Source organism: Photobacterium aquimaris (assembly GCF_002954455.1).
Lineage (GTDB): Bacteria > Pseudomonadota > Gammaproteobacteria > Enterobacterales > Vibrionaceae > Photobacterium > Photobacterium aquimaris.
The window spans coordinates 211,571-314,018 of record NZ_MSCC01000003.1 but is presented as its reverse complement, the minus strand read 5'-3'; the positions used below and the strand labels follow the sequence as shown (position 1 = coordinate 314,018).

The 102,448-nt window shown below is 41.9% G+C and carries 103 protein-coding genes and 1 pseudogene (1 of these 104 only partly in view); 46 read left to right on the top strand and 58 right to left on the bottom strand.

The window, feature by feature from the left end; genetic code table 11:
• Positions 1–119 precede the first annotated feature (119 nt).
• From fusA to fkpA, 8 genes are all read right to left on the bottom strand, one after another.
• Positions 120–2,225 (bottom strand): elongation factor G, encoded by a 2,106-nt coding sequence (gene fusA, locus BTN98_RS17640; protein ID WP_060997848.1) that lies wholly within the window; start codon positions 2,223–2,225, stop codon positions 120–122.
• Positions 2,226–2,314: 89 nt separating this feature from the next.
• Positions 2,315–2,785, bottom strand: coding sequence for a 30S ribosomal protein S7 (gene rpsG, locus BTN98_RS17635; protein WP_005371760.1), 471 nt, complete (start codon positions 2,783–2,785; stop codon positions 2,315–2,317).
• A 95-nt stretch (positions 2,786–2,880) separates the two neighbouring features.
• Complete coding sequence (rpsL, locus tag BTN98_RS17630) at positions 2,881–3,255, bottom strand: 30S ribosomal protein S12 (protein ID WP_004399892.1); 375 nt, start codon at positions 3,253–3,255, stop codon at positions 2,881–2,883.
• A 176-nt stretch (positions 3,256–3,431) separates the two neighbouring features.
• Positions 3,432–3,725, bottom strand: coding sequence for a sulfurtransferase complex subunit TusB (gene tusB, locus BTN98_RS17625; protein ID WP_060997847.1), 294 nt, complete (start codon positions 3,723–3,725; stop codon positions 3,432–3,434).
• Positions 3,726–3,732: 7 nt separating this feature from the next.
• The gene (gene tusC / locus BTN98_RS17620) at positions 3,733–4,089 is read right to left on the bottom strand and encodes a sulfurtransferase complex subunit TusC (RefSeq protein WP_060997846.1); all 357 of its coding nucleotides are present in this window, start codon (positions 4,087–4,089) and stop codon (positions 3,733–3,735) included.
• 10 nt (positions 4,090–4,099) lie between these two features.
• Positions 4,100–4,492, bottom strand: a complete 393-nt coding sequence (gene tusD / locus BTN98_RS17615) for a sulfurtransferase complex subunit TusD (RefSeq protein ID WP_060997845.1) — start codon at positions 4,490–4,492, stop codon at positions 4,100–4,102.
• The gene (locus BTN98_RS17610; protein ID WP_060997856.1) at positions 4,489–5,211 is read right to left on the bottom strand and encodes a helix-turn-helix transcriptional regulator; all 723 of its coding nucleotides are present in this window, start codon (positions 5,209–5,211) and stop codon (positions 4,489–4,491) included. The genes tusD and BTN98_RS17610 overlap by 4 nt, the downstream gene beginning before the upstream one ends.
• A 187-nt stretch (positions 5,212–5,398) precedes the next feature.
• Entirely contained in the window at positions 5,399–6,262 is an 864-nt protein-coding gene (gene fkpA, locus BTN98_RS17605; protein ID WP_060997844.1) for an FKBP-type peptidyl-prolyl cis-trans isomerase, read from the bottom strand.
• Between the two features lie 191 nt (positions 6,263–6,453).
• Here fkpA and BTN98_RS17600 point away from each other — a divergent pair, with 191 nt between their 5' ends.
• Positions 6,454–7,431 carry a WD40 repeat domain-containing protein gene (locus BTN98_RS17600; protein ID WP_060997843.1) on the top strand — a complete coding sequence of 326 codons (978 nt, stop codon included), beginning with the start codon at positions 6,454–6,456 and terminating at the stop codon, positions 7,429–7,431.
• A gap of 10 nt (positions 7,432–7,441) precedes the next feature.
• Positions 7,442–7,663 (top strand): SlyX family protein, encoded by a 222-nt coding sequence (locus BTN98_RS17595; protein WP_045035979.1) that lies wholly within the window; start codon positions 7,442–7,444, stop codon positions 7,661–7,663.
• A gap of 71 nt (positions 7,664–7,734) precedes the next feature.
• Here the strand turns inward: BTN98_RS17595 and slyD are convergent, their stop codons facing one another.
• From slyD to kefG, 4 genes are all read right to left on the bottom strand, one after another.
• Entirely contained in the window at positions 7,735–8,295 is a 561-nt protein-coding gene (gene slyD, locus BTN98_RS17590) for a peptidylprolyl isomerase (RefSeq protein ID WP_060997842.1), read from the bottom strand.
• 83 nt (positions 8,296–8,378) lie between these two features.
• On the bottom strand, positions 8,379–8,588 hold the full coding sequence (locus BTN98_RS17585; protein WP_060997841.1) for a YheV family putative zinc ribbon protein: 210 nt from the start codon (positions 8,586–8,588) through the stop codon (positions 8,379–8,381).
• A 16-nt stretch (positions 8,589–8,604) separates the two neighbouring features.
• A complete protein-coding gene (kefB, locus tag BTN98_RS17580; protein ID WP_060997840.1) occupies positions 8,605–10,410 on the bottom strand; it encodes a glutathione-regulated potassium-efflux system protein KefB in 1,806 nt (601 codons plus the stop codon).
• Positions 10,403–10,978, bottom strand: a complete 576-nt coding sequence (gene kefG, locus BTN98_RS17575; RefSeq protein ID WP_060997839.1) for a glutathione-regulated potassium-efflux system ancillary protein KefG — start codon at positions 10,976–10,978, stop codon at positions 10,403–10,405. Before kefG ends, kefB begins: the two co-directional genes overlap by 8 nt.
• Positions 10,979–11,236: 258 nt before the next feature.
• On the opposite strand from kefG, the gene BTN98_RS17570 reads away from it, so the two are divergent.
• The 4 genes from BTN98_RS17570 to BTN98_RS17555 all read left to right on the top strand — a co-directional run bounded on the left by BTN98_RS17570 (position 11,237) and on the right by BTN98_RS17555 (position 15,506).
• Positions 11,237–13,159 (top strand): ABC transporter ATP-binding protein, encoded by a 1,923-nt coding sequence (locus BTN98_RS17570; RefSeq protein ID WP_060997838.1) that lies wholly within the window; start codon positions 11,237–11,239, stop codon positions 13,157–13,159.
• Positions 13,160–13,220: 61 nt separating this feature from the next.
• On the top strand, positions 13,221–14,186 hold the full coding sequence (locus BTN98_RS17565; RefSeq protein WP_060997837.1) for a hydrolase: 966 nt from the start codon (positions 13,221–13,223) through the stop codon (positions 14,184–14,186).
• Positions 14,187–14,280: 94 nt separating this feature from the next.
• Positions 14,281–14,493, top strand: a complete 213-nt coding sequence (locus BTN98_RS17560) for a YheU family protein (RefSeq protein ID WP_060997836.1) — start codon at positions 14,281–14,283, stop codon at positions 14,491–14,493.
• A gap of 143 nt (positions 14,494–14,636) precedes the next feature.
• A complete protein-coding gene (locus BTN98_RS17555) occupies positions 14,637–15,506 on the top strand; it encodes a phosphoribulokinase (RefSeq protein ID WP_060997835.1) in 870 nt (289 codons plus the stop codon).
• Between the two features lie 57 nt (positions 15,507–15,563).
• Here BTN98_RS17555 and BTN98_RS17550 read toward each other — a convergent pair whose 3' ends face one another.
• Positions 15,564–15,968, bottom strand: coding sequence for an OsmC family protein (locus BTN98_RS17550; RefSeq protein WP_060997834.1), 405 nt, complete (start codon positions 15,966–15,968; stop codon positions 15,564–15,566).
• A gap of 382 nt (positions 15,969–16,350) precedes the next feature.
• Here BTN98_RS17550 and crp point away from each other — a divergent pair, with 382 nt between their 5' ends.
• Together crp and BTN98_RS17540 are read left to right on the top strand one after the other, a co-directional pair.
• The gene (gene crp, locus BTN98_RS17545; RefSeq protein ID WP_036789513.1) at positions 16,351–16,983 is read left to right on the top strand and encodes a cAMP-activated global transcriptional regulator CRP; all 633 of its coding nucleotides are present in this window, start codon (positions 16,351–16,353) and stop codon (positions 16,981–16,983) included.
• A gap of 183 nt (positions 16,984–17,166) precedes the next feature.
• Positions 17,167–17,361 (top strand): hypothetical protein, encoded by a 195-nt coding sequence (locus BTN98_RS17540; protein ID WP_231730675.1) that lies wholly within the window; start codon positions 17,167–17,169, stop codon positions 17,359–17,361.
• Positions 17,362–17,419: 58 nt separating this feature from the next.
• Here the strand turns inward: BTN98_RS17540 and BTN98_RS17535 are convergent, their stop codons facing one another.
• The 8 genes from BTN98_RS17535 to rpe all read right to left on the bottom strand — a co-directional run bounded on the left by BTN98_RS17535 (position 17,420) and on the right by rpe (position 25,517).
• Positions 17,420–18,214, bottom strand: coding sequence for a DUF1338 domain-containing protein (locus BTN98_RS17535; protein WP_060997833.1), 795 nt, complete (start codon positions 18,212–18,214; stop codon positions 17,420–17,422).
• Positions 18,215–18,254: 40 nt separating this feature from the next.
• On the bottom strand, positions 18,255–19,712 hold the full coding sequence (gene astD, locus BTN98_RS17530) for a succinylglutamate-semialdehyde dehydrogenase (RefSeq protein WP_060997832.1): 1,458 nt from the start codon (positions 19,710–19,712) through the stop codon (positions 18,255–18,257).
• A gap of 12 nt (positions 19,713–19,724) precedes the next feature.
• Entirely contained in the window at positions 19,725–20,741 is a 1,017-nt protein-coding gene (astA, locus tag BTN98_RS17525; RefSeq protein ID WP_060997831.1) for an arginine N-succinyltransferase, read from the bottom strand.
• 112 nt (positions 20,742–20,853) lie between these two features.
• The gene (locus tag BTN98_RS17520) at positions 20,854–22,077 is read right to left on the bottom strand and encodes an aspartate aminotransferase family protein (RefSeq protein ID WP_060997830.1); all 1,224 of its coding nucleotides are present in this window, start codon (positions 22,075–22,077) and stop codon (positions 20,854–20,856) included.
• Between the two features lie 264 nt (positions 22,078–22,341).
• A complete protein-coding gene (locus BTN98_RS17515) occupies positions 22,342–22,917 on the bottom strand; it encodes an aminodeoxychorismate/anthranilate synthase component II (RefSeq protein WP_060997829.1) in 576 nt (191 codons plus the stop codon).
• A gap of 104 nt (positions 22,918–23,021) precedes the next feature.
• Positions 23,022–24,041 (bottom strand): tryptophan--tRNA ligase, encoded by a 1,020-nt coding sequence (gene trpS, locus BTN98_RS17510; RefSeq protein WP_060997828.1) that lies wholly within the window; start codon positions 24,039–24,041, stop codon positions 23,022–23,024.
• A 103-nt stretch (positions 24,042–24,144) separates the two neighbouring features.
• The gene (locus tag BTN98_RS17505) at positions 24,145–24,843 is read right to left on the bottom strand and encodes a phosphoglycolate phosphatase (protein ID WP_060997827.1); all 699 of its coding nucleotides are present in this window, start codon (positions 24,841–24,843) and stop codon (positions 24,145–24,147) included.
• On the bottom strand, positions 24,843–25,517 hold the full coding sequence (rpe, locus tag BTN98_RS17500; RefSeq protein WP_060997826.1) for a ribulose-phosphate 3-epimerase: 675 nt from the start codon (positions 25,515–25,517) through the stop codon (positions 24,843–24,845). The genes BTN98_RS17505 and rpe overlap by 1 nt, the downstream gene beginning before the upstream one ends.
• A 201-nt stretch (positions 25,518–25,718) precedes the next feature.
• Here rpe and BTN98_RS17495 point away from each other — a divergent pair, with 201 nt between their 5' ends.
• Positions 25,719–25,916 (top strand): DUF2970 domain-containing protein, encoded by a 198-nt coding sequence (locus BTN98_RS17495; protein WP_060997825.1) that lies wholly within the window; start codon positions 25,719–25,721, stop codon positions 25,914–25,916.
• Positions 25,917–25,925: 9 nt separating this feature from the next.
• Here the strand turns inward: BTN98_RS17495 and dam are convergent, their stop codons facing one another.
• The 9 genes from dam to pilM form a co-directional block, all read right to left on the bottom strand.
• On the bottom strand, positions 25,926–26,762 hold the full coding sequence (gene dam / locus BTN98_RS17490) for an adenine-specific DNA-methyltransferase (protein ID WP_060997824.1): 837 nt from the start codon (positions 26,760–26,762) through the stop codon (positions 25,926–25,928).
• A gap of 108 nt (positions 26,763–26,870) precedes the next feature.
• Positions 26,871–28,340 carry an SPOR domain-containing protein gene (locus BTN98_RS17485; protein ID WP_162271153.1) on the bottom strand — a complete coding sequence of 490 codons (1,470 nt, stop codon included), beginning with the start codon at positions 28,338–28,340 and terminating at the stop codon, positions 26,871–26,873.
• A gap of 23 nt (positions 28,341–28,363) precedes the next feature.
• Complete coding sequence (aroB, locus tag BTN98_RS17480) at positions 28,364–29,443, bottom strand: 3-dehydroquinate synthase (RefSeq protein WP_060997822.1); 1,080 nt, start codon at positions 29,441–29,443, stop codon at positions 28,364–28,366.
• 24 nt (positions 29,444–29,467) lie between these two features.
• Positions 29,468–29,986: a shikimate kinase AroK gene (gene aroK, locus BTN98_RS17475; protein WP_036789489.1), complete on the bottom strand. Its 519-nt coding sequence runs from the start codon at positions 29,984–29,986 to the stop codon at positions 29,468–29,470.
• A 385-nt stretch (positions 29,987–30,371) separates the two neighbouring features.
• Entirely contained in the window at positions 30,372–32,093 is a 1,722-nt protein-coding gene (locus BTN98_RS17470) for a type IV pilus secretin PilQ (RefSeq protein WP_082970527.1), read from the bottom strand.
• A gap of 13 nt (positions 32,094–32,106) precedes the next feature.
• Positions 32,107–32,622 (bottom strand): pilus assembly protein PilP, encoded by a 516-nt coding sequence (locus BTN98_RS17465; RefSeq protein ID WP_060997821.1) that lies wholly within the window; start codon positions 32,620–32,622, stop codon positions 32,107–32,109.
• Between the two features lie 10 nt (positions 32,623–32,632).
• On the bottom strand, positions 32,633–33,217 hold the full coding sequence (locus BTN98_RS17460; RefSeq protein ID WP_060997820.1) for a type IV pilus inner membrane component PilO: 585 nt from the start codon (positions 33,215–33,217) through the stop codon (positions 32,633–32,635).
• Positions 33,210–33,821 (bottom strand): PilN domain-containing protein, encoded by a 612-nt coding sequence (locus BTN98_RS17455; RefSeq protein WP_060997819.1) that lies wholly within the window; start codon positions 33,819–33,821, stop codon positions 33,210–33,212. Before BTN98_RS17455 ends, BTN98_RS17460 begins: the two co-directional genes overlap by 8 nt.
• On the bottom strand, positions 33,818–34,798 hold the full coding sequence (pilM, locus tag BTN98_RS17450) for a type IV pilus biogenesis protein PilM (RefSeq protein WP_060997818.1): 981 nt from the start codon (positions 34,796–34,798) through the stop codon (positions 33,818–33,820). The genes BTN98_RS17455 and pilM overlap by 4 nt, the downstream gene beginning before the upstream one ends.
• Positions 34,799–34,946: 148 nt before the next feature.
• On the opposite strand from pilM, the gene BTN98_RS17445 reads away from it, so the two are divergent.
• Entirely contained in the window at positions 34,947–37,550 is a 2,604-nt protein-coding gene (locus BTN98_RS17445) for a penicillin-binding protein 1A (RefSeq protein WP_060997817.1), read from the top strand.
• A gap of 82 nt (positions 37,551–37,632) precedes the next feature.
• Here BTN98_RS17445 and oxyR read toward each other — a convergent pair whose 3' ends face one another.
• Entirely contained in the window at positions 37,633–38,544 is a 912-nt protein-coding gene (oxyR, locus tag BTN98_RS17440) for a DNA-binding transcriptional regulator OxyR (protein ID WP_060997816.1), read from the bottom strand.
• Positions 38,545–38,706: 162 nt separating this feature from the next.
• Here oxyR and BTN98_RS17435 point away from each other — a divergent pair, with 162 nt between their 5' ends.
• Positions 38,707–39,435, top strand: coding sequence for a glutathione peroxidase (locus BTN98_RS17435; protein WP_060997815.1), 729 nt, complete (start codon positions 38,707–38,709; stop codon positions 39,433–39,435).
• An 89-nt stretch (positions 39,436–39,524) separates the two neighbouring features.
• On the opposite strand, the gene argH is transcribed toward BTN98_RS17435, so the two are convergent.
• From argH to argC, 4 genes are all read right to left on the bottom strand, one after another.
• On the bottom strand, positions 39,525–41,402 hold the full coding sequence (gene argH, locus BTN98_RS17430; RefSeq protein WP_060997814.1) for an argininosuccinate lyase: 1,878 nt from the start codon (positions 41,400–41,402) through the stop codon (positions 39,525–39,527).
• A 98-nt stretch (positions 41,403–41,500) separates the two neighbouring features.
• Positions 41,501–42,706, bottom strand: coding sequence for an argininosuccinate synthase (locus tag BTN98_RS17425; protein ID WP_060997813.1), 1,206 nt, complete (start codon positions 42,704–42,706; stop codon positions 41,501–41,503).
• 84 nt (positions 42,707–42,790) lie between these two features.
• Complete coding sequence (argB, locus tag BTN98_RS17420) at positions 42,791–43,570, bottom strand: acetylglutamate kinase (RefSeq protein WP_060997812.1); 780 nt, start codon at positions 43,568–43,570, stop codon at positions 42,791–42,793.
• Between the two features lie 10 nt (positions 43,571–43,580).
• Positions 43,581–44,594, bottom strand: a complete 1,014-nt coding sequence (gene argC, locus BTN98_RS17415; RefSeq protein WP_060997811.1) for an N-acetyl-gamma-glutamyl-phosphate reductase — start codon at positions 44,592–44,594, stop codon at positions 43,581–43,583.
• A 626-nt stretch (positions 44,595–45,220) separates the two neighbouring features.
• On the opposite strand from argC, the gene ppc reads away from it, so the two are divergent.
• Positions 45,221–47,851: a phosphoenolpyruvate carboxylase gene (ppc, locus tag BTN98_RS17410; RefSeq protein ID WP_060997810.1), complete on the top strand. Its 2,631-nt coding sequence runs from the start codon at positions 45,221–45,223 to the stop codon at positions 47,849–47,851.
• A 409-nt stretch (positions 47,852–48,260) separates the two neighbouring features.
• Positions 48,261–48,827, top strand: a complete 567-nt coding sequence (locus tag BTN98_RS17405; protein ID WP_060997809.1) for a PadR family transcriptional regulator — start codon at positions 48,261–48,263, stop codon at positions 48,825–48,827.
• A 62-nt stretch (positions 48,828–48,889) separates the two neighbouring features.
• Here the strand turns inward: BTN98_RS17405 and BTN98_RS17400 are convergent, their stop codons facing one another.
• On the bottom strand, positions 48,890–51,304 hold the full coding sequence (locus tag BTN98_RS17400; RefSeq protein ID WP_060997808.1) for a bifunctional aspartate kinase/homoserine dehydrogenase II: 2,415 nt from the start codon (positions 51,302–51,304) through the stop codon (positions 48,890–48,892).
• A complete protein-coding gene (locus tag BTN98_RS17395; RefSeq protein ID WP_060997807.1) occupies positions 51,304–52,470 on the bottom strand; it encodes an O-succinylhomoserine (thiol)-lyase in 1,167 nt (388 codons plus the stop codon). The genes BTN98_RS17400 and BTN98_RS17395 overlap by 1 nt, the downstream gene beginning before the upstream one ends.
• Positions 52,471–52,776: 306 nt before the next feature.
• Here BTN98_RS17395 and metJ point away from each other — a divergent pair, with 306 nt between their 5' ends.
• Positions 52,777–53,094, top strand: coding sequence for a met regulon transcriptional regulator MetJ (metJ, locus tag BTN98_RS17390; RefSeq protein WP_036789456.1), 318 nt, complete (start codon positions 52,777–52,779; stop codon positions 53,092–53,094).
• Between the two features lie 120 nt (positions 53,095–53,214).
• Here metJ and rpmE read toward each other — a convergent pair whose 3' ends face one another.
• Positions 53,215–53,427 (bottom strand): 50S ribosomal protein L31, encoded by a 213-nt coding sequence (gene rpmE, locus BTN98_RS17385; protein ID WP_036789455.1) that lies wholly within the window; start codon positions 53,425–53,427, stop codon positions 53,215–53,217.
• Positions 53,428–53,695: 268 nt separating this feature from the next.
• On the opposite strand from rpmE, the gene priA reads away from it, so the two are divergent.
• The 7 genes from priA to rraA all read left to right on the top strand — a co-directional run bounded on the left by priA (position 53,696) and on the right by rraA (position 61,535).
• Positions 53,696–55,897, top strand: coding sequence for a primosomal protein N' (gene priA / locus BTN98_RS17380; RefSeq protein ID WP_060997806.1), 2,202 nt, complete (start codon positions 53,696–53,698; stop codon positions 55,895–55,897).
• A 181-nt stretch (positions 55,898–56,078) separates the two neighbouring features.
• On the top strand, positions 56,079–57,104 hold the full coding sequence (gene cytR, locus BTN98_RS17375) for a DNA-binding transcriptional regulator CytR (RefSeq protein WP_268808125.1): 1,026 nt from the start codon (positions 56,079–56,081) through the stop codon (positions 57,102–57,104).
• 168 nt (positions 57,105–57,272) lie between these two features.
• A complete protein-coding gene (locus tag BTN98_RS17370; RefSeq protein ID WP_060997805.1) occupies positions 57,273–57,869 on the top strand; it encodes an SPOR domain-containing protein in 597 nt (198 codons plus the stop codon).
• 180 nt (positions 57,870–58,049) lie between these two features.
• Entirely contained in the window at positions 58,050–58,583 is a 534-nt protein-coding gene (gene hslV / locus BTN98_RS17365; protein ID WP_045028916.1) for an ATP-dependent protease subunit HslV, read from the top strand.
• Between the two features lie 10 nt (positions 58,584–58,593).
• The gene (gene hslU / locus BTN98_RS17360; protein ID WP_060997804.1) at positions 58,594–59,925 is read left to right on the top strand and encodes an HslU--HslV peptidase ATPase subunit; all 1,332 of its coding nucleotides are present in this window, start codon (positions 58,594–58,596) and stop codon (positions 59,923–59,925) included.
• 149 nt (positions 59,926–60,074) lie between these two features.
• On the top strand, positions 60,075–60,983 hold the full coding sequence (locus BTN98_RS17355) for a 1,4-dihydroxy-2-naphthoate polyprenyltransferase (RefSeq protein ID WP_060997803.1): 909 nt from the start codon (positions 60,075–60,077) through the stop codon (positions 60,981–60,983).
• A gap of 66 nt (positions 60,984–61,049) precedes the next feature.
• Positions 61,050–61,535 carry a ribonuclease E activity regulator RraA gene (gene rraA / locus BTN98_RS17350; RefSeq protein ID WP_060997802.1) on the top strand — a complete coding sequence of 162 codons (486 nt, stop codon included), beginning with the start codon at positions 61,050–61,052 and terminating at the stop codon, positions 61,533–61,535.
• A gap of 103 nt (positions 61,536–61,638) precedes the next feature.
• Here rraA and zapB read toward each other — a convergent pair whose 3' ends face one another.
• Positions 61,639–61,881, bottom strand: a complete 243-nt coding sequence (zapB, locus tag BTN98_RS17345) for a cell division protein ZapB (RefSeq protein WP_060997801.1) — start codon at positions 61,879–61,881, stop codon at positions 61,639–61,641.
• A 581-nt stretch (positions 61,882–62,462) separates the two neighbouring features.
• Here zapB and BTN98_RS17340 point away from each other — a divergent pair.
• From BTN98_RS17340 to tpiA, 7 genes are all read left to right on the top strand, one after another.
• Positions 62,463–63,314 (top strand): MIP/aquaporin family protein, encoded by an 852-nt coding sequence (locus BTN98_RS17340; protein ID WP_060997800.1) that lies wholly within the window; start codon positions 62,463–62,465, stop codon positions 63,312–63,314.
• Between the two features lie 92 nt (positions 63,315–63,406).
• Positions 63,407–64,936 (top strand): glycerol kinase GlpK, encoded by a 1,530-nt coding sequence (glpK, locus tag BTN98_RS17335; RefSeq protein ID WP_060997799.1) that lies wholly within the window; start codon positions 63,407–63,409, stop codon positions 64,934–64,936.
• Between the two features lie 206 nt (positions 64,937–65,142).
• Entirely contained in the window at positions 65,143–66,150 is a 1,008-nt protein-coding gene (gene glpX, locus BTN98_RS17330) for a class II fructose-bisphosphatase (RefSeq protein ID WP_060997798.1), read from the top strand.
• A 205-nt stretch (positions 66,151–66,355) separates the two neighbouring features.
• Positions 66,356–66,973: a helix-turn-helix transcriptional regulator gene (locus tag BTN98_RS17325; protein ID WP_060997797.1), complete on the top strand. Its 618-nt coding sequence runs from the start codon at positions 66,356–66,358 to the stop codon at positions 66,971–66,973.
• Between the two features lie 13 nt (positions 66,974–66,986).
• Positions 66,987–67,730: a ferredoxin--NADP reductase gene (locus tag BTN98_RS17320; RefSeq protein ID WP_060997796.1), complete on the top strand. Its 744-nt coding sequence runs from the start codon at positions 66,987–66,989 to the stop codon at positions 67,728–67,730.
• A 126-nt stretch (positions 67,731–67,856) separates the two neighbouring features.
• Complete coding sequence (locus BTN98_RS17315; protein WP_060997795.1) at positions 67,857–68,153, top strand: DUF3135 domain-containing protein; 297 nt, start codon at positions 67,857–67,859, stop codon at positions 68,151–68,153.
• 222 nt (positions 68,154–68,375) lie between these two features.
• Entirely contained in the window at positions 68,376–69,146 is a 771-nt protein-coding gene (gene tpiA, locus BTN98_RS17310) for a triose-phosphate isomerase (protein ID WP_060997794.1), read from the top strand.
• Between the two features lie 145 nt (positions 69,147–69,291).
• Here tpiA and pfkA read toward each other — a convergent pair whose 3' ends face one another.
• Both pfkA and BTN98_RS17300 read right to left on the bottom strand, forming a co-directional pair.
• Complete coding sequence (pfkA, locus tag BTN98_RS17305) at positions 69,292–70,254, bottom strand: 6-phosphofructokinase (RefSeq protein ID WP_060997793.1); 963 nt, start codon at positions 70,252–70,254, stop codon at positions 69,292–69,294.
• A 496-nt stretch (positions 70,255–70,750) separates the two neighbouring features.
• Complete coding sequence (locus BTN98_RS17300) at positions 70,751–71,224, bottom strand: CpxP family protein (RefSeq protein ID WP_060997792.1); 474 nt, start codon at positions 71,222–71,224, stop codon at positions 70,751–70,753.
• Positions 71,225–71,425: 201 nt separating this feature from the next.
• Between BTN98_RS17300 and BTN98_RS17295 the strand changes: the two genes are divergently transcribed.
• From BTN98_RS17295 to BTN98_RS17285, 3 genes are all read left to right on the top strand, one after another.
• Positions 71,426–72,118: a response regulator gene (locus BTN98_RS17295; protein ID WP_060997791.1), complete on the top strand. Its 693-nt coding sequence runs from the start codon at positions 71,426–71,428 to the stop codon at positions 72,116–72,118.
• Positions 72,118–73,491, top strand: a complete 1,374-nt coding sequence (cpxA, locus tag BTN98_RS17290) for an envelope stress sensor histidine kinase CpxA (protein WP_060997790.1) — start codon at positions 72,118–72,120, stop codon at positions 73,489–73,491. Before BTN98_RS17295 ends, cpxA begins: the two co-directional genes overlap by 1 nt.
• A gap of 96 nt (positions 73,492–73,587) precedes the next feature.
• Positions 73,588–74,052, top strand: a complete 465-nt coding sequence (locus tag BTN98_RS17285; protein ID WP_060997789.1) for a tRNA (cytidine(34)-2'-O)-methyltransferase — start codon at positions 73,588–73,590, stop codon at positions 74,050–74,052.
• Between the two features lie 73 nt (positions 74,053–74,125).
• Here BTN98_RS17285 and cysE read toward each other — a convergent pair whose 3' ends face one another.
• From cysE to BTN98_RS17265, 4 genes are all read right to left on the bottom strand, one after another.
• The gene (gene cysE, locus BTN98_RS17280; RefSeq protein ID WP_060997788.1) at positions 74,126–74,941 is read right to left on the bottom strand and encodes a serine O-acetyltransferase; all 816 of its coding nucleotides are present in this window, start codon (positions 74,939–74,941) and stop codon (positions 74,126–74,128) included.
• A gap of 198 nt (positions 74,942–75,139) precedes the next feature.
• On the bottom strand, positions 75,140–76,153 hold the full coding sequence (gene gpsA / locus BTN98_RS17275) for an NAD(P)H-dependent glycerol-3-phosphate dehydrogenase (RefSeq protein ID WP_060997787.1): 1,014 nt from the start codon (positions 76,151–76,153) through the stop codon (positions 75,140–75,142).
• A 19-nt stretch (positions 76,154–76,172) separates the two neighbouring features.
• Positions 76,173–76,643: a protein-export chaperone SecB gene (secB, locus tag BTN98_RS17270; RefSeq protein WP_060997786.1), complete on the bottom strand. Its 471-nt coding sequence runs from the start codon at positions 76,641–76,643 to the stop codon at positions 76,173–76,175.
• Positions 76,644–76,773: 130 nt separating this feature from the next.
• Positions 76,774–77,211, bottom strand: coding sequence for a rhodanese-like domain-containing protein (locus tag BTN98_RS17265; protein ID WP_060997785.1), 438 nt, complete (start codon positions 77,209–77,211; stop codon positions 76,774–76,776).
• A 374-nt stretch (positions 77,212–77,585) separates the two neighbouring features.
• Here BTN98_RS17265 and gpmM point away from each other — a divergent pair, with 374 nt between their 5' ends.
• Together gpmM and envC are read left to right on the top strand one after the other, a co-directional pair.
• Entirely contained in the window at positions 77,586–79,127 is a 1,542-nt protein-coding gene (gene gpmM / locus BTN98_RS17260; RefSeq protein ID WP_060997784.1) for a 2,3-bisphosphoglycerate-independent phosphoglycerate mutase, read from the top strand.
• A gap of 7 nt (positions 79,128–79,134) precedes the next feature.
• Positions 79,135–80,427, top strand: coding sequence for a murein hydrolase activator EnvC (envC, locus tag BTN98_RS17255; protein WP_060997783.1), 1,293 nt, complete (start codon positions 79,135–79,137; stop codon positions 80,425–80,427).
• A 54-nt stretch (positions 80,428–80,481) separates the two neighbouring features.
• On the opposite strand, the gene BTN98_RS17250 is transcribed toward envC, so the two are convergent.
• Complete coding sequence (locus BTN98_RS17250) at positions 80,482–81,153, bottom strand: TetR/AcrR family transcriptional regulator (protein WP_060997782.1); 672 nt, start codon at positions 81,151–81,153, stop codon at positions 80,482–80,484.
• 290 nt (positions 81,154–81,443) lie between these two features.
• On the opposite strand from BTN98_RS17250, the gene lpxM reads away from it, so the two are divergent.
• Complete coding sequence (lpxM, locus tag BTN98_RS17245) at positions 81,444–82,403, top strand: lauroyl-Kdo(2)-lipid IV(A) myristoyltransferase (RefSeq protein WP_269451311.1); 960 nt, start codon at positions 81,444–81,446, stop codon at positions 82,401–82,403.
• Positions 82,390–83,580, top strand: a complete 1,191-nt coding sequence (locus BTN98_RS17240; protein ID WP_060997780.1) for an O-antigen ligase family protein — start codon at positions 82,390–82,392, stop codon at positions 83,578–83,580. Before lpxM ends, BTN98_RS17240 begins: the two co-directional genes overlap by 14 nt.
• On the opposite strand, the gene BTN98_RS17235 is transcribed toward BTN98_RS17240, so the two are convergent.
• The 3 genes from BTN98_RS17235 to BTN98_RS17225 form a co-directional block, all read right to left on the bottom strand.
• Positions 83,573–84,652, bottom strand: a complete 1,080-nt coding sequence (locus BTN98_RS17235) for a glycosyltransferase (RefSeq protein WP_060997779.1) — start codon at positions 84,650–84,652, stop codon at positions 83,573–83,575. The genes BTN98_RS17240 and BTN98_RS17235 overlap by 8 nt on opposite strands.
• The gene (locus BTN98_RS17230) at positions 84,649–85,755 is read right to left on the bottom strand and encodes a glycosyltransferase family 9 protein (RefSeq protein WP_162271154.1); all 1,107 of its coding nucleotides are present in this window, start codon (positions 85,753–85,755) and stop codon (positions 84,649–84,651) included. The genes BTN98_RS17235 and BTN98_RS17230 overlap by 4 nt, the downstream gene beginning before the upstream one ends.
• A gap of 87 nt (positions 85,756–85,842) precedes the next feature.
• Positions 85,843–86,562: a glycosyltransferase family 25 protein gene (locus BTN98_RS17225; protein ID WP_082732134.1), complete on the bottom strand. Its 720-nt coding sequence runs from the start codon at positions 86,560–86,562 to the stop codon at positions 85,843–85,845.
• A gap of 196 nt (positions 86,563–86,758) precedes the next feature.
• Here BTN98_RS17225 and BTN98_RS17220 point away from each other — a divergent pair.
• The 4 genes and pseudogenes from BTN98_RS17220 to waaA all read left to right on the top strand — a co-directional run bounded on the left by BTN98_RS17220 (position 86,759) and on the right by waaA (position 90,391).
• Positions 86,759–87,849: pseudogene (locus tag BTN98_RS17220) on the top strand (glycosyltransferase family 4 protein).
• Positions 87,850–87,869: 20 nt separating this feature from the next.
• Positions 87,870–88,031: a hypothetical protein gene (locus BTN98_RS20890; protein WP_156451831.1), complete on the top strand. Its 162-nt coding sequence runs from the start codon at positions 87,870–87,872 to the stop codon at positions 88,029–88,031.
• Between the two features lie 51 nt (positions 88,032–88,082).
• A complete protein-coding gene (waaF, locus tag BTN98_RS17215) occupies positions 88,083–89,117 on the top strand; it encodes a lipopolysaccharide heptosyltransferase II (RefSeq protein ID WP_060997775.1) in 1,035 nt (344 codons plus the stop codon).
• Positions 89,111–90,391 carry a lipid IV(A) 3-deoxy-D-manno-octulosonic acid transferase gene (waaA, locus tag BTN98_RS17210; RefSeq protein WP_060997774.1) on the top strand — a complete coding sequence of 427 codons (1,281 nt, stop codon included), beginning with the start codon at positions 89,111–89,113 and terminating at the stop codon, positions 90,389–90,391. Before waaF ends, waaA begins: the two co-directional genes overlap by 7 nt.
• Positions 90,392–90,394: 3 nt before the next feature.
• Here waaA and BTN98_RS17205 read toward each other — a convergent pair whose 3' ends face one another.
• Positions 90,395–91,123: a 3-deoxy-D-manno-octulosonic acid kinase gene (locus BTN98_RS17205; RefSeq protein WP_060997853.1), complete on the bottom strand. Its 729-nt coding sequence runs from the start codon at positions 91,121–91,123 to the stop codon at positions 90,395–90,397.
• A gap of 89 nt (positions 91,124–91,212) precedes the next feature.
• Here BTN98_RS17205 and BTN98_RS17200 point away from each other — a divergent pair, with 89 nt between their 5' ends.
• Genes BTN98_RS17200 through coaD form a run of 3 tightly spaced genes read left to right on the top strand, consistent with a single transcriptional unit; the run spans position 91,213 to position 93,551 of the window.
• Positions 91,213–92,265: a glycosyltransferase family 9 protein gene (locus BTN98_RS17200; RefSeq protein WP_060997773.1), complete on the top strand. Its 1,053-nt coding sequence runs from the start codon at positions 91,213–91,215 to the stop codon at positions 92,263–92,265.
• A 17-nt stretch (positions 92,266–92,282) separates the two neighbouring features.
• Positions 92,283–93,059 carry a glycosyltransferase family 2 protein gene (locus tag BTN98_RS17195; protein WP_060997772.1) on the top strand — a complete coding sequence of 259 codons (777 nt, stop codon included), beginning with the start codon at positions 92,283–92,285 and terminating at the stop codon, positions 93,057–93,059.
• A gap of 6 nt (positions 93,060–93,065) precedes the next feature.
• Positions 93,066–93,551, top strand: a complete 486-nt coding sequence (coaD, locus tag BTN98_RS17190) for a pantetheine-phosphate adenylyltransferase (protein WP_060997771.1) — start codon at positions 93,066–93,068, stop codon at positions 93,549–93,551.
• 50 nt (positions 93,552–93,601) lie between these two features.
• Here the strand turns inward: coaD and BTN98_RS17185 are convergent, their stop codons facing one another.
• The 6 genes from BTN98_RS17185 to radC form a co-directional block, all read right to left on the bottom strand.
• Positions 93,602–94,606: an NAD-dependent epimerase gene (locus BTN98_RS17185; RefSeq protein WP_060997770.1), complete on the bottom strand. Its 1,005-nt coding sequence runs from the start codon at positions 94,604–94,606 to the stop codon at positions 93,602–93,604.
• Between the two features lie 133 nt (positions 94,607–94,739).
• A complete protein-coding gene (gene mutM / locus BTN98_RS17180; RefSeq protein WP_060997769.1) occupies positions 94,740–95,549 on the bottom strand; it encodes a bifunctional DNA-formamidopyrimidine glycosylase/DNA-(apurinic or apyrimidinic site) lyase in 810 nt (269 codons plus the stop codon).
• A gap of 7 nt (positions 95,550–95,556) precedes the next feature.
• On the bottom strand, positions 95,557–96,066 hold the full coding sequence (locus BTN98_RS17175) for a hypothetical protein (RefSeq protein WP_060997768.1): 510 nt from the start codon (positions 96,064–96,066) through the stop codon (positions 95,557–95,559).
• Between the two features lie 218 nt (positions 96,067–96,284).
• Positions 96,285–96,452, bottom strand: a complete 168-nt coding sequence (gene rpmG, locus BTN98_RS17170) for a 50S ribosomal protein L33 (RefSeq protein WP_005371942.1) — start codon at positions 96,450–96,452, stop codon at positions 96,285–96,287.
• A 13-nt stretch (positions 96,453–96,465) separates the two neighbouring features.
• Positions 96,466–96,702 carry a 50S ribosomal protein L28 gene (rpmB, locus tag BTN98_RS17165; RefSeq protein WP_060997767.1) on the bottom strand — a complete coding sequence of 79 codons (237 nt, stop codon included), beginning with the start codon at positions 96,700–96,702 and terminating at the stop codon, positions 96,466–96,468.
• Positions 96,703–96,873: 171 nt separating this feature from the next.
• Complete coding sequence (radC, locus tag BTN98_RS17160; RefSeq protein WP_060997766.1) at positions 96,874–97,548, bottom strand: RadC family protein; 675 nt, start codon at positions 97,546–97,548, stop codon at positions 96,874–96,876.
• Positions 97,549–97,784: 236 nt separating this feature from the next.
• On the opposite strand from radC, the gene coaBC reads away from it, so the two are divergent.
• The 3 genes from coaBC to slmA all read left to right on the top strand — a co-directional run bounded on the left by coaBC (position 97,785) and on the right by slmA (position 100,291).
• The gene (gene coaBC / locus BTN98_RS17155; protein WP_060997765.1) at positions 97,785–98,999 is read left to right on the top strand and encodes a bifunctional phosphopantothenoylcysteine decarboxylase/phosphopantothenate--cysteine ligase CoaBC; all 1,215 of its coding nucleotides are present in this window, start codon (positions 97,785–97,787) and stop codon (positions 98,997–98,999) included.
• A 9-nt stretch (positions 99,000–99,008) separates the two neighbouring features.
• On the top strand, positions 99,009–99,467 hold the full coding sequence (dut, locus tag BTN98_RS17150) for a dUTP diphosphatase (RefSeq protein WP_060997764.1): 459 nt from the start codon (positions 99,009–99,011) through the stop codon (positions 99,465–99,467).
• 233 nt (positions 99,468–99,700) lie between these two features.
• A complete protein-coding gene (slmA, locus tag BTN98_RS17145) occupies positions 99,701–100,291 on the top strand; it encodes a nucleoid occlusion factor SlmA (protein ID WP_060997763.1) in 591 nt (196 codons plus the stop codon).
• 98 nt (positions 100,292–100,389) lie between these two features.
• On the opposite strand, the gene pyrE is transcribed toward slmA, so the two are convergent.
• Positions 100,390–101,031, bottom strand: a complete 642-nt coding sequence (gene pyrE, locus BTN98_RS17140) for an orotate phosphoribosyltransferase (protein ID WP_060997762.1) — start codon at positions 101,029–101,031, stop codon at positions 100,390–100,392.
• A gap of 159 nt (positions 101,032–101,190) precedes the next feature.
• A complete protein-coding gene (gene rph / locus BTN98_RS17135; RefSeq protein ID WP_036789329.1) occupies positions 101,191–101,907 on the bottom strand; it encodes a ribonuclease PH in 717 nt (238 codons plus the stop codon).
• Between the two features lie 257 nt (positions 101,908–102,164).
• Between rph and BTN98_RS17130 the strand changes: the two genes are divergently transcribed.
• Positions 102,165–102,448 carry the 5' end (the start) of a YicC/YloC family endoribonuclease gene (locus tag BTN98_RS17130; protein WP_060997761.1) on the top strand. 580 nt of this gene lie beyond the right edge of the window, so only the first 284 of its 864 coding nucleotides appear in the window; its start codon is at positions 102,165–102,167; its stop codon lies off the right edge, out of view.

Sequence of the window (102,448 nt, the reverse complement as noted above, 5' to 3'; positions counted from 1 at the left end):
AAATTTTTCTTTAGACACGATTGTGTTCCTTCCTAGTTAAGATACGCCCCCTACTAGGTCGGGGACGGCTCCGAAGTTGTGTATTTTATGCGTCAATAGCAATTGACGCAATAATGAAATTAAATACGTTCTGCAATAATTTTATCAGTAACGTTCTTTGGCATTTCAGCGTACTCGCTAAACTCCATCGAATAAGACGCGCGGCCTTGTGTTGCTGAACGTAAATCAGTTGCGTATCCGAACATTGCTGATAGTGGAACTTGCGCACGAATAATTTTAATACCCGCGTTGCCTTCTTCCATACCTTCGATCATACCGCGGCGACGGTTTAAGTCACCAACGACATCACCCATCCAATCTTCTGGCGTGGTAATTTCAACTTTCATCATCGGCTCAAGCAATACTGGAGTTGCATCAAGTGCACCCTGTCGTAATGCCATTGAACCTGCGATTTTAAATGCAATTTCGCTTGAATCGGTGTCGTGGTAAGAACCATCAACTAACGTCGCTTTAACGTCAATCATTGGGTAGCCTGCTAGCACGCCACTCTTCATTTGTTCTTCGATACCTGTAGCAACAGCACTAATGTATTCTTTAGGTACGCTGCCACCGACAATTTCATCTACGAATACGAAACCTTCACCTGGCTCTGACGGTTCAAGCTTCAGCCATACATGACCATATTGGCCACGGCCGCCGGTTTCACCTGCCTGACGAATGAATTTACCTTCAACTTTAGTGGTACCACGAATGGTTTCACGATAAGCAACCTGAGGTTTACCTACGTTACAGTTGACGTTAAATTCGCGCTTCATACGATCGACGATGATATCTAGGTGAAGTTCACCCATGCCAGAGATTAAAATCTGACCTGATTCATCATCAGTTTCGACGCGGAAAGACGGATCTTCTGCAGCTAGTTTATCTAGCGCGATGGTCATCTTATCTTGGTCTGCTACAGAGCGTGGTTCAACCACAATCTGAATTACTGGTTCAGGGAAATCCATGCGCTCTAGAATCACTTTATGATTTTGATCGCATAGGGTATCACCTGTTGTCGCAAATTTAAGACCAATGGCTGCAGCGATATCGCCAGCACGCACTTCTTTGATCTCTTCACGTTTATTAGCATGCATCTGAACGATACGGCCTAAACGCTCGCGTTTTTCTTTAATTACGTTGTAAACAGTATCACCTGAATTAACAACGCCAGAGTATACGCGCATGAAAGTCAATGTACCTACGAACGGGTCGGTTGCGATTTTGAACGCTAGTGCTGAGAATGGTTCGTCATCGCTAGAATGACGCTCAACAGGGTTACCGTGTTCGTCTTCACCTGTAATAGCTTTTACTTCAGTTGGTGAAGGTAGATAATCAACAACGGCATCTAGTACGGCTTGAACACCTTTGTTCTTAAATGCAGAACCACAAGTTGCCAATACGATTTCGTTGCTTAGGGTACGTTGACGCAGACCAGCTTTAATTTCAGCTTCAGTCAATTCACCTTCTTCAAGGTATTTATCCATTAGTTCATCATTAGCTTCTGCTGCTGATTCAACTAAGTTCATGCGCCACTCATCTGCTAACTCTTGCATGTCAGCAGGAATATCTTCATAGGTAAAACTAGTACCTTGATCGGCATCAGACCAGTTAATGGCCTTCATTTTGATCAGGTCAATTACACCTTTAAATTCATCTTCAGTACCAATATTTAATTGCAGAGGCACTGGTGTTGCACCAAGACGGTGTTTGATCTGCTCGATAACGCGGAAGAAATCTGCGCCCGTGCGATCCATCTTGTTAATAAAAACGATACGCGGAACTTCATATCGATCGGCTTGACGCCATACAGTCTCAGACTGAGGCTCTACACCTGAAGCACCACAGAACACAACTACAGCACCATCTAACACACGTAATGAACGCTCAACTTCAATGGTGAAGTCTACGTGTCCAGGAGTATCAATGATGTTGATTCGGTGCTCGTCGAACTGCTTGTCCATACCGCGCCAAAAGGTGGTCGTTGCAGCAGAGGTGATCGTGATACCACGTTCTTGCTCCTGCTCCATCCAATCCATAGTAGCAGCGCCGTCGTGTACTTCACCAATCTTATGAGATAGGCCTGTATAAAACAGGATGCGCTCAGTAGTGGTTGTTTTACCGGCGTCAACGTGAGCACAGATACCGATATTACGGTAGCGCTCGATGGGCGTTTTGCGAGCCACGATTGTATCCTCTTACTAAGGTGAACCTTAGAAAATGGTTTAGGCACAGCAGGAGAACCTGCTGTGCCCAAGCGGTATTACCAGCTATATTACCAGCGGTAATGTGCGAACGCTTTGTTCGCATCTGCCATACGGTGAACGTCTTCACGTTTCTTAACAGCAGAACCTTTGTTGTCAGCCGCATCAAGCATTTCGCCTGCTAGACGCTGAGCCATAGATTTTTCACCACGCTTACGCGCAGCTTCAACTAACCAACGCATAGCTAGTGCATTACGACGTACTGGACGTACTTCTACAGGCACCTGGTAAGTTGAACCACCCACACGGCGAGATTTAACTTCTACCGCTGGACGTACATTTTCAAGAGCTTTTTCAAATACAGCTAGGTGTTCTTCACCAGAACGCTCAGCCATAGTTTCTAGTGCAGAGTAAACAATTTTTTCTGCAGTAGATTTTTTACCGTCAACCATAAGGATGTTAACGAATTTTGCCAGCAATTCTGATTTGAATTTAGGATCTGGAAGGATCTTACGCTGACCGATTACGCGACGACGTGGCATGGATTATCTCCGTTGTCTTCTTCAGGTTATCCAAAACTTTTCAGTTTCTTCAAAATTAAATAATTTTAGTGTTTGGCCTTACTTAACGGAATCCATTAAGACTTAGGACGCTTCACACCGTACTTAGAACGACCTTGTTTACGGTCATTAACGCCTGCACAGTCAAGTGCACCACGAACAGTGTGGTAACGAACACCCGGTAAGTCTTTAACACGACCACCGCGGATAAGAACAACTGAGTGCTCCTGAAGGTTGTGACCTTCACCGCCGATGTATGATGTTACTTCGAAACCGTTTGTTAGACGAACACGACATACTTTACGTAATGCTGAGTTCGGTTTTTTAGGTGTAGTAGTGTAAACACGAGTACATACACCACGTTTCTGTGGGCACGCTTCTAGTGCTGGCACGTTGCTTTTTACAACTTGCTTAGCACGTGGCTTACGTACCAACTGGTTAATAGTTGCCATTAAATAGCTCCTGATTGTTACTTTCGTAAGGTGAAAAATCTGCCTCCCAACAACAGGAGGACGCGAAATTTTAGGCATCGCACCTAAAGGTGTCAAGATCTAACCAACGATCAATTAAGTGATCATTTCTTAAACAGTCACTTTTTTGTTCATATATCGTTACTAATAATGGCTTTTTATGCCCATCTCATATGTTGAGCATGCTGTTCAGTAAGAAAAACAAAACCTTTATAATCAATAACATCTAGACTTTTATCACATTTATCCTGCAAACCGCGCGCAATAATGTCAGCTTCCAGTAAATAAATTTTTACGCCAATATTTTTTATTAAATCAAAGTAAATATTTTCGCTTACGGCGACATTTACAGCGTCTTCAAGCAATAAGATCTCATCGCCAGCGCAAATAAACTGTAAACATTGTGCCAATGCGTGGCTTTGAAATGGCGAACGGGTCACAGTATGTAACATCGATACCTCAAAAAGTAAGGATCTGACGACAACAATGTAATGTTGTCACCAATTCGACACGAGGACGGATAATGGCGTCAATTAATAAGTCTTCACGGCATAATCCACGCTCAGCTAATGACTGCTGACAGACATAAATATTTTCAATGTCATACAAGGGCAACATTTTAAAGGTCGCACTATAATTACGGCTCAAAATCGCATTCGACTGCTGATGTTTAAGCAGCTGCAATACTCCATCACCAATAAAAAATACACTCAGTGCTTCGGTATAAGCAGAAGCAGCTAATAATGCATCAAGTCCCTCTCGACCACTCGTCGTACCGTGAGGAGGTTGGCGAAACACAAACCCTAAGTCATTCACTTATTTCACCTCAAAATTGCATAACACGATCAGTGCTAAGTAAAACCTCAGCTAGACCACCAAGTCCGGCCTGTTCAAACCCTGATGCTAAATTATGGCTTGGTAATTGATTTTGTTGTGCTTCTTGCTCACTAACAATACCACGGCGTAACGCAGCAGCGACACAAGTGTGTAATTCGACGTTATGGGTTTGCGCTAACTGTTGCCATGCTGCAACCAAATCAAATTCATCTGATGCGGGTGCTGTCAGTGCATTACCATTTAACACTCCGTCTTGATAAAAGAATACTCGAGTTAAAGTATGGCCGACCTCAATAAGTGTAGATGCAAATTGATAAGCAGATCGTGCGGCTTGAGTACCATAAGCGGGGCCATTAACAACAATGGCGTAAGTTAGACTCACTTGTCACCATCCTCTGTTTTACGCTGACGAATATAAAGATACACGGTGTGCTTAGAAATATTCAATCGATCAGCCACACGATTAATCGCATCTTTAATGTCAAAAATACCTTTATCAAACAACTCCATCACTATCTGACGATTCTTGGCATTATTGGATACATTTTTATCAGCATTAATTTCTTCAATAGTACGCTCAACGGTTTGATCGACCAATTCATCAACGTCACTGGCAAAGTTAACTTTTGATGCGGCCTGTTTGGCTTCATCAGTTGGCATAAACGATTGCAAAATTTGGGTAAATGGAACATCAAGATTGACGTTAATACATAACAAACCAATCACTTTATTATCACCATTACGAATGGCGATAGTGATTGATTTCATTAAATCACCGCCTTTAGCACGGGTGAAATACGCACGAGAAAAATTACGTTCTGAATTTTGAATATCACGTAACGAGCGTAAGGCAAGATCGGTGATCGGTGATCCAACTTTACGGCCGGTATTTTGACCATTGGCTATTTTAATTGCCGAGGTATTTAAATCAGCTAAGGAATGCAGAACAATTTCACAAAATGGCCCAATCAATGCGGCTAAGCCATCAACAACCGCTTCATATGCGCGCAGAATATTATTGTCGTGCTCAGAAAAAATTCGTCTGTCAACGATGTCACTATCAACAATTATCTCTGTTCCAAAATCATCTACTGAAATCACGATATCACCTTCCATTTTGCTGCTTATCTACAATGCGATCGCCCTGATCTATCACTACAAGCATTCAATATAATTGATAAAATTTAAAATCTTCTCAGTAAGTTTATCAGATTATTGAACAAAAAAGACCCGACATATGCCGGGCCTAGATCAACTGTTACGCTTTTTTGTCACTAAAACGCGACAATTATTGTGTTTTAGTTGCTGTCGCTGCTGCTTTTACTGCTTCAACAGCAGGTTGCTTCGCTTGCTTATCGCCTTTAATGCTCAGTAACTCTACTTGGAAAACCAAAGTAGAGTTAGCAGGAATACTTGGATTAGCTTGCGCGCCATAAGCCAGTTGTGGCGGAATAACAAATTCAAACTTAGAACCAACAGGCATTAATTGTACGCCTTCAGTCCAGCCTGGAATCACTTGGTTTAGTGGGAACGTTGCTGGTTGATTACGCTGGTATGAGCTATCAAATACAGTACCGTCTGTTAGCATGCCTTTGTACTGAACTTCAACAGTATCAGTTGCTGCAGGTTTTGGACCGGTACCTTCTTTTTCAATTTTGTACATTAAACCAGATTTAGTGGTTACAACACCGGCTTCTTTGGCAAATTTAGCGCGGTACTCTTCACCAACTTTAATGTTCTTTTCAGCTTCAGCTTTTGCTTTTTGCTCAACAATTTTAGCAACACGCTGATCTAGTGATTGTAGTGCTTGTTGTGTTTGTTCTTGTGTCATACGGCTCTTGCCTGCAAACACATCTTCAACACCTTGAAGTACATCTTGGCGATTAAGGTTTAGACCTAACTCTTTTTGTTGATCAAGGTTAGCTGATAAGTATTGCGCCAGTGATGCACCAATTGCATAAGCTGCTTTTTGATCTTCAGTTTTAAATTCAACTTTTGCAGCATCTGTTGTTGCAACTGCAGCAGAAGTAGTTGTTTGCTCAACTTTTGCTGGCTCAACAGGCTTGTTGGTATCTGCTTTATTATCGTCCTGACAACCCACAGCAAGGAAGATTGTTGCTGCTAATACAGACATCTTTAAAATCGGCTTCATGTATTTCTCCATCAGTCATTGAGGCCATGCCTCACTTTTACACTGTACTTATTAGTATGAGTATGAAAACAAAATTATATCAATATACTACTACCAGTCTGATTAAGTAACTGTAAAAACTAGCACTGCAGTTATTTAATCAGATTCTTTTCTTTCATCTAGTTACCCTAAGCAAGCGGAACCAGAGCTTAATGTACAAGAAATTTTTGTCGGTTGGTCTATTTTTATCTAGTTTTGCCTTAAGCGGTTGTTTGTTGTCTGATTCAGAAATCAAACGTTGGCACTTAGCTCAACAAGGTAGTACCAGTCTTAGCCTTAGCCGTGATGGCCGTTTTGCTCTTGTTAGCACCAAGCTACAAGGTATCGCGCTATGGGATTTACAGCAAAACAAAAAGTTAGCAGATTTTGGTTCTCAAGATCAATATCACAATAGTGTGATAACAAGTCAAATATCAGATAACAATCGTTATGCAATCACCGCAACAACTCAAAATTTTGCGGTATGGGATCTGGGGTGGTCACAGGCCCGTGGTTTATGGTCAATTGATGATGCCGCGATTCAAGATGTTGCGATTACCAATAATGGTACCGAGGTCCTATTGGCATTAACCAATGGTAAGGCACTGTTTATTAATTTGACTGATGGTCGCCAACTAGAATTTTTAGCTCATCGTGACAAAGTCAATAGTGTGGCACTTTCTGCCAATGGCCATTACGCACTCTCTGGTGGTAATGATAGCCACGCCTATTTATGGAATACTCGCAGTGGCCAAATAATCTATTCTTTCAAGCATAGCAGCCGTGTTAGCCAAGTCGCATTACAACGCGATGGAAAATTGGCTTTTTCCTCTGATAGCAACAATGACCACATTATTTGGGATTTAACCACTGGCAAAAAAATCTCTCAATTAGCGGTGAAATTACGTCAATCGCCACTCTCAAGCGTACGCTTTTCAAATAATGGACAATGGTTAGTAACAGGAAGTCCCACTCGTCGAGTTGAATTATGGCGTACTGATAATGGTAAAAATATCGGCTCTTGGCGTGCAGAAGTATTACCAGGGACTCGACCCGCCACAGCAGTGGTGTATGATGTCGCTATTAGCCCTACAGGTAATGTCGTCGCTGGCTCATCCGCTGGTTACGCTCAAGCCTGGTCAACCGACTGAAAGATATCCCATGAATGAGATACAACAACTGCAAAGCCGTCTTGATGAACTTGAGATGAAACTCGCTTTTCAAGAGCAAACCATTGATGAATTAAATGATGCGTTAACTAAGCAGCAATTCATGATTGATCGTATGGAAGTACAACTGAAGTTTATGGTCGGTAAAGTGAAAGGCATGCAAACCTCTAATATGGCTGATGAGTCAGAAGAAACACCACCGCCGCATTATTAAGTCGAGGTTCGACAACATAAAAAACAAAAAGGAAGCCAAGGCTTCCTTTTTTTATATCGCGTTAAGCAATATTAGTGAGAACAGCCACAGCCGCCCTTCTCTTCGCCACCACAACAACCTTCGTCATCGTGATCGCCACAGCCGCCTTCGCCGCCACAACAACCGCCACCTTGGTGTAGGTGACCGTGCTCGATTTCTTCTTCAGTTGCAGCGCGTACAGCAACAACTTCAACGTCAAAACCTAGTGTTTGACCAGCTAGCATGTGGTTACCATCAACAACAACTTCGTCGCCGTCAACTTCAGTTACTTCTACAGGGATTGGACCTTGATCTGTATCAGCAAGGAAACGCATGCCAACAGTGATTTCATCAACACCTTGGAATACATTTGCAGGAACACGCTGAACCATTTCGTCCATGTGCTCACCGTAAGCTTCTTCAGGAGCAACTGTGATTTCAAACTTGTCGCCTGCCACGTGGCCTTCTAGCGCTTTTTCCAGACCAGGAATAAGGTTGTTATGACCGTGTAGGTAATCAAGAGGAGCTTCAACTGTTGATTGATCAACAACGATACCTTCTTCAGTTTTCACTTGGTAAGCTAAGCTTACTACTGTGTCTTTAGCGACTTTCATGTTAACTCCAAAATTTAAGCTTGGGGTGATAGTTTTTGTTCCCATATCATACAGGATAATACCATTGAGATGCCATTATCACATTAGTCTGGTTTAAAAATCCCTATCACTTGTTGTTTGGTGGTTGAAGACAGTTGTTCACTCTCTTTCACTGCTTGCGGTAAACGTGTATCCAAATGCTGGCATTTGACACATTCAATATGTTCAACATCATTGTGTTGCCACCAGCGTAAAGTATCTACAGCTTGGCAATGAGGACATATTGCTGCTGCAATAAATCGTTTTTTGATCATGCTCATCACTCCTTGATTAATCCCAACCTTGATGGCGCTGTTGCTCACCACGCATTTCACGATCAAAAATATCTTCAAGCTCTTTACGGGCTTCTTTTTGACGTGAGGCTAAGTTAACCTCTTCGCTATGTTGAGGCAGCAGATCTCGTAATGCTTGAGTATCTATTTTACGAAAATGTGCTTGAGCACGATTCGCTTTATAGGGATGCATACCCAAAGATATGAGGGCTTGGCGACCTAAATCAAGGGCACCTTCAAATGTTTCACGTGAAAAGCATTCAACCCCATGACTTAATAATTGATGCGCTTCAACGCGACTACGCGCCCGCGCCATTAATTTCAATTGCGGAAAATGTTGCTGGCACAGTGTTACCACCTCCATCACCTCAGTTGGATCATCGGTACAGATAATCAATGCTTCGGCATTATCAGCGCCTGCTGAACGTAATAAGTCGAGTTGGGTCGCATCACCATAATAGACTTTATAGCCAAACTTACGTAAAAACTGAATTTGACTTGGATCACGCTCTAAAACCGTCACCCTAATTTTATTAGCAAACAGTAACCGCCCAACCACCTGCCCAAAACGTCCAAACCCGGTAATAATCACTCGTGGTTGACGATCAATCACACTTGATGGCGGTTGCTGAACTTCTTCCGCTTTAAAACTGCGTACATACCAACGTTTTTGTAATTGTAAAATCAATGGTGTGGTCATCATTGATAAGCTCACTACCACTAATAATAACGGCGCCAGTTCACCAGCTAATAAACCACCTGTTTTAGCGGCGGTAAACAATACAAACGCAAATTCTCCACCTTGGCTTAAAATCGCCGCCATTTGACTACGAGATTTCGATTCGACACCAAATATACGGGCTAATAAATACAATACTCCCGCTTTAATCGTCACTAGTGCCACAACAACCGCTACAATTTGTAATGGGTACTGCCATAGCAGTTCGAGGTTAACCGCCATGCCCACTGAGATAAAAAACAGCCCCAGTAATAAGCCCTTAAAAGGTTCAATCGCTATTTCAAGCTCATGCCGATACTCACTTTCAGCCAATAATACACCAGCAAGAAAAGCTCCTAACGCCATCGATAAGCCAAGCATTTGCATGATCAGTGCAATACCAACCACCAGTAATAAAGCAGCGACATTAAATAATTCTCGAACGCCACTCATCACTACATAACGAAACAAAGGTCGCAATAGGAAATGACCTGCAACCAAGAAGCTCACAATCCCTCCAAGCATCCATACACCATCGAGCCAAGTGCCGCTATTATTACCGACCAATAAAGGTAATAAGGCTAACATTGGGATCACCGCAATATCTTGAAATAACAATACCGCAAATCCTGATTGGCCAGTTTCGCTACCACTTAATTGCTGCTCCTCGATCACTCGTAATGCTATTGCTGTTGACGATAATGCCAGTCCCATTCCGATAACAACCGCATCACGCCAACTTAGATCAGGAAAAAATCGACTACAGCCTAATGCAATCGCCGTAATAACAATGCCAGTGATCACAACTTGGCTGCCACCCAAACCTAAAATCGGTTTACGCATTTGCCATAACTTTTTAGGGTTAAGCTCTAAGCCAATTAAAAACAGTAACAGCACCACTCCGAACTCAGAAAAATGCAAAATCGCATCAACATCAGAAATTAATCCAAGTCCCCATGGCCCAATACCGATTCCAGCAATCAAATACCCTAATACCGAGCCAAGTCCCAACCGTTGCGCTAACGGTACCGCAATAATCGCTGCAGCTAAAAAGACCACCATCACCAATAAAAAATCATTATCCATGCTTCACTCCTGCGGCTAATGCTAATTGGGGTGCATGCTGATGTGGGTTAACTAGCCACTGTCGATAATGTGTTGCATGCTGTTGCCGCTCAGCTTCAGGGATCCGTCGCGCCCAATGCAGTACTAATGGCGATAACCATTGCATTCGGCAAAGATCTGCACACAATTCAAACGGTTTTAAAATATCATCGATACTGCAGCGGTTATAACCATCAGAACTATAAGCTTCCGCCGCACCGCCAGTGGTGATCACTGACCGCCAATATTTACCCTCAGTTGCCTTACCTTCACCATGTGCAAAGCCTTTACTTAGTACTCGATCAAGCCACTCTTTAAGTAATGCTGGGCAAGAATACATATACAATGGGTGTTGAAAAATGATCACATCATGCGCAATCACTAATGCTCGTTCAGCAACTTCATCAATAAAAAAATCGGGATATGTAGCATACAAATCATGCACAGTGACATGCGATAAATGCTTTATTTCATTTAATAGAGCCTGATTAGCAACCGACTCTTGAGGATCTGGATGCGCAAAGATAATTAATATTTTCAAATCAGTCATATTGTCCTTTGCACGTCATTTAATAAGCCAAGTAACACTAATCTAACCATCACTAACATCAATTGTTAACTATCATACCTAATTGTTACTCAATATGGTGACTTAGTTATGATTTCTATTTTAGGCTACCGTTCATCATCACTATGCCAACCTCGGGTTAACTTGGTGTCAGGTTAGCCACTGGTTCAAGTTTGAGTTAGACTCCCGAGCATGATTCCTGTTTAATTTTGTGGAGCGGGCACGTCCCCGGCGCTATCGATGATTATCTTTTCAGATATCCAACTTCTACGTGGTGGTAAAGTTCTACTTGAAAATGCCACCGCGACCATTAACCCAGGGGACAAAGTCGGTCTGGTGGGTAAAAATGGTTGTGGTAAATCCACCCTGTTTGCCTTACTTAAAAATGAACTTAGCTTAGATGGTGGTAATTATCAGTTTCCAAGTAATTGGGAATTAGCATGGGTTGCCCAAGAAACACCAGCGCTAGAACGTGCTGCAATTGAATATGTGATTGATGGCGATCGCGAATACCGCGAGCTTGAGCGTCAATTAATCGCAGCTGAACTTGCTGATGACGGTAATAAAGTTGCTGAGTTACATGGAAAAATAGACACTATTGGTGGTTACAGCATTAATGCTCGTGCCGCAGAGCTATTGAATGGTTTAGGTTTTTCACAGCACCAAATGCAGTGGAACTTAACTCAGTTCTCTGGTGGTTGGCGGATGCGTTTAAACCTTGCCCAAGCATTGTTATGTCGCTCTGATCTGCTATTACTCGATGAACCAACCAACCACTTAGATCTTGATGCAGTAATGTGGCTAGAAAAATGGCTTCAAAGTTACCGTGGTACGTTAGTGCTGATTTCCCATGACCGTGATTTCCTAGATCCTGTCATCAATCGTATTATTCATGTTGAAAACCAAACCTTAAATAGTTACACCGGCAACTACTCATCGTTTGAGGTCCAACGTGCAGAAAAACTAGTATTGCAGCAAGCGATGTTCCAAAAGCAGCAGAAACAAATGACCCATATGCAGTCATACATCGAGCGCTTTCGTTACAAAGCCAGCAAAGCACGCCAAGCACAGAGTCGAATTAAAGCGTTAGAACGGATGGAAAAAGTGCTCCCCGCACAGCTTGATAACCCATTCACCTTTGAGTTCCGCGAGCCAAGCGCACTGCCTAATCCTATTTTAATGATGGATCATGTTGCTGCGGGTTATGATGATTTACTGATTTTAGAAAAGATCCGCTTAAATCTGGTACCAGGCAGTCGTATCGGTCTACTAGGGCGTAATGGTGCCGGTAAATCAACCTTAATTAAAATGCTTGCTGGCGACTTACCTGCTAAAGCGGGTGATATGGCGTTCTCACAAGGGGTTAAAATTGGTTACTTTGCTCAACACCAATTAGAAACCTTGTATCTTGATGATACCCCTGTGCAGCACATGGCACGTATTGCACCTAATTCGACTGAACAACAACTGCGTGATTACTTAGGCAGTTTTGGTTTTATTGGTGATAAAGCGCTTGAGAAAGTAGGTCCATTTTCTGGTGGTGAAAAAGCACGCTTAGTATTGGCACTGATTGTATGGCAGCGCCCTAACCTATTGTTACTCGATGAACCGACTAACCACCTTGATTTAGATATGCGTCAAGCGCTGACCTTTGCATTGCAATCTTATGAAGGCGCGATGGTTATTGTTAGTCACGACCGTTACTTACTCCGCGCAACAACGGATGATTTGTATCTAGTTCATGATCGCCAAGTGGTGCCTTTTGATGGTGACTTAAACGATTACCACAAATGGCTAAGTGAGCAGCAACGTAATGAACGTCGTGAGCAACAGGCTGCCAAACCGGATACCAATAAAGACAACAGTGCCGCTTCACGTAAAGAACAAAAACGCTTAGATGCTGAGTTCCGCAAACAAACGGCACCAATTCGTAAAGAAATCACTAAGCTTGAAAAGCAAATGGATAAGCTTAACGACATCATTACTGCAGCGGAAACGGCATTAAGTGATAGCACTATTTACGAGCCCGAAAACAAAGCGCAAATGAATGAGCAACTCAAACTTCAAGGCAATGCTAAAGCAGACCTTGAAGACATTGAAGTGGCGTGGATGGAACTGCAAGAACAATTAGAAGAGATGGAAAGTCAGCTTAACGCTGAGTGATCATTTAGCGCCGGAGTGATATTTTATTACTTCGGCGTTTTTATTTGACTCAAGGATAAACATGCAACCTTTCACTGCCGCGCTAGGATTAAAAAATCCGCATCTTCAAACCTTGCTACCTCGGTTTGTTCGCCGCCAGCCACTATTCACACCCGTAACCCAACGGCTGACCACACTCGATGATGACTTCCTCGATATAGCATGGACACAAACGCCTACTGACGATAGCAAACCATTAATGATCCTATTTCATGGTTTAGAAGGTAGCTTTGATAGTCCTTATGCCAATGGCCTACTCCATGCAGCTAAACAACAAGGTTGGCTTGGGGTTATGATGCATTTTAGAGGCTGTAGTGGTGAGTTAAATCGTCAGCCAAGAGGCTATCACTCTGGAGAAATCAATGATGCCCGCTTTTTTATCACATGGCTGCGTGAGCAATTTCCACTGCGTCCATTGATTGCCGTCGGTGTATCACTCGGTGGTAATATGCTAATTAACTATCTTGCAAAATATGGTGATGATAGCGAGATTATCGCTGCTCAAGCAATTTCTCCACCGCTAAATTTGGCCTCATGTTCGACACGTATTCAACAAGGCTTTTCTAAGGTTTATCAGCGCTATTTACTCAATTCAATGAAGCGTACTATGGCGAAAAAAATCACCCTTCACCAACATAAAATGCCGATCTCACATCAGCAATTAGACGCCATTAATACAGTGTGGCAATTTGATCAGCACATTACTGCACCACTGCATGGTTTTATTGATGCCGATGATTACTATCAACGTTGTAGTGGCCTTACCCAGCTCAACCATATAACGACGCCGCTGCGAATTATTCATGCTAAAGACGACCCTTTCATGACTGAATCGGTGATCCCTTCACAGCCCTTACCCAGTAATATTGACTACAACTTATATCAACAAGGCGGTCATGTTGGTTTTGTCAGTGGCTCTATTTTAAAACCGACCTTTTGGCTTGAACACACAGTGCCGGAATGGTTTCATCGCCAGTTACGACCATAGCTATTGAACGCAGCCAATACTGACCCAGTTTCTTTTCAGCCCATTTTAAGAATATACTGCGACTATTGTTTTATTAGTCATTTAAGAAGCTGTAATGATTATTCCTTGGCAAGACATTGCCCCAGAAACACTAACCAACCTTATTGAGCAATTTATTTTACGTGAAGGCACCGATTATGGTGAAGTCGAAATCAGCCTTAGCGATAAGGTGGCCTATGTTCGACGTCAACTACAAACAGGTGATGCGGTGATTGTTTTCTCTGAATTACATGAATCGGTCGATATTAAACTTCGCAGCCACATGTAAAAAAACGCACTATTTATCATCATAAAATTTTGCCCTTGCCAGCACTTTCACCACTAAAAACCGACATTTATGCAAACTTGTAGTAACATTTACTGCTATGCAGTTTATATTCTTAACATATAGTAATCACAGCAAGGTGAATTATGTCGGTAAAACACCCTATTATTGCAGTCACGGGTTCATCTGGTGCGGGAACAACTACTACATCTGAAGCTTTTCGCAAAATGTTTAATATGATGGACATTAACGCTGCATGGCTAGAGGGTGATAGCTTCCACCGCTTTACACGACCAGAAATGGACTGTGAAATTCGTAAAGCAAAAGAGCAAGGTCGTCATATCAGCTACTTCGGCGCCGAAGCTAATGACTTTGAACAACTCGCCCACTTTTTCAAACAATACTCTCAAGATGGCAGTGGTAAGTTTCGCCGTTACTTACACACCTTTGACGAAGCTGTACCTTATAATCAAATGCCCGGTACTTTCACTCCGTGGCAACAGCTCGCTGAAAATACTGATGTATTATTTTATGAGGGCCTACATGGTGGTGTTGTCGATGGCGATATTGATGTCGCTCAACATGTTGATTTACTTATTGGAATGGTACCAATTGTTAATTTAGAATGGATTCAGAAGATTATTAGAGATACTCGCGATCGCGGTCATTCTCGTGAAGCAGTAATGGAATCAATTGTTCGCTCAATGGATGATTATCTTAATTACATCACGCCACAATTTTCTCGTACCCATATTAACTTTCAACGTGTACCTACCGTCGATACCTCCAACCCAGTCAGTGCCAAAGGTATTCCAAGTTTAGATGAAAGCTTTGTGGTGATCCGTTTCCGTGGTTTGAAAAACGTCGATTTCCCGTATTTGCTCTCAATGATTCAAGGCTCATTTATGTCGCGCCATAACACACTAGTTGTCCCTGGAGGAAAAATGAGTTTTGCTATGGAATTAATTATGCGGCCGTTACTGGAGCAATTAATTGAAAACGGCAAAATCGCCTAATGGTATTTGGCATCAATTAACGGTAGCTGTTATCAGCAACCGTTAATGAGGATAGCGTTATGGCATAACAATTTCATAGCTATGGCTAAGTTCAACCCCTTTACCCAACATTAAACATACTGAACAATATTTTTCGAGAGAATCAGCAACCACTTTACTCACTTTGTCAGCATTCAAATCGTGGCCTGTCACCACAAAATGTAACTTAGCTGCAGCAAATAATCGTGGCGCTTGCTCACGACGCTCTGCTGAAATTTGTACTTCACAACCTGTGATCTGCTGCTGTAGATCCTGTAACCCACTCACAACATCAACTGAGCTACACCCACCCGCAGCCATTAACACTAATTCCATTGGGCTCGGCGCTTTATCACCACCATTACCATCTAATACAATGCTATGTCCTGATGATGACTGACCCACAAAAGTCATATTTTCAACCCATTTTACGCGTGACTGCATTGTTATCTCCTTTAGCTATATAATTCAGATTTTAGCCCTATTTTTGTCGATAATACCATCAATGTAAACGCTATTTATGGTGTTTAATATTAATTTCGTTGCGTATTCAAATAGGCATAATTGGCCAATAAATCCACATTCTAACTATGCTATTGGTAACTAACTCACAACGATGTGATCATGTGCACACTTATCTCTCATAAATGAGTGAATCAGCTAGATCAATATCAAGAAAAAACCTAAAAAAAAGGATACACTCTTACTAAGTTCAAGTTAGCTTGCAGCCCAGCAGCTGAGTGAATAACCCTGCCATCAAACAGTTTTGTTGAGTTATCGTCACAGAACATATTGTTGGGCAACACATGCAGAGGAAGTTAGTAATATGGTTCCAGGTAAACCGCAGACAGATCCAACTTTAGAGTGGTTTCTTTCCCATTGTCACATTCACAAATATCCGTCAAAGAGCACGTTAATTCACGCAGGTGAAAAAGCAGAAACTTTGTATTACATCGTGAAGGGTTCTGTTGCTGTATTAATCAAGGATGAAGAAGGTAAGGAGATGATCCTTTCTTACCTAAACCAGGGTGACTTTATTGGTGAACTCGGCTTGTTCGAAGAAGACCAAGAACGTACAGCTTGGGTTCGTGCCAAAAGCCCTTGTGAAGTTGCAGAGATTTCATTTAAGAAATTCCGTCAGTTAATTCAAGTTAACCCAGATATTCTAATGCGTCTATCTGCTCAAATGGCATGCCGCTTACAAGTGACAAGCCAAAAAGTAGGTGATCTTGCATTCCTTGATGTGACTGGTCGTATTGCACAGACACTACTTAATCTTGCAAAACAACCTGATGCAATGACACACCCTGATGGCATGCAAATTAAGATCACACGTCAAGAAATTGGCCAAATCGTAGGTTGCTCTCGCGAAACAGTGGGTCGTATATTGAAAATGCTGGAAGAGCAAAATCTTATTTCTGCTCACGGCAAAACAATTGTGGTTTACGGTACACGCTAATTATTTAGTGTCGCCGTTAATCACCGATGAAACCGTAGCTGATACCTGCGGTTTTTTTGATCTTAGCGTTTATCAACCAACATCGAAAATCAATCATTGATGGCGTTAATATTTCTGTTAAATTTTAATTTGTAATCGCATGCATTCATGCTACATTCCGATCACAAATGGATCTAACAATCAATGATGATCAATATGGATATTGAACGCTTTTCAGCTAACAGTTACACCACCGTACCCGGCGTGTTAACGGGTCAGCCAACAACCATTGAAATGACAGGATTTAGCGATAGCCGTTGCTACCTTGAACAACAAACGGGATTACGTCGCTGCCCTGCTGATGAATCTGGGGTTTGGGCTTCACCGCTAGATAACTGATCACTTAAACAGCACTTATCTAAGTGCTGTTTTATTATCGCTTCTATATCATCACCAACTAGCTATTGGTGCTCTCAAATATTTTATCAGCCGATGCAGTAACAAAGCCGCTATACAATTCACCATTAGGTTGTGGATAGCGTTTAGCAAACTCGTAAAACCCCCCAGGGATGGAATGAACCCCATCTCGAAAGCTCACTCCAACCTCATCAGCCATAGTTGCTGATTGCTCTAGCATCACTGTCGCATCACCTTTAATCTCACCACCAGCCTGATTAATCACAAACTGGTTATGACGCAATAAGTGATTAACTTGTTCTAAATCGGTAAATTGCTCAAGCTGATTAATACTGACCGTAAAATGATTAGCACCAAAGCCATGCGCTGCAACCCAAGCAGCATACTCACTTTCAGCAACTAAAAATTGATAACTTTTAAAATCCAGTTGCCATGGACGACCACCATAGACAAAATTAGGATTGCGAAAATAGTCATCATCGACTTGATCTAACAAACCACGCACCATAAGTTGTAACTCTGCCGAACAACTACCTAACTGTAATTCACTAATAAAAACTTTGGGTAATAGAGGATCTGGATGCATGAAATATTCAGCGTACAGTTTTTTAGCCTCGAAATGATATTTCGCTTGCGGCTGGTAGCCTAAAGCAATAAACGGCGCAGCGACAACCGCTAAACTGCACTTAGGCACACCAAAACTGCGCAGCGCAATATGATCATTTAACAATGCGGCATCTTCAGTTAATAAACGCTGTATTTGCACTGCTGATGGACATAAACGTTGGCTATAGTCGTGCCATAAATCATCAAAAAGTTGCGTAATCGATTCCATAATCTACCCGCTTATTTAAATCATCATCAGTGTATATATCTTAGTTCAAGCTCACACCAGGCGCTAATTGAGATGGTAATTGCACCGCGACTCCCTCAACAGATGCCATTGGATAAGCACAATAGTCAGCCGCATAATAAGCACTTGGACGCAGGTTTCCAGATGATCCTGGGCCACCAAATGGTGCGTCACCACTAGCACCAGTTAATGGTCGATTTCGATTCACAATTCCCGCTCTAATATGCTCAATAAAATACTGCCATTGCTGCTCATCCGTTGAAATTAATCCTGCTGCTAATCCGTAGCGGGTTTGATTGGCGCTAACCACGGCTTGACGAAAGTCATCATAACGACTGACTTGTAATAACGGCCCAAAGTACTCTTCATCAGCAAGCTCACTAACGGCACTGACTTCAATAATCGCAGGGGTAACTATCGCACCTTGACCACGTGTCGCTGCTAACAAGGCCATGCCACCAGCCGCGATTAATTGCTGCTGATTGTCCAGCAGCTGATCGGCAGCACTATTGGATATCAATGGCCCCATAAAAACTGCAGGCGTGGCAAATGGATCTCCCACTCTCAAGTGCGAGCTCACGATTACCAAGCGCGCTAATAACGCATCACCAGCTTTTCCTGTCGCGATATATAATCGCCTCGCACAGGTACAACGCTGTCCGGCACTTAAAAAAGCAGACTGAATAATGGTATACACCGCCGCATCAAGCTCGCCATATTGTTGACCAACAACTAATGGGTTATTACCTCCCATTTCTAATGCCAACATTTTTTGTGGCTGACCAGCAAATTGTTGATGCAAGAGATGCCCAGTATTGGCACTGCCAGTAAACAGAACACCATCCACGTCCGCAGCAGCTAAAGCCGCTCCTGTCGAGCGCCCTCCCTGAACTAAATTAATCACACCGGCACTTATTCCTGCTTGCTGCCATAATTCACATATCAATTGCGCGGTGTTAGGTGTCAACTCGGAAGGTTTAAACACCACTGTATTTCCAGCCAATAATGCAGGAACAATATGCCCATTAGGTAAATGGGCAGGGAAATTATACGGTCCAAATACCGCCATAACCCCTAAAGGACGGTGTCTTACCACCATAGTTGTTTCCACTTGCTGGCGTTGTCGAGTACCAGTACGTTCATGATAAGCCTGAAGCGACAACGCCACCTTGGCAATCATCGCTGCCACTTCAGTGGTGCTCTCCCATAACGGCTTACCCGTTTCTGCAGCAATAACACCTGCCAGCTGTAATTGATGCTGTTGCACTAATTGCGCAAAACGCTCGATGATCTGGACTCGATGATTAAGGGTAGTATTGCGCCAAGCTACAAACGCAGCCTCTGCTGCAATAACCGCCGCTTCAACTTGTGCAGTCGTTGCTGCCTGACCTTGCCAAACCACACTGCCATCATAGGGATTGAGGGATTGAAATTGCTCACCAGCACCGTCTAACCACTGATTATTAATCCATAAGCTCATGTGACTCTCCTGTTATGATTGCGCCACTAATCGCACTTCATCACCAACATCAACATTAAGCGCTGCGGCAACGTCTGCGGTCATCACCACTTGCCCTTGCACATTGACCGCTAACAGTGCAGCAACCGCACGAAATCCAGCTAATTGACAATTAGAAACTAAATAACATCGTTCACTGGTGTGTTGACCGATTTCAACTCGACACCGCTGCGAATGACGTACGGTTTCAATATTACGCACGTCACATTCGACACTAGGGCCGGCATCAAAGATGTCGACATAGCCACGACAACAAAACCCTTCTTGTTGAAGTAGTTGTAATGCTGGACGTGTATTCACATGCACTTGACCAATCACTGCTTGTGCTTCTTTACTGAGTAAGTTGACGTAAATCGGTAATTTCGGCATTAGATCAGCAATAAAGCCTTTGCGGCCAATGCCTGTCAGATAATCAGCATAAGTAAAATCAATCGAAAAGAAATGCTCTTTCAGCCATTGCCAAAACGGAGAATCCCCCTGCTCATCAGACACACCACGCATTTCAGCAAAAGCAACCTCAGCAAATCGGTGTCGATGATCAGCCATCAATAAAAACCGCGATTTAGACAGTAATCGTCCGTTAAGACCTTGACGCCATTCAGGTAATAGAAACAAGCTACATAGCTCAGTCTCACCTGTATATTGGTTACCTAATGTCAGCACCTTAACAATGTTGTGCACCCCTAACTGACGCGAGGCATGAGTCACGGTACTTAAATGGTAATTATAAAAAGGCACATCGAGCCCAACCGTCGCTTCAATCGCGGTTGTACCAACCACTTGATCAGTGTCGCTATCAACAGCGACTAACAGATAGCTTTCTTGTCCTGGCGAGGTAACACGAGCATTAAAGCTGGCTTGAGAGTGTTGAATACGGCCACGAAGTAAATCTTCATTAATGGGTAATGATGTAAAACCATGGCCAGAGGCTTCTGCACATTGCATCAGTGCAGGATAATCAGCGCGAGTAATAGGACGAATAATGAGCATCGCATTCCCTCCTAAATATAGGCAATAACGGCAGCCATTGCCTCGCTTAAAATCAGCATTAGAATGGGGCTATTGGTGCTAATTCACCCCAGAAATTACAATTTAATCATAGTTAACAATGGTAGTTATATAACGTTGCAATCGCCGCTTCTAAGCGTTGCATCCCTTCATCAATATCATTTTTCTCAATCACTAACGATGGCGTAAAGCGCACCACATCAGTGCCAGCGACAAGCACCATTAGTCCCTCATTACCTGCAGCAACTAAAATATCTCGCGCCCGTCCTTGCCACTCTGGCGTTAATACCGCCCCTAGTAATAACCCTTTACCTCGAATCTCGCTAAAAATAGGATAACGGCTATTAATTTGCAGTAGCGCTTCACGGAACCATACTTCACGTTGCTTAACACCAGCTAAGACTGCAGGTTGACTGATTTCATCGACCACGGCTTCTGCAACAGCACACGCGAGCGGATTACCGCCATAGGTCGACCCATGTGTACCGACTTTTAGATGGCTGGCGAGAGAGGCGGTAGTTAACATTGCCGCGACCGGAAAGCCGCCACCTAATGACTTCGCGGTGGTCAAAATGTCAGGTGTCACCCCTAGGCCTTGATAAGCAAACAAATCTCCCGTACGACCGTTACCGGTTTGAACTTCATCAAAAATTAATAATGCCTGATGTTTATCACACAGTTGGCGTACTCGCTGCACAAACTCAAGGCTTGGGCTAATTACCCCTCCCTCACCTTGCAGCGGCTCCATCATTACTGCACAGGTTTTATCACCAATTAATGCCTCGATTGCCGCGACATCATTGTAAGGGATATGGGTTACGGCTTGTGGCTTAGGACCAAAGCCATCGGAATAACTACTTTGGCCACCAACAGTAACCGTAAAAAAGGTGCGGCCATGAAAGCCATGATTGAAGGCAATAATTTGATCTTTCTCAGCACTAAAATTATCAACCGCATAGCGACGGGCTAATTTCAAAGCTGCTTCATTAGCTTCTGCGCCAGAGTTAGCCAAGAAGACTTTATCGGCAAAGGTTAATTGAGTCAGCTTATCCGCTAATCGCAATGCTGGCTCATTAGTCATGACATTACTTAAATGCCACAACTGCTGTGCTTGTTCTGTTAATGCTGCCACCATTTTAGGATGGCAATGACCTAAACAACTGACTGCAATACCACCTGCAAAATCAATATACTCACGTTGCTGTTGATCCCACAGCCGTGAGCCTTGTCCACGAACAGGTATAATATCCATTGGCGAATAACAAGGTACCATCACCTCATCAAACAACGACCGTTGTAATTTATTTTCAGTTGCCATCACACTATCCTTCTGTGCTTTATACCTTATTATTAGTATTTACATTTTATTAACCCTTTGCCAATAAAGACAGTAGTTTTTATTCAAACCAAGGTGTTAACTAATCAATACACCACCAATAGTTATGCATTATTTGTGGCATATTATTAACAACAGCAAATCAGTAGTATTTATAAGATATTGAAACATCAACAACGAGGATAACAACAGTAACGTACTTATCACCAGCGTAATAAGTACGTAAAAATAGCAGTAATGGTGGAATTAACGCTGCAGAAAGTTAGCTAATAGTGCATGACCTTGCTCAGTCAAAATACTTTCAGGATGGAATTGCACCCCTTCAAGGGCTAAGGTTTTATGACGGATCCCCATAATTTCATCGATTTCACCGTTTAACTCTGTCCAAGCAGTGATCTCAAAACACTCAGGCAATGTCGCCGCTTTCACTACTAATGAATGATAGCGAGTAACGGTTAACGGATTATTTAGCCCTTTAAATACGCCACAATCAGTATGGGTGATCGCAGAGGTTTTACCGTGCATGACTTGTCGAGCCCGCACCACATCACCACCAAATACTTGCGCTAATGATTGATGACCAAGACAAACACCAAGAATTGGTAATTTGCCGGCAAAATACTCAATCGCTTGCAAAGAGATACCCGCCTCATTAGGCGTACAGGGACCTGGAGAGATCACTAAATGGGTCGGTGCTAACGCTTCAATTGCCGCAATATCAATCTCATCATTACGAATAACAACGACATCTGCGCCTAATTCACAGAAATATTGATAAAGGTTGTAAGTAAATGAATCGTAGTTATCAATAATTAACAACATACTACAACTAAGCTCTTATTGGTCACTGTCAGCAACAGTGATTAACTGGCGATAAAAAAGCAGAGCCTAAGCCCTGCTTTTTTTATAATGATAATGGCTAACACTTATGGGCGCGCAACAAAACCTACAGCATGGTAAGCTTGTTTCAACACTTCAGCAGCACGCGCTGATGCTTTATCAGCACCGGCTTTCATCACGCTATCAAGGTAAGCACGATCGCCACGAATGCGGTGATATTCAGCTTGTACTGGCTCTAGCATTGCTACTAACGCTTCACCAACATCTTTCTTAAATGGGCCGTACATTTCAACGCCAGCATACTGGGCTTCAATTTCAGCAAATGTTTTGCCTGTTGCGCCAGAATACAAACCCATCAGATTTGAAATACCCGCTTTTTGTTCAATATCGTGAGCGATACGTGGTGGCATTTCCGCGTCGGTTTGGGCTTTATTAATTTTCTTTAGAATCGACTTAGGATCTTCTAATAGTGTAATCACGTTCTTGCGATTATCATCTGACTTAGACATTTTCTTGGTCGCATCTTGTAAGCTCATTACGCGCGCACCTACCGTTGGAATATACGGTTCTGGTACTTGGAAAATTGGGCTTTCAGGCGTGCTGTAAAGATTATTAAAACGGGTTGCGATATCACGCGCTAATTCTAAATGTTGCTTTTGATCGCTACCAACAGGCACTTGGTGTGCACCATACAGTAGAATATCTGCCGCCATCAGTACTGGGTAGCCAAATAAGCCCGCATTGACATCATTAGCATGACGCGCTGATTTGTCTTTAAATTGTGTCATACGGCTTAACTCACCCATTTGGGTATAGCAATTTAATAACCAGCCAAGTTGCGCATGTTCTGGTACATGAGATTGTACAAACAAGGTGCTTTTGTTTGGATCAACACCTACAGCTAAACAAATCGCTAGTGCATCTAAGGTTGCTTCATGAAGTGCTTTAGGATCTTGACGAACAGTGATGGCATGTAAATCAACCACACAATACTGGCAATCATAATCATCCTGCATCTGTTCCCACTGACGCAGCGCACCAAGGTAGTTGCCGATACTCAATTCACCAGAAGGCTGTACGCCACTTAATACAATGGGTTTACTCATGATCAGGTTGTCCTGTTAATATCTTTAATTGTATTGACGAAGGCACTAATAAGATGGTTATCAGCACCTCGTTTGTTGATTTTTTAGTGTACACCGTAATGTACTAGCAGCCTAGTTTAACCACATCAAGTAATTGCTTGAAGTGATCGCAGACAACATCAGGCTCACTGTCACTGATTGGCTGGCCATAGTTATAGCCATAAGTCAGCCCCAATGAATGACAACTTGCAGCTTGTGCCGCGAGAATATCGTTACGCGAATCACCCACCATTAGCATTTCAGAAGCTGCTAGCTGGTGCTTCTCCATTAACCAATGTAGCGCAAAAGGATCTGGCTTTTTCAATGGGAAAGTATCGCCGCCAATCACATCAACGAAATACGTATTGATACCATGTTCTTCAAGCAAATGCGGTACAAATTGTGAGGGTTTATTGGTCACAATCGCCATTGGTACACCAGCTTGGTATAAATGAGCAAGCGTTGTTTTTACATCGGCGTAAAGCGCACTTTTTTGATGACCACCAGCCGCATAATAATGATCAAACAGCTCACGTGCTTGACGATGCAATGCAGGATCTAACTCAGGGTCGATATCAAAACTACGACTTAACGCACGACCAATTAAAATATCAGCCCCGTTACCGATCCAAGTCGTTACTTGTTCAACACTGACACCGTCAAAACCGAGATGACGCATGGTTTTATCAGCTGCATCAGCTAAATCAGGAACGCTATCAAGTAATGTACCGTCTAAATCAAACGCGATAAATTTTATATTCTCAATCACATTGCTAGCAATCATTAACGCTTAGCCTCAGCTAACTGTACACGCATCTTATCAATCGCGACTTTATAATCAGGCTCATTAAAAATAGCAGAGCCGGCAACAAACATATCAGCACCAGCTGCGGCAATTTCAGCAATATTATCAACATTAACACCGCCATCAACTTCTAAGCGAATATCACGGCCTGAAGCATCAATACGCTGACGTACTTGGCGTAGTTTATCAAGCGTGCTTGGAATAAATGATTGACCACCAAAGCCAGGGTTAACTGACATGATCAAAATCATATCAACTTTATCCATAATATAATCAAGGTGATGTAATGGTGTTGCTGGATTAAATACTACTCCTGCTTTACAGCCATGTTCTTTAATTAATTGCAGAGTGCGATCAATATGGTCTGTTGCTTCAACATGAAACGTGATCATGCTGGCGCCCGCTTTAGCAAAATCAGGAATAATACGATCGACAGGTTTTACCATTAAATGCACATCAATCGGTGCAGTAATACCGTAGTCGCGTAATGCTTTACAGATCGGCGCACCAAACGACAGGTTTGGCACAAAGTGATTATCCATAACATCAAAATGGATAACATCAGCACCTGCTGCCAAGACATTTGCGACATCTTCACCTAAACGGGCAAAATCAGCAGACAAAATAGATGGAGCGATCAAAAAGTCGTTCATGTTTAGCCTCTCTACATTAGCGATAAAAATAACAAGCTCGACCAACCAAGCCTATAAACTGCTGCCAGTCTACCCGATCCCCTAAGTGTTGTCTTACTGGATTTATTTATTGCTGCAGTTAACCATAATTATCAATTCGGCTACTGATAGAGGAACTACAATCAACAAAGACTGTAGCAGATATACAAAGGAAGGAGATGCATGCATTCACGTGCTAACGCAGTATGGAAAATTATAAAAAGTGTTTTAGCAGCATTATTTGGAGTGCAATCACAACAACAGCGTCGTCAAGACTTCAACCAGCAAAGTCCGTGGCCGTTTATCATTATTGGAGGGATGGTTATTGTTGGTTTAGTGGTCATTTTAATTGCCATTGCCCATCAGGCAACAGCAATATAAAGATTAGCTCTATTGGTTGTCGGTTGCTGCAGGAGTTTTAAATAATGCCAACAATTCATCGACTTTATTGCGGCCACCACCATTGCGACTAATAGTACGTTTAACCCGTACCACAGATAAATCGGCACCAGTATATAAACGCCGAGTTAATGGCGTATCATGATTAGAGATTAATACCGCAATATCACGCTCAGTCGCTGCTTTTTCTGCCACATCAGCCAAGGTCGCTTGATCATCTAAACTAAAGCCATTGCCTGAATAAGAGGTAAAGTTAGCCGTAGTCGATAATGGTGCATACGGTGGATCACAATAAATCACACTGCCTTTACGAGCACGTGAAAATGTCTGGCTATAGCCTTCACATACAAAAGTCGCACGCTTGGCTTTTTCTGAAAAGTAATACATCTCAGCTTCTGGAAAGTACGGTTTTTTGTACGAACCAAAGGGGACATTAAAACCGCCCTTTTTATTGTAACGGCACAAACCGTTAAAACCATGGCGATTTAAATAAAGAAAATAAATCGAACGCTGATAAGGATCTGTACTGTTATTAAACTCTTCTCGAATACTTAAATACGCAGCTTTTGTATTATATTCAGGCGTAAATAATCGGCGTACATCTTCAATGTATCGCTCAGGTTCTTGCTTGATAATATTATATAAATTAATCAGATCTGGATTGATATCGGCCAATAAGTAGTGCTCATAGTCGGTATTTAAAAATACCGAACCGGCACCCACAAAGGGCTCAACCAATTTACGCGCAGGCGGTAGGTGTCGTTTGATATCCTCGACCAGAGAGTACTTACCTCCAGCCCATTTCAGGAATGCACGATGCTTTTTCATTAAGCTGACCCACCACCACTTACAAGAATGCCACGAAAGGTCGCGGATTGTACCTCATTTACACCCAATGCTGATACCAATTAGCATAAATAACTATGATTAATGGCTTTATTTTAAGCGATTCATTTCTTGTTGAATATGTCGATAAGGTTTTAACCACGGTTTTAACTGTTGCAATGTGGTCGACAATTGACTTTTTGCCGTGCGGGCTTGATCCGCTGTCGCATAATTCCCCGTCACCACGATAAACCATAATCGCTGATTACGCTCAGTTTGATAGATCATTGCCGTGGTCATATTATGGGTACTAATAAATTCAGCGGCAGCGGCGAGACTTTGAGTCGCTGCAAGTTGTAATGCGTAATGACTCGGCTTTACTGCCGCTAATTTTTGCTGATCTGCGGCTAATTTAAGTGACCAATCAAGTGTAGACGTTGGAGTTGATGGTGTGGTTACAGCCGCAGATGGTACTGACGTATTTGTTATATCAGTTGCGGCGGCGGTTGGAGTAGAAACCGACGGCGAGGTGACCGGTGACGCTTCTGTAGCTTCTGTAGCTTCTGTAGCTTCTGTAGCTTCTGTAGCTTCTGTAGCTTTAGCGATAGGATGACCTTGCAAGCCTTGATCGTCAATCATGGCATCAATTTGTTGCTCTGAAATAACAAGTCGCTCATGAGCGCTTTCATCTGTACGTCCAACCGTTAAACCTTGAGTATGCACTTGTGGCGGTAATGGCGCATCATCAAATGTTACCGTGGCAGTCACTGCCGGTATGGTCGTTGGCGCTTGAGTGCTGGTTTCAGTGTGAGAACTAATGGTCATTAAACCATATCCTGCAATCGCCACTGCGATTACCGCTAATACTATCACTAGCGCTAACAATGGTTGTTTAGAAGCCTTGGAAGTCATATTCACACCTTCAGATTGAGGAAGATTATGCAGCGCACCCGGCCGCGAGATAACAGTCAACAAACGCTGCTTTAGTGTTCGTCGAGAGGCCGTGGTCAAGTCATCACTAGCAACTAACATTTCAGTAAATAAAACCGCTTCTTGATGGCTAAAATCATCAATATCTAACGCTAACGGAATAATACCAGAGCCATGACTAACCTGAACTAAAGTCTGGTTTAGCTCGCTGTGATTAGCAAATAATACAATATTAAGCTGTAGCTGGGGCTGTTGTTTTGCATACAGTGATAATGCCCATAGCTCAGCAATAAAATTGGTACTCAATAAATGTGCATCATCAATGACCACCATTAATTTGTGTGGCTGATGAGCTAATAAATGCTCAGCACTTTGACATAACGAATCATGTTCGTTAAACATCGCATGACTAACAAATTGCTGTAGTAATAAGGTTCGATGTTGAGCATCTGTTTGCCCAGGCTGGCACATCAATAAAACGTGATGGCAGTCAGTGGCATAGTGTTCAAGGAAAGTGTGTGCAAGCCAAGTTTTACCTGAGCCTTGGGCACCTGAAAGGTGAAGAAGATGAGAGCCAAACCGAGTTATAAATCGAACTCGAGTCAGCAACTGGATCTGACTTTCCAGATCCAGATTTTTTGCTTTCGTCATGCTGGTCATCAATGTGCTACAACTTAGCGGCCAATAACATCCTGAAGCACATCAAAAGGTACATCAGCCACAACCTCAGCACAACCAATTGCTGTTGGTAATACTAAGCGTAGCTGACCTGACAATACTTTTTTATCACGCATCATATGCTTAATAAAATCGTCAAAAACCATAGTTTCAGGCGCAACAACAGGCAAATTTGCTCGCTGATGTAACGTGATAATTCGCATTACATCGGCATCACTGATCAATCCCTGCTTTGCGGCAGTATGTGCTGCGAGAACTGTACCTGCTGACACCGCTTCGCCATGCAGCCAGTTACCATAACCCATCTCTGCCTCAATAGCGTGACCAAAAGTATGGCCAAGATTGAGTAACGCCCTTACACCTGATTCTTTTTCATCGGCAGCAACAACATCAGCTTTAATCTGACAACAACGGCTAATGGCGTAACATAACGCATCATTATCCAGTGTATGTAAGCGCTCAATGTTATTTTCTAACCAAACAAAAAAATCATAATCGGCAATAATGCCGTATTTGATAACTTCAGCCAACCCTGCAGCTAACTCACGTTGAGGTAATGTATGCAAACAATGATTATCAATAATCACCGCTTTAGGTTGATAAAAAGCACCAATCATGTTTTTACCCAAACGGTGATTAACCGCAGTTTTTCCACCAACCGATGAATCAACTTGTGCTAACAATGTTGTCGGCACTTGAATAAAATCAACCCCTCGTTGGTAACTTGCCGCCGCAAAGCCAACAAGGTCACCAATTACGCCGCCACCTAAAGCAACTAAAATCACATCACGACCGTAATTACCTTCCAGTAAAAATGTCATAATATGATTAAACGTATCGAGGGTTTTGTATTGTTCACCATCAGGCAGAGAAAGTAGTGCCACTTGGCACGGTAATGAACTGATGGTAGCCATTACCTGATCCGCATATAGCGGGGCAATGGTGTCATTACTGACCACAACTACTCGTTTACCTGCAGATATCGCAGATGCAAACAACGCCGAGTTGTCGAACAACTCGGCGCCAATTGAAATAGGGTAGCTTCTGTCATCTAAATTGACATTGATCCGTTCCATGGTCAGCTTCTCTTTTTTAATTAATTAACGCTCTTCCAGCATCTTGATGATTTGGTTAGCAACTACTTTCGCACTTTGATCATCAGTACGAACAACGTAGTCAGCAACCTCTTCATACAATGGATTACGCTCTGCTGCTAATTCTTCAAGAACTTCACGAGGTGTGTCAGTTTGAAGTAATGGACGTTTTTTATCACGTTGAGTACGAGCTAATTGCTTTTCAATAGTCGTCTCTAGATAAACAACGATACCACGAGCAGACAGGCGATTACGGTTCTCTTTATTAATAACAGAGCCGCCACCCGTTGCCAGAACAATACCTTGTTCTTGGGTTAGATCATCAATAACAGTTTCTTCGCGAACACGGAAGCCGTCTTCACCTTCAACATCAAACACCCAACTAATATCAGCGCCAGTACGTTCTTCGATTACAGTATCTGAATCAAAGAATTCCATATGCAACTGTTGTGCAAGGTGTCTACCAATTGTGCTTTTGCCGGCACCCATAGGGCCAACCAAGAAAATATTTCGTTTTTCAGCCATTTTAGCAATTTACGCGCGGTTAATAAAACGACACCACCCGCAGGCTCTATTAAAATAAGCCCGAGGCGCCAAGTTCCTCACATATAATTCGTGATAAGACAGAAAATTATCTCAGGACTGACTACTATTTTGCAATAGCTAGTCGACATCAATCGATATTTTATTGAGCCTGTCTTACCCACAGAGGTTGCCATAATGGCTCACCAAAGGTCTGAGGTCAATCGTATTAAGCTCGTAAATATCCAGTTAACGGCTCAACAACACGCTTAACGCCTAACCTACAACTTGTTTTAACCCTAAGAAATAAAACAATTTTAATGCTTTCACACCCTGCTGCAACATTGATTGGAGCCATTATTCGCAGGGTGGTTCAGAAAGTGAAAATTTATTGCATCACGATTTTTGGTGTCACAAATATTAATAATTCACGTTTTCCAAGTTCTTCCATTTTATGCCTAAATAATGCACCAAGTACGGGAATATCACCAAGAATAGGCACCTTACGAACGCTATTGTTAATTTGATTTTGATAAATACCGCCTAATACCACTGTTTCACCATTATTGACTAACACTTGAGTACCAATACGCTGAGTTTTAATTGCCACCGCCGTACCGACCCCTGTTGGCACTTCTTCACCTTTGCTGTCTTGAGTCACTTCTAAGTCTAATACCAATTTATTATCAGGTGTGATTTGTGGCGTCACCATCAAACTGAGTACCGCCTTCTTAAAATCAACCGATACTGCCCCACTTGATGACGCTTCTAAATATGGAATCTCAGTACCTTGTTCAATATAAGCGGTTTTTTTGTTGGTCGTCATCAGGCGCGGACTGGAAATGATTTCCGCTTTACGCTCTGACTGCAACGCCGACAATTCGAGATCCAATAGCACATTACCTAACTTTGCCACTTGAAATGCGATACTTGCAGCCCCTGCTTGAGTTGCACCTAAGTTAACATTAAGAAAATCATCAACGGTGGTGTCATCTAACAAACCTGAACTACCAAGGTTGCCTTCAATCGAACCGCCGATAGTGGTATCACCATCAATACTTGATACACCCCAACGCACACCAAGTTCATCGATATTACCTTCATCAATGGTGACAATACGCGCTTCAATTTGAACCTGCTTTACGGGAATGTCGAGTGCTAACACAATATCTTTTATGCTCGAGATACTTTCAGGTGTATCTTTAATTATCAATGCGTTGGTTCGCTCATCAACATGCAATGAACCACGCTCAGATAACATTCCCACACCGTCACTTGAACCACTCAATAGCTCAGATATATCCGTCGCTTTAGCGTAATTAATCTGAATCAATTCAGAACGCAAACTAGCCAATTCTTGTTGCTTACGTGCCGTTTCCATCACTTGATGTTCATTAGCTGCTAACTCGGCCTTTGGTGCAACCAATAACACTGAACCGCGAACTCGCTTATCTAATCCTTTAGCTTGCAGAATAATATCCAGCACTTGTGGCCACGGTACGTTGTCTAATCGCAGCGTAACATTACCGCTAACCGTATCAGCTACCACTAAGTTGAAATCGTTATAATCGGCAATAAGCTGTAAAACGTTACGCACCGGTATATCTTGAAAGTTAATCGAGATTGGTTTGCCCTTGTAGGAAACATTACCTTTGGTGGTAGTTGACGTTGCTTTAGGTTGCACCCGTTTAGTTAACGTCACTTCAAGCGTATTACCTCTAATACGATAATCGTAGTCATAGCCGCCCGTTAGATTAAACACAAATCGTGCTCCACGAGGGGTGTTACTGGTATCAATGCTATTTACGACAGTCGCGAAATCAACCACATCAAGCGTATGAATTTGCTCATTGGTCAATTGAGTATCAAAAATATCCAATTGCAACTGTTTGCCTTGACGGCGAAAATCAACCAATGATTGCGGCTGCTTTAACTTGATACTTAATACAGCTCGCCCTTTACTATCACGGCGAAACTCAATATCTTGAACCTGATTGGTGATTCCACGCGTTGGCGCTGCAGTTACGCTGGTGATAGTAAACAGCCCCCAGCACATTAACCATACACTGACGAAAATCTGGCGGCTAAGCCCCCATGTATTCCCTTTCATAACTCATCCTTGATTAATGCTGAACTAAAGCCAGCTTTGCAGGCCGTGTTAGCCAACAACCTTTGCCATCGGGTAATGTTTCTTCTATTTCAATGAGCTTATCACTCACCTTTATTACTTTGCCGCGATTAAGCCCAACAAACTGCCCCGGCTTAATTCTGACTAATTCACCTTTTGGGGTATAAACCAACCCCCATAATTGACGTTGATGGCCAATTGCTCCTTTCATACTTAATTGTTCTAACGGAAACGTTTCTAATGCCGTTGGCTGATGACCTGTTTCTGGCTGCCAGCAACTAATATCAGCTTGTTTGGCTAATAATATTTCTGGTTGGGGCCTTAAAAATGGCACCCGTTTACTGGTCATCACAAACGATTCCGCAACAAAAATATAAGGATCAGCTAGTGGCTTCACCTTGGCTTTAGCATGGGTATGTGTTTTGGCTATAAACTGCTCAACTGAATCGGTATTGGCCTGACACCCCATTAACCCAAACCCTAACGGTAACAGCCATAATAATGTTCTCATAGCATCCTCATTATTGCGGGGTTTTAAAACGGTAAGTGGTGGCTGATACCGTTAACGATAGCAACTCATCTAAGCCTTGGTGATCCACTCGCGCTAATGCCACATTGCGTAAATTAACAATTCGAGGCAATCTTGCAATGGCCTCAGAAAACTGGCCTATTTGTTGGTACGACCCTGTTAGTTGCATGTTAAGCGGCAGCTCATAATAGAGATCATGCTCTATGCGTGAAGCCCATTTTATCGATTGAAATATCAAACCATTTTTAACACCAATATCATTAATGCTCGCGAGTAAGCTTGCCAACTCCTGCTCTTCTGGTAATTGCTCAACCACTTCTTGATAGCGACGATTAAGTTCAACCACTTGTTCTTTAACCCGTGGTAATGCGGCAACTTGAGCTGCGCGGGTCACTAGTTGACTGCGTAAGGTGATTTCCTGCTGCTTTTGCTGCTCTAACGCTTCAGTTAACGGCGTTAGCCAATACCAATAACCAAATGCCGATAGCAGTAACGCCACCACAAAAGCAACAAGACACTGTGGCAGTAATGGCCACTCGGTGATTTCATCTAATTCTAATTCACGCCATTCAATCATTGATTTTCTCCATGATTGCAGTCGCTAAGATCTGCTTTTGTGGTTGGTTATTAATGATCGGTGCCGTTAAATCAAATGAAGCATTAAATTGCGATTTTTGCTTTTTATCACTGCTCTTAGTCGTCACCAATGAATGCATTTCAATATTGTTAAACCATGGTGATTGTTCTGCCTTACCAAGCAATGCTGCTAAGTGACCATTGGTATCGCCAAAACCATCAACCTTCACTCGCTGTGAAGCTAAATTAACACCATCAAGATACACACCAGCAGGCACCACTTCAGGTAATTGATTAAGTAACTGCGTCACTCGATTTCGCGATAACTGAATATCAGCAATCACTTTTAACCGCATTTCAATCGCTTCACGCTGCTTATCTAACTTAGGTAAAAAAGCCAGTCGCTGTTCTAAACTGGCTAATTCTTGCTTTAGTTGATGATTACGGCTTTGTTGTTGGAGTTGCTGGCTTTCAATGTATTCCGCAATCGCACCATTTCCTATAAAGGCCAGTGCAACACTTGCAACAAGTAAGCCGAAAAAACGTTGTTTATGCTGTTTACGCCGCTGCTCACGCCACGGCAATAAATTGAGTTTATCGATCATAATAATCCTCGCAATGCCAACCCGGTGGCAACAGCATACTGACTCGACATTGACTGCGGTAATTCAACTTTATTGGCACAACTAAAATGCTGAAAAGGATTAACCCACACCACATCAAGACCAATCAATCGTTGTAGCAATGACACCGACACCACATCTTGCCCACCACCACACAACCACAACCCCTTAATACCACTTCGTGGATGAGTAGAGTTATACAATTGAATTTGACGCTTTAATTGTTCGGCTAGCTGTTTAGTAAATTGCTCTGTATTGTTGCCAGCTACTGCACTAATGCCATCTTGAGCATCTAACATGCTAGTACCAAAACGAATTTCACGGTGGTAAGCCGCGCTACCTTGTGGCTTCATACAAAACTCTGTATGCCGCTTACCAACATCTACCACCCCCCATTGATTATAATGACTACCCATCTCAGCCAAATGCTCAGCTAACCATAATAAAGCATGGGTTTGTAATTCCATGATTTTAGGCTTGAACCCTAATTTAATCAGTGTATTAACTCGGTTATCGATGGTTTCTCTGCGTGAGGCAAAGACTTGAAATGGTGTAGTCGCAACGGCATCACTAAAACGGTCACTATTTAGTGGAAAATAATCAAACCACAACTCTTCAACGGGAAACGGCGATGCTGCACCTAACGCTTGCACGATAGCGAACTCAGCCTCCTCCTCGCTAAGACTAGTACCTAATTGAACAACTTTGCTGATCACAGCACTATCGGGTAAGGCTAAGGTAACGGCTTTGGCTTGCCACGGTAATTGCTTTTTAATTTGACGCATTGCTGACAACAGTTCAGCATTATTCACGCTATGCTGATCGTTTATAACCGATTTAGTCAACTCAACTTCAACAAATGCAGCTAACTCAAACTGCTCTTTTTTTTGTTGCAGAACCACAGCTTTTATACTGTGATTGCCAATATCTACCCCAACACTTAATGGGTTCCGAAACATCCGTGTTATGCTCCCATGTGGCGAAAAAACAAACTATTTCGAATAAACACCATCAACGGCATTAATTAATTTTTTGTTATCTTTATACTTGAAGGTAAAAGATAATAGATAATGACCGCCAGAACGATGGCGTAACGGGAAATCTCAAGTGAAGTTCATAAAGCGATTACTAATACTTGCAATAATTTGCATCATTCTTGGAGTGGGTACAATTTTTGGTTTTTATTTATACCTAAAACCAGACTTACCTGATGTTGCTAAATTAAAAGATGTCGAGCTCCAAACACCGTTAAGGGTGTACAGTGCCGATGGCGAACTGATCTCGCAGTTTGGTGAGAAACGTCGTATACCATTAACACTTAAACAAATGCCACCACTATTGGTCGATGGTTTTATTGCGACCGAAGACAGTCGTTTTTATGAACATCATGGCGTTGATCCAATTGGTATTGCACGTGCAGCGTTTGTGATGCTAACCACAGGTCATGCGCGCCAAGGTGCTAGTACGATCACTCAGCAGCTGGCACGAAACTTTTTCCTCTCCAATAAAAAAACCTTCTCACGTAAAATTCGAGAAGCATTTATTGCGATCCATATCGAGCAAATTTTAACGAAAGATCAAATTCTTGATCTTTACTTAAATAAAATTTACCTCGGCTATCGCGCTTATGGTGTCGGCGCTGCGGCACAAGTATACTTTGGTAAAAGTGTTGACCAATTAACCTTGAGTGAAATGGCTGTTATTGCGGGCTTACCAAAAGCACCGTCAACCATGAACCCGATTTATTCGATTGATCGCGCGACAACACGTCGTAACGTAGTGTTAGATCGTATGTATAAAGAAGGTTACATCACTAAGGCGCAAATGGATCAAGCCCGTTCAGAGCCTATCGTTTCTCATTATCATGGTGCCGAAATTCAACTTTATGCACCGTATGTAGCAGAACGAGCACGAGCATGGATGGTTAATCGTTACGGTGAAGATGCTTACACTAAAGGCATGGATGTTTACACCACCATTAATGCTAAGTTACAGCATGCGGCACAGCAATCAGCCGTGGATAACCTCCTAAACTACGATGAGCGTCATGGCTATCGTGGTCCAACAGCTGTGTTATGGAAGCCAGGACAAACGCCGCTTAATGCTAACCAAATTGTTGAAAAACTGAGTACTCAACCAACCTATGGTGAATTAATTCCAGCAGTGGTTACTAAAGTTAATCAACAAAGCGTAGTCGTTGTTACCAAGCAAGGTCTGACGGTAACGCTAAATTGGAATGGGATTAAATGGGCGCGTAAATACTTAACCGATAAGGCTCAAGGTCCTGCACCAACAACTGCGGCACAAATTGTCACTGCAGGTCAACAAATTTGGGTGCAAAATAAAGCAATCACCATCACTGCAACAGCTGATACTGCCGCAGTAACAACTGATCACTGGGTATTAAGCCAAGTGCCAGGAGCAAACACCTCATTTGTAGCCATGTCGCCAAATAATGGCGCAATCTTGGCAATGGTGGGAGGGTTTAATTACACCCAAAGTAAATTTAACCGTGCTACTCAATCAGTCCGTCAGGTTGGTTCAGGGATCAAGCCGTTTATTTACTCTGCCGCGATTCAAAAAGGGCTAACACTAGCCACTTTGATCAATGACGCGCCAATCACCAAGTGGGACAAATGGCAAGGCACCGCATGGCGACCAAAAAATGCTGATGGCCGTTATGGTGGTCCAACACGCGCACGTATTGGTTTAGCACGTTCAATCAACGTAATGGCTATTCGTGTGTTAAGAATGGCAGGTTTAGATTACACCATTAACTACCTCACTCGCTTTGGCTTTAAACGTGCGGATCTTCCTCATGCAGAACCATTAGCACTAGGTGCGGGCAGCTTAACACCATTAGAGTTAGCACAGGGTTACTCTGTATTTGCTAACGGTGGTTATGCAGTAAAACCATTTTTAATCAATAAAGTTGATAATAATGATGGTAAGTTGATCTACACCGCCAATCCCAAAATTGTCTGTAATAATGTCTGTCAAAGTCAAAATCCACAGGCGAAAATGCAAGTCGCATTGGCAACAGCAGCAGCCACCGCGGCTGAAAATGCACCAGCAGGTCAAAAACCAGTAGCAGCTGTAACTGAGAAACCAACCTTAGCCCAACTTGAACAAGTGATCACACCACCACCTGTGCGCTATGCGCCAGAAGTGATCAGTGAGCAAAATGCTTTCCTTGTTCGTCAAATGTTAAACAGTAACATTTGGGGTGAACCTGGTCATCTTTACGGTACAGGCTTTAGAGCGCGAGTATTAGGTCGCCATGATATTGGTGGTAAAACAGGTACGACTAACGACTCAAAAGATGCTTGGTATACCGGCTTTGGCCCTAATATTGTTGCCACAACTTGGGTCGGTTTTGATGATCATCGTCATGCGCTAGGGCGTACCAGTTTTAATAAAAACTTAGGTAAAAACCAAATCACAGGTGGTGAATATGGCGGTAATGCAGCTCAACCTGCATGGATTAGTTTCATGCATACCGCGCTGAGAGACACACCAGAGCAGCCATTACAAATACCAGCGGATATCGTCAAAGTACGTATTGACCGTGCTACAGGTAAGCTTTCAGATCGTGATGATGCAAGTTCAATGTATGAGTACTTCATCAAAGGGACGGAACCAACCCAATCTGCAAGTCAGGTTAACTCAGAACAGAAATTTGATGCCGAAACAGCAGAAGAATTGTTCTAACTGTTACCCCTAAATAAAAAAGAGCGCTAATCAGCGCTCTTTTTTTAAGTGAAATGTCACTGCCTGCTTTACCCATCAATGGCTATTTTTGAACGTGGTTAGCAAAGATCTGTGGCATTTTAGACTTAATCACTGCCGCTAGTTTTTCATAACGCGACTTCAGCGGTGAACCCGGACGGTAAGCTAACGTAATCAATCGCGTCGGTTGTGGATGCTCAGCAGCGATATAGCACACTCCATCTCGACAATGCTCTTTCGGCGTTGCCAGTTGTGGCAATAGCGTTATTCCACTGCCCGCGGCAACCATGTTACGTAGCGTTTCAAGACTGGTTGCTTTAAAACGGCCATCATCGCGCGCGCCAGCAGCAAAACAAAAACCTAATGCTTGATTACGTAAACAATGGCCATCTTCAAGCATTAATAGAGTTTCACCATGTAATCGCGACATATCAATTTCTTTGTCATGTGCCCATTGATGCGTTTCAGGCACTGCAAGCATCATAGGTTCGTCATACAGGGGCAATTCAATGAACGGCTCACTTTCTTTTACTGCTGCTAAAATCATGCAGTCTAATTTACCTTCTTCAAGCTGCTGAACCAGCTGATGGGTTTGCGCTTCATGTAAAAACAGCTCTAAATCAGGGAAGGCTTCTTTTAGGGTCGGAATGATTTGTGGTAATAAATATGGCCCGACAGTCGGAATAAAACCAATATGTAATGGCCCAGCCATGCTTTCTCCTTGTAAACTAGCAAGTTCGGTCAATATTTTGACCTCAAGCAACACTTTCTGAGCTTGGGCGACTAAACTCAATCCCGCATCGGTAAAAAGAACACGACGACTGGTTCGTTCCAACAGCGATACTCCCAGCTCATCTTCTAATTTACGAATTTGACCACTGAGAGTAGGCTGACTGACATAACATGCTTCAGCTGCTTTACGAAAATGTTTATGCTCAGAGAGAGCGACAAGATACTCAAGATCTCGAATATTCATAACTGTAGGTTTCCAATAGGAATTAACTATCAAAACCATAGCAGTAAACGATTAGAACTATCAAGAGTAAAGTCGTATAATTTCTTCATTACATAGAGAGCATGTTTTTACGAAGCTCCGATTGCATTAATTAATTAGTATTTATTTTTAAGGAATCACATTATGTTCGCATCTAAAGAAGGTCAGCCAGTTCCTCAAGTTACTTTCCACACTCGTCAAGATGATCAGTGGGTAGACGTAACAACCAACGAATTATTTGCTAATAAAACTGTGGTTGTATTTAGCCTTCCAGGCGCATTTACACCAACATGTTCTTCAAGCCACCTACCTCGTTATAATGAGTTAGCATCCGTATTCGCAGATAACGGCGTTGATGACATTCTATGTGTATCGGTTAACGATACGTTCGTAATGAATGCATGGAAAGCAGATCAAGAAGCAGAAAACATTACCTTCATCCCTGATGGTAACGGCGAGTTTACTAATGGCATGGGCATGTTAGTTGAAAAAGATGACCTTGGCTTTGGTGCACGTTCATGGCGTTACAGCATGCTAGTGAAAAACGGCATTGTTGAGAAAATGTTTATTGAAAACGAAGAACCAGGCGACCCATTCAAAGTGTCTGATGCAGATACAATGTTGAACTACATCGCACCAGAGCAAAAGCTACAAGAGTCTATCACTGTATTCTCTAAGCCAGGTTGTCCTTTCTGTGTTAAAGCAAAACAGAATCTAATCGACAAAGGCCTACAGTATGAAGAAATTATTCTAGGTAAAGATGCGACGACCGTTTCTTTACGTGCAATTACTGGTCGCAGTACTGTTCCTCAAGTATTTATTGGCGGTAAGCACATTGGTGGTAGCGAAGAATTAGAAGTTTTCTTAGGCTAATCTTTCGATACTAATACTAAATTAAAGCCCTCACTTCAGCTTGAAGTGAGGGCTTTTTATTGGCAATCAAGATCTACAATAACAACCAATTAGGCAACATTAACCGTTGCAATACGTTGCGCTTGATCGAGCCATACTTCTAGTGCAACCTCATCACAAGCATGCTGACGCGGGCAACGATCACAATCTTTCATTACTTTTTCAGGCAATAATGCTTTTGATGTTGGCGTAAAGCCACGCTTCATAAAAAACTCTGGCACACGGGTTAACACAAACACTTTTTTAATCGCCATTTGAGCGGCTTTCTCAAGCAAATGATCAACAATCGCTTTGCCCTGCCCTTGCTGTTGCCAGCCAGCTTCAACCCCTAGCGAACGAATTTCTGCCAACCCAGAATCATAAACATACAATGACGCACACCCAGTAACCACGCCATGGTTTTCAGCCACTGCAAATGAGCCAATATCACGCACTAATTCATTACGATTACGCGGTAGATTTTCACCAAGTCCGGCCCAATACACCACCATACCTTCAATGGCATCGAGATCTGTTAGCCTTGCGCCACGCACTTTGACATCTGGCGAGTAACGCTTATCAAGCCGCTTTTCTGCCTGCCCAATCGCGTAATCTACTTGATTTGGTGCCACACCACCAAGCGCACAACGTTTATTCAAACAGGATTCAATGGTGAGGATCGGATAAACATCAACATCGATAACCTCTGAAAATTGTTTCATTTCATCAAGTGATAACTGCTCTAACGCGCAACCTTTAGCAATTGCCGCCACCACAGCCACACCAACAATATGGTGTGCTTCACGAAAAGGGATCCCTTTAGCAACTAAGTAATCAGCTAACTCGGTCGCATTAGAATAGCCTTGCATCGCCGCTTCTAGGGTACGATCTTGATTAACCTTGATCCCATCAAAACACAGTGCAGCCATTTCCATGCAATCATGCCAACTATCTAGCGCATCAAATAGCCCTTCTTTGTCTTCTTGCATGTCTTTGTTATACGCCAGCGGCAACGCTTTCACCGTCATCATCATCGCGGTCATGGCACCATAAACACGACCACATTTACCACGAATCAATTCAAGTGCATCTGGATTTTTCTTCTGCGGCATTAACGATGAGCCAGACGTCACCGCATCATCCAATTCAATAAAGTTGGATTCACCTGAGTTATAGAAAATTAAATCTTCTGCCATTCGCGATAAATGCAGCATTGAAATCGAGGCGGTTGATAATAATTCCATCACATGATCACGATCAGACACAGAATCAAGGCTATTACGGGTTGCGCGCTGAAAACCAAGACTATGCGCTAACACTTCACGATCAATCGGATAAGCCGTACCCGCCAATGCGCCAGAGCCTAATGGACAAGTATCTAACCTTGCCATAGCATCATTTAGACGCGAGTGATCACGCTCTAACATTTCAACATACGCTAAACACCAATGAGCAAATGTCACTGGTTGCGCCCGTTGTAGGTGAGTATAACCAGGAAGCACCGTTGCTTGATACTGACGAGCAACGGTTACTAATTGCTGCTGCAGCTTGTCGAGCATTAATAATAATTGCTGCCCTTGTTGACGGCACCAGAGTTTAAGATCTGTTGCTACCTGATCATTCCGTGAACGACCTGTATGGAGCTTTTTGCCCAAATCTCCGACTTTAGCAATCAGCTGTTGCTCAACCCAGCTATGAATATCTTCAGCATCAGAAGTCAATATCTGCTCAGGATCTTCCATCACCGCTAACTTGAGTTCATTTAACGCTAACTCAAGTTGTTGTTGCTCTTGTTCGGTCAGTACATTCACTTGACGCAGGGCTTTTGACCAAGCTATTGAACCGACAATATCTTGCTCTGCGAGTCGATAGTCAAAACGTAGCGAATCATTAAATTGTTTGAATCTGATGTCAGCTGCCTGACTAAACCGTCCGCCCCATAATGCCATGGTGAATCTCCTTTACTGCCTAACTCTAATAATATAAATACGCATAACGTAACAGCGAGTATGGCACTCGCTGCGATACAGAAATTACCTTAAATGACTTATTTTTGATTGTTCAGCGCACGAATTCGACTCGCCAGAGAGTACAAACGAATAAAGCCCCCCGCATGACTGTGATCATAAACATCATCTTCACCAAAAGTAGCAAACTCTTCTGAATACAAACTATTAAGTGAACGCTTCTGAGTAACCGTTGCTTGACCTTTATAAAGCTGGATCACCACTTCACCAGTCACATCTTGGGCTAGCGTATCAGCGGCAGCCAATAATGATTGGCATAATGGTGTAAACCAACGACCATCATAAATAAGGTGCGAAGCTTTAAGTCCAAGAGTTTGGCGGAACTCAAATGACTCTTTATCGAGCACTAATTGCTCAACCGCACGCAGGGCTTCCATCATAATGGTGCCACCTGGTGTTTCATAACAACCACGCGACTTAATACCTACTAACCGATTTTCAACAATATCAATCCGTCCTACACCGTGCTCTGCCCCTTTTTCATTGAGATAATTAAGTGCGTTATACGGTGTCATTGGCTCACCATCAACCGCAACCACTTCGCCTTTTTCAACTAAAATAAACACTGTTTCCGCTGTATCAGGCGCTTGTTGTGGATCTTTGGTCCATACCCAACATAAATCGTTAGGCGCATTCCAAGTATCTTCTAATACGCCGCCTTCGGTTGATACATGCCATGCATTAGCATCACGTGAGTAAATTTTTTCTAATGATGCAGTACAAGGGATATTACGTTCAGCCAAGTAATCAAGTAGTGCCTCACGACTACGTAAATCCCACTCACGCCACGGTGCAATCACGGTAAGTTGTGGTGCTAGAGCAGCAAATGCCCCCTCAAAACGAACTTGATCATTACCTTTACCTGTACAACCATGGCATAGAGCATCGGCCCCAACTTCTAATGCACATTCAACCTGTGCTTTAGCGATAATTGGGCGTGCCATTGAGGTACCTAGCAAGTATTTACCTTCGTAAATCGCACCCGTTTTCAGAGATGGATAAATATAATCTTTGACCATCTCTTCTTTTAAGTCAGCGATGTAACATGACGATGCACCTGATGCGATGGCTTTTTCTTCAATGCCAATCAGCTCTTCTTCACCCTGACCGACATCTGCCACAAAGGCGACCACTTCACAGTCATAATTTTCTTTCAGCCACGGAATAATGGCTGATGTATCTAAACCACCTGAATAGGCTAATACCACTTTATTAATCTTACTCATCTGCTGCACTCCTTTCAGCCTTGTCGCGGTCATCCCGTTGAGGCACATTTCCAAAAATAATAATCAGTCTTCATCGATAGCGTATTAAGGGGTAAATTTAGTACCAATACTGTTGCCCGCTAATAACGCATTAAGTTTTTCAGGGTAACGCCAACTTGCGACCTCAATCGCGCGCCCTAATGCCTTGGCTGCTGAAAATGCGGCGCGAACTTTAACTATCATGCCATCGGTGATCACCGCTTGAGTAATTAACGCTTCAGCTTCTGTCTCTGTCAGTTGGTGAATTAAATTACCTTTACCATCAAGCACACCACTCACATCCGATAACAGCACTAACTCACCATCCACGGCTGCAGCCACTGCTACTGCCGCTTGATCTGCATTTACATTCATCATGTTGCCGTTATCATCGAGCCCGATTGAACTGATAATCGGCACAAAACCAAGTTGCATCATTTGAGTGACTAAACTGCCATTATTAGGCTCAGCATGACCAACAGCACCTAACTCAGGATCTAATTGGCTAACACTGCATAATCCACCATCGGCTAAACTTAGCCCAACAGCAGCCACACCCGCTTTTAATGCTTGGCCCTGCAACATTTTATTGGCCGTACCGGCTAATGCGCCGGTGATTAAACCAATTTGATCAGCAGGTGTTACTCGTAACCCTTGCTTTTTTATAGTCGGTAATTGCAACTTTTCCAGTAACTCATCCACCAAATAGCCACCGCCGTGAACAAATAAAATAGGTCGCTGACAACTGGCTTGATAAGTATTAATCGTGGAAAACAACCGCTCTAAGGTCACGTTGCACTCCAATGCCGCGCCACCTAATTTAATCACTAAAGGAACTTGGTTCATGGTATTACTCCTACACCAACGCGGTTAATTGAGGAAAGCTGTTACGAATATTTATGCACTGCATTGCTTGAGAGGAAGCACCTTTTAATAAATTATCAATCGCGGCGGTTAAAATAATATGCTCACCTTGTACCTGCCAACCGATATCACAGAAACAACTACCAACAACATTATCAAGTTGAGCCGTGTTATTGTTAAGTAACCGTACCGCATGTTGATCAGTGGCATTTGAATATGCAGCTTCCATTGCTGCAGTGACGTCATCCGCAGTCACTCCTGGGGCTAATTTAGCGGTAATAGTCGCTAAAATTCCGCGCTTAAAATTACCGAGATGAGGTGTAAAAATGACATCGCAATTGAGGTGATGAGAAATTTCAGGTTGGTGACGATGAGTAAACAACCCGTAGGCTTGTAAACTGACCTCACAAAAACTATTGGTCATAGACGCTTTACGACCTGCGCCAGAAACGCCACTAACCGCATTAATCACTGGCCACTGCTGACAATCAAGTAACCCTGCAACCACTAATGGTTTTAATGCCAGTTGCGATGCGGTTGGATAACATCCAGGAACCGCAATTAATTGTGCCTGAGCAATATTAGCTTGGTTCCATTCTGCTAAACCATAAACTGCATTATCTAGCCACTGACCGTATTGATGTTCAAAACCATAATATTGCTGATAAAATCCGTCAGCTTTAACTCTAAACGCACCCGATAGATCAAACACCTGACAACCAGCATCAAGAAATTCAGCAGCAATATTATGGCTCACCTCATGCGCGGTGGCTAACAACACAATATCTGCAGTTGCAGCAGTAGTTTTAAAATCGATTAACGGTTGTAACGGTAAATCAACTATTCCTTTTAGCTGACCATGGAGTTCACTTAATGGTTTATTTGCATCAAGACTGGTTGCAGATACATACAAACCTGCAAGTGTTAACTGTGGATGGCGACTCACCATTTTTGCTAATTCTGCACCGGTGTAACCACTGGCGCCAATAATGACAGTGTTTAACATAGCTAATTCCATCTGTAGTAATTGTCTATAAACCGTCATTAAAAAATTGAGACTATGCTCTAAAAAATATTGAAATCATAACGGCAAATGAAGGAGTGCTGTCACCAGCGAAAAACAGGCGCGTCAAAGCACCGCAGGCAAAAAATTAGCGTCGTCGAAGGGAGATAATGAGAGACGTTGATGTGTGATTCATGATAATAACTTCCTGAATTTAACTATTTCCCCTAAGCGCTCCTTGCTCAGAGAGACAATAAACAACCGTGTTGCCTATTCATTAATTTGAATTAATATGTTTACTGGTTAATTTACGCACTGTCAATAGCGTAACGATAAAAAAATATATTTTATTATCTTTTCGTTAACCTTTGCGACATTTAAACATAACAGAAATAAACGCTTTGAGTGCGTTTTTTTACTCTATCCAATTAATAACAAACAAAAATGTGCACTAACAATGGCAATGATGAAACAAAATTACAAAATACAATCAATTGTATGACCAGAATCAATATCGACAGTTTTTATTGGCGATAAATGTAATCTCTGTTGACCTGTTACTAGATTCGCGGCTAGATTGTGGGGTAAAGGTTAAATTGGATGTAACAAAATTACGGAATGGATACGATATGAACGAGAAATACAGCGCACTAACGAGTAACGTCAGTATGCTTGGTCATTTGCTAGGCAATACAATTAAAACAGCCTGCGGTGATGAGCTATTTGAAAAAGTTGAAACTATTCGTAAACTTTCTAAATCAGCGGGCACCGGTAATCAAGACGATCGTGAAAAACTGATTGATGAATTACAAACACTTCCCGATGATCAATTACTTCCTGTGGCTCGCGCATTTAGTCAATTCCTTAATCTCACCAATATTGCAGAGCAATATCATACTATTTCACGCCAATGCGAAACCACCTTATGTAGTCCAGGTGCGCTTGATGAGTTATTCACTAAATTAGTAGCAAATGACGTTAATCCAGCCGACTCTTTAGCTGCCGTCAATGAATTAAATATTGATTTGGTGTTAACGGCTCACCCAACTGAAATCGCCCGTCGTACCATGATCCATAAATTGGTACAGATTAATAAGTGTTTATCACAATTAGAGTTAAGTGAGTTATCAACCGCAGAACGTGATCGGGTTGAACAACGACTAGAACAACTGATTGCGCAAGCATGGCACTCAGATGTTATTCGCCAACAACGACCAACTCCGCTTGATGAAGCTAAGTGGGGTTATGCCGTTGTTGAGAATTCACTGTGGCAAGCGGTTCCTGAATTCGTACGTTTATTTGATGAAAAACTGCAACAACATTTAGGTCAAAAACTTCCGCTTGATGCAACCCCTGTTACCTTCTCATCATGGATGGGCGGTGACCGCGACGGTAACCCATTTGTCACCTCAAATATTACTCGTGAAGTATTACGTCTTTCTCGTTGGAAAGCGGCGGAACTTTACCTCGGTGACGTACAAGAGCTGATCAATGAATTATCAATGATTCAATGTAATGATCAGGTGCGAGAACTGGCTGGCGAAGAACATGAACCTTACCGTGCAATTTTAAAGCAACTGCGCACCAAGCTAATTACTACTCGTGACAGTTTAGAAGCACAAATTAATGGTCAGGTGCCACTTTCTAATAACGTTATTAATGATGTCGCTGAGCTATGGGATCCGCTATTTGCGTGTTACCAATCATTGCACCAATGTGGCATGGCAATCATTGCCGATGGCTTACTACTTGATACACTACGTCGCGTAAAATGCTTTGGCGTTCACTTAGTGCGTCTTGATATTCGTCAGGAAAGTACGCGTCACGAGAATGTTATTTCAGAGCTAACTCGCCACCTTGGTTTAGGTGATTACAGTCAATGGTGTGAACAAGATAAAATTGCGTTCTTAGTCCGTGAACTCTCATCTAAACGTCCATTACTACCACGTAATTGGGAACCGTCAGCAGAAGTAAAAGAAGTTATTGAAACCTGTAAAGCAATTGCAGAACAACCACGTGAAGCATTAGGTGCTTATGTAATTTCAATGGCACGTACTGCTTCTGATGTTTTAGCGGTTCACCTATTACTGCAAGAAGCGGGTTGCCCATTCCGAATGGATGTATGTCCATTATTTGAAACATTAGACGACTTAAACAATGGTGCTGATGTTATTGAGCAATTGCTTAATATTGATTGGTACCGTGGCTTTATTCAAAACCACCAAATGGTAATGATCGGCTATTCTGACTCCGCCAAAGATGCTGGTGTAATGTCAGCCGGTTGGGCGCAATACAGCGCGATGGAAAAACTGGTTACTGTGTGTGAGCAAGCTGATATTGAAATCACCTTGTTCCATGGCCGTGGTGGTAGTATTGGCCGTGGTGGTGCACCTGCACACGCAGCATTATTGTCGCAACCGCCACGCAGTCTAAAAGGTGGTTTACGAGTCACCGAGCAAGGTGAAATGATTCGCTTCAAATTAGGTTTACCTGAAGTGGCGATTAATAGCCTCAGTCTTTATGCCAGTGCTACCCTAGAAGCAAACTTATTACCACCACCAGCACCGAAACAAGAATGGCGTCATGTAATGGACGAACTGTCGAGCGTATCGTGTGAGTCATACCGTAACGTTGTGCGTAATAACCCTGAGTTTGTGCCTTATTTCCGTGCTGCAACACCTGAATTAGAGCTAGGAAAACTACCACTAGGTTCGCGTCCAGCAAAACGTAACCCTAATGGTGGTGTTGAAAGTCTACGTGCTATTCCATGGATTTTTGCATGGAGTCAAAACCGTCTGTTGCTACCTGCTTGGCTAGGTGCAGGTGAAGCGATTCAATATTCAATCGATAATGGTCATGCATCATTATTAGAAGATATGTGTCGTGAGTGGCCATTTTTCTCAACCCGTTTAGGCATGCTAGAAATGGTGTACAGCAAAACTAACCTTGGCATTGCAGAATATTATGACCAACGCTTAACGAACGAAGCATTATGGCCGTTAGGTAAACAATTACGCTCACAATTACTGCAAGATATTAAAGCGGTACTTACTGTAGAAAATAATGACCACTTGATGCAGCAAGACCCATGGGGTGCTGAATCTATTCGCCTACGTAATATTTATGTTGAGCCGCTTAATATGCTGCAAGCTGAATTATTGTACCGTACTCGTCAGCAGGAAGAATTACCAAAAGAGCTTGAAGAAGCACTGATGGTGACAATTGCAGGTATTGCAACAGGTATGCGTAATACTGGTTAATCAAATTATTATCGTAATAAGGCTATCTTTTGATAGCCTTTTTTTTGAGTCGTTATTTATAATTTTGTTAAAAAAATATCATAAAGTCTCACTTTTGATACAGCACTATATTGCTTATACAGTCTAAGATAGAAATGCTCAATATGATAAAAGATGAATAGATTTCAATCAGGTTGTTATTTTTTAGGGCTAAATTAACTTAGTGTAAGCTCTCAAGATAATGAATTGAAACGCCTCAGTAACAGATAATTCAACTAGAAGTATCGATATTGAGTCAATTAATGATATTCTATGCGACCACAATTAGGCAGTGTAATAGCACGATTATAAATTAAAAACGTCATTTTGAAGCGTTACATAATCTAAGCCCTATTGTGTTTTTATTTTATATATTTAACGGATAGAAGAGATGTCACTACCACATGTAATTTTAACAGTGCTAAGCACTCGCGAAGCAACGGGTTATGATATAACCAAAGAATTCTCACACAGTATTGGTTATTTTTGGAAAGCGAGCCACCAGCAGGTATATCGTGAACTAAATAAAATGGCAACCAACGACCAAGTAACCTGTCGTCTTGAACCTCAAGATGGTAAACCTGATCGCAAAGTATATTCGATTACTGATCTTGGTCGACAAGCATTATTGGAGTGGTTCCAAGAACCTGCTCGCAATCCCACTACTCGCGATGAGTTTTCTGCCAAGCTGCTGATTTGTGGCGTTCACAATTCATTACCGATGCAGCAACAACTTGAAGCTTTAATTGATGAATCACATATTTTGATTGGTCATTATCAAGAGCTAGAGCAAATTCACTTTGGTGATTACAAAAACATGGATCGCCAACAACGCCTAGACCGTTTAACCTTGCGTCGTGGTCTGCATAATCGCCAAGCTTGGATATTATGGGCAGAAGAAGTATTAGCCGAACTTAAAGATATGGACGGTGAAAATAGCACAATTGCTATCAACTAAATCATGATCAAATAAAAAAGCCGCAGTTTAAACTGCGACTTTTTTTGGTTCTCGAACACGCACTACAGCATCGTTGCTAACCGATTAATATCCGAGATTAATGCGCCAGCCGTCACATCTCTTCCCGCTCCTGGGCCACGGATCACTAACGGATTCTCTCGATACCACTGACTTTCAATCGCAAAGATATTATCGCAAGGTAATAAGTTCGCCAATGCATGCTCACTAGGCAACGCTTCTAAACCAACATAAGCTTTTCCATGACGATTAAGTCGAGCAACATAGCGTAATACTTTATCTTCCTTGACCGCACGGGCTAATTTTTCGGCCAACAACAAATCCAACTCAGCCATTTGTTCAAAAAAATCATCAACGCTTAATGCCTGCAAACTCAAAGGAACTAATGACTCAACGTGTACTTGCTGAGGCTCAATCTCAAATCCAGATTCTCGCGCCAAAATAACCAGCTTACGCATCACATCACTACCATCGAGATCGTGACGAGGATCTGGCTCGGTTAACCCTTGCTGCCATGCTTGTTCCAATAAAGCTGAAAATGGCAGACTGCCGTCAAATTGCTGAAATAACCACGATAAAGTGCCAGAAAAAACGCCAGATATAGCTAAAATACTATCACCACTTTCACGTAAATCACGCACGGTATGGTTTATCGGTAACCCTGCACCAACGGTGGCATTAGATAGCCAATAACGGCTACTTTTAGCAAACGCATCAATCACAGCTTGATACTCAGAAGTTGTGGCAGAGCCGGCAATTTTATTGGCAGAGATCAGGTGTAACCCTGTTGCAGCAATTTGTGGATACAGCACTGCCAACTGATGACTTGCGGTCACATCAACTACCACCACATCATCATACTCAACAGCGGCTAACTGAGATAATAGCTGCGGTAATTGATAATCTACCGCATGCACTGGAAATTGATCTAAGGCTGTCTGAGGATCGATTCCCTGACCGTCTAACCAGCATTGTTGCTGACCAACAATACCAATTAAACTAAATTTCATACCATGACGCTGCTCCAATGCTGCTTTTTCACGACTAAACAAACTCAACCAGTGACTACCAATATTGCCTTTGCCACACAATACAATTGCGACACTTTTTTGGGCTTGAAATAGCGCCTGATGAATCGCATTCACTAACGCATTAGTATCAACGTCGCGTAGCACTGCAACTAAGCTTAACCCTGACTCAGTCTCTGTCATAAATTCAACCGGCAATCCTTTTAATTGCTGATAGAATCCATGGCAATGATTGGGGTTATTTAAAACACCAGCTCCAACAGCAGCCACCATTGAAAAACCTTCTCGCAGCCGTAATTCGGCAGCAACACCACTATCTTGTAGCAAGCTAAGAACGCTGTTTACCACTTCTTGAGTGTAAGCCAAAATAATACGTCGCTTACCTTGATCAACCGTTTGGGCCAATGGCTGTAATTGAGACTTATCAAGCAACTGCTGGACATCATGTTGTACCGATGCCAATACCATGCCTTGCGGCACACCTAGCTCAATCAAACACACATCATTTAATGACGAAATAATTTTAGCACCACGACCCGATGCTAATACTCGCTCCACCCGTGTTGATCCTGATTCCGGTTGATGGCTACAGCGTAAAGTTAAATCAATCGCACTTTGCGCAACCGGCTGTAAAGTACGACTATGCAATACTGGCGCGGCAAGACGAGCAAGTTCATTGGCTTCATCTAAGCGTAATAACGGCAGTAAGCATGCATTGGCAACTTTGCGTGGATCAGCACTATAAACACCGGCAACATCACTCCAAATAGTCACGCGATCGACAGCGGCTAAAGCGCCAATCATAGTGGCAGAGTAATCAGAACCATTGCGACCCAATAATACTGTTTGCTGGTGCTGATTAGCGGCCATAAACCCGGTGATCACTAAGCGTTGCTGAGGATACTGAACTAATAACTGCTGTAATAACGGCTGTGACAACGCTTTATCAACCGCTGGCTGAACAGCATGATCAGCTCGTAAAAATAGCCGAGAATCAATCGCTACTGCTGCTAATTGGTGCTGATTAAGTAACGCGGCTAATAACCGTGCTGACCATAACTCACCATGACCTAAAACGGCATTTTTTATCTCTGTCGTCAATGGTGATTCGCCCCATTTAGCAAGCAGGGCTAACTCAGCATGTAGCTGTTGCAGTAATGATTGCGCGTGATCTGGTACCAACAACTCAGAGATTAATTGCTGTTGAAAACTACGAATAGATAATAGTGTTGCATGGGCTAAGCGGCCATCAGTAACCAATTGTTCCAACCACAATAGCAGTTGATTAGTCGTTTTTCCTGCTGCAGAAACCACTACGATATCATTGGTTGCAGAATAAGATTCTAAAATCTCTGCCACGCGCCGATAACACTGCGCATCGGCAAGGCTACTACCACCAAATTTATGCAACTGACGTAGATCTTTTATCATTAGCACGCCTCCTGCGCGACAGTAAAGGCGTGGGTAAGATCGGCAATTAAGTCACGTGGATCTTCTAACCCAACCGATAACCGCAATAAAGACGTTGAAATACCAGCAGCCCGTTGAGCTTCATCGGTCATGGCACGATGAGTCATTGAAGCCGGATGAGCAATGAGACTCTCAGTTCCTCCTAACGACTCAGCTAATGAAAATAATTGTAATGTTTTCACAAATAGTTGCAGTTGCGGATCAGTTCCTGCAAATTCAAAACTCATCATTGAGCCAAATCCACGTTGCTGACGCTTAGCTATCTCATGTCCGGGATGAGTGGGTAAACTTGGGTGGTAAATCGTGCCAACCAATGGTTGCTGCTGTAAATAGGCTAATACCGCCGCACCATTTTCTTCATGCATTCTCATTCGAGGCGCTAAAGTACGTAAGCCGCGCAACGTTAAATAAGCATCAAACGGCGCACCTGTTGCACCAATACAGTTCGCCCACCAACTTAAATTTTCAGCTGCAGATTGCTGCTTCGCAATCAACACACCACCAACAACATCAGAATGACCATTAATATATTTAGTGGTTGAATGCACGACAAAATCAGCGCCAAGTGATAATGGCTGTTGTAATAACGGGGATAGAAAGGTGTTATCAACCGCGACTTGGCAATCGACAGCCTGTGCTTGCTGACTAATGGCTTCAATATCAATCACTCTAACCAGAGGGTTAGACGGAGTTTCAAGCCATAACAAGGTCGGTTTTTGTGCTAACGCTGCCGCTAGTGCATCAGGATCTGCTTGGTCAATAAATAATACTTTAAAATCACCTTTCTGAGCTCGAGTATTAAATAATCGATAACTGCCACCATAACAATCATGTGGCGCAACAAGCAAATCATTCGGTCCTAACAATGCTGACACTAATAAATTCATTGCCGAAGTACCACAACTGGTGACAACAGCGCCCGCTCCCCCTTCCATATCGCTTAAAGCATCCGCTAATGTATTGCGAGTAGGATTACCTGAACGAGAGTAATCGTATTGAGGTAATTCACCTAAGGCAGGAAAACTGTAAGTTGAGGTTAAATAGATCGGGGGCACGACGGCATTATATTGTGAGTCAACATCAATACCGGTACGGACTGCAATTGTTGCAAGCTGCTTGTCACTCATAATAACGTTCCTTGTTATAAAAGGGGTGATCCCTGAAGATAAATTGTAGTGGTTACACAACCTTAACCATATAAAAACAAGACGTCAACACTTCTAGACGTCCATATGTCTTTGCTTATAGCGGTAAATCCCGCTAAAATTCAATTATTGAAAAAAATAGTCGTGATCTAGCAACAGTTGTATACCACGATAGAGGACAAACTAACGATGTTCACGTAATATCGCCGCCTATCATGACTATGCACTAACAACCGTCATCGCGACATTGTTATCATTATTAATTAAACATCGCTGAGAAGGTAAAACATGGCAAAGTGGAATGGCGAATATATTAGCCCTTATGCAGAACACGGTAAGAAAAATGAACAAGTAAAAAAAATTACAGTGTCTATTCCATTAAAGGTTCTCAAAATTCTTACTGATGAACGTACTCGTCGTCAGGTCAATAACCTGCGCCACGCCACCAACAGTGAACTATTATGTGAAGCTTTTTTGCATGCTTATACTGGTCAGCCGTTACCTACTGATGACGACATTCGTAAAGATCATCCCGATGATCTGCCAGCAGAAGCAAAAGCCTTAATGGAAGCGATGGGCATCAGTTACGAAGACATTAATGAATAATACGTATATCAGGTAGCAGAAAACCAGCTTTTATGCTGGTTTTTTTGTGTGTTACATATTGAAGCGATAAAAAAAGGGATGCCTAGGCATCCCTCTTTTTTACATTTGGTCGACAAGTAATTACTTGCTACCAAGTGCACCGAAACGCTTGTTGAATTTATCAACACGACCACCAGAGCTAACTTGACGTTGCTTACCAGTGTAGAATGGGTGACACTTATCGCATACGTCAAGGTTAACGTCTTTGCTCATAGTAGAGTTAAATACGAAAGTGTTGCCGCAAGAACAACGAGCGTTTACTGCTTTGTATTCTGGGTGGATACCTTGTTTCATGGGGAAACCTCAAGTTAAGGCCGTGTCGCTCTCCCGATCCAAAGCCGGGCACCACACGTGGTTAATAAAATAGTCTGCCGTAGATTTACGACAAATCAGGCGGCGTATAGTAATCAATCATTCCCCAGAGATCAACTCGAGTACTGTTTTTTATCACTCTATTTTATTCATCGCTAAAACAGTCAATAATAGTGGTCATATTGCAGTACTGATTCCCTATCACGCGATCTGTTACTATTTAGTATAAGCTCAATTAAAGCGATCAAATATGACCCACCCAATAGCACGCGTTGCTTTACCTGTCCCACTCGACAAAAATTTTGATTACTTAATCAAACCTAATATGACACCCGTTATTGGCGGACGGGTACTGGTGCCTTTTGGTCGACAGCGATTGGTAGGGATCGTGGTGGCTATCGGTAATGATTCAGATTTTCCAATCCAACAATTAAAACCGATTCAGCAAGTATTAGATAACCAACCTTTGTGGCAACCACCATTATTTGGGTTGTTAAAATGGGCCAGTAGTTATTATCAATATCCATTAGGTGATGCATTAGCCAATGCCATGCCAGCGTTATTGCGTAAAGGTCGCGAAGCATCAACAGTGACGTTAAAATATTGGCAGTTAACCGATACTGGACGAGAGCAACCACTTAATGGTTTAAAGCGTGCGCCCAAGCAAGCCCAAATTCTCAATCTATTACGTCATGGACCTTTGAGTCATGACGCTTTACTTGCCGATGATGTGAGCAGTGCTACCCTAAAAACAGTGATGCAAAAAGGTTGGATAGTCGAACAGCAGCAGCAACCTAAACAACTGCAGTGGCAACCACAGTTTGCTATTACCGAACAAAAACCACGTCTAAATGAAGAACAAGCATTAGCCATTGCGACGGTTAACAGTAACCCGGGATTTGGCTGTTACCTATTAGATGGTGTCACCGGCTCAGGTAAAACCGAAGTCTATCTTAATCTGCTTGAACCCATTTTAGCAGCAGGTAAACAGGCATTGATTTTAGTGCCTGAAATTGGCTTAACACCGCAGACAATTAACCGCTTTAAGCGCCGTTTTAATGTGCCGTTAGAAACCGTTCACTCCGGTCTCAACGATAGCGAGCGTATGACGGCGTGGCTTGCAGGACGGGATAACCAAGCAGGGATCATTATCGGTACTCGCTCTGCACTGTTTACGCCATTTGCGGATCTCGGTATTATTATTGTTGATGAAGAACATGATGCTTCATATAAACAACAAGACAGCCTGCGTTACCATGCTCGTGATCTGGCGGTGATGCGTGCAAATAAAGAAAACATTCCGATTGTTTTAGGCTCTGCTACCCCTGCACTTGAGACTTTACATAACGCACAAACAGGTAAATATCATTACCTAACCCTTTCAAAGCGCGCTGGTAATGCAAGTGCTGCACGCCACGGGGTGATTGATGTCAAAGGCTTATATTTAAATGCGGGCTTATCAGCACCACTCATTGCGGAAATGCGCAAGCACCTCAATGCTGGTAACCAAGTGATGCTGTTTCTTAATCGCCGCGGTTTTTCACCAGCAATGATGTGTCACGAATGTGGGTGGATCGCAGAATGTAACCGTTGTGACGCCTATTACACCCTTCACCAGCAATCAGGTGAATTACGTTGTCATCATTGTGCAACGCAACGACCGATAATGCACCAATGCCAACAGTGTGGTTCAACCCAACTGCTGCCGGTCGGTGTCGGTACTGAACAACTTGAAGCGCAACTAGCAGAACTGTTTCCTGAATTTAAAACGGTTCGTATTGATCGTGATAGCACTCGCCGTAAAGGATCACTAGAAAACTATTTAGAAGCGATTAAAAACAATGAATATCAAATTTTAATCGGTACTCAGATGCTGGCTAAAGGGCATCACTTTCCCAACGTTACTTTGGTCGCGCTGATTGATGTTGATAGTGCATTATTTAGTAATGATTTTCGTGCTTCAGAACGGTTAGCCCAGTTGTTTATTCAAGTTGCTGGCCGTGCAGGACGTGCCAGTAAGCCCGGTTCAGTACTCTTACAAACCCATCATCCTGAACATCAACTGCTACAATCATTATTGCACAAAGGCTATGGTGTTTTTTCTCAAGCAGCATTAACTGAACGTCGCCAAGCGCTATTACCGCCCTTTACACACTTAGTGCTATTGCGCGCCGAAGCCAATGACAGTGATCAAGTGTGCCAATTTTTACAACAAGTGCGCGCTATTTTTGAAGCGAGCCCAGTTTACGATCAAGATTGTTGTGTATTAGGACCTAACCCAGCACCGCTTGCTCGACGTGCAGGACGATTTCGATGGCAGTTAATTTTACAGATACCTAATCGAAATAAATTACAGCAAATACTTACTATTGCTAAACCTGCGATTCAACTATTGCCACTAGCAAAAAAAATTCGTTGGTCAATTGATGTCGAACCACAAGATTTAACTTAAACTACACAATGCGATACAGTTCACATAGCGAATGTAATTTATGCTATTGAAAGCAAGTTTCAGCTTTTACATCCATTCTACAATATGAATATGAATTGACTTTTTTCAGTCGGTTACGAATTAGCTGGTAAGCCTATCTGAGTATTTTTATCGCAGATAACCAGCTGTACACTAGAGAGATATAGCAAAAGAGGAAAGCACTATGGCGACAATGAAGGACGTTGCCCAGCTAGCCGGAGTATCGACTGCGACAGTTTCGCGCGCATTGATGAACCCGGAAAAAGTATCGGCATCAACTAGGAAAAAGGTTGAGCAAGCCGTAATGGAAGCTGGATATTCACCTAACTCACTGGCACGTAACCTACGCCGCAATGAATCGAAAACTATCGTGACAATTGTGCCGGACATCTGCGACCCTTATTTCACTGAAATTATTCGTGGAATTGAAGAAGCAGCAATGGAAAATGGCTATTTGGTATTACTGGGTGATAGCGGTCAACAACAACGTCGTGAAAACTCATTCGCTAATTTAGTGTTTACTAAGCAAGCTGATGGCATGTTGTTATTAGGTAATAACTTGCCATTTGATGTTAGTAAACCTGAACAAAAAAACCTACCACCATTAGTAATGGCATGTGAATATGCACCAGAACTTGAATTACCAACAGTGCATATTGATAACCTGACTGCGGCTTTTGATGCGGTAAATTACCTCACTCAAATGGGGCATAAACGCATAGCGCAAATTACCGGCCCTGATAAAGCTGCCTTATCGCAGTTCCGTCAGCAAGGTTATCAACAAGCATTACGCCGCGCAGGGATCACTCTAAATCCGGCCTACACCATTAAAGGTGATTTTAGTTTTGCAGCAGGTGCACGTGCAATTACGGCCTTGCTTGCACTACCTGAGCCACCAACGGCATTATTTTGTCACTCTGATGTGATGGCAATTGGCGCGATGCAGCAAGCTAAACGGCTTGGATTACGTGTGCCGTACGATATTTCTATTGTCGGGTTTGATGATATTCAATTTGCAGAGTATTGCGATCCACCATTGACCACGGTTTCACAACCACGTTATGAAATCGGTCGTCAGGCGATGTTGATGTTACTTGAGTTACTCAAAGGTAAGGATGTTCAGGCAGGCTCAAGATTACTGGATGCAAAACTGGTCATTCGAGAAAGTGCCGCCCCACCAAGTCGCTAATTGATTTAACCCCATATGTAATCTGTGACAGTGCCAAGATCATAAAATTGATCATCTTTGTCATTATATGGGGTTAATTATCAACAAACCGCGATAATAACTGGTCAGGATCAGTCCAACTTTGTAACATAGCCTTCTGTCTATCTTTCCAACTAATTTGTCGAAATCGTGGCCACTAAAGATTATGTAAAACGCGGGCGCTCACCAAAAAAAGCGCCAATAAAGGCAAAAGCCAACCCTAAAGGGAAAAAAGCACCGGCATCGGGCTTTCCTACTAAATGGGCAGCACTGGCTGTAATGTTAGTGTGTAGTCTGATTGCCGGCCTATTTTTCCTTTCAGGTACAGATGTGCCTGAAACGACACCACCGACTCCTGCTGCCGTTATTGCAAAACCGCAACCAAAAACCAAGGCCGACGTTCTACCGCCAAAACCGGAAGAAAAATGGCGTTATATTCAAGAGTTGGAAAATAAAAAAGTCATTGTGCCAGTATTAACGCCTAAACAAGTTATTGCTGAGAATAAACCAACTAAGCCTTACTTATTACAATGTGGCGCTTACCATAGCCAAGCGCAAGCTGAACAACGTAAAGCAACCATTGCGTTTCAAGGCATGAACAGTCAAATCAAAGTATCAACCAACGACAAAGGCACTTGGTACCGAGTTGTGCTTGGGCCTTATAAAGATAAGCGTTTAGCAATGGATGATCAGAACAAATTACAACAACATGGTATTAGCCCATGTGCTATTTGGTTTTGGGAATAATTTTTGTCCAACAATAACAATAACTAAGGATGCTCGACTGGCATCCTTTTTTAATTCTTCTGATAACTCGTCATCCAAGCAATTGTCACCCACACCTTGAAAACCAATCTTACTATCCCCAGATCTATTATCATTAACGATGCCGGCTAATCGTCGGAGCTGAATCAAAGAGGGTTTAACGTGACAACTATTGTATCTGTTCGTCGTAACGATAAAGTCGTAATTGCAGGTGATGGTCAAGTGTCACTTGGCAATACCGTAATGAAAGGCAACGCTCGCAAAGTTCGTCGTCTCTATAATGATAAAGTACTCGCTGGTTTTGCTGGCGGCACCGCTGATGCTTTTACTTTATTTGAACGTTTCGAGCGCAAGTTAGAAATGCATCAAGGTCACTTATTAAAATCTGCAGTTGAATTAGCCAAAGATTGGCGTACCGATCGTGCTCTACGTAAACTAGAAGCACTATTAGTTGTCGCTGATGAAACCGGTTCATTAATCATTACCGGTAATGGTGATGTCGTACAACCAGAGCATGATTTAGTCGCCATTGGCTCTGGCGGTAATTTCGCTCAAGCGGCGGCGATTGCCCTATTAGAAAATACCGATCTTAGCGCCCGCGAAATTGCAGAAAAAGCGCTAAATATTGCTGGTGATATTTGTGTGTTTACCAACCACAATCACACTATTGAAGAACTAGAAACTAAGTCTAAGTAAGGAAGTTGCAATGTCTGAGATGACTCCTCGCGAAATCGTTCACGAGCTTGATCGCCATATTATCGGTCAAGACAAAGCCAAGCGAGCCGTTGCGATTGCACTGCGTAACCGCTGGCGTCGTATGCAGCTTCCTGAAGAGCTGCGAGTAGAAGTTACCCCTAAAAATATTCTAATGATTGGTCCAACGGGTGTGGGTAAAACTGAAATAGCGCGTCGTTTAGCAAAGCTAGCAAATGCACCGTTCATTAAAGTTGAAGCGACTAAATTTACTGAAGTCGGTTATGTTGGTAAAGAAGTCGAAACGATTATTCGCGATCTTACCGATGTTGCAGTCAAAATGGTACATCAACAAGCCACAGAAAAAGTACGTACTCATGCTGAAGAATTAGCAGAAGAACGCATTCTTGATGTGTTATTGCCGCCAGCACGTGATGCATGGGGACAAAACGAAGAAGCGCCGACAGAATCAACCACTCGCCAATCCTTTCGTAAAAAATTACGTGAAGGTAAGCTTGATGATAAAGAAATCGAGATTGATGTAGCAGCGCCACAAATGGGCGTTGAAATCATGGCGCCTCCTGGTATGGAAGAAATGACCAACCAGTTACAAGGTATGTTCCAAAATCTTGCAGGCAACACCAGTAAAAAACGCAAAATGAAAATCAAAGATGCGTTAAAAGCGGCAACTGAAGAAGAAGCAGCGAAGCTGGTAAACCAAGAAGAATTAAAAGAACAAGCGATTTTCGCGGTTGAAAATAACGGTATCGTGTTTATCGATGAGATCGATAAAATCTGTAAGCGTGGCGAGTCATCAGGTCCGGACGTTTCTCGTGAAGGTGTACAGCGCGACCTGCTGCCATTAGTAGAAGGCAGCACAGTATCAACTAAGCACGGTATGGTTCGTACAGATCACATCCTATTTATTGCTTCAGGTGCATTCCAAGTAGCTAAGCCATCGGATTTGATCCCTGAATTGCAAGGTCGTCTACCTATTCGTGTTGAGCTTGAAGCATTAACAAGTCACGATTTTAAACGTATCCTTACTGAGCCAAAAGCATCATTAACACAACAATATGTAGCGTTAATGGCAACAGAATCAGTTGATATTGAATTTACAGCAGAAGGTGTCGATAGCTTGGCTGAAGCGGCATGGCAAGTAAATGAACGCACAGAAAACATTGGTGCTCGCCGTTTACACACTGTCATGGAACGCCTAATGGAAGAAATTTCTTATGATGCTAGCGAAAAATCTGGTGAGAAATTCCTGATCGATGATGCGTATGTACAAGCGCGTCTAGGTGAGTTTGTAGCCGATGAAGATCTAAGCCGTTTCATTCTATAATCACTTCCCAAACCATTATTAACCTCTAAAAACGGTGCGTTTTATCGCACCGTTTTTTTTATTCTATAACAAACATTGATGGGATAAATTTGCGCATGACCAAATTTACGCCATAATAGCTTTCAATATTCACTTTAAGTATCTAATTTATGAACCCACCTTCTTCACTGACAATTTGGTTAGATGCCGCAAGACCAAAAACCTTACCCCTCGCTATTGCATCAATTTTATGTGGTAGTGCGGTCGCTGAGTGGCATGGTACCTTTTCAGCTAGCATTGCAGCACTGGCTTTATTAACGGCCCTTTTATTACAAATATTATCTAATCTTGCCAATGATTATGGTGATGCAGTAAAAGGTACTGATAATGATGATCGCTTAGGTCCTCAACGGGCAATGCAATCGGGTTTTGTCACCGCAGCGACCATGCGTAAGGCAATGATTATTAATATCATTCTAACTGCTATTAGTGGTTTAACCTTAATTTTAATCTCATGTAAAAACCCTCATGATATCGTCGGCTTTTTGGTGCTCGGATTGTTAGCGATTGCCGCTTCAATTGCCTATACCGTCGGTAATAAACCTTATGGCTATCGTGGCCTTGGTGATCTTTCGGTACTGATCTTTTTCGGATGGTTAGGTGTTGCCGGTACCTATTACTTACAAGCCGGACAAATTGATGCATTGATCATGCTGCCAGCAACAGCTTGTGGCTTATTAGCTGTTGGCGTTCTAAATATCAATAACTTACGAGACATTGATAATGATAAGGCGTGTGGTAAGCAAACATTAGTGGTGCGAATGGGACCACAATGGGGACGTAAATATCACCTTGTGTTGCTTAGCGCGAGTGTAGTGTGCTTTAGCTTATTTGCATTACTTGAGGTTAAGTCACTATTTGGATGGTTATTTATTCTCAGTTTACCGCTGCTGATTAACCATGGTCGCCAAGTGTATAACTCAACGGATGGTGCAGCATTAAGACCGATGATGGCAACTATCGTTAAATGTGCCTTAATCACCAATCTGTTGTTTGCAATTGGTATGATACTGGCCTAAGTGCAAACCAAAACTATAACGACAACCACTCACTGTTGTTTTTTACTACCGATAAGAAGCTAATCTATGGAATACAATACCTCTGAACTGTGTGATATTTATCTCGATCAAGTTGATGTGGTTGAACCTATGTTCAGCTCTTACGGTGGTCGAAATTCATTTAGTGGTCAAATCACCACGGTAAAATGTTTTGAATATAATGGTGTTATTCATGATGTGTTGGCTCAAACTGGAGCAGGACGAATACTATTAATCGATGGTGGTGGCTCATTACGTCGTGCCTTAGTCGATATCGATTTAGCACAATTGGCAGTGGAAAATCAGTGGGAAGGGATCATTATCTATGGTTGTGTACGCCATGTTGATGAACTCGATCAGCTTGATATTGGTATTCAGGCATTAGCTGCTATTCCTGTGGGTGCCGACCAACAACCGATAGGTGAAGTTGATGTCGCAGTCAATTTTGGTGGAGTGACATTTTTACCAGAAGATTATATTTATGCAGATAATACTGGCGTAATTTTATCTCCTGAAGCCTTAGAGATCGATTAATCAACCACAAGAGACTCCATCAACACATAAAAAATCGGCTCGGTATATGTCCTTTAGAAGGATGATATACCGAGCCGATAATCGTATTAAACTAAGGATAAGCTTATTCTACGTTTTCCATTTTACCTAGTAGCGTACGTACACGATCTTGCCATACGTTATGCTCGCCACGTAGCTTTTCGTTATCTTGAACAAGACTCTCACGACCAGAGCGTAGTTCTTGTGCTTCCATAGCTAGGCTATCATTTTTTTCTTTTAGTTCATCAATTTCCATTTGTAGCAAAGAAATTGAATCCACAGCCATTTGAACTTTGGCTTCCAATTTTTCCAACATTTCTAGAGACATATTGTTCACCTGATCTATGCCCATATATTTACCCAAACAATTGAAGGTAATCTCTATGAGCTGGGTTATATATACTTAGCTGCTATTCTAGCGAGGCAATGGCTCGCTGACATCTACATTTCCATTGCATTAGTGCAAATGAATAAAAATCATACAAGTCTGATGTAAATTTTGCAAAGTCAGCCGACATCAGGCTAATTTAGCGATTTAAAACCGCAAAATCCAGCCAGCTTAAGCTAATTTACATCACTTAATTACGCTTCACATTCGCCAATAATAATGTGATATCTACAAACTTTCTCAAATTCTGTACCACATTACCATGATAATGTAGCGCCACAATTTTATATTCCGCCACTCCCACAGATCTCAATCTCAGCAATGCATTCTTAATGTCACATTCAATGATCTCAACTCGCCAACATAGCAATAAAAAACCACCAAACGCTCACTTTTAAGAACATATTATGCTCGAACGCACATTTATAAGCCGTTATGATTTTAAAAAAAAGTAATTATTGTAAATTACCCTGCATAAAAATAACCACATCCCCTACATCCCTATCAAAAGGACTGACAATATGACAAGTTCTAAACCTAATGCACTCGTCGGAGAATGTTTAGCGGAATTTATCGGTACTGGGCTACTGATATTTTTTGGTGTTGGCTGTGTCGCAGCAATGAAATTAGCTGGCGCAGATTTTGGTCAATGGGAAATAAGTATTATGTGGGGGCTGGGTGTTGCCATTGCTATTTATGTCACTGCTGGCGTATCAGGAGCGCATTTAAATCCTGCGGTAACCATTGCACTCGCCAGTTTTCATGGTTTTAATAAACACAAAGTTGTGCCCTATATTCTGGCGCAATTATTAGGTGCGTTTGCCGCGGCGGCATTAGTTTATACCCTATACAGCGACCTTTTTGCTGATTATGAAACTAGCCATAATATTGTTCGCGGTACTGTCGCTAGCCTTGATACAGCTTCTATTTTTTCAACTTTTCCTCACCCTTCTTTGAGTTTTAGCGGTGCATTTGCGGTTGAATTCACCATTACCGCAGTCTTAATGTTTGCTATTTTAGCCATTGGTGATGATAAAAATGGTGCCCCTCGTGGCGCTATGGGACCGCTATTGATTGGTTTATTAATTGCGGTAATTGGTGGATCACTAGGACCACTAACTGGCTTTGCGATGAACCCAGCTCGTGATTTTGGCCCTAAGCTACTGACCTTCTTTGCGGGTTGGGACAATGTTGCCTTAACAGGCGCTAAAGATATTCCTTACTTTATCGTACCAATCTTCGCCCCTATTTGTGGCGCACTATTTGGTGGCTGGGCATACCCTAAATTGATGGGAATTTACTTACCTGGTAATAAATATACCTTACCAAATAAATGTAAAAATACGACGGATACTCCAAAAGCTGAAGCGTAATATTTTATTCGACAATAGGCTTCAGACTCGGTAATTACCCAGCCCTTAGCCACTATCTACTCTACTATAATAAAGATAACGAGGAACTCATCATGACTACTGAACGAAAATATATTGTCGCGCTAGATCAAGGTACCACCAGCTCGCGAGCAGTGGTACTTGACCACAATGCCAATATCGTTTGCTCGTCACAACGCGAATTTACTCAAATCTACCCTAAAGCAGGTTGGGTTGAGCATGATCCTCTAGAAATTTACGCAACCCAAAGTTCCACCATGGTGGAGGCATTAGCCAAAGCGGGCATTCGTAGTGATCAAGTCGCTGCCATTGGTATTACTAACCAACGTGAAACCACCATCGTATGGAACAAAAAAACCGGTAAACCTGTGTATAACGCGATTGTATGGCAGTGTCGCCGTACTGCTGAGATGTGTGAAGAGTTAAAACAACAAGGCTTAACTGATTATATTCGTGAAACCACAGGTTTAGTGGTTGACCCGTACTTCTCCGGCACCAAGATAAAATGGATCCTTGATAATGTCGAAGGCGCACGTGAGCAAGCTGAAGCGGGCGAGTTATTATTTGGTACCGTTGATACATGGCTGATTTGGAAAATGACCCAAGGACGTGTATTTGTTACTGATTACACTAACGCCTCTCGCACCATGCTATTTAATATTAACACTTTACAGTGGGATGAAAAGTTACTGACAGCATTGAACATTCCGCTATCAATGATGCCAGAAGTCAAAGCCTCTTCAGAAGTCTACGGCCAAACTAACATTGGTGGTAAAGGTGGTACTCGTATTCCGATTGCAGGTATTGCAGGCGATCAGCAAGCAGCTTTATTTGGTCAAATGTGCGTTTCAGCAGGACAAGCGAAAAACACTTATGGCACTGGTTGCTTCTTACTAATGAACACCGGTAAAGAAAAAGTCACTTCATATAATGGATTATTAACTACCCTTGCTTGTGGTCCTAAAGGTGATGTCGCTTACGCCCTTGAAGGTGCGGTATTTATGGGTGGAGCATCGATTCAATGGCTACGAGATGAAGTTAAATTACTTAGCGATGCTAATGATTCAGAGTATTTTGCTGAAAAAGTCGGCAGTGCTAATGGGGTCTATGTCGTCCCCGCTTTTACCGGTTTAGGCGCACCTTATTGGGACCCGTATGCACGTGGGGCGATTGTCGGTTTAACTCGCGGTGTTAACTCTAATCATATTATTCGCGCCACACTTGAAAGTGTCGCTTATCAAACCCGTGATGTACTTGATGCGATGCAAGCAGACTCTAAAATTAAACTTAATGTATTACGTGTTGATGGCGGCGCTGTTGCCAATAACTTCTTAATGCAATTTCAAGCCGATATTTTAGCCACTGAAGTCCATCGCCCAGTCGTTACTGAAGTGACCGCACTTGGTGCGGCTTATTTAGCAGGGCTAGCGATTGGATTTTGGGACAGTATTGATGGGCTTAAACATAAATCGCAATTAGATCGTAGCTTCACTCCATGCAGTGACGATAAAAAGCGAAATCGCCGTTACCGTGGTTGGCAACGTGCAGTTGAGTGCGCCAAAGGTTGGGCATTTGACGAAGAAGATGAAGATGATGACGCATAATCATCGCTAATCTGTTTTCAGGCCTGCTCACTCTAGCAGGCCTTTTTATTTAGTTACTACCACATAATGCTGATTGTGTTGCGTTAGATCATCAACCACCAGTGTCAACAATCTAATTTCCCACCGTGTTAATAAGTCAATTATGCTAGAATTTACGCTGAATTTTTAAACCTTTGCACCCACCAATTTCTATATCTGGAGTTATCATGAAAGGCGATTTAGCAATAGCATTTGCTCGTGTTACCGAAGGCGCAGCCCTTGCTGGTCATAAATGGTTAGGCCGTGGCGATAAAATTGCAGCTGACAATGCGGCAGTAGAAGTGATGCGCACCCTGCTTAATCACACTAATATAAATGGCGAAATTGTTATTGGTGAAGGTGAGATCGATGAAGCACCAATGCTTTATATTGGAGAGCATGTCGGTTGTGGTGGTTGCGCGGTTGATATTGCAGTGGATCCGATTGAAGGCACACGCATGACAGCTATGGGACAAAACAATGCTCTGGCGGTACTGGCAGCAGGTGAAAAAGGTAGCCTTCTAAAAGCGCCAGATATGTACATGGAAAAATTGGTTGTTGGCCCACAAGCAAAAGGGATTATCGATCTTGATAAGCCATTAGCAGACAACCTTGCCGCTATTGCTAACGCACTGAATAAACCATTAACCGAATTAGTAGTGACTGTTCTTGCTAAGCCTCGTCACGATCAATTGATCACTGACATGCATGCAATGGGTGTACGTGTATTTGCTTTCCCTGATGGCGATGTTGCCGCGTCTATTCTTACTTGTATGCCTGAAAGTGATGTCGATGTGATGTACTGCATTGGTGGCGCACCAGAAGGTGTTGTTTCTGCAGCTGCTATTCGTGCCCTAGGCGGTGATATGCAAGGCCGCTTATTACCTCGTCACCATGTAAAAGGCGATAACGAAGAAAACCGTCGTTTAGGTGAGATGGAAATTCGTCGTTGTAGCGAAATGGGCATTGAACCGCACAAATTACTTCGTCTTGAAGATATGGCACGTAGTAATGATGTCATCTTTGCAGGTACTGGTATTACTAAAGGTGATTTGGTGGCTGGTATTCAACGTCAAGGCAATATTGCAACCACCGAAACCCTACTTATTAGTGGTCAATGTGGCACCATGCGTCGTATTACATCAAATTACGACCTTACTCGTCAGGATGATGCGGTTAAACAACACACCCTATAATACCTATCATGTCTGTCATAAAAAATGCACTGCGGTGCATTTTTTATTGTTAGCACTACACACCGCTTGCACTTTCTCTCGCAGCAATGACGCCAATCTTAAACCTAAGAAGTCCTACTTTTAACGCACTATTACATTGTAAAGATATTGCTTTATTTAATAAGCTGATCCCATAATATATTAAGAGCAGCAATAATGACTGATTATGAAAACTATCGAAAAAATCCTCTATCACATCAAATGTGATGGTCCAGTTACCGCTAAAGTATTGGCTGATAAATTTCAGTTAACTACGATGGGTATTCGTCAACATTTACAGACGATGGAAGAACAAGGGTTAGTCGATGCTTATGACGTAAAAGTCAAAGTTGGCCGTCCAACCCGCCATTGGCAACTAACTTCTCAAGGTCACCAACACTTTAGTGATCACCATGATGAACTAGCAGTACAAACCCTTGATGCGGTAAATGATTTATTTGGCCACCAAGGTCTACAAGCTATCATCAACAAACGTGAGCAACAGACGCTAGAGCACTATCAAACAGCTATTACCGATTGCCTTGATTTAAAAACTAAGCTCGTCGCACTGACAGAGTTACGTCAACGTGATGGTTATATGGCAGAGCTTATTTGCGATGATAACGGCTTTTTATTAATTGAAAATCACTGCCCTATTTGTCTTGCCGCCACGCGATGCCCTTCTCTTTGTCAATCTGAATTGGCTGTTTTTCAACAATTATTAGGTGAAAATGCCGTTATCCACCGTCAAGAACACATTATTACAGGCCAAAGGCGCTGTGCTTATCGAATAACATCCAAATAACGAGGAGGCCACTATGGCTGATTGGATCCCTGCACAAGTTATTGCGAACCGTCACTGGAACCAAGATTTATTCAGTTTATCGCTACGCGCGAATATTGAACCGTTTAAAGCGGGGCAATTTACTAAACTGGGAATAATGATCGGCGATAACTTGATCCAACGTGCCTACTCGTTTGTTAATCCCCCCCAGCAAACCGATATTGAGATTTATGCCACTCGTGTCACTGATGGTTTATTGTCACCACGATTACACGCTTTACAAGCCGGTGATACAGTACAAATATCAGCACGAGCAAGTGGCTTTTTTACCCTTGACGATATCGCTAATAGTCAGCATTTATGGCTATTTGCAACCGGCACAGCCATTGGTCCTTACCTATCAATTTTAGGTCAAAAAGATGTCTGGCATCGATACCGTAAAATTATTCTTATTCATGCGGTGCGTTTTGCAGCAGATCTCAGCTATCAAGCTGAGATCAGTGCCCTCAAACAGCAATACGGCGATCAATTAATTGTGCAACCCTTTGTCAGTCGCGAACCAGCGCCATTATGTTTAACGGGGCGTATTCCACAAGCAATTGCTGATGGATTATTAGAGCGCCATGTCGGCTTATATCTCAGTGCTGAAAATAGCCAGGTGATGCTGTGCGGTAATCCACAAATGGTGCGTGATACAAAAGCAGTATTAGAGGCAAAAGGCTTAACAAAAAATCTCCGTCGAGCTCCAGGTCAAATTACCATGGAACATTATTGGTAACCGCATTAGCCATTGATTTTCTTGTTTCTGAGCCTGACTCATCAGGCTCATGACCAACAATAAGACAACGCGATCTTGTGCTATCAACTATCTTTAAGAACTAGGGGTGGAATAAGGAACCGTGTAATGCAATCACTGCCTGATTTTGACCAACTCATGCACCTCGCAGCGACAGATCCGCAGCAATTTACATTATTACGCCAACGCTTAATTGACCAAGCGATTACTCAAGCAAGCACTGCGATGCAACCCCGTTTACGTGCTCAGCAAAGCCATATTGATCGGCTGATTAATCACGCTAACAACCCACTCCATACCAACATTCTGTTACAGCAAGAATTACAACGTCAATTACAGCGTTTCAGCCAAGCTCTTCAATCACACTCTCCGCCACAACAAGCAAAAATACTGCCGTTCAAATGATAAAATCATTGTCGACCCTTGGCAGCATATTCCGCCAAAACGTTACAAAAAATCGACAAGAAACTGCATATATTGAAATAATTTTCTATTTGTAGTTCACTTTTTGTCGCGAAAAGGGTACAACCAAGCACATTAATGATTTTGAACAGTAAAAATTCAGTTCCGGCTGGTATATTTTTACGTAGTTAAGTTAATTACGTCATTTAAATTTGGAGAAAAACTATGCGCCATCCTGTAGTTATGGGTAACTGGAAACTAAACGGCAGCAAAGAAATGGTTGTTGATCTACTAAACGGTCTTAACGCTGAACTTGAAGGCGTTACAGGCGTAGACGTTGCAGTTGCTCCACCAGCACTTTTCGTTGACCTTGCTGAGCGTACGCTTACTGATGCAGGCAGCGCGATCATCCTAGGTGCTCAAAACTCTGACCTACACAACAGCGGTGCATACACTGGTGACATGTCTCCAGCTATGCTTAAAGAATTTGGTGCTTCTCACATCATCATCGGTCACTCTGAGCGTCGTGAATACCACCACGAATCAGACGAGTTTGTTGCTGAGAAATTTGCTTTCCTAAAAGAAAATGGTCTAACTCCTGTTCTTTGTATCGGTGAGTCAGAAGCACAAAACGAAGCGGGTGAAACTGTAGCAGTATGTGCTCGTCAACTTGACGCAGTAATCAACACTCAAGGCGTTGAAGCGCTTAACGGTGCAATCATCGCTTACGAACCAATCTGGGCTATCGGTACTGGTAAAGCGGCAACAGCTGAAGATGCACAACGTATCCATGCTCAAATCCGTGCTCACATTGCTGAGAAATCAGAAGAAGTTGCTAAGAACGTTGTTATCCAATACGGCGGTTCTGTTAAGCCTGAAAACGCTGCAGCTTACTTCGCACAACCAGACATCGATGGTGCGCTAGTTGGCGGTGCTGCACTTGACGCGAAAAGCTTTGCAGCTATCGCTAAAGCAGCAGCTGAAGCAAAAAAATAATCTTTCTTAATGATTGATTACATCAAGGTCACCTACGGGTGGCCTTTTTATTGTCTGTAATAACCACCGACAGCTTAAAAACGACATAAAAAAAGGCCGATATAATTATCGACCTTCCTTATTTCAGTATCTTAATAACGTAATTTTAGAACAGCTTTTCAGCCAATTCATATAAATCGTTACGTACTGGACGACGCATATTTTCAATCGCATCGATGATATCGTGGTGAACCAGTTTTTCACACTGAATACCCACACAACGACCACCTTCTCCTTGCTGAAGAAGATCAACCGCATAAGCACCCATACGTGATGCTAATACACGGTCAAACGCTGTTGGTTGACCACCGCGTTGAATATGGCCTAATACTGTTGCACGCGTTTCACGGCCAGTTTCAGCTTCAATAAATTTAGCCAGCGCGTTAACGTCTGTCATTAATTCAGTGATGGCGATAATCGCGTGCTTTTTACCTTTCGCAATACCTTCATTGATATGAGTGATTAACTTCTCTTTATCAAGGCCAACTTCAGGTGTGATGATGTACTCACAGCCACCTGCAATTGCTGACATTAGGGTTAAATCACCACAGTGACGACCCATAACTTCAACGATAGAAATACGCTGATGAGAAGATGACGTATCACGTAGACGGTCAATCGCATCAATAACAGTGTTCATTGCTGTCATGTAACCGATAGTGTAGTCAGTACCTGCAACGTCATTATCAATCGTGCCCGGAAGACCGATACATGGGTAACCCATTTCAGTTAACTTCTTTGCACCCATATATGAGCCGTCACCACCAATAACGACTAATGCATCAATACCGTGCAATTTTAGGTTTTCAATCGCTTTTTCACGAACTTCCACTTCACGGAATTCAGGAAAACGTGCCGAACCTAAAAATGTACCGCCTTTGTTGATCACATCAGATACACTTTGACGATCTAGCTTTTTAATACAGTTGTTATATAGGCCTTGGTAGCCATCATAAATACCGTAAACTTCTAGACCTTCAGTCAACGCTGCACGAACTACGCCGCGAACCGCTGCATTCATACCAGGTGCGTCACCACCACTGGTCAAAACACCAATCTTCTTAATCATGGTTACCCTCTGACTTTGGGAATTGAAAAATCAAATCCAACACGATATACCAAGGTTCCCCCACTCGGTATCACAGTCGATGACGATCATACTGTGTTCGTGAAAACTGAAACTTTCCTACTTATGTAGAAGTATTACAATTTTAATGAAATAGTTTGTTGATTCATATCACGCTAGCTCGTCACTTCCCCGTCGGCCAATGCTTATAATCGTCATGCTGGTTATTTTTATATTTTTTTGAGTAAACCTATAATAACTAATAATAAGTGGCGACATTAATGATTGAGGAAATGGTGGCGATAATTAATATCACGCAGTATAGCTGTTTTATAATAAAAATTAACAACAAAACCTATCATAAAAATACAATTACTGCCTTGTTCTGATGCCGTTTATGGCTAAAGAACTTAAAAAAACACCAAATAATAAAGTTAATATCAAAAACAAAAAAGCCATAGTCAAGACTATGGCTAATAAATACCTAACTCACCCTTAATTAGTGATGTTGTTTCGCTTCTAAACGCATAAGATGTTTTTCTGCTTGCTGTTGCTTAAGCTCAACATACTTTTGCTTTTGCTCTGGCGTTAGAATATTAAGCATTTTATGACGCTGCTCTAACATCGCAACACGACGCTCAACCTGTTGTTGAGACATTTTCTCAGCCACTGCACGTACAGCTGACTCATCAAAATTATTTGCTAACACTAATTTTTCAAGTTGTTGTTGATCTGCTTGCATCAATTTATGGTTTTCAACTCGTTGCGCTTTGTACTCACTGCGATTAGCTTGACGTAGCGTTTTCATTTCTTGTTTTTGAGCAGCAGTAAGATCTAACTGGCTAAAAAGCTTACCACCATGGTGGCCTTTTTTCATACCGTCATGATGTTCTTGGCCAGCAAACGCTGACATTGAACCTAGCGCTAATGGTAATGCCATCGCGATAACAATTGTTTTATTAAATAATTTCATTGTGGTTTCTCCAGCATTAGTATTTGATAAATTGCCATTTTATATGGCTTGGTCATTATCATAACCTGTGGAAGGTAAACCGCTGTCTAGTAAACGTAAACTAGCGTAAAGCTGATACTGCTTAACTTGGCGTACAGCTAAATATTAGCGATACTAATGCCTCTTTAATTGGCCGATCGCATTACATAGTAGGACTTCACAATGGCAAAAATTCTCTTAGTCGATGACGATATAGAACTGACCGCACTCCTTAAAGATATTCTTGAGCTTGAAGGGTTTGAGGTTGAGGAAGCCAATAATGGTATTGAAGGATTACAAAAAATCGATGCCAGCATTGATTTGATCTTACTTGATGTGATGATGCCAAAAATGAACGGTACTGAAATGTTGCGCCGTCTACGTGAAAAACACACCACACCAGTAATGATGCTGACCGCCAAAGGTGATGAAATAGATCGCGTACTTGGTCTTGAACTTGGTGCTGATGACTATTTGCCAAAGCCGTTTAGCGATCGAGAATTACTTGCTCGTATGCGCGCGGTACTGCGACGTACTCAAACCAATTCCGATACTAAAGCCAGCAATAGCGAGTGCCTAATTTATCAAGATCTTACTATTTACCCCGGTCGCCAAGAAGTGCTGCATCACCAACAACCCATTGAAATGACCGGAACTGAATTAGCGTTATTAAGTTATTTTGTTCAACATCCAGGAAAAATCATAGCTAAAGAAGAGCTTAGCTTGGAAGTACTTGGCAAACGCTTAGCCCAATTTGATCGCGCAATTGATATGCATGTCTCAAACTTACGTAAAAAACTGCCAGTACGTAGTGATGGTAAACCACTGATCAAAACTCTGCGTGGTAAAGGGTATTTGTTGGTTGAGGCTCAATAATGAGAGTACCTGGTTTTACGCACCTTTATGGGCGTATCTTTGCCATTTTCTGGACCACATTATTGGTGGTAGTGGTCGCTCTGGTGCTAATGTTTCAATACGATCCTCGCTCAATACAACCGATCCCCGATCATCTTTTACAACGGCTTCAATCACAAGCATCTCAGGTAAATCAACGTTTAGACCACCATCGTTCACCTAACTCCGCCAAGCTCATCACTCATGTCAAAGCTCTGACTAAACGCCGAGATAACCATAATAGCCAGCTTTACTTCACCACGGTTGAGGGTGATATTATTGCGCCACAAAAGCACACTAAAGCGCTACGTAATTTCATCACCATTGCCGACAATCCCAACAAGCCCAAACAACGCCTTTATGGTCGCTGGCTGATTGCAGGACCGTTTATGATCACCACCGAACATCAACCGCTGTATATGTATAGCGGTCAAGTTTGGCGAGGTGCACCGCCATTTTTCATTCAAATAATGGATAAACCCTTTAAACTGTTATTGCTTACTATGCTGGTAAGCACGCCGTTTTTATTGTGGTTAGCTTGGGCTGTAACCCGTCCTGCACGACGCTTACAACAAGCGGCTGAGCGCGTTGCTCGCGGTGAATTTGCCGTAGATCCTAGCTTAGAGCAAGGACCGCAAGAGTTTAAAAAGGCCGGTGCGAGCTTTAATCAAATGGTCGATGCTTTAAATAATATTATTAGTGGTCAACAACGGTTACTATCTGATATTTCACATGAATTACGATCACCATTAACGCGACTACGAATGGCAACGGCACTGGCACAGCGCAAACAAGGCCAAAGCAGTGAGTTATCCCGTATTGATACCGAAGCCGAACGATTAGAAAAAATGATCAGTGAGCTCTTGGAGTTGTCACGAATGCAAGTCAATAGCCACCAACAGCAACAAATCGTTGATAGCTATAGTCTGTGGTATGAAATGTTAGAAGATGCGCGTTTTGAAGCCGAGCAACATCATAAGACCTTAACCTATCACCACCTTCAAGAGTGGCCGATAAAAGGCAATCCTAACTTGTTGATCAGCGCACTAGAGAACGTGATCCGCAATGCGATAAAATATGGCAATGACGTCATTGAAATTAATTTTACCCAACAACAGCAGCAATTGCTGATCACCATTGATGATAATGGTGAAGGCGTACCAAGTGATGAACTTGATGATATTTTCAGACCCTTTTATCGTGTATCAACCGCGCGTGATCGTAGCAGTGGCGGTACCGGGTTAGGGCTCGCAATAACAGAAAGTGCTCTACGTCAACACAGTGGCACTATCAAAGCGACCTCTAGCCCACTAGGTGGATTACGGATCAGCATGACATTACCACTTGCTCGTTAACCATCAAGCTTAACTTCGTGCATAAAGATGATTGCTTGTTGACGTTGTGCTTGTCACAATATGCCATCTTTTTGCACCAAATAAAGCAGAATAACTATGTTTGATATTGCGTTATATGAACCTGAAATCGCCCCTAACACTGGCAATATTATTCGCCTTAGCGCTAATTGTGGTGCCAATTTACATTTAATTGAACCGCTAGGGTTTGATTTAGAAGAAAAAAAACTGCGTCGCGCCGGTTTAGATTATCATGATCTCACCCATGTGTTTCGTCATAAAAACTTTGATGCTTTTATGGAGGCTATGGCGGGGCGACGTATTTTTGCTTGTACCACCAAAACCACTAACTACCACGTTAATGCCGAATTTGCTGAAGGTGATGTGTTGTTATTTGGTCCAGAAACACGTGGCTTACCCGCTGAATTTATTGCGAGCTTACCTCTAGAACAACGGTTACGTATTCCAATGCAACCCGATAGCCGCAGCTTAAACTTATCCAATGCTGTGGCGGTCATTGCTTTTGAAGCTTGGCGTCAGCTAGATTTTAACGGTGCTATCTAAAATTTCTGCCAAATAAAAACAATCAAGGCGATCATTTGATCGCCTTAATTCGCTATAGCGTCAATACTATTGCTTAATCGATATGAGTAAATGGCTCGTTACTGCCATTAAATTGCTGATCCATTTCAGTCGCTGGTTTTGCTGTTTTTGGTCGACCAAGAATGATCGCAGGCACACCAGCCACAGTAGTGTGTGGCGGTACGGATTCTAATACCACTGAGCACGCACCAATCTTAGCTCCGACCCCCACTTCAATATTACCCAGCACCTTGGCACCCGCACCTATCATCACTCCTTGGCGAATTTTAGGATGGCGATCGCCACTTTCTTTACCGGTACCACCTAAGGTAACATCCTGTAGGATCGACACTTCATCTTCAATTACGGCTGTTTCACCAATCACAATTCCCGTTGCATGGTCAAACATAATCCCACAGCCAATCTTCGCAGCAGGATGCACATCAACCTGACACGCCACCGAAATTTGATTTTGTAAATAAACCGCTAACGCTTTGCGATTTTGCTTCCACAGCCAATTAGCGACACGATAACCCTGTAGAGCATGACAGCCCTTTAGGTAAAGTAATGGAATAGAATAAGCATCAATCGCGGGATCGCGTTCAACAACCGCTCGAATATCACAAGCTGCAGCTTCAACGATATTACTATCACTAACGAAAGCTTCTTCTATTACTTCACGTACTGCCATCGCTGGCATTGATGGTGTTGCCAATTTATTGGCTAAGATGTAACTCAATGCTGAAGCTAAATTTTCATGCTTGATAATAGTGGCATGATAAAAGCTAGCAAGCATAGGTTCTTGTTCGGCTTGCTGTCGTGCTTCTTGCTCAATCGCTAGCCATAATTGATATTGCTGACATTCCTTCACAAGTTCCTCGACTTCACTCTATATTGTAATCACTTCCACGACCATCAACAGCCATGACTTCAGTAACAGTGGCGGCTGAATGACTTTCCACAATCAATCCACTGAACATTATTGTATTTTAGTACAGTTATAAAAAATAACGCGAGCCTAAGCTCGCGTTATTCAATAGATACCAGTTATCACCCTCAACAAGCAACTTTATTCGTACTTTTTCTCACGTGCAAGTAAGTCTTTTGCTGCTTCGCGGGCATCTTTACCAAGATAAAGCACTTGATAAATTTGCTCAGTAATTGGCATTTCAACTTGATGACGTTGAGCCAATAACCACACTTCTTTGGTGTTACGATAACCTTCTACTGTTTGACCAATATCCTGTTGAGCTTGCTCGACACTGCTACCATGGCCCAGAGCTAAGCCAAAACGACGATTACGTGATTGGTTATCAGTACATGTCAGCACTAAATCACCTAAACCGGCCATACCCATAAAGGTTTCTGGTTGCGCGCCAAGTGCTGCACCTAAGCGACACATTTCAGCCAAACCACGCGTGATAAGTGCAGTCCGCGCATTGGCACCAAAACCAATACCATCAGACATACCTGCACCAATCGCGATCACATTTTTCACCGCACCGCCTAACTGCATACCAATAAAATCACTATTGCTATAAACACGAAATGTCTTATCACAATGAATTTTTTGTTGCAGATCAGCTACAAACTCGGTATTCGGTGAAGAAACGGCAATCGCCGTTGGCATACCTGCGGCTAATTCTTTAGCAAACGTAGGCCCTGACAACACCGCTAACGGTATTTTGTCGCCTAAAACCTCAACTGCAACGTCTTTAAGTAAACGTCCTGTATTAGGTTCAAGCCCTTTTGTTGCCCAGCAGATACGAGAGTCTGGACGTAAAAAAGGTTTCATTTGCATAAGTACATTACCAAAAACATGGCTCGGTACAACCACCAACACATCACGACTGCCTTCAACAGCGGCTTGTAAGTCTGAGGTTAGAATTAGCGAATCAGGAAAACTTACTCCAGGAAGAAACGCTTCATTGGCACGATCGATTTCCAATTGCGCCATATGTTGAGGTTCATGACCCCACAAAATGACATTGGCACCATTTCTGGCTAATGCAATTGCTAATGCTGTACCGTAAGATCCAGCCCCTAACACTGCCATCGAAATCGTATTATTAACGTTCATCATATTGGTCACTTTTTACAAATTAAGCTTCTGAATTAGCAGTATTTGCTTCAGCTTGGTTTTCTAGGTAGTTCATGAATAAAGCATCAAAGTTTACTGGTGCTAGGTTCAATTGTGGGAACGTACCTTTAACTACTAGGCTAGAAATTGTTTCACGTGCATATGGGAACAAAATGTTCGGGCAGAATGCGCCTAGGCAATGTGCTAGTTGTGGTGCTTCCATACCAGCAACAGTGAAAATACCACCTTGCTGAACTTCACATAGGAATGCATTTTCTTCTTCGTTCTTCACTGTTACGGTCAGACGAAGTACGACTTCATATACACCTTCAGCTAATTCACGGCTTTGAGTATCAAGATCCAATTTCACATCTGGATTCCATTCTTTTTGGAATACGTCAGGTGAGTTTGGCGCTTCAAAAGACACATCTTTTAGGAATACGCGTTGAATTTGGAAGTTTTGTTGTGCTTCGGTATTTGCTGCTTCAGCCATTTTTGGAGTCCTTTATAAATACTCGCTACCACGAGCTATTAATTATACTAGCAACTGTGAATTCCACAGGCTGCATCAATTTGAATCATGCCTTCACACTCAACAAGCTGCAAAGTCACATCGAATACAATTATTTTTTCTTGCTTGCAACAAGCGGTAAGTTTGCTTCATTCCAAGCAATAAGACCGTCTTTTAAAACGCTAACATTAGTAAAACCATCTTTACTTAACTGGTTTGCACTCTCTTGTGCTGTTTGACCTGTCTTACATACAACAATAATTGGGGCAGCTTTGTGTTTTTCAAGCTCTGGAGTGTTCTGACGTTGAATTTGGCTTGGTAAAATGTGAACTGAGCCTACAATATGACCTTTACGAAAATCTTCACGGTTACGAATATCAAGGAATACACCGTCTTCGTTATTCACTAACGCGGTTGCTTCATTAATGCTAATCGTTTTGTATTTGGCATTTTTCTCCTTCACCACCGAGCTGATCAGTGCAACTACAATACCAATCCAAGCTAATGATAAAACAGGGTTACTGGTTAGAAATTCAATATATTGATGCATTTACTTTACTCTTTTGTCATGGTTAGCTACTGCCAGCCATGATATGACGGGGCTAAAAAAATGAGTGTGAGTATACCTAGGATGCTGATCTTGTAACAGCACCCTTGAGTATAAAAGCTTATTGACTAATGACCTATCAATGAAATAGAAAAAAACTGTGATCTAGGACTTACACTTTAATCAATAAATGCCTATATTCGACTCACAGTATAAATAGCTATGCGATGATTTAGTTGCATCTACTGCTACTGCTTTAATGTGCTTTTGTAGTAAAATCATGATAATTATTATATCAATTACCTTAAACGGTGCGTTATACACTGCGCCTATTAAGGTAATTGATGTATTTTATTTAATTCGAAGAGGGACAGCATATGTCTGCGAAGAAACCACTTGCACTTGTTATTCTAGATGGCTGGGGCTACCGCGAAGATAACGCTAATAACGCGATTGCAAACGCTAACACACCAGTAATGGATGCGTTAATGGCAAACAATCCAAATACGCTTATCGCAGCATCAGGCCTAGAAGTTGGTCTACCTGAAGGCCAAATGGGTAACTCTGAAGTGGGTCATACCAATATCGGCGCTGGTCGTGTGGTATATCAAGATCTTACTCGTATTACTAAAGCAATTGGCGATGGTGAGTTTTTTGAAAACGAAGCACTGGTTAATGCGATTGATAAAGCAGTAAATGCAGGTAAAGCGGTTCATATTTTAGGTCTTGTATCTCCAGGTGGCGTACACAGCCATGAAGATCACATTGCTGCAGCTATTGAAATGGCGGCAAAACGTGGCGCAGAGAAAATCTACCTACACGCATTCCTTGATGGTCGTGATACACCACCACGTAGTGCACAACATTCACTAGAGCGTTTTGATGCCCTATTTGCCAAGCTAGGTAAAGGCCGTACAGCTTCTCTAGTGGGTCGTTACTACGCAATGGATCGTGATAACAACTGGGATCGCGTTGAAGTTGCTTACAACTTACTTACTGCTGCTAAAGGTGAGTTTACCTTTGCTAATGCAACAGAAGGTCTAGCGGCAGCTTACGAGCGCAGTGAAAACGATGAGTTCGTTAAAGCAACTGAATTACGTGCTGAAGGCCAGGAAGCTGCAATCATGGCAGATGGCGATAGCGTTATCTTCATGAACTACCGTGCTGACCGTGCCCGCGAAATTACCCGTACGTTTGAGACTGGATTTACTGACTTTGCTCGCGCACAGTTCCCACAGTTAGCTGATTTTGTAATGTTAACTCAGTACGCTGCTGACATTGAACTAACCACAGCTTTTGCGCCTGCAAGCCTAGAAAATACTTTAGGTGAGTGGCTATCAAAGAAAGGTAAAAAACAGCTACGTATTTCTGAAACTGAAAAATACGCCCACGTTACTTTCTTCTTTAACGGCGGTAAAGAAGACGAGTTTGATGGTGAGTCACGCTCATTAGTTGCATCACCAAAAGTGGCAACTTACGATCTTCAACCAGAAATGAGTTCACCAGAACTAACTGAAAAATTAGTCGCTGCAATTAAGAGTGGCGAATTTGACGTTATTATCTGTAACTACCCTAACGGTGACATGGTCGGTCATACTGGCGTTTATGATGCTGCTGTTAAAGCGTGTGAAGCACTTGATAGCTGCATTGGTCAAGTTGTTGCTGCAATCAAAGAAATGGATGGTCAATTATTAATCACAGCTGACCACGGTAACGCAGAAATGATGATCAACCCTGAAACGGGTGGTATCCATACTGCACACACTAACTTACCAGTACCATTAATTTACGTAGGTAATAAAAACCTTGATCTTAAGTCTGATGGTAAGCTTTCTGATCTAGCGCCAACAATGCTGTCGCTAACAGATATCGAAATCCCAGCAGAGATGTCTGGTCAGGTGCTATACAATCTGAAATAATTATCCCATGCGGGATATTATTAATAGACACCTCAACCTAAAAATCCGCGCCAGTGCTTTATGCACTGGCGCTTTTCTATGTGTGGTTTTTGCAGCCCCATGTGCAGCATCCAGTCAAAAACAGCTTGATGGCGTAAAACAGGAAATATCACGCCAAAAAAATCAGCTCGACAGTAATCAGCAAAACTATGTTGCATTACAAAAACAACTTAAACAACGTGAACTGGATATCGCTCAAACTGCAAATAAAATCCACCAAACCAATGACCAGTTAGCTGCCCTAACTCAGTCAATCACCAAGTTAGAAGATCAATTACAACAGTTACAACAACAACAGCAGCAACAACTTAGTGTGCTCAAAACCTTGATTAATGCTCAATATCGTCAAGGTAATAACAGTGATATCGCCAATCTTCTCAGTGGTGAAAATTCAGCAAAATTAGATCGAATGACAACCTATGCTGAATATGTCAGTAAAGCGCGCGCAAATGCCATTGATATGCTTGATGCGACCAAAACTGAATTGCAGCTTAAAATTCACACTTTAGATGAACAAAAAACACAAAAACAACAAGCACTTACTGAGCTTAACCAACAAAAGCAACAGCTTGATGACCAGCAACAATCACGCCAATTGACGCTCAATAAAATAAAAGCACAGATCCATACCAGCACTGAAGCACTGGCTGATCTGCGCGCTGATGAAAAAAATATGCTTGAGGCCATTGCCAAAGCCAAAGCTGAAGCCATTGCACGTGCTAAAGCTGAAGCTGCTGCTCGCGCCAAAGCTGAAGCAGAAGCTCAAGCGCGAATTGCTGCAGCGAAAGAAGCCAAAGCCAAAGCCATTGCAGAAGCACAAGCAAAACAGCTCAATGCTCGTTACGCTAAAATGCAAGTCCCTATGGATGGCTTATCTAGCCACAAAGGTAAGCTGATATGGCCACTACGAGGGCCGATCATTCACAATTATGGTGCGCCATTACAACGTGAGTTGCACTGGAAAGGCATGGTGATCAGTCAACCTATTGGTAGCCAAGTAAAAGCGATTTACTCAGGTAAAGTAGTATTTGCTGATTGGTTACGCGGTTATGGTCTGATGATAGCCATCGATCATGGTAAAGGTGATATGAGTTTCTACGGCTATAACCAAACGCTACTCAAGAAGATTGGTGATTCAGTACAAGCTGGTGAGCCAATAGCGTTGGTTGGTGACAGTGGTGGCCAAGAACAGCCTGGTTTGTACTTCCAGATCCGCCGCAAAGGCACACCGGTTGATCCACGCCCATGGTTACGACGCTAGTATAATATCTCGTCAACAAGGTTGGTCTATCAGGCCAACCTTGTTCAATGGTTATTAACTGCTAGTGATCTTCTGCTGTTGCTCTAAATACTGTTGTTCTTGTTCTAAATAATAGTGCTGCAATGTTGTTACCCGCTGCTGACCAAGCTCGGTCGCCAATGGTCGCACGATATTAAGCATCTGTTGTACACCATGATAAATCACGGTTTGGGTAATTTTAGCACCCGCTACCTGAGTGGTTTGATAACTGATCCATGATGAAGCCACCAGTTTTAACGTATCTGCCAATACTTTGAGATCAACATCCGCTAATGCAAGCAGACCAGCATCACGAAAATTGATCATTATTTGACTAATATTGAGCTGAAGTTGATTTTGAACCGCTAGGTATTTAGCCTGTAAAGTCGCGTCTCGACGTAGAATGTCAGGTAAATTGGCATAGAAAAATCGGTAACGCCACATCAACAGAAACACCGCATCAAGATAACGTAATAAGCTATCTTCGATGGTTTCAACAACATTCATTGGCTCAAAACTAACTTTTAAATCAATTGCATACTGGTCAAAGATGCAATGAATAATTTGTCCTTTATTGCGAAAATGATAATACAGATTACCAGGGCTGATCCCTAAATCAGCAGCAATATGGTTGGTGGTGACATTGGGTTCACCGTGTTCATTAAACAACGCCAATGCTGCATGAATAATTCGATCGCGGGTTTTCATTTTATTATCATCCTTCGCCCTTGCTGTAGATATAATGTTATCATAATTTAAGATTTATCATCTGAGTAAGGTAATAAAAGCCATGACTTCAGCTACCAATATAAATAATGCCCAATTGCTAAAAAATGAGTCATTACTCAGTATTAATACATAGGATGAATAGTTGATTTAATTACCATTTTACCTTCAGTTCAATAACGGTAGAATATACAAATAGCAGTGGTAATAACAACGTAATAAATACGTTGGCATCATATTCGCCCACACCATAACTTCGTGAGATAAACGTAATTGATATGACTAAAAACCATTACGACAAACAAGCTTATAACCCTCAATTTGAGTGGTCTTTTATCCACCCTCGTTATTGGGGTACGTGGCTCGCGGTAATAATTGCTTCACTATTAAGCTTATTACCTCATGGCGCACGTCGGGCACTAGCAACTATTTTTGCCAAACAAGCCATCAAACTTAAAAGCGGCGCTAACCATCGTGCTCGCGTTAATCTCAAAATGTGCTTTCCTGAAAAATCAGAGACTGAGCGCGAAGCAATTTTATTACAAAATTTAATCACAGCAGGCAGCTTTCTAACAGGTTTTGCATCACTATCATTACGCAATAAAGCTTGGCTTGAACAGCACACGGTTATTCGTGGAATGGAAAACCTTACCAGCCTTACTGAGCAGCAGCAAAGCGTGATTTTATTAGTGCCACATACGTGGGCTATTGATATTCCAGCGGTGTTACTTGCCTCGCGTGGATTACCTGTATCAGCAATGGCAAAAAAACAAAAAAACCCAGTCTCTGATTGGCTAATGCACCGTCAACGAGTGCAATATGGCGGCCGTGTTTATGAACGCAGCGGCGGTATTAAACCGTTTATTAAATCAGTACGTGAAGGCTATTTAGGTTATTACCTGCCTGATGAAGATTTAGGCCCAGAACACAGTGTATTTGTTGATTTCTTTGGCACCACTAAAGCGACGATGGCAGGCTTAGGTCGACTATCAAAATTAAGTCGCGCCAAAATTGTACCGTTATTTGCTATGTACAACAGTGAAACGGGTATGTATGAACTGGATTTTTATCCTGCTCTGCCCTTTCCTGCAGAAACAGAAGAGCAAGATGCACGAATGATGAATCAGTGTATTGAACAATATGTTAGTCAGCGCCCAGAGCAATATATGTGGATTTTACGCTTGTTAAAGACACGTCAAAATAATGATGAGAACCCTTATGCTAAAAGCTAATATCATTGAAAAATGCGCTAATTTTTTAATAATCCTACCAATATTATGGATTTTTACTGGATTATTTTATTTCGAAAATGGCGATAAAATTTTAGTCGTATTAACATTAATATCTTCTATGATATCTTTAGTTATATATCGCAGTAATTTTTTAAAAGAAAACATTAAAAATAAATATTTATGGGTAATGTTTTCCCTCTTATTTTTATCTGTATTCTTTGACGCTTTTAATATTGTAAACCCACTTAATGTTCGATCAATCAGTATCATTTGTGTATTATCAACATTTATGCCATATCGGTTGCTATCAAAAAACATACTATCATTAATTGTATTTATCGGCAGTGTATGCGCTTTATTATTTGTCATTCATATGACTTTTATACTAAAAATACCACGTGATTTTTGGCCAATAAATGCCATTCCTTATTCTACATATATTTGTGTAATTGGAGTATTAGCATTAATTAACTTCCTTTTCATTAAAAATAAAGCCCTTAAAACACTTTCATTAGTCGCTGTTATTTTTAGTATTGCTGCAGTTATGTTATCAGAAACTAGAGGTGCCATGATTGCTCTATTACCAACACTTTTAGCTATAGTTATATATTATACGTATATTAATGGCTGTTCTAAAAAAATATGGTGCTATATTTTAATAGGCTCACTTTTAATTATTGGTGGCAGCTTCCCCATATTAAAAGATCGCTTATATGATGCAACAGCAACGGAAATTGCAACCTTTGATAATGGTCATGAAAATACATCTATTGGTATCCGTTTAAATTTATGGAAAGCAGGACTAATCTTAATTAAAGAGTCACCATTCCATGGAATTGGTAACAATATGAAAGATGACGTCCAACAATTAGTTAATAATCATGAGATCTATAGTAATGATTACTCAAAATTTAGTCATTTCCATAACCAATACATCGATGTAGCTGCTAAGTGGGGATTACAAAGTTTAGCTCTTTTACTTTTAATCTTATTGACCCCATTATTTAGACTCAAAAAAGATAAAACTTACACATATATAAGTTTTATATCTATAACGTCTATATTAATGATTGCAGGTTTAACAGATCCCCCCCTAATTAATAAACAATTGTTTATTATGTTTTTTTCTTTATTTACACTATTTTATGGTTTCAACAAACAAAAAACATCTAATTGATATTTTTTACTATCTTCATATACTTCTCTGCGATCACTTTTGCAGAGAAGTGCTCATAAGTACAAGCTGTTATTATTTCTTTAGGGCTAGAAATAATATCATTTAACCTTATCACCAAATCTTTTTCATTATTAACTAAATTATGATGTAAGTTACCAGTTAATATTTCACTTGGCCCACTCGGACAATCAGTACTAATTACTGGAGTATGGCAGATCAATGCTTCAACCAATACATTACCAAAACCTTCATGATGAGAAGTCAATACCAATGCTCTTGCTTTACACATTATTGAATAAGGATTTAAGCAGAATGGGAAAAATAACACCTTATGGTTAATACCTAAATTTATGGCTTGCTGTTTTAGCTCAGCCTCTAAACTACCTTCACCAATAATTACTAAAGGTATATTGGTTGTCATTTTACTAACACTGTCTAATAACAGCGGAATATTTTTTTGTTTCTCTAATCTACCTATGAATAAAATATAATCTTGAGGTAATTTATATACAGGCTCTTCTAGTGACAATTGCTTAATTTTTTCAATATCAAATGGGTTATAAATCGTAGAAACAGATAAAGCACTGTTATTAGTTTTGGCTTTAATAAAATCACAAATGCCATTTGAGACACAAATAACATGTTTAGCTTTAATTTTTTTAGACATCCTTTTTCTATATTTTAATTTATCAAACCAATTCTTATTATTATATGAGTATTCATCTGAATTATGAATGCAATAGATCAGATTTGGATTATCTATGTATGAGATGATATCATTGGTTTCACCATGAACAGAGAAAATAGCATCAAACTTATCGTTATTATTTTCTAACATCTCAATACAAGATAAAAAATTATCAACATACTGCTTTGATTTTTTAAAGCTCACTCTTTTTTTAATATCAAGGCAATGATGTAAAATTCCTGCTGTTAGCTCTAACTCTTGAGCGTCATTTAATGTAATCAGCTCACACTGATGCCCCATATTCATTAATGTTTCAGCTAGACGAAGAGTAACAACTTGCACTCCTTCAATTTTCAAATCTCGTAAAAAGAAACCAATTCTCATGCCAAAGCCTTTAAAATAGTTGCGCGTGCAAACACTAAATCCTGCCAGTCAAATTCATGCACATGAACACTGTCATTTTCACTGAAAGGTTTACGATTAAGCAACCGCTGTGAGTACTTCCCTACAGGTTTCCATTCCTCATAATTTTGCATGTTGTAACGATAAATGCCAATCACCGGTTTATTGAGTGCCGATGCCATGTGCACTACTGCTGTATCTGGAGTAAAGGTAAAATCAGCAATATCAATAATAGCCAATGACACTTCAAAACTTGCCGGAAAATTAGGTGAAATAACCATATTATCCTTTACAGCCGTCACTAAACGCGAAATAAATTTATCCTCTCCCGGTGTCGGGATAATGACTAATAAATCATCAGGAAACTGCTTTCGCCATTGAAAAATCAATGCTTTTGCATGCTCCAATGAAAAGCGACGATATTTACTTGAACCAAATAAATTAACCCCTACTACATGGCTAAATTTTTGTTGTGCTTGATTAATAAATTGCTGTAATTCGACTCTCTGTTGACTAAATTCAGGAATAGGTAGTGAGCATTGCTCATCAATAGGTTGAGATATAAGTTGCTGTGCAGCAGCAATATATCGTTCTTTAAAATGGACATATTGTGGTGCAACTTCAACATCAAATAAATGATAGTGCTGTTTATTAAAACCAAGGTAATGCTTGGCCTTAAACTGAGAAGCAAGGCATAAATCTTTATGACTACAATTTGTACCAAGATCAACAAACAGATCAAATTTACGCTTATTATCTGTAATTATCTGCTTTCTTTTAGCTTTTGTATAAATGATATAGTCATCAGCAGGAGCAGCTTTCTCCACCCATAGTTTTGTCGTCGTCCCCGTTAAGACTGTAATATGAATATCGGGGCGATATTGGCGCAGTAATTTAATAAAACTACCACACATAATAGCGTCACCTAACTTATTATCCCAGCGTAGGAGTAGAACTGATTTAATCTTCGATGGCTCAAAATCTATCTCCTGTTCGCGCTTATCGTATATTTTTCGATAAAGATTAAGTTTTAATGCTTTCACCTTATTACGGATTAAACGCCATCCCGCCTTTATTTTTTTCACCCAATCCATATAAAGCTTAACCACCGTAAATATATAAATACAAAATATGAATAATTACATTTAAAAACATCAGCTAAAGCATAATGCCTAGCGGGAAATCATATTAACGAATGCACATAAAAAACTAGAATATAATCGTGTTACTAACTTTTTAATTCTCACTAATGGCTGCATGACTTTTTGTTTACGGCAACCAATCGTCGAATTTTTATCGCCACCAGGACTAACCGGAGCAGGATAAAGTCCATAAATAGCTTGGCGATGCAAATATGTATTACGAATAAATACATCCACAGGTAAAATCATTTTTTCGCTTGCATTTAAAAATGCCTGCGCACAATGTGGCGAAATAAAATACCCAGTAGTGCATTGGGGTACTTTTAAAAATTTAACTAATTTGATCTCATTCTGCTCAGCAACTGAATAAAAAAGCTTGGTTTTCCATGGCTCAAGTCGAATAAAATGATGCTTATTCGTCCATAATTTAGCCACTTCAATTAACGCACAAAAATCATCTCGAAGAATAAAATCATCTTCAAGAACAACTACTGGTTGATCGAGCTTAATGACTTGTTGCCAAGCTAAAATATGACTCGCGTAACAGCCCAGCTCTCCAGCCAAAGCTTTACGGCCACGATGACGAATAAAACCAGTTTCATCATAACGCTGCAATAAGGGATCGATTCCTAACCGTCCATCAACAGCATCAATAATATCATAGCTAATTCTATGTCTCTTGAGTATAGCCTCTACATTATCTCTTCTTGTTGTTGAAGAAGCGAGACTAATAAGAAGTACTTTCATCATATCCTTTTAAATCATTCATTGTACTTACCAATAGCAAAAAATAATGGTGGTTTTACTATCTGTAATAACCACCTTTTACTTAAATCTACACTATAAAAACTCAGACCAATATTTCATAATGTTTTCGTGTATTGTAACCTATAAAAATGCCTACAAGCTCTTATTAACTTCTTCTTGCTAAATATTGAGATCTACAATGAAAATAATGGTATTCAGTTCATACATAGATGCATGGAACAGCGTTAGACCTGAAGCTGAAATGATCATTGCAATGGCACAACAAGGCCATCAAGTAACGGTTGTGACTCAAGGTAATGCTGATTATGTGGCCCGTTTTCACGAACAAGGCATTAAAGTCATTGATGGATACCCGACAAAAAAATATGCTGCAACACCATTAAACTTCTTCGCCATGAGCTTAAACAGAACCAATACGATATCGTTTATGCGACCAATTCACGAACGATTCCAAATGCAGCCTTTGCTTGTATCGGTTTTCCTGCCACAAAACTTGTTACTTACCGAGGAACCGTTGGCGGTTTATATCGCCATGACCCTAGTGCATATTTAACTCATCTTCATCCTCGCGTGAATGGTATTTCATGCGTGGCAGATAAAGTACGAGAGGATGTCGCTAAACAGGTGTGGTCAAACCAACATAATGTTGTTGCGATTCACAAAGGCCATAATCTGTCCTGGTACCAAACTCAAGCAGCCGATCTAAGTTTCTTAAATATTACAGCTGATGACTTCGTAATTATTTGTGTTGCTAACGCACGTCCGAGTAAAGGCGTACATGTGCTATTAGAAGCAATGCAATATCTAGTAAAAAAGTCTAATATTCATTTATTACTGGCTGGGCGCGGAATTGATACCACTGTAAATCAACAATTAGCCCAACAAGCACCTTATCCAAATAATATTCACTTTCTTGGCTACCGCACTGATGTACCAGAGTTAATGGCAGTAGCTAATGTGCAAATTCAGCCTTCTGTCAGTGGTGAAGGTCTACCAAAAACAGTTATCGAAGCGATGGCAATGGCAGTACCGTCGATTGTTACGATGACTGGAGGTAACGCTGAAATCGTAGAGGATGGTATCTCTGGATTTGTGGTTGAAACCAATAACGCTCACGCAATTGCCGATAAAATTAATTACCTGTATAGCCATAGTACAGAAGCTAAAAACATGGGCTTAAAAGCCCAACACTATATAACTACGACGCTTTCTGTTGAAAATACAGCACAGCAACATCTGGCATTTTTTGAACGCTTATTAAAACAATAAATTATGGTGAAAAATATATTATGATCCTGTCATTATTACAGGATCATTTATTATTTAATGCCACTTTTTCTACCGTTGTTGTAATCGACGCAGGCAAAAAGATCCATTATCATCAAATAGATCGCCAGCAAGTGATTTTTTGTGGTGTGCCTCAAGAGTATCTCGATTTTTTAAATCTGTAATTAACTCACACCCATTACTCGGCCAGAGAATCTTAACTCGGTAAATTATTTATGACTAAAATTTTAATCATTGGTCCATCATGGATTGGCGACATGGTGATGTCGCAGTGCTTATATATTGAATTAAAAAGACAACACCCTGATTGTATCATTGACGTAATGGCGCCAGGTTGGTGTAAAACAGTATTGGCACGTATGCCAGAAATAAATAACACCATTGAAATGCCTCTTGGCCATGGCGACTTCAACTTCTTTGCTCGCTACCAATTAGGTAAAGTATTACGTGATGACAACTATGATCACGCTTATATTCTACCTAATTCAGCCAAATCAGCGCTTATTCCCTTTTTTGCCAATATTCCAACTCGTACCGGCTGGAAAGGTGAAATACGTTACGGGCTACTTAATGATTTACGTAACAACAAAAAATCATTTAATTTAATGATTGAACGTTATATTGCTTTGGCTCATCCAGCTTCTGCGATGACAGGTTCCGGTTGCCTAACTGATATGCCTTTCCCTGCTCTGACTATTGACACTCAAAATCAACAGCAGGTGCTTGAAAAGTTTAACGTTAACCAAAACCGCACCTCAATTGCACTTTGTCCTGGAGCCGCTTACGGTTCGGCTAAATGCTGGCCAATTGATCATTATGCATCAGTGGCTAAAACGCTTATAGAGGCTGGTTGTAATATTCTATTATTTGGCTCAGATAATGAAAAAAAATTAACCGACCAAATTGAAAAATCTTTATCTAATAATGCCCAACAATATTGTCATAACTTAGCAGGTAAAACATCACTCACTGATGTTATCGATCTACTAGCATCATGCTCAACAGTTATCGGTAATGACTCGGGCTTAATGCATGTTGCGGCAGCGGTACAATGCAATGTTGTTGCTCTTTATGGACCAACTACACCAAATTACACTCCGCCACTCACCCATAAAAAAGCTATTTTACATACTGATATTGAATGTCGACCGTGCTTTAAACGTGAATGTCCTTTGAAGCACAATAAATGCATGACTGAGATTTCACCACAACAAGTCATCACCGCTATTAGTAATTTACAGACATTATGATTCGAACTTTATATACCTTATTGTTAACCCTGATCGCTCCCATATTATTATGGGGGCTTTACCGTACCAAACCCGGAAAACCTGCTTTTGGTGCGCGCTGGAAAGAGCATTTTGGTTTCACACCCTCTTTGCTCACAACAGAACAACCAATTTGGATTCATGCAGCGTCAGTCGGTGAGGCTATTGCGATCGTGCCTGTTATCAAAGCACTTAAACAAGCCTACCCTGAGCAAGCCATTGTGGTGACCACTACCACCAGCACCGGTGCTGAGCAAATAGCAAAATTAGGTGATTTGGTTGAACATCGTTATATGCCAATTGATTTTGGGTGGTGTGTGCGTGGTTTTTTAAAAGTTATAAAGCCAAGATTATTTCTTATCGTCGAAAAAGAATTATGGCTTAATACCTTAACTTGTGTTCACCACCAAAAAATTCCCACGATCATTGTTAATGCACGCTTATCGGAACGCTCAGCCAAGCGCTACCAATCGTTTAGTTTTTTTACTCATCAATTAATCAATAAAATAGATAGAATTCTATGTTTACATAATGATGATGCCCAACGATTTATTACCATTGGCGCTCAACAACATCAGCTGACGGTGACGGGCTCAATCAAATATGACATCAGTATTGCTGACACCGTTTTTGAACAAGCACACCAACTACGCCAGCAACTCGGTATAGAGCGCCCTATTTTTGTCGCAGCTAGCACACATCAAGGTGAAGATGAACAAGTACTGGATGCATATCAAACCGTGCAACAACAGTACTCCAATGCGATGGTGATAATTGTGCCGCGTCACCCTGAACGGTTTGACAGTGTGGCTAAACTTGCGTTAGATCGCGGTTTACAAGTCCATCGTCGTACAGACACCACGCCAATCAATACGAACACTCAATTATATCTTGCTGATACGATGGGAGAAATGTTAGTCATGCTGGCCACTGCTGATATGACTTTTATGGGAGGAAGTTTAGTTGGTGAAAAAGTGGGTGGACATAATCTATTAGAGCCAGCAGCGGTGGCGAAGCCAGCCATTATCGGCCCTAGTTATTATAATTTTGAGGATATCACTCAGCAATTATTAGCCGCTGATGCGATTGAAATCTGTCATAATAGGCGCCAATTAGCGCAACAATTAATAGCCTTATTTAATGACCCGAAACGCCAACAACAGATGGGGGCGCAGGGCCAAAGAATAGTGATAGAAAACCAAGGTGCGGTGAATAAAACTATCGCGAGCATTAGCAACTATTTAGTAGATAATTAATCCTTAACCAATAGTAATTCGAAGCTGACTTTTGTGTGCATAGCCATCACACAAAGCAACCCAATCATCTTCGCACCATTTAATCGCACGTTTATCGACTTCTTTGAGAAAAGAGCGCTTTAAACGTGCCAAATTCTCGACTTTCCAATCATCACCGTCACGACAATCACACTTATCAAAATCAATCAGCCATGGGCGCTGACTATCGTCTAATAAAATATTATGGGCATTTAAATCGGTGTGACACACTTGTAAATCATGCATCTTACCTATCATTTCACCAATATCACGCCACACTGTTGCCGCGACCGTTTGGCTTCGTAGCAATGCCACTAAATCACGGCTATTGGCAACCTTCTCCACCAAAATATCCGCTTTATATGTCAGACCTTTTTTAACTGCACGCGCGGCAACGGGACGTGGCACATTAACCCCACCATCACGTAATAATTTTAATAATGCTAACTCAGCCCCACTACGAGTGTTATTCCAATTAGAGAACCAATAGCTATCATTGTTCACTTTAGCAAACAGCCCCCCACGGTGATAATGACGCAATGCCATTTCCAGTTTTTCATCGGCAACAAACCATGTTGTGCCACGCCCCTCGGCGGAACCAATAACTGCATCACGCTGACGCCAATACTCAATATCAAAGCAACCATGCGGATCTGCACTTAGATAATCGCTATCAAACCAAATGGCCTGGTTGTTACTGATAATTTCCTGCACTACAGCCTCTCTCGCATTTATTGTTGAATGTTTTACAATTTCAATGGCTAACGGCATAATTCACCGACCACTTTTAATAAGGTAATCTCATGGCTCTGTTCTCAACGCCACCACGTTCAATTTGTATCTTACGTTTATCTGCTATTGGTGACGTATGCCATGCGATTACTGTTGTTCAAGCCATCCAACGCCAGTGGCCAACAACTGAAATCACTTGGGTTGCTGGTAAGGTAGAAGCACAGTTAATCAATGCATTACCCAATATTAAGGTGATCAGTTTTGATAAAAAAGCCGGCTGGAATGGCATTAAACACGTTTGGCAACAACTTAAATCACACCGTTTTGATGTACTACTCGATATGCAAGTTGCCTTACGTGCAAGTGTACTATCTTTAGGTATCAAAGCTAAGTATCGGGTTGGGTTTAGTAAAAATAGAACCAAAGAAGGACAGTGGTTGGTTACTAATCAGCACTTACCCAATACCGACAGTATACATGTTCTCGATAATATGGCTGATTTTGCACGTTTTATTGGCGTGCCATTTACGACCCCAGAGTGGAACATTCCACTTACCACAGCAGATAACAGCATTGCTGAACAATATATTCATCAGCCAACATTAGTGATATCACCGGCAGCCAGTAAAGATGAACGAAACTGGCTCCCTGAGCGCTATGCCGCCATTGCAGATTATGCAGCAACGAAAGGCTTGACCGTTATACTCTGCGGTTCACCCACTGAGCGTGAGCAACAATTAGGCCAACAAATTATCAGCCATAGCCAAGCAGCAATCACTAATTTGATCGGTAAAACAACCCTCTTACAGTTGACGGCATTATTACGTGCAGCGACTGTTGTGCTTGCGCCAGACTCAGGCCCGGCCCACTTAGCAACGACCCAAAATACGCCAGTAATTGGACTCTATGGTCATAGTAACCCAGCCCGTACTGGCCCGTATTTATCACAGCCCTACACTGTTAGTGTGTATCAGCAAGTCGCGGAACAACATTACGGTAAACCATTGGGTGAGTTACCATGGGGAGCACGTGTCAAAGGCAGCGATATCATGCCGCAAATTAGTGTGGCGATGGTAAAAGAAAAACTTGATCTCATTCTATCGCTATCATCACCAATGTCATAAGCTGCAAAGGAAAACACATGAGCATATCAACAGGCAAACCGACACTTGGTGTTGCATTAATTGTTAAAAATGAAGCCAAGCATCTTGCAGCATGTCTAGATACAGTGAAAGACTGGGTAGACGAAATAATTATTCTAGATTCCGGCAGCACAGATGAAACAGAAACCATTGCTCGTCGCTATACTGACAACTTTTATGTCAATACGCAGTGGCCTGGATTTGGTAAGCAACGTCAGCTTGCTCAACAGTATGTCAACAGTGATTATGTGCTATGGCTTGATGCTGATGAACGTATCACGCCAGAGCTAAAACAATCCATTCAAAATGCACTCCAAGCCAATCAACATAATGTGGTTTATAGCATTAACCGCCTCAGTACTGCATTTGGAAAGTTTATTCGCCACGCTGGCTGGCACCCTGATTGGATTGTACGTTTATATCGTCCTCAAGAAACTCACTATAATGATGTTCAGGTACATGAATCGGTGATCATTCCTTCAGGATGCCAAGTGATAAAGATCGCAGGTGACTTAGAGCATTATACCTTTGATGATTTCTTTGAGTTTCAAAAAAAACAATCAAAATATGCTGAACTATGGGCCAAAGAAAAGCACTTACAAGGCAAAAAAACCTCTATCGCATCAGCTATTGGACATGCTGTGTTTAGCTTTATACGGACCTATTTTATTAAACGCGGCTTCCTTGATGGTAAGCATGGTTTTATTATTGCCTGTATTAATGCGCAATATGTACTTAATAAATATATTGGCCTTTACCTTAAACAAAATAAGTAGCCCACTATGACAACACGTGTTATCTATCCCGGTACCTTTGATCCAATTACTAACGGCCACCTTGATCTTATTGAGCGCGCTGCGGCCATGTTTGATCATGTCATTGTTGGTGTGGCGTTTAATCCAACTAAAAAACCATTATTCACATTAGAAGAACGAGTTGAACTTGCCCAACAAATCACAGTACATTTGCCTAATGTTGAGATTGTTGGTTTTTCTGGATTATTGGTCAATTTTGCCAAAGAGCACAACGCCAATATTTTAGTGCGTGGGTTACGTGCGGTGTCTGATTTTGAATATGAATTTCAACTTGCAAATATGAATCGCCGTTTGATGCCTGAACTTGAAACGGTCTTTTTAACCCCAGCTGAAGAAAATTCATTTATTTCTTCAACTATAGTTAAAGAAGTCGCGCTCCATAAAGGGGATGTGAGTCAATTTGTTGATCCGATCATCACTCAAGCCTTATTGGCTAAATTTACTCAAATATAAATAAAAAAAGGGAGCACATCGGCTCCCTTTTCTACTCAAATGAGTATAGCTTATTTGTTATAGTAGTCGCGATACCAATCAACAAAGGCTTGTACACCAGGTTTAACCTCAACTGCTGGCTTATAGCCGGTTGCCGCAAATAAATCATCGGTATCAGCATACGTCATGTAAACATCACCTGGTTGCATTGGCATAAAGTTTTTCTTCGCTTCAACACCTAGTGATTCTTCAAGTGCTTCAACATAATCCATTAATTTGACTGGGCTGCCATGACCAATATTATAAATACGGTATGGCGCAGAGCTCGTCGCTGGTGAGCCTGTTTCAACTGTCCACTCAGGGTTTGGCTGTGGAATCACATCCTGAATCCGAATAATACCTTCAACAATATCATCGATATAAGTAAAGTCACGGCTCATATCACCATTGTTATAAATATCAATCTCTTTGCCTTCCATGATCGCATTAGTAAATTTAAACAATGCCATATCAGGACGACCCCACGGGCCATAAACAGTAAAGAAACGTAAGCCTGTCGTCGGAATGCCGTAAAGGTGTGAGTAGCTGTGCGCCATCAGTTCATTGGCTTTTTTGGCTGCGGCATACAATGAGACCGGGTGATCAACGCTATCAGCGGTATCAAATGGCATCTTTTGATTTAAGCCATAGACAGAACTTGATGAAGCATAAACAAGGTGCTCAACCTTGTTATGACGGCAGCCTTCAAGGATAGTCAAATAGCCAATTAAGTTACTATCACCATAAGCCATTGGATTATCTATTGAATAACGTACACCCGCTTGACCAGCCAGATGGATCACTCGATTAAATTGTTGTTCCGCAAATAGATTCGCAATCGCTTCACGATCAGCAAGATCCATTTCAATAAAGCTAAAATTATCATGCTTGATACGATCTAAGCGTGCATGCTTTAGCGCAACTTCATAATAATCATTAAGGTTATCGATACCAACTACTTGGTGGCCTTGAGCACATAAACGCTCTGTCACTGCACTACCAATAAAACCAGCGGCTCCAGTTACTAAATATTTCATCTTCTAGCCCTTTCTGTGTTTCAAAAATACGCATTATTTTTATAAAAATCTTAGCTATGATAGCAATATTGGTAAAGATTACTGCTCAAAAAAAATGAACCTATGCTTAATAAAAATCGAATAAATAACTAACTCAGTGCTGACACTTTCCACAAAAAACCGTGGCTCGTTGACCGAGCTTTATTTCTGTTAAAAGCTCACCACAACGTGGGCAGGGCTGACCACCTTTACCATAAACTTGTAATTCTTGTGCAAAATAACCTGGTTTGCCATCGGCATTTTTAAAGTCTTTTAAGGTTGTTCCGCCTTGAGCAATCGCTTTGTGTAATACGGTTTTTATTTCATTTACCAGCAATTGTAACTTTTGTAATGAGACTTTACCTGCTGGGCATTGTGGATCTATTCCTGCAGCAAATAGCGATTCATTGGCATAAATATTACCGACGCCGACCACAACATGATTATCCATGATCAGTAATTTTATCGCTTTACGCTTTGCTTTTGCCTTCGCAACCAAATAATCCCCATTAAAATCATCACTCAATGGCTCTGGGCCCATTTTCTCTAATACCGGATGGTCTTCCCCTATCTGTTGCCATAACCATGCACCAAAGCGGCGAGGATCGTTATAACGTAGGATCTCACCACTGGCTAATACCACATCGACATGATCATGTTTTTCAACCACTGAGCCCGCAGGTAATATACGTAAACTACCCGACATACCTAGATGAACGACTGCGTAACCGATATCAGTTTCTAATAATAAATATTTGGCTCGTCGAACAACCTTGTGAATCACCTGCCCTTCAATATTTTTAATCGCCTCAGGAATTGGCCAGCGTAATCTTGAATTACGAATGATAATTTTAGTCACCGTTTGCCCAACAACATGCGGGGTGATCCCCATGCGAGTTACTTCAACTTCAGGTAATTCAGGCATCTTTTGCTTACTCCGATAATAATGATAATTTTGACGATAACGGTGGGAATAGCAAATCATCAGCCACAGTTACCGCTAACCAATCGCCAGTGCCAGTGTTTAACAACCAAAAATGCGATAATTGATAAGCGGTGATCCGCTGGGGTTGCGGCAGACCCACAAACCATGCCTCAACAGTGTACGGCAGCAGCAATTGTTTTTTTAATACCGATAACTGCTGTTGGCTAATTTGGGTCCCTTTCAAAGTTTGCCAACGAGCAATAACAGCTGTGATATCGAATGCCACCAAAGGCTGACTCTTCCAACCTGTCGCTGACTGCTGAAAAGTCATTGTTGGTAACACCAATCGTCGAATAATACGATCCTGAGTAAATAATGGAATTACCTTTGATGACGCACTTACCGTCGATGTAGCGGTGAAACGATCACGAAGAAGCTCTGGAAGCTGTATGACAGCGATAAAAGCTAAAACCCCAATGATGATGACGTTATTCCATCCCCGTCGCGTTAGACGCATTCTCAGGCGCTCCTATGCGCAATTATCAATACTGATTAAGATAACATTGCTACTAACGGCAGCAACAGCCAATTATAGCAGTGTCTAACAGAGTATACAGGGAAAGCAGGGAAAGCAGGGAAAGCAGGGAAAGCAGGGAAAGCAGGGAAAGCAGACTGAATTTTAAATATAAAAAAACCCAGCTAGGCTGGGTTTTTATCAAAGATTGATAAAACCAATTACTTGATTTTAGCTTCTTTGTAAAGCACGTGCTGGCGAACTACTGGATCAAATTTCTTGATCTCAAATTTGCCTGGCATGTTGCGCTTGTTCTTGTCGGTAGTGTAGAAGTGGCCTGTACCAGCTGATGATACTAGACGGATCTTCTCACGAATGCCTTTAGCCATTGTTCAAATTCCTCTAAACGTTCTCGCCGCGGACACGCATCTCTGCAAGAACGGCATCAATACCTTTCTTATCAATGATACGCATACCTTTAGCAGTAAGACGTAGTTTAACGAAGCGTTTTTCGCTTTCTACCCAGAAACGATGAGTTTGCAGGTTCGGCAGAAAACGACGCTTGGTGGCATTACGTGCGTGTGAACGGTTGTTACCCGTTACAGGACGCTTACCAGTTACTTGGCATACTCGGGACATTACTGTCTTCTCCAAATCGTTTCGCTCGATATCTACCATGGAAATTTAATGTAAAATTCAATTTTACATATAACCACAGCTATCAAAGGTCGCGCATTATACTAAGTCAAAACCAGTTGCTCAAGTCCCGAGCAGATCCTTTCTCACTTTTTTTGTCGAAAATTGTCTATTTTATAGCCAACCGCGCTCAGCAAAGGAAATAACTTCTCCCTCACCGACAACAAAATGATCCAGAACACGAATATCGACTAAAGCCAGCGAATCGCTGATCTTGCGGGTTATTCGATGGTCAGCCTGACTAGGTTCAGCAACGCCTGATGGGTGATTATGCGCTAAAATTAACGCCGCTGCATTAAGTTCTAACGATCTTTTTACAACTTCACGCGGATAGACGCTCGCACAATCAAGCGTTCCTTCAAATAAAACCTCTCCAGTAATCACTCGGTGTTGGTTGTCTAGGAATAGGATATAAAAGGCTTCGCGCTGTTTATGCCGTAATTTTTTGACCAGATATTTGCGTGTATTTTGTGGATTTGTGAGCGCGTTATCTTTTTTTAAAATTTCTTCTAAATATCGTTCCCCCATCGCTAAAACGGCCTGCAAAAGAGCAAATTTTGCTGGCCCTAAGCCTTTAACCTCACAAAAAGTTTCTTTATCTGCAGCCAGCAAAGCACGTAATGATCCAAATTCTTGCAATAAATACGTAGCCAATTCCAACGCATTCATTCCTTTGACACCCGTACGTAAAAAAATGGCTAATAATTCAGCATCTGTGAGCGACTCACAGCCGTGAGATAATAATTTTTCTCGCGGACGCGATGCTAATGGCAATTGCTTAAGCGACATACTGTCTCCTTATTGGTATACCACTAGCAAAACAGCCATCACTTTTTACACAACCTACCCTGTAGCGTTTTTTGAAATCATCGACAATTTTTAGGGCTGATATGTCGATTTACAATCATAAAACCTCGGCAAGATCACTGATAAAAAAACTAACCATCACTGCAAGCGATGATCGTTAGTACATTTGATGCTATCGTGTCAGCAAAATTTATTGGCTTCCAGACACAGGCAAAACCATGCAAACACTGGCAGGAAAAAAAATCCTTCTCGGCATTAGCGGCGGTATCGCTGCCTACAAATGTGCAGAACTTACACGTCGCTTAATTGAACGCGGCGCACAAGTTCAAGTTGTAATGACCACCGCAGCACAAGAATTCATTACACCACTAACCATGCAAGCGGTATCGGGAAATCCTGTTTCAAGTAGCTTATTAGACCCTTCTGCCGAGGCATCAATGGGTCATATTGAACTGGCTAAATGGGCTGATCTGGTTTTACTCGCGCCAGCAACAGCTGACTTAATTGCTCGCATCAGTGCTGGGATGGGTAATGATTTACTCTCAACACTGTGTTTAGCCACTGACGCACCTATCGCTGTTGCACCGGCAATGAACCAGCAAATGTACCGCAACGTTGCGACTCAAGAGAATCTACTTACGCTTCAGCGCCGTGGGTTTAGGTTATGGGGACCTGCTAGTGGTGAACAGGCTTGTGGTGATGTTGGTCCAGGGCGAATGCTTGAACCTATGCAACTGGTAAACCATTGCGAGGATTTCTTTCTACAACCTGATTTGGCAGGATTAAATATCGTCATCACTGCAGGCCCGACTCGTGAAGCGATAGATCCAGTGCGTTATTTAAGTAATTACAGCTCGGGTAAAATGGGGTTTGCTATTGCAGAGGCTGCGGCTAAACGCGGCGCTAATGTGACCTTAATCAGTGGCCCAGTAAGTCTAACAACACCAGTAGATGTAACACGAGTTGATGTCAGTAGCGCTATCGAAATGCAGCAAGCTGCGTTAGCTTACGCGGTAAAAAATGAGATATTTATCGCCTGTGCCGCAGTGGCTGATTTCCGCCCTGCGCAAATTGCTGAACAAAAAATGAAAAAACAATCAGACAACGAAACAATGACCATTCAACTGGTGAAAAACCCTGATATCGTTGCTGCTATTGCTGCGCTAACTAACCAGCGTCCATTTACGGTTGGCTTTGCCGCTGAAACTCAGGATGTCGAGCACTATGCGCGTGGCAAACTCGCCACCAAGAAGCTTGATCTTATTTGTGCTAATGACGTTTCAGTACAAGGACAAGGCTTTAATAGCGACACCAATGCACTCCATTTATACTGGCCTAATGGTGATAAAGCCTTACCATTAACCACTAAATCTGACCTTGGACAACAATTAGTAACTGAAATTGTAGCCCTTTATCAACACGCCACGCACTAGAGCATTATTATGAACACTATCGATCTTAAAATTCTTGACCCTCGTGTTGGAACCGAGTTTCCATTACCCACTTATGCAACCACAGGCTCTGCTGGGCTTGATTTACGTGCGTGTCTTGATCAAGCATTAACCGTAGCACCAGGAGAAACTCACCTCGTGCCGACAGGCTTAGCGATTCATATTGGCGATTCAAATCTTGCAGCAACGATTTTACCGCGCTCAGGGCTAGGTCATAAGCATGGTATTGTGTTAGGTAATCTTGTTGGTTTAATCGACTCAGATTATCAAGGCCAACTGATGGTATCTGTCTGGAACCGTGGCGACACTACCTTTACCATTGAGCCCGGTGATCGTATTGCGCAATTAGTTTTTGTACCGGTGGTACAAGCACAATTTAATATTGTGACTGATTTTGATGACGCAAGTCTTCGCGGTGAAGGTGGTTTTGGTCACTCAGGTCGTCAATAAGTTTATTACCATCAATAAATAGCATTTATCCTTTTAGCGCATGAATTTATTTTGATGCTAAAATAACCGATAACGATCAAACACAAAGCGCAACTATTGAGGGTTGCGCTTTTTTTACTGATAAACTGCATACATTTATCATCCAGTGCTTTTCACGACGCAATGGCATCGCTAAGATAAGCGGGTTTCACGCTGTCCATGGACAGTCTCATTTTGCAAAGGAACGATAATTCATGGCTGGCACCAAAAAAAGCAATCGCCGCGAAGAGATACTTCAGTGTCTTGCTCATATGTTGGAATCAAATCAAGGAAGCCAACGTATTACCACCAAAATGCTGGCGGCTAATGTTGGAGTCTCGGAAGCTGCACTCTATCGCCACTTCCCAAGTAAAGCACGGATGTTTGAAGGCCTGATTGAATTTATCGAAGATTCAATTACTACCCGTATTAACCGCATTCTTGACGATGAAAAAGATACCCTTACTCGCCTGCGAATGGTGCTACAACTGATATTAATGTTTGGTGAGCGTAATCCCGGTTTGAGCCGTATCATGACCGGTCACGCATTGATGTTTGAACAAGATCGCTTACAGTCACGCATTAATCAGTTATTTGAACGTATTGAATCACAATTACGTCAAATTCTTAAAGAACGTAAATTACGTGAAGGCAAAGGCTTCCCTATTGATGAATCCATTTTAGCCGCCCAGTTACTAGGCCAAGTCGAAGGCAGCTTAAGTCGTTATGTTCGTTCAAGCTTTAAATATAAGCCAACTGAAAACTTTGATGATTACTGGCAACTGCTTAGCGGCCAACTAGATTAGTTAAACTCAGCATTGATTTAATCCATCAACAGCGTCATAAAAAAAGCGAGCCTCAATCGAGACTCGCTTTTTTATTACTCGTTAGTGATTTAAGCTAACTACACACCGTATTGAGTTCGGTACGCAGTAACAGCGGCTAAATGCTGCTCCATGCCCGCTTGCTCACTTAAATAAGTCACTACATCACCTAACGAGACAATTGAAATCACCGCGCAACCAAAATCACGCTCGACTTCTTGAATCGCAGATAATTCGCCTTGGCCTTTTTCTTGACGATCAATCGCCACTAATACGCCAGCTAAATCAGCACCGTTGGCTTTAATAATTTCCATTGATTCACGAATTGCGGTACCTGCGGTGATCACATCATCAACTAACATAATGCGGCCTTCAAGTTCGCTACCAACTAAGTTGCCACCTTCGCCGTGGTTTTTAGCTTCTTTACGGTTAAAGCAATATGGCGTATCAATATCATGGTGATCGGCCAATGCTACCGCGGTGGTGGTTGCAATTGGGATCCCTTTGTACGCAGGGCCAAATAACACATCAAACTCAATTTTAGCGTCAACCAATGCAGCAGCATAAAAGCGGCCTAGACGCGCAAGATCACGACCAGTATTAAATAATCCCGCGTTAAAGAAATACGGACTTTTACGACCCGATTTCAGAGTAAACTCACCAAACTTTAATACGCCTTTTTCTAGGGCAAATTCGATGAACTGACGCTGATATGCTTTCATTGTGGCTCCTTAAACGACTTTCGTGTTTTACAATGTTGAAGATAGAAGCAACCTTTACCCATCTCAGTGGTAAAATTGTTGCCGCTGAAATCAATGATTATTCCTCTAACCAATAAATTTCAGATAAAAAAAAGCGGCTCCAATAGGAACCGCTAACAATTAGTTTTCTAAGGCTTGTTTCTGCATCGATATAATATCGGTTATGCCGTCTTTCGCCAGCGCTAGCATTGCCAGCAACTCTTCATGGCTAAACGCCTCACCCTCAGCAGTACCTTGAATCTCAATCATCTTGCCGTCTTCGGTCATCACCACATTCATGTCGGTTTCAGCGGCGGAATCTTCAAGATACTCAAGATCGCAAATTGGCTCGCCTTTATAGATACCAACCGACACTGCAGCAACCATGCCTTTAAGTGGGCTTTTCTTGATCATGCCTTTTTCAAGCATATAATTGATTGCATCGACCAATGCCACCATTGCGCCGGTGATAGAGGCTGTACGTGTGCCACCATCTGCTTGAATCACATCACAATCAACAGTGATCATTTGCTCGCCAAGCACTTTCAAATCAACCGCAGCACGTAAACTACGCGCAATCAGACGTTGAATTTCCATAGTGCGACCGCCTTGCTTACCGCTAGCCGCTTCACGGCGATTACGAGTATGCGTGGCGCGTGGCAACATACCATATTCTGCAGTCACCCAACCTTGGCCTTTACCTTTAAGCCAACGCGGCACATTTTCTTCAACACTGGCAGTACAAATTACTTTGGTGTTGCCAAATTCAACCAATACTGAACCTTCAGCATGGGCTGTATAGTTACGAGTAATAGTGATTGGACGTACCTGAGTGGCACTTCTTCCGCTTGGACGCATCGGGATTTCCCTTTGGCTGGATGATATTAACCGGCGATTATAGCGACATCTCAATCCCAGTGCACGAGAAAACCATCGCTTAAATGATAGATTCAACCTTGTTTTGCATTTACAGCAGTAGCCCACAACCTGTGATCTCGCATATAATAATAAAACTCGGTTACGACGCACCTCTATTGTAATTAAAAGATCAGACTTACCGTGCAATACGCTAAGTTTAGCCGTCGCGACCATCATAACCAAAGGGCCACAAGCCAATGATCCATAGTATGACTGCTTATGCTCGTCGCGAAATAAAAGGCGACTGGGGCACTGCTGTGTGGGAAATCCGCTCAGTAAACCAACGTTATCTTGAAACTTACATTCGTATGCCTGAACAATTCCGTAGCCTTGAGCCGGTATTGCGTGAGCGTTTTCGTAAACGTCTAGCACGCGGTAAAGTTGAATGTAATCTTCGTTATGAAGCTAACACCGCTGCCAATACTGAACTCACCATCAATGAAGCCTTGGCTAAACAAGTCATTCATGCGGCGCGTTGGGT

Bases quoted from the DNA above. Each gene is read 5' to 3' on its own strand.
- BTN98_RS17455 (WP_060997819.1), bottom strand. From the start codon at position 33,821: ATGATCGATAAACTCAATTTATTGCCGTGGCGTGAGCAGCGGCGTAAA.
- BTN98_RS17555 (WP_060997835.1), top strand. From the start codon at position 14,637: ATGTCGGTAAAACACCCTATTATTGCAGTCACGGGTTCATCTGGTGCG.
- pilM (WP_060997818.1), bottom strand. From the start codon at position 34,798: ATGTTTCGGAACCCATTAAGTGTTGGGGTAGATATTGGCAATCACAGT.
- coaD (WP_060997771.1), top strand. From the start codon at position 93,066: ATGACAACACGTGTTATCTATCCCGGTACCTTTGATCCAATTACTAAC.
- BTN98_RS17550 (WP_060997834.1), bottom strand. From the start codon at position 15,968: ATGCAGTCACGCGTAAAATGGGTTGAAAATATGACTTTTGTGGGTCAG.
- rpsL (WP_004399892.1), bottom strand. From the start codon at position 3,255: ATGGCAACTATTAACCAGTTGGTACGTAAGCCACGTGCTAAGCAAGTT.
- aroK (WP_036789489.1), bottom strand. From the start codon at position 29,986: ATGGCTGAAAAACGAAATATTTTCTTGGTTGGCCCTATGGGTGCCGGC.
- glpX (WP_060997798.1), top strand. From the start codon at position 65,143: ATGAAAGGCGATTTAGCAATAGCATTTGCTCGTGTTACCGAAGGCGCA.
- BTN98_RS17235 (WP_060997779.1), bottom strand. From the start codon at position 84,652: ATGAGAATTGGTTTCTTTTTACGAGATTTGAAAATTGAAGGAGTGCAA.
- BTN98_RS17285 (WP_060997789.1), top strand. From the start codon at position 73,588: ATGTTTGATATTGCGTTATATGAACCTGAAATCGCCCCTAACACTGGC.
- BTN98_RS17600 (WP_060997843.1), top strand. From the start codon at position 6,454: ATGTACAAGAAATTTTTGTCGGTTGGTCTATTTTTATCTAGTTTTGCC.
- BTN98_RS17460 (WP_060997820.1), bottom strand. From the start codon at position 33,217: ATGATTGAATGGCGTGAATTAGAATTAGATGAAATCACCGAGTGGCCA.
- waaF (WP_060997775.1), top strand. From the start codon at position 88,083: ATGACTAAAATTTTAATCATTGGTCCATCATGGATTGGCGACATGGTG.
- BTN98_RS17470 (WP_082970527.1), bottom strand. From the start codon at position 32,093: ATGAAAGGGAATACATGGGGGCTTAGCCGCCAGATTTTCGTCAGTGTA.
- hslU (WP_060997804.1), top strand. From the start codon at position 58,594: ATGTCTGAGATGACTCCTCGCGAAATCGTTCACGAGCTTGATCGCCAT.
- BTN98_RS17195 (WP_060997772.1), top strand. From the start codon at position 92,283: ATGAGCATATCAACAGGCAAACCGACACTTGGTGTTGCATTAATTGTT.
- BTN98_RS17400 (WP_060997808.1), bottom strand. From the start codon at position 51,304: ATGATAAAAGATCTACGTCAGTTGCATAAATTTGGTGGTAGTAGCCTT.
- pfkA (WP_060997793.1), bottom strand. From the start codon at position 70,254: ATGATTAAGAAGATTGGTGTTTTGACCAGTGGTGGTGACGCACCTGGT.
- argC (WP_060997811.1), bottom strand. From the start codon at position 44,594: ATGTTAAACACTGTCATTATTGGCGCCAGTGGTTACACCGGTGCAGAA.
- oxyR (WP_060997816.1), bottom strand. From the start codon at position 38,544: ATGAATATTCGAGATCTTGAGTATCTTGTCGCTCTCTCTGAGCATAAA.
- BTN98_RS17570 (WP_060997838.1), top strand. From the start codon at position 11,237: ATGATTATCTTTTCAGATATCCAACTTCTACGTGGTGGTAAAGTTCTA.
- kefG (WP_060997839.1), bottom strand. From the start codon at position 10,978: ATGACTGATTTGAAAATATTAATTATCTTTGCGCATCCAGATCCTCAA.
- BTN98_RS17340 (WP_060997800.1), top strand. From the start codon at position 62,463: ATGACAAGTTCTAAACCTAATGCACTCGTCGGAGAATGTTTAGCGGAA.
- kefB (WP_060997840.1), bottom strand. From the start codon at position 10,410: ATGGATAATGATTTTTTATTGGTGATGGTGGTCTTTTTAGCTGCAGCG.
- coaBC (WP_060997765.1), top strand. From the start codon at position 97,785: ATGCAAACACTGGCAGGAAAAAAAATCCTTCTCGGCATTAGCGGCGGT.
- rpmE (WP_036789455.1), bottom strand. From the start codon at position 53,427: ATGAAACAAGGTATCCACCCAGAATACAAAGCAGTAAACGCTCGTTGT.
- BTN98_RS17520 (WP_060997830.1), bottom strand. From the start codon at position 22,077: ATGGCAACTGAAAATAAATTACAACGGTCGTTGTTTGATGAGGTGATG.
- BTN98_RS17265 (WP_060997785.1), bottom strand. From the start codon at position 77,211: ATGCATCAATATATTGAATTTCTAACCAGTAACCCTGTTTTATCATTA.
- gpmM (WP_060997784.1), top strand. From the start codon at position 77,586: ATGTCTGCGAAGAAACCACTTGCACTTGTTATTCTAGATGGCTGGGGC.
- BTN98_RS17535 (WP_060997833.1), bottom strand. From the start codon at position 18,214: ATGGAATCGATTACGCAACTTTTTGATGATTTATGGCACGACTATAGC.
- BTN98_RS17185 (WP_060997770.1), bottom strand. From the start codon at position 94,606: ATGAAATATTTAGTAACTGGAGCCGCTGGTTTTATTGGTAGTGCAGTG.
- rpmG (WP_005371942.1), bottom strand. From the start codon at position 96,452: ATGGCTAAAGGCATTCGTGAGAAGATCCGTCTAGTATCATCAGCTGGT.
- BTN98_RS17355 (WP_060997803.1), top strand. From the start codon at position 60,075: ATGAACCCACCTTCTTCACTGACAATTTGGTTAGATGCCGCAAGACCA.
- slyD (WP_060997842.1), bottom strand. From the start codon at position 8,295: ATGAAAGTCGCTAAAGACACAGTAGTAAGCTTAGCTTACCAAGTGAAA.
- cpxA (WP_060997790.1), top strand. From the start codon at position 72,118: ATGAGAGTACCTGGTTTTACGCACCTTTATGGGCGTATCTTTGCCATT.
- BTN98_RS17425 (WP_060997813.1), bottom strand. From the start codon at position 42,706: ATGAGTAAGATTAATAAAGTGGTATTAGCCTATTCAGGTGGTTTAGAT.
- BTN98_RS17320 (WP_060997796.1), top strand. From the start codon at position 66,987: ATGGCTGATTGGATCCCTGCACAAGTTATTGCGAACCGTCACTGGAAC.
- BTN98_RS17225 (WP_082732134.1), bottom strand. From the start codon at position 86,562: ATGATGAAAGTACTTCTTATTAGTCTCGCTTCTTCAACAACAAGAAGA.
- BTN98_RS17595 (WP_045035979.1), top strand. From the start codon at position 7,442: ATGAATGAGATACAACAACTGCAAAGCCGTCTTGATGAACTTGAGATG.
- BTN98_RS17295 (WP_060997791.1), top strand. From the start codon at position 71,426: ATGGCAAAAATTCTCTTAGTCGATGACGATATAGAACTGACCGCACTC.
- tpiA (WP_060997794.1), top strand. From the start codon at position 68,376: ATGCGCCATCCTGTAGTTATGGGTAACTGGAAACTAAACGGCAGCAAA.
- pyrE (WP_060997762.1), bottom strand. From the start codon at position 101,031: ATGAAAGCATATCAGCGTCAGTTCATCGAATTTGCCCTAGAAAAAGGC.
- trpS (WP_060997828.1), bottom strand. From the start codon at position 24,041: ATGAGTAAACCCATTGTATTAAGTGGCGTACAGCCTTCTGGTGAATTG.
- BTN98_RS17200 (WP_060997773.1), top strand. From the start codon at position 91,213: ATGGCTCTGTTCTCAACGCCACCACGTTCAATTTGTATCTTACGTTTA.
- crp (WP_036789513.1), top strand. From the start codon at position 16,351: ATGGTTCCAGGTAAACCGCAGACAGATCCAACTTTAGAGTGGTTTCTT.
- BTN98_RS17540 (WP_231730675.1), top strand. From the start codon at position 17,167: ATGATGATCAATATGGATATTGAACGCTTTTCAGCTAACAGTTACACC.
- BTN98_RS17250 (WP_060997782.1), bottom strand. From the start codon at position 81,153: ATGAAAACCCGCGATCGAATTATTCATGCAGCATTGGCGTTGTTTAAT.
- metJ (WP_036789456.1), top strand. From the start codon at position 52,777: ATGGCAAAGTGGAATGGCGAATATATTAGCCCTTATGCAGAACACGGT.
- rraA (WP_060997802.1), top strand. From the start codon at position 61,050: ATGGAATACAATACCTCTGAACTGTGTGATATTTATCTCGATCAAGTT.
- radC (WP_060997766.1), bottom strand. From the start codon at position 97,548: ATGTCGCTTAAGCAATTGCCATTAGCATCGCGTCCGCGAGAAAAATTA.
- BTN98_RS20890 (WP_156451831.1), top strand. From the start codon at position 87,870: ATGATCCTGTCATTATTACAGGATCATTTATTATTTAATGCCACTTTT.
- BTN98_RS17465 (WP_060997821.1), bottom strand. From the start codon at position 32,622: ATGAGAACATTATTATGGCTGTTACCGTTAGGGTTTGGGTTAATGGGG.
- dam (WP_060997824.1), bottom strand. From the start codon at position 26,762: ATGAAAAAGCATCGTGCATTCCTGAAATGGGCTGGAGGTAAGTACTCT.
- dut (WP_060997764.1), top strand. From the start codon at position 99,009: ATGAACACTATCGATCTTAAAATTCTTGACCCTCGTGTTGGAACCGAG.
- rpsG (WP_005371760.1), bottom strand. From the start codon at position 2,785: ATGCCACGTCGTCGCGTAATCGGTCAGCGTAAGATCCTTCCAGATCCT.
- rph (WP_036789329.1), bottom strand. From the start codon at position 101,907: ATGCGTCCAAGCGGAAGAAGTGCCACTCAGGTACGTCCAATCACTATT.
- envC (WP_060997783.1), top strand. From the start codon at position 79,135: ATGCGGGATATTATTAATAGACACCTCAACCTAAAAATCCGCGCCAGT.
- BTN98_RS17495 (WP_060997825.1), top strand. From the start codon at position 25,719: ATGCATTCACGTGCTAACGCAGTATGGAAAATTATAAAAAGTGTTTTA.
- BTN98_RS17515 (WP_060997829.1), bottom strand. From the start codon at position 22,917: ATGTTGTTAATTATTGATAACTACGATTCATTTACTTACAACCTTTAT.
- astA (WP_060997831.1), bottom strand. From the start codon at position 20,741: ATGCTCATTATTCGTCCTATTACTCGCGCTGATTATCCTGCACTGATG.
- BTN98_RS17560 (WP_060997836.1), top strand. From the start codon at position 14,281: ATGATTATTCCTTGGCAAGACATTGCCCCAGAAACACTAACCAACCTT.
- argH (WP_060997814.1), bottom strand. From the start codon at position 41,402: ATGGCATTATGGGGCGGACGGTTTAGTCAGGCAGCTGACATCAGATTC.
- aroB (WP_060997822.1), bottom strand. From the start codon at position 29,443: ATGGAACGGATCAATGTCAATTTAGATGACAGAAGCTACCCTATTTCA.
- BTN98_RS17485 (WP_162271153.1), bottom strand. From the start codon at position 28,340: ATGACGAAAGCAAAAAATCTGGATCTGGAAAGTCAGATCCAGTTGCTG.
- BTN98_RS17240 (WP_060997780.1), top strand. From the start codon at position 82,390: ATGCTAAAAGCTAATATCATTGAAAAATGCGCTAATTTTTTAATAATC.
- astD (WP_060997832.1), bottom strand. From the start codon at position 19,712: ATGAGCTTATGGATTAATAATCAGTGGTTAGACGGTGCTGGTGAGCAA.
- slmA (WP_060997763.1), top strand. From the start codon at position 99,701: ATGGCTGGCACCAAAAAAAGCAATCGCCGCGAAGAGATACTTCAGTGT.
- zapB (WP_060997801.1), bottom strand. From the start codon at position 61,881: ATGTCTCTAGAAATGTTGGAAAAATTGGAAGCCAAAGTTCAAATGGCT.
- BTN98_RS17300 (WP_060997792.1), bottom strand. From the start codon at position 71,224: ATGAAATTATTTAATAAAACAATTGTTATCGCGATGGCATTACCATTA.
- ppc (WP_060997810.1), top strand. From the start codon at position 45,221: ATGAACGAGAAATACAGCGCACTAACGAGTAACGTCAGTATGCTTGGT.
- BTN98_RS17395 (WP_060997807.1), bottom strand. From the start codon at position 52,470: ATGAGTGACAAGCAGCTTGCAACAATTGCAGTCCGTACCGGTATTGAT.
- BTN98_RS17585 (WP_060997841.1), bottom strand. From the start codon at position 8,588: ATGATCAAAAAACGATTTATTGCAGCAGCAATATGTCCTCATTGCCAA.
- BTN98_RS17325 (WP_060997797.1), top strand. From the start codon at position 66,356: ATGAAAACTATCGAAAAAATCCTCTATCACATCAAATGTGATGGTCCA.
- BTN98_RS17315 (WP_060997795.1), top strand. From the start codon at position 67,857: ATGCAATCACTGCCTGATTTTGACCAACTCATGCACCTCGCAGCGACA.
- rpe (WP_060997826.1), bottom strand. From the start codon at position 25,517: ATGAACGACTTTTTGATCGCTCCATCTATTTTGTCTGCTGATTTTGCC.
- priA (WP_060997806.1), top strand. From the start codon at position 53,696: ATGACCCACCCAATAGCACGCGTTGCTTTACCTGTCCCACTCGACAAA.
- BTN98_RS17505 (WP_060997827.1), bottom strand. From the start codon at position 24,843: ATGATTGCTAGCAATGTGATTGAGAATATAAAATTTATCGCGTTTGAT.
- BTN98_RS17565 (WP_060997837.1), top strand. From the start codon at position 13,221: ATGCAACCTTTCACTGCCGCGCTAGGATTAAAAAATCCGCATCTTCAA.
- fkpA (WP_060997844.1), bottom strand. From the start codon at position 6,262: ATGAAGCCGATTTTAAAGATGTCTGTATTAGCAGCAACAATCTTCCTT.
- argB (WP_060997812.1), bottom strand. From the start codon at position 43,570: ATGAACCAAGTTCCTTTAGTGATTAAATTAGGTGGCGCGGCATTGGAG.
- secB (WP_060997786.1), bottom strand. From the start codon at position 76,643: ATGGCTGAAGCAGCAAATACCGAAGCACAACAAAACTTCCAAATTCAA.
- BTN98_RS17405 (WP_060997809.1), top strand. From the start codon at position 48,261: ATGTCACTACCACATGTAATTTTAACAGTGCTAAGCACTCGCGAAGCA.
- glpK (WP_060997799.1), top strand. From the start codon at position 63,407: ATGACTACTGAACGAAAATATATTGTCGCGCTAGATCAAGGTACCACC.
- BTN98_RS17175 (WP_060997768.1), bottom strand. From the start codon at position 96,066: ATGCGTCTAACGCGACGGGGATGGAATAACGTCATCATCATTGGGGTT.
- BTN98_RS17435 (WP_060997815.1), top strand. From the start codon at position 38,707: ATGTTCGCATCTAAAGAAGGTCAGCCAGTTCCTCAAGTTACTTTCCAC.
- gpsA (WP_060997787.1), bottom strand. From the start codon at position 76,153: ATGATGAACGTTAATAATACGATTTCGATGGCAGTGTTAGGGGCTGGA.
- tusB (WP_060997847.1), bottom strand. From the start codon at position 3,725: ATGTTACATACTGTGACCCGTTCGCCATTTCAAAGCCACGCATTGGCA.
- mutM (WP_060997769.1), bottom strand. From the start codon at position 95,549: ATGCCTGAATTACCTGAAGTTGAAGTAACTCGCATGGGGATCACCCCG.
- rpmB (WP_060997767.1), bottom strand. From the start codon at position 96,702: ATGTCCCGAGTATGCCAAGTAACTGGTAAGCGTCCTGTAACGGGTAAC.